The sequence below is a fragment of the Luteibacter aegosomaticola genome, assembly GCF_023078475.1.
Lineage (GTDB): Bacteria > Pseudomonadota > Gammaproteobacteria > Xanthomonadales > Rhodanobacteraceae > Luteibacter > Luteibacter aegosomaticola.
The window spans coordinates 1-112,125 of the sequence record NZ_CP095741.1 but is presented as its reverse complement, the minus strand read 5'-3'; the positions used below and the strand labels follow the sequence as shown (position 1 = coordinate 112,125).

Here is a 112,125-nt window from a genome sequence, read left to right as displayed (position 1 = left end):
GGGGTCGCGTCGGGTCCAGGCTATCAGGGGAAATAGCGGGACCCGGGATAATCAGTCGGCCAGTCTGCCCGCTGATTACCAACAGGTCGCCTCTCGGCGATCGAATACTTAGATAAGGGCGGAGCCGTGAAGTTCCCGTACTACTTCGGGGTCGCGTTTGGCGTCTGTTTAACTTGGGCCGCCATCGCGTGGTCGGCCAGCCACGGCTTCACCTGCGCCACCCAAAGGGCGTAACCCTTCGGCGTCATATGCAGGCCATCTTCCCTGAAGAGATCCGGCTTCGGCTTGCCATCCGCATCGACCATGGCGGGCGCCACGTCGAGGAACGCCACGCCCTTTTCCTTCATGGCCTGGTCGCGCACCAGCTGGTTCGCGCGATCGATATTCGGCAGCAGGTTAATGCGGGCGATGCTCGGCTTGATCGAGATAAAGGCGATCGGCACCTCGGGGTCGTAGGAACGCACCTTGGCCACGAAAGCGATGAAGTCGTCGCGGACCTGCTCCGGGGTATCGCCGTTCGCCAGGTCGTTGTCGCCGGCGTAAATGACAATGGCGGCCGGGTGGTACGGCTTGACGATGCGGTCGGCGAACGCCGTGGAATCATCCAGGTCGGAACCGCCAAAGCCACGGTTGATGACGTGGTAGCCGGGGAAATCGGTGTCGAGGCTTTGCCAGAAGCGAATGGACGAGCTGCCGATGAACAGCACCGCATGCTGCTGGGGCGGCGTAGCCTTGTCCGTGGCTTCGAAAGCCTGGATATCAGGCTCCCACTTGGCGTGGTCGTTATCCTTGGCAGCGGCGCCGAAGGCGAGAAACAGCAGGGTGAGGAGTAGCGTCAGGCGTTTCATTTCCCGACCGTAACCCGTTTAGGTGCCGCTCGACAAACCTTGACGTTCCACCGCCGTGACCTTAAGCACCGCCTCGATGCGCGTGCCATTCCACCGGTAAATGAAGTGTTCGGCCTGTGTGCAGGGGGCGACGACATCCGGGTAGAAGGCGGCAATGCACTCGCCTCCGGTGTGCCTGGCGCTGTCGTAAACAATGCCGTTCGAGCCCGCATCGCGTAGTTCGCGCGCCAGCTTCACACTGGCCACGTACGAATCGGGATCGTGCTCGGCGAGCCATCCACCACGTATATCGTGGAACGAGCCGCTGATGGACGTGCGGTAGCAACGCACCTGCACATCGGTGGGCGGCTCCTTCGTCGCGGCCATGAAGGCTTCGCGGTGAAACACGGTTTCCTCGATCGCGGTGGCGACCGTATGCGCGGCGTAAAACACACCCCAGTGGCCATCGGAGAATCGGCTGCCGTCGGGCGAGATATGGGCGAACGCCGCCATGACCGGACTGGTGCCGGGCCCGCTGATGCGGCGCTCGGGTGGTACAAGGCTCAGCGCGCCGATCTCGTCGCGCAGGCGTGGGTTGGTCATGGATTCGATCTGCATCACTGCGTCGATATCGCGCGGGTCGGCAATGCGATCGAACAGGCCGACAGGCGGGAAACGGCTGGAAACGATGCGGTAGGCGTGGCTCCAGCGAACGCGATGGAGCGGCGGCGCGGCGCTCATCCGTTCCAGCCGCGCTGGGCGTCCAGGTACTGGCGGACGACATAGAGGTCGGCGACGTTGCCGGAGAGCATGCGGTCGAGGGCGGAGCGGCCTCCGAACAGCGGCGCATCGTTCGCCTTGCGCACCCAGGCATCGGCCTGGGCCGTATCGGGGAAGAGGATCTGCAGATCTTTCCAGATGCCGAGCAGGTAGCTGATGCGTTCAATGACATCGCGCGAGGGCGAGCCATCCTGCTGTTTCTTCCATTTGAAGTACGTGGATTCCGGCGGATCGCCCAGGAGGGTCCGCTGCTCGGCACCCTTCAGTTTCCAGTGCTCGGCCAGGCTGAAAAAGGCCCGGAGGGCGGGGCCGCCCAGGTCGCCGCTGGTACTCGGTTCGGTTCGGATGGCAGGATGCATCATAACTTCACCTGTGGAGTTGTGATGCAGTGTACTCCATTTATGGAGACATTACTGTAGGAGCCCACCCTGTGGGCGACATCTTTCGCGACAGAGCCACAGACCCTGCGGCGTTTGTACGAAAGGCGTCGCCCACAGGGTGGGCTCCTACGGGTCGAGGCCGCCGGCCACGGTCAGGCGGCGGGCGGCAGGTCTGCTTAGCCCTTGCGGGTGGCGATCCACTCGTTCACGTGCTGCTCCAGCACCGGCATGGGCACGCTGCCCAGGGCCAGGATCATGTCGTGGAAGGCGCGCAGGTCGAACTTCTCACCCAGCTGCTTCTCGGCCCGCTCGCGGAGCTCGCGGATCTTGAGGTAGCCCAGTTCGTACGACAGCGCCTGGCCCGGCCAGCTGATGTAGCGGTCCACTTCGTTCGCGATCTCGCGCTGGCTCAGGGCCGTGTTGTCGGTGAGGTAGTCGATCGCCTGCTGGCGGGTCCAGCCAAGGTGGTGGATACCGGTATCCACCACCAGGCGGCAGGCGCGCCACATCTGGTAGGTGAGGTAACCGAAGCGCTCGTACGGCGTGTGGTAAATGCCCATCTCCTCGCCGAGGTATTCCGAGTACAGCGCCCAACCCTCGCCGTAGGCCGAGATATAGCCCTCGCGACGGAACGCCGGCAGGCCCTGTTGTTCGGCCGATAGCGCCAGCTGCAGGGCGTGGCCCGGCATGGATTCATGCAGCGTCAGAGCCGGCATGTTGAACAGCGGCCGCGACGGCAGGTCGTAGGTGTTCACGAGGTACACATCCGGGCCACCACGGCCCGAGGTGTAGTACGGCGCGATATCCGCCGGCACCGGCTTGATCGCGAAACGCTGGCGCGGCAGCAGGCCGAAATACTTCGACAGATCCCCATCCACCTGCTTCGCCACCCAGGCGGTGCGCATCAGCAGCTCATCCGGCGTCTTGGCGTAGAACTGCGGATCGGTGCGGAGGAAATGCAGGAACGCCGGGAAATCGCCCTTGAAGTCGGTTTCCTTCATCACTTCGAGCATGCGCTCGTGGATGCTCGCTACCTCGCGCAGGCCGATCGCGTGGATCTGGTCGGGCGTGAGGTCCAGCGTGGTGTATTCGCGGATCTGCTGCAGGTAATACGCCTTGCCGTCAGGCATCGCTTCGGCGGCGAGCGTGGTGCGTGCCTTCGGCAGGTAGTCCTTGCGGAAGAAGGTCAGCAGCTTGCCGTACGCCGGGATCACGCCCTTGGCGATCGCGTCGCGGGCCTGCGCGCGCAGCGCATCGGCATCCTTCGCGGGCAAGGTGTTCGGCATGTGCTTGAACGGCTCGTACAGCGCACTGTCTTCCGGGCTCTTCAGCTCGGCAACGGCGGCGATCGAGGCGTCACGGCCGTCGAGCACCGCGCGCGGCACGGTAAAGCCACGCGCCAGGCCCAGGCGCATGTTCGCGATCTCCTGGTCCATCCAGGTGGGGATCTGCTTCAGCCGCTCGATATAGGCGCTGTAATCCTCGCGGGTGCGCAGGTCATCGCCATGCATCACATAGCCAACATCGGACCAGAACGCCGAGTCGCTGTTGAACGGCATCTGCCACTGGCTGAAGCGCTGCGCGGCGGCCAGGTTGTACACCTGCTCGCGGTACACCTGGTAATCGATGCGGGCCTCATCACCCAGCTGTTTCGGATCGATCCGGTCGAGCTGCGCCAGCACGTCGTTCCAGTACGCAAGGCGCTTGGCCTGGCTGGCGGCGTCCACCGTATCGAGGCGGCCATTACCCGGCTGCGCTTCGCCCGAGGTCAGGATGCCCGCCTGCCCGTTACGCCATGCCCATTCCTTCTCATAGATGCTTTTGAAGGCATCGTCGGCCTGCTGCGTGGCATGGGCGGCGCCGGCAAAGAGGCCGACGAAAGCAATGGCGCGGATCCAGGGAGTCATTCGGGTACCAGGTGGGGACGTGGAAAGGCCCGATGATGGCACGCGAACACCCTGCCCGCCCTGTGACACAGGTTGGGTCGCGCTCCCACAACGGCGGGGCTATTCCAGGCCGGCGTAGTAGCCGCGGATCGTTTCGAGGAAGGTCTTCAGGTCGCGGCCCGGCACATCCTCGAAGGTCTCCCCGGATTCCTTGCAGGATTCGATACGGTCGGGGCGGAAGTTGCGGAAGTCGTTGCGGTGCCGGCACCACGTGGTGAGCGTCCACGCGCCGCCCCAGAACGACAGGCAGAGCGGCTCGACCTCGCGTGTACTCGCGCGCCCCTGCGCATCACGGTATTCCAGGCACAACACGTGCCGCTGGAGTACCGCCTCGTGCAGGCGATCGAGCATGCGCGCGATATGGTTCTGTTCGGGATCGCGCCAGATGGGCGCGAAGATTTTCGATTGCGCCGCCCGCTCTCGAAGCTCCGGTGGCAGCACGGCCTCGATCTTGATCAGGGCCGCCTGCGCCTCGCGGGCCAGGCGCTCGCCGGCGAAGGCACGCACGAATCGCGTACCGGCCACCAGCGCTTCGAGTTCGTCGGCGTTGAACATCAGCGGTGGGATGTCCGAGCCCTTGCGCAGCAGGTAGCCCACGCCGGCTTCGCCTTCGATAGGCACGCCGGAGAGCTGGAGGTCCGCCACGTCACGGTAGACCGTGCGCAGCGAGACCTCGAGCGTAGCCGCCAGCTGGCGTGCGGGCAGCGCAGTACGCCGCCCACGCAGGGCGTTGATGATGAGGAACAGGCGGTCCGCGCGTCGCATTCGTCCATCATCGCTTTCCGCGCGGCGCGCGGGAAGCGGCGATGGTCACGGTCCGCCATGGCCGGGCGCTCAGGCCGCGGCCCGCTGCTGGGCGCGGGCCAGCGCCTCATCCTGCTCGGCGGCGCGGATGATGGCCGGGCGCACCTTGAGCCGGGCGACGTAAGCCTCGAAGACCGGGCGGCGGGCCACCAGGCCAAACGACATCACGTAATCCAGTGCATTGGCCCACAGGATATCGGCGGCGGTGAAGCGTTCGCCGAGGATCCACGGGCCGGCCCCCAGCTGGGTCTCGACCAGGTTCAACACCGATTCGTAATCGCCATAGGGGCAGGTGCCCGCCGGCGCAACGGCGTTCTTCATGTAATGGTCGAGCACGGCTGGCTCGAAGCACGAACCGTAGAAGGCCAGCCAGCGCAGGTACGGCCCACGCAGCGGCTCGCCCAGGCCCGGTGCCAGCCCTGCCTGCGGGAACAGATCGGCCAGGTAAGTGAATACCGCCGGACGTTCCGTCACCAGCTGGCCGTGGTGCGAGATGGCAGGCACCTTCCCCATCGGGTTGATCTTGAGATACGCGGCCTGGCGCTGTTCACCAGCGGCGAGGTTGAGCACATGCATGTCGTACTGGGCACCCAACTCCTCCAGCAGCATCAGGGTGCTGGTGGAACGGCTATTCGGCCCATGGTGAAAAACGATGCGACTGCTGTTCATTCCCTTCCCTCTTGTCTCAGTAAGCGTGCGGCTTGTGTCGTAGGAGCGCGCTTGCGCGCGATGGGGCCTTGCCGCGGGCTGGGCCGCACGAAAGCGCGCTCGCACCAGGCGCGGCCTGATCCGACGTGGCGCGATCAGGCGTGGCTTGATCGGGCGCGAAGCGGTAATGGCCACCCATCAGCAGGCCGATCTGGCCCAGCGGGGCATAGAGCCTGGTGATGCGTTCGAGCAGCGGATTCATGGCAACCCCTCCCGTGGTGTCAGTAAGGGAGAGTGTGCGGGGGCCCTACTGACAACGTGCTGTCAGCAGCCCCCTCTGGCGCCATTCACCCAGCACCCGGACAATGCGTGCTTTCGCTCCAGGGCCCGTGTGATGACGAAACCGATTTCACTGATCCAGTTCCTGATCGAGGAGAAGCGCGCTGGCCATGTCTACAGCGAGCTCAGCCTGCTGATCGAGGTGGTGGCGCGCGCCTGCAAGCGCATCTCCGTGGCCACTGGCAAGGGCGCCCTGGGTGGCGTGCTGGGCAATGCCGGCTCCGATAACGTGCAGGGCGAGGCGCAGAAGAAGCTGGACGTCATGTCCAATGAGATCCTGCTGGAAGCGAACGCCTGGGGCGGCCACCTGGCGGCCTGCGCTTCGGAAGAGATGGAAGACCCCCAGCCGATCCCCGATGCCTACCCCAAGGGCCACCACCTGCTCCTGTTCGATCCGCTGGACGGCTCCTCGAACATCGACGTCAACGTGTCGGTGGGCACGATCTTCTCCGTGCTGCGCTGCCCCGATGGCGTCACCGAGCCGACCACGGAAGATTTCCTGCAGCCGGGCACCGCCCAGGTCGCCGCTGGCTACGTGGTCTACGGCCCCAGCACCCTGCTGGTGCTCACCTTCGGCCATGGCGTCCACGAGTTCACCCTGGATCGCGAGCACGGCAGCTTCGTGCTCACCCGCCGCGGCATCACCATCCCGGCCGAGACGGCGGAGTTCGCCATCAATATGTCCAACCAGCGCCATTGGGAAGCCCCGATGCAGCGCTACATTGGCGAACTGCTGGCGGGCACCACCGGGCCGCGCGGCCGCGATTACAACATGCGCTGGGTGGCCTCCATGGTGGCCGATGTCCATCGCATCATCACCCGCGGCGGCGTGTTCTATTACCCGCTCGACGCGAAGATCACGGCCAAGGGCGGTACCGGCAAGCTGCGCCTGATGTACGAAGCCAACCCGATGGCCTTCATTATCGAGCAGGCGGGCGGCGCGGCCACCACCGGCCGTGAGCGGATCATGGAGATCCAGCCGAGCGGCCTGCACCAGCGTGTTCCCGTGTTCCTCGGCTCGAAGCACGAGATCGAGGTTGCTACCCGTTACCACCTCGAAGCCGACCAGACCCGCGGCTGATCCAACCCCGAGAAACGACCGACATGATGTCCCGCCGCCTTAGCCGCCTGCTCCCCCTCCTGTTGGCCTCCTTGCTGACGGGCTGCTTCGGCGGTGGTAACACCGTGAAGCCCAACGAACGGCCGGATACCGCCGTTCCGGTCCTGGCCGCCAAACCCCGCATCGGCCTCGCGCTGGGCGGCGGCGCGGCCAAGGGCTTCGCGCATATCGGCGTCATCAAGATGCTGGAGGCCAGCGGGATCCATCCCGACGTGGTCTCCGGCACCAGCGCGGGCAGTGTCGTGGGCGCGCTCTATGCCAGCGGCATGGATGCCTTCCAGTTGCAGGAAACGGCGTTCTCGCTCGACGAAGCCACCGTCCGCGACGTGCGGCTCTTCTCGGGTGGCCTCGTCCAGGGCCAGAAGCTGCAGGATTACGTGAACCAGCTGGTGAAGCAGCAGCCGATCGAAAAGCTGCACACGCCGTTCGCTGCCGTGTCCACCGTGCTGGAAACCGGCGACCGCGCGATCTTCGTTCGTGGCAATACCGGCCAGGCCGTGCGTGCATCGAGCAGCATCCCCGGCGTGTTCGAACCGGTGGAGATCAACGGCAAGCACTTCGTCGACGGCGGCGTGGTCAGCCCCGTCCCGGTGGATGCCGCGCGCCAGCTCGGCGCCGATATCGTCATCGCGGTGGATATCTCGGCGCGTCCGGATGGCACGAACCCGGGCAGCATGGCCGGCATCGTGGGCCAGTCCATCACCATCATGGGCCGCAAGCTGGCCGAGCAGGAACTGGGCCGCGCGGATGTCGTGATCCGGCCGAAGGTCGGCCAGATCGGCCCCACGGATTTCGATCAGAAGAACGTCGCGATCCTGGAAGGCGAGCGCGCCGCGCTCGCCGCCATCCCGGCCATCAAGGCGAAGATCGCCGAGAAGACGGCCGCCATGGGCAAGCCGCCGGTCCCGGCGAAGTAATCAACCCGCTTCGATCAGCGCCAGCGCCGACTGGCGCCCGATCGAGAGCATCTCGTCCGAGGTGCCTGTATCGGCCACCGCACGCGATAGCGCGAGCGAACCCACCATCGATGAGAACACCGCCGTCGCCAGCGAGCGACGGCGTTTGCCGCGCACGCTATCCGGCAACGTCGAGGCGATCAGTTCGAGCATGCCGCCGACGCCTTCGGTGAAAGCGATACGCGTTTCTTCCGGCCGGCGTGCCAGCTCACCCGCCAGCGAGGCAGCGACGCAGCCGCTTGCCGGGTTATCGCGGTGCTCCGCGGAAAGATAGCCGTTGACCAGGGCGCGGTAGCGTTCACCGCGCGAACTCGCCACGCGATCGGCCATGCGCTGGGTAGCCGCGGCGACGCCGCTGGCCACGCTCTCGCGCACCAGATCCTCCTTGGAGGGGAAATGGTTATAGAAACCACCCTGGGTCAGCCCGACATCACCCATCAGGCTGACGACACCTACCCCATCGATGCCATCGGCGCGGAAACGCTCCGATGCCGCTTCGACAATCCGCTGTCGTGTCAGCTCCTTGTGACCCTTCTCGTAACGCATGCCCGTCAATTCCTTCGCGAGGTGCTTGCCCCACCCGGCGGGCATTGTAGCCAATCCTTGCGTATTGAAATGTCGGAAGAACTAAGGATTTTTCTCACTTGCACTTTACGAGAAAACCCCTGTAGGAGCGCGCTTGCGCGCGATGTGCTTGCGGTAGCGGGCCGCCTGCGGCGGATCGCGTGCAAGCACGCTCCTACAGGGTTTTGATTAGCGGAGGGGTTTTGCGGTCACGCCTTCCATCGTCATTTTCACCGGCAGGATCTTGCCGTCCTTGTCGAACTCCATCTTGTCGACACAGGTTTCGCGATCGTTGCCGTTGGTATCGCCGAGCGGGTGGCGGTGGTACACGATGTACCAGCTGTCATCCTTCGCGACGTGGAACACCGAGTTATGGCCTGCGCCGGTGCCGATCGCCGGATCGGTCTTGAGGATGGTGCCGATCCGCTTGAACGGGCCCATCGGCGAATCGCCGATGGCGTAGGCCACGGAGTAATCCGGGCCGGTCCAACCGCCTTCCGACCACATGAAGTAGTACTTGCCGTTGCGCTTGAACATCAACGGGCCTTCGACGTACTTCTCGGGCGTGATTTCCTTGTACACCGTGCCATCGGCCATGGGCTCGACGTCGGTGAAGTCCGGCTTCAGCTTCACGATGTTCGCGTGCTTCCAGCCGCCATAGATCATGTACCAGGTGCCGTCTTCATCGTGGAAGGCGAACTGGTCGATCGGCTGCGCGCCGTTGTGGAAGGCGCCGATGAGCGGCTTGCCCAGCAGATCCTTGAACGGACCATCCGGCTTATCCGCCACGGCCACGCCGATGCCACCGAGTTCCTTGTCGCTCTGGATATCGTTCGCCGCGAAGAAGAAGTAGTACTTGCCGTTGTTCTTCACCACCGAGGGCGCCCACAGGGCTTTCTTGGCCCAGGGAATGTCGCCGATGGCCAGCACGTTGGCGTGCTTTGTCCAGTGAACGAGATCCGGCGATGAGAAGGCATCGAAGCCCGTCTGCTTCGCGTAAGCGAGCGAGGTGGTGGGATAGATCCAGTAGGTGTTGTCGAAGATCGCCGCTTCCGGGTCGGCGTACCAGCCCGGGAAGGCCGGGTTACCCGAATGGCCGGGCGGCGGGGCAGCGAACGCCGCGGTGGATGCCATAGCGCCCAGCAGCGCGAACCCCAGAGCCTTGCGAATCCCCATCCCCATCTCCCCACCTATTTGTCGGACAAACTCCGATCCTAACCCGTAGCGCCGGAAGGGTGGAATCCAGCCCCTTCGCTCGTATTTGCGAATGAATCTCATTAATATGGGTGTACCGCACCGCCGTTCGTCAGGGAAAACCGCGCCTGGCGCGCTGGCGGGCGCCCGTCCCGAGAGAGTCCGATGCCCCGTTCCACCCCCACCGGCGCGCCCGGCGCCCGCCTTGCCCACGCCCTGGACGTTGCCTCGCGCACCGTCCTCGCTGCCGTGGGCGGCTACGTAGCCGCGGCTCTCACCGCCGCCGGCTTCGCGCGCTGGCTCCCGATCCCGCGGGTCGAGGCGGTGATGACCGGCATGCTGGTGTCGTTCGCCGTCTATGCCGTGGTGGCGATCTTCGCGTTCGCCGTGGCACGCGCCTCGCGGGTGTGGTTCTGGACCAGCGTCTACTGCGCGCCGCTCGGCCTCGCGCTGTACCTATCGATGCACGGGGGTGGCGCGTGAACGGGGGTCTCCGCCAGTCGATGGCCTGGCTGCATACGTGGGTGGGCCTGCTCCTCGGCTGGCTGTTGTTCCTCGTGTTCGTGACCGGCACCGCGTCGTATTTCCAGGACGAGATCACCCGCTGGATGCAGCCTGAGGTGCATGGCCAGCACAACATCGATGCGGGCGCCGAAGGCGCCGTCGCGTACATGCAGAAGCATGCGGCCGATGCGGAGCAGTGGTCGATCGAACTGCCGAGCGAACGCGCAGTGGCTACTACCGCCTTCTGGAAGGAAAAGGGCGAGACCTTCGCCCAGTGGCGAGACCACGCCTTCCTCGTGGATGGTGACGGCAAGAAAGTGGATGCGCGCGACACGCTGGGTGGCTGGCGGCTCTACCGCATGCACTTCGACCTGTATTACCTGCCCGTGCTTTGGGCACGCTGGGCCGTCGGCCTCGCAGCGATGTTCATGCTGGTGGCGATCATCAGCGGCGTCATCACACACAAGAAGATCTTCACGGATTTCTTCACCCTTCGCTTCGGCAAGGGCCAGCGCTCGTGGCTGGATGGCCACAACCTCACGGCCGTGCTCGCCCTGCCGTTCCATTTCATGATCACGTACACCGGTCTCGTTACCCTGGCCGCGCAGTACATGCCCTGGGGCGTTACCGCGGCATACGAGAACCGCGCTGCGTATTACGCCGATGCGTTTGGCGCGGACGAAGCGCCGAAGCGCTCTGGCACTAACGCGCCCATGGCGCCTATCGCCGACATGCTGAAGCAGGCGCGCGAAACCTGGCATGGCGCGGAGCCCGGTTACATCTTCGTGCCCATCCCCGGTGATGCGCACGGCGTGGTGAAGATCATCCGCGCTACCGGTGCCGGCATGGATACGCGTGGCGAGACGCTCACCTTCGACGCCGCGACCGGCGTCATGCACGCGCGCCCACCGGCACGTGGCGGCGCGCGTGAAACCGAAAGCGTCATGGTCGGCCTGCACGCTGGCCGCTTTGCACCGCTCCTGTTGCGCTGGTTCTACTTCCTCTGCGGACTCGCCGGTACGGCCATGGTCGGCACGGGCCTCGTGCTCTGGACCTCCAAACGCCGCCTGCAGCTGCCCGATCCGGAACGACCGTACTTCGGCTTCCGCCTGGTCGAGCGGATGAACATCGCCACCATCGCCGGCCTACCATTTGGCATCGCCTGCTACTTCATGGCCAACCGCCTGCTGCCGTTCGATGTCGCGCAACGCCCGAACTGGGAAGCCAACTGGCTGTTCATCGGCTGGGGCGTGCTTTGCGTCGTCGCCATCGTGCGGCCGGTGAAACGGGCCTGGGTGGAAACGCTTTCCGTCGCCGCGGCCGGCTTCTTCGCCGTGCCGGTGGTGGACATGATGACGACTGATCGTGGCCTGTTCACCAGCCTGTGGAACGGCGATCTGGTCTACGCAAGTTTCGACCTGATGATGCTCGCCCTCGCCGGGCTGCTCGGGTTCTGCGCGTGGAAGGTGCATAACCGCAAGGAAGTCGTGCGCGTCCGCCGGAAGAAGGAAGCGGTCGCATGATGCTGCTCTGCGTACTCGCTGCCTTAGGCGGCTTTGCCGCGTTGAGCATGGGCATGTCGCGCCACCAGCGCGATGTGCTCGGCAAGGCATTGCCTGCCGGCACCACGCGCGGCATGAAAACCGCCGGCTGGTTGCTGCTCGCCGCGTCCTGGGGTGCTGCCATCGCCAGCGATGGCGCGGCACTGGGTTCCGTCTACTGGCTTGGCGCGCTCACCTTCGGCGCGCTTGTGGTCGCCTTCTCGGTTACCCGCCTGTCACGTTGAACGGCGGCCGCTGGCCCGGCAAGGCCCATTCAATCCCGCGCGTGATGATCATCGGGAACACCGTGAGGTGATCTTCGCCGGGCACCGTCATCAGGTTCACATGCAGGCCGGGGTAATGCTTCGCCTGGAGTTCCGCGACGAAGCGGCGGTTGTCGCCAATCATGTCGGTGCCGGTATTGAAGCGGCGGTCGCTCTTGTCCTTGCTGAGCGTTTCAAAGCCGCCAAGGATCACCAGCACGTTCGCCTGGAGGTCCTTCCGATTTGCCAGCGCCTCATGCATGCGCGTGAATTCAACGCCGTGATCGAACTGCAGCGACGGGCTGCCGAGGACGTAGTGGCTGAACATCCCCGGGTCGTGGAGCAGGATTTCGTAGCCCAGCAGACCGCCGTACGAATGGCCTACGTAGATCGCGCGTGACATGTCTGCGCGGTAGTTCGTGGCGATTACCGGGAAGACATCGTTCTTGATGGACTCGAGGTAGGCTTCGGCTTCGCCATGCAACACGGGTCGACCTGGCATGTCGGAAGTGAGGCCGCTCGGGCCGTGGTTCGTCGGCGTGTAATCGCGGCGACGACTGTAGACCGGCGTGTCGCCCACCGCATAGGAGAGGCCCACGAGGATGAAATCCTCGGTGCCATCACCGTGATCGCCCAGGCGGCGAGCGATGCTGCGGATAAGCGGGAAGCCGTAGTTCGCATCGGTAACGAACATCACCGGGTACTTGCGATCTGGGTGCTGTGCGTAATCCGGCGGCAGGCTCACGAAGAGCTGATAATCGCGATTGAGCTTCGGTGCGTGGATCGTGCGCACTTCCGTGTCGTCGAGCACGTAGCGCTGCACCGCCTGCACGGGAACGCCGGAGACAGGCGCCGCGGACACCGTGACCGGAGCGACCTCGGCGTGTTTCGGCGCTTCGGCGGTCTGCTTCGGTGCCTCAGCTTCGGGTGCCTTCGAGCAGGCGGCGATGAGCACACATGCCGCAAGCGCGGCGCCCCATGTACGACGGACCATCCGGTATCATTCCCTGTGCGTGGCGTACCCGCATTGACGCACAGTTAGCCGGGCGAGTCACGCCATCAGCAGGTCTTCGTAAAACGCACCGATCGGCAACACGGGATGAGCGATCTGGATCTCGAGGATCCAAAGACCCGGCACGGGCTGCGCATCGAAGTCGCCGAGGTTGCCTGCCTTATGCACGGCATGCGGGTAGTCACCCACGCGATGACCCTTCGTCGCGTGGTTCAAACGCCAGCCGAGTGATTCGGCCTCAGCACTGACATAGTCGTACAAGGCCACACCGGTGACGCCTTCGCGCCAACGCGCCTCGCCACGCCGGAACAGCTCACGTGCTGCCGCCGCACAGGCATGCATCACACCGTCATCGCCCACCACGAACGTATCGCCCACGTCACCCTCGTGCCCTTCAAATACCGGGCCAAGATCGACGAAGAAGATATCGTTCTCCGCCAGCACGGTATCCGGCGCCGAACGCTGGCGGAACGTCTTCAACGTGTTCGCGCCAAAACGAATGATGCTGGGATGCCAGATCCGCTGCATACCCGCCGCATGCAGCCGCTCCCCTGCCATGGTGATGGCCTCGGGTTCGGTCATGCCCGGCACGATGTGGGCGGCGATGTCGCGGAGGGCAGCCCAGGAGCGCTCACGCGCCTCGTGCATGCGATCGGCCGAAAAGACGGCCCCGGTGGCTTGGGCGGTGGGATTGGACATGGGAAGGACTCCTGAGCACTCCAGTACTTTACCGCAGCTACCACAGCCCTTGTAGGAGCGCGCTTGCGCGCGAGAGCCGCCCACCATAGATGCCCACGGAGTCCCGGCCACCTACCATTCATCGAGGCACGCTGGCTTCATAACCTGCGCATCAGTCGCGATTACGACAAACCAAAACCATAGTCCCGAGATGAGGAGTGCAACGCATGGGATCTTCAGCTGCCTGGCACGTTCGCTAAAGTCCCTACCTGGAAAACGCCGACAAGCTGGTCGGCCGCGACGTAGGCTCAGGGCATAGCGCACCAGGGTGACCGAGAGCCAAATGAGCGAGAGAAGACCAGCGAGCAGCGGCGTGCCGAACAATAAGTATCCTTCGAGCATGATTCGTCCTTAGCGGTGAGAAAGCCAGGCTAGACACTCGCCATGGCGACCAATGACTTGCTCGGTGACAATTTGGTCTTCCTCTTCGGGCACGCCGATGGCAACACTGGGCGCGTCCTTACCCGCTAACTGCTCGTTCGTTGTTTTACTCAACGATTTCCGGTTCGAGGCAAGTCGCGCCGAACCATTGCGCCTGGAGGTGCCGTCTTGTCGATGGTTCCGGGAGCGATATCAATGGATACCCCTGCTTCGATAAGCGGAGACGGCTCCATTCTTTGCACCCGTTCTGCGGTGTCGTACTCAGCCCTCACACGATATGGACCGTCCCAATGAATGTTCACACCATATGCTGACGCATTCCGTCCAGCATCATACAAAACAAGTGCGATTTCCTTGCTGGAACAGGTCTCACCTACGCGCACGACACAAATGTCGTACCAGAAGGATGTGGTGGCGCCACCTCCGTCTTCAATTACAACGGCATCATGCCGTCCGTCGGGAGAGGTGACCCTTGCAGCTTCGTCACCGCCGCGTCCACATCCACATAGAAGAATCGCTACGAGAATCGGCAATTTTTTCAAAATCATGACCCGTCAGATCAGTCACCCTGAAGCTGCACACCGCTTCAGGGTGACTACACACTATGGATATACCCTATTTACGGTAGCAGTTCTCATACCACCACATTCCATTTGAAATCTGCTCTTGATCCGCAGGGTCATCACCGTACGGAGGGCGCCCCAACGGTCCGTCGTTTTCCGCCTGATAGTTCCCTGATCTGGTCTGGGCCCAGCCGGCCGCGCGAAGCAACAGGTCCGACGGTATGCCAGCGGCTCGGCCGACAACGCCATAGTGGAAGTTTCCGTAGTCGGCATACTTTGACCTGTCTACCTGCTTGTAGTCGTAGGGTCCCTTATTCCGCACGAGCTCATAGAAGACTCGATACTTTAAGGCGACGCCTGCACCACCGGTGACGTTTGAGAGAGCGTTTAGATTGAGCATGCCGGCGATGTTTTTGTTGATGTCCACCCCCGGCGGCGATGGCGGCGTGATTGACTGGCAGTTGCATAGCCCCATCAGGTCGACCCCTACGAAGGGATTCCCTCCTACGTAGCTGTAAGTTGACATTCCTCCAGAGAGTCCAATCGGATCGCTCTGGATGTACCGCCCACTCACCGGATCATAGTCGCGCCACCCATTCTGAAAGAGCCCTGTCACAGCGTCATACCGCTGCCCCGGGAAGCGCATATCAAACACGTACTTCGTCCCATCCTTGTCCGGGTCTTCGTTCGGTGCGGCGGAGCCGAATGCCTCGCTCGTGACCGACCACGTCCAGATGGCTTTGTCCGACGCACGATCGATGACGACGCGAGGCGTGCCCAGGTGATCAGCTTGGATGTCCCGAATCGCGTCGCCGTCGATGGCAGCTAGCGGGATGTCGCCGAGCCATGCCGTCTGGCGAATGGGCTGACCTGCGCCGTCGTAATCACCGATCCAGTGGCCTGCTTCATCGTGAAGCGATACGGTGATCTGCCCTGCGATGTAGCGAGCCACCTGCTGCCCGAACGAGTTGTAGGCGTAGTTCATCTCCACCACGCCGTTGACCTTGGCCTGGCTCATACGGCCGCTCGCGTCATAAACGAATTCGCGGTCGCCGATGCGGGTGGTGTTCCCGTTGGCATCGTAAGTGCGGGCGATTTTGTTTGCCGTCGTCAGGTGATGACTATCGGCGGCATAGACGAAGCTTCGGTTCGTAAAGGGAATCGTGTTCCACGACAGTCGATTTCCGGTCTTGTCGTACTTGTACGTGTGCAAGTCGCCCAAAGGATTGTCGGGCGACGGATCGAACGAGCCCGCGGATGTCACCCGGTTCTGGGAATCGCTCTCAATGAAGCTCGTGACAGATCCGTTCGTGATCATGTCAACGTTGCTATTGGTGTATTCCACGGTCAGCTTAAGGCCACCTGGCCGCGTATCGCGGACGGACGTTACGACGCCCGTTCCGTCGTACGTCCGAGCCAGAGTGCGGGCTCCTGCGGTCCAGTTCACCGGGCGACCGAGTGCGTCGTTCACCACGATGCTGGCTATGGACTGTGCCACCGACGACGGCGTCCGGGTGTCCACGGCAACAACATTCCCGGCGGCATCACGGGTGTACGTCACCTGGCGCCCGTCAGGGTAGGTCATCGATGCGAGCCGCCCCGCCTTCGAATACGTGTAATGAACCGCCAGGCTAACCCCTCGCGTCACCTGGATCTTCTGGATCACCCGGCCAGCGAAGTCGTAGCAGAATGTCGTGCTGCCATCGCGATCCGTGACCGTCGAGAGGCGACCGACGGCGAAGTCAGCACCGGCAGGACAACCCGACGCGGGGACGTCATAGGTGTAGGTCGTCCGGGCACCGTCGCTGTACGATACCGTCGCCACCCGGCCGAGTGCGTCATAGGTGCGATCGATCTTGCGGGTATCCGCCGGTGTCTCGCGGAGGGGCTGACCGTTGGCGTCGTTCTCGAAGGAGCTATCGCCCGTGTCCGGGCTGCGACGCCAAAGCAGATCGCCGAGTCCATTTCTCAGATAAGCCGTTGACAGGCCCTTCGGGTCGACGATCGTGCGCACGCGGTTGGCGCCGTCGTACGCCAGGATGGTTTCACCACGTTCGCTACCGTAGCCTTCGCTGATGCGGTCGACGCGGCCCCGATCATCGTGATGGTACTCCGGGCCCGGGAGGTAGCCGGACGTACCCGTGAAGCGTCCATTGGGGTCGAAGTTGTACTCGATCCTGGAATCTGGGGTCTCGATTTCCGCAGGTAGGCCGCGATTATCGTATGTGTACTTCCGGCTCAGGTCTTCCGTCCCGTCGGGACGACGGAAGCTGTCGGTGCCTACCTGGCCCTGATCGTTCCGCTCAATCTTACGTACATTGCCAATAGCATCGACCTGCTCAATCAATCGGTGAGCGCTGTTGTATCGGTGTGTTAGCGTGGCGCCATCCGCATCGGTGAGCGTGTCGATGTCGCCATTAGCGTTGTACGTCACGCGGGTGATGATGTCTTCCGCCGAAGGCACGCCATCGCGGCGTGACCGGATAGCCACCTCTACGGGTCGGCCCATGGCGTCGAACTGACGATCCGTTCGCACGCTATTGGCATCGGTCAGCGATGTGGGACGGCCGGCCGCGTCATAGGCGAGCACCGTATCGACGTGGCCCAGTGGGTCCGTCACGGTATGAAGATCGCCCTGCCGCCAGCTACACACGGTGGGTGTGCAGCCGGGAGCATCCGAAGCCCGGTATTGGTAGCGTGTGGTGTCCGACGTACCCGAGAGCGGCCCATCGACCGTAAGGATGCGGCCCGCCGTGTCGTAGGTGAACGCAGTGATGCGTTCCGCCGGCCAGGGACCCTGGCCGGCGTTTGCCGCGTCGGCGAGCCCGCCCTCGCGCTGTTTGAGGAGGTTGCCCTTAAGATCGTATTCGAACACGGTCCACTGGGCACCGTTGTCAATGCGGATCGGCTTGTCGAACAGGGGATGCCACGTCGTCTTTACGGTCTGCGCGACGGCGGTTCCATCGGCTTCCGTGCGCTCGGTCTCGAGCCGTCGGCTGGTGTCGTACTTATACGACGTAGGGACGCCGAGGTAATCGGTGTTTCGCGAAACGAGGCCTGCGCTCACGTAGTCATATCCGCGAGCGACGTCTTGATGTCGGTAGAATTCTTCGCGCTGGCCAAGGCGGATGACGCCGTCGGTGTAACTCGGGTACCACGTTTCATTGTCCCGTCCAGGCTTGCGGATGTCGACACGCTTGGCGTCGTGCGCGATGACTTCCGTCAGCTCCAGATTATCGCCGTGCGACGAACTAATGGCGCGATTGGCGCTGTCGTAGCGGAACGTCGCGAAACGCTTACCATCGTTCCCGACGATCCCGGTGAGCTTATGGTTTCGCGAGCCACCCATGGCTGGCTCGTCGTATCCATACTTGACCTTGCGACCATCCGGGTAGCTGACATCAACCAGATCGGCATCGAGACCCTCGAGCAGGTCGCCGCTGTAGTCATATGTGATCCGCCCGTCGGGCGTATCCACGGTCTCGATGCGGCCGTAGCGGTCGTATCTCAACTTGAGTTCACGACCCTGGCGGTCGCTCACGCGAACCAGAACCTTCACCTTCGCGCCAGCTCCGACGTTGATATCGTCATAATGCAAGGTCAAGGTGTTGCCGTTGGCATCGATACGCGAACGCAGGCGTCCCTTGTCGTCGTAGTGCTCGGCCGTGAGGTCGGCCTTGGTATAGACCCAACCACCATCGGCATCTTCGCGCACGATGCCGCGTTCGCCTTCCTCTGCTACATAGGTATCGCCCTTCTTGGTGAAGCGGGTTTCGCCGCCATCTTCCCGCACGAGATGCAGTGCGGAGCCGTAAGCCCAGCCACTAGCGCTGAAATACGGGCGACGGACAAAGGCTCGGTCGTACGTGTGGCGCCAACGTGCGCCGATGCGCGCGCCTGCGGGATAACGCGCCGCGACTTTGCTGAGTTTGTTGTCCAGGGAGAAGGCGCCGCTGTGATACGTGCGCGCAAAGGCCAGGCCCGAGGAGTCGGGCCCCATATAGTCCACCGCAGTTTCGATCTTGCTCATCGTTAACGGGTTAATCGGGTTGCCTACGGTCTGGCTATTGCCGATCGGGCACTGATTGGCCCCGCTTTCTTCGGGCACGCCCATCGAGGCCGTCTTGGGTACCTCGTCCGGAGAGATGCAGGCCACCGGTGACCGACCTGAGGCAGGATCGCGGTTATCGAGGAAGGCACTCGAATCCCCGACAAGAACGGCGTCCACCGGGCATGACCGAACGAGTGCGATGCCGCCCGTGATCGTTACATCGCGCGTTCCCGTCGGCTCGTCGATGGTTATCGCGATATCCAGCACTGAATAGGCGCTGTTTTTCCCGCTAGCGCCACGGACCTCGTGTGCGGTGTATCCCGCGAGGCTGCATCCCGGCGTAAGGCCGCAGTATTCGTTCGCTGCGATGCGGACATCGCTGGCGAGCTGGCCCGCTTCGTGGTGAACGTAGCCCGTGGCGCCGGGCTTTTCGAACGACGCCGGCACCACGTGCCCGTCCAGAAAAGCCGGAAACGGCTTGGCCGGCTCGTCGGCGGCGTGGGAAACCCCTGAGAAAATGGCCAAATGGATGGCAATAGCGAGCGCGCACTGGCGGCTCTTTGATGACACATCGTGCAACATGACGTCCCCTGCGTGTTAACGAGGGGCGCACGGTAGGGACCGCTAAATCGAATTGATATGGAAGGATTCTCAAAAATCGAATCAATTCCCTCGTGTAGGAACTAGCTCACATTCCTTCAGCGGATGCCTACACGATTTCGGCCTTTACTGGACGCAAGTCAACCGCTTGTAAAGGATTGCCAGCGCAACGGGCATTGAGAGCCTACGCCCGACGGCAACCCCGATCTACGAAATGTATCAAGCACCGCCCGGCAACAACGCCGGCAAATCGCGACTGGCCTTGTAACGACGAATGAGATTCAAGGGCTTTCGCCCGAGCTTGCCGAAGTCGCCACGCTTGAATGCCGCTACAGCATCAAGCACGCGCTCACTGGCATGGCCGTCATGCGACGGATGGATGTTGTCAGCGTGCGCTTTGATCGCCGCCATCAGTTCAGGCGGATGCGTCAATGCACGATCAATGGCCGCGTCGACATCATCCGGGGTCGGTACGTCCAGCATGAACGGATGCGGCACGCGATTGGCGATGGTGACGACTGGCTTGTTCATCACCGCGAATTCGTGGATGACCGATGACGTGTCGCAGACAAGCACATCAGCGGCACGCTCCAGCTCGATCAGCTTGTCGGAGGTGTAGAAGCGCGCATTCTCCGCTTCCAGCCCGCGGTACGCGGCGACGAGTTCGTCGCTGCACTTCGGGTGTAGCGTGAGCAGCCACTGGCGATCGCCGCGCGCGATCATCTTGCGCAGCGGCTCGACCATCGCCGGTGCGGCGCTGAGCCGATGGCTGAAGGTGGAGGCGTACATCACGACCGGCCGACCGTCGCGCACCAGGATCGAGGGATCCTGCGGCGGCGGCGGCTGGATAAAGAGCGGATCGAGCTTGGGCCAGCCGGTTTCGCGGACGGCGAAGTAGCCGTGCTCCTTCGCGAGCGCTTCAAAGGGCTGGGTGGTGGCCGGCCCCTGGGTCACGTAAAGGTCGAAGAACCCGCGGATGGCGAAGTGGCCGCGGCCCGGATCGCGCTTTTCGGCGTTGAAACCGTGGAACACCTGGACCTTCACGCCCGGCAGGCGTGGCGAGACCCAGTTGGCGGCGCAGTACACCGCCTCGGGCTGCAGTGCCTTTGCGGCCTTGAGGCTGGTAATGCGTTGCTCGCCCGGCGCCAGGTGCGTGGCCACTGCGTCCGGCACGATCCAGCCCACCTGTTGGCCTCGCGCCCGTGCGGCAGCAGCCAGGGGGCGCAGGATCGGCAACGCATATTCCTCGGTGGCGAACATCAGGCACGCGGCCACGGCAAACCTCGATCAGGGGCAACGTGGCATTATGGCCCGTCAGCCCCTTCGATTCCCGTGCCTTCATGACCCAGCGGCCCATTTCCCTCTGCGTGATCACCCAGAACGAGGCCGACCGCATCCGGGATTGTCTGGCGAGCGCCAGCTTCTGCGACGACCTCGTCGTGGTCGATGGCGGCTCCAGCGATGACACCCAGGCCATCGCCCGCGAGATGGGCGCCCGCGTGTTCGAGCGGAAGTTCGATGGCTTCCGCAGCCAGAAGGCGTTTGCCGTGGCGCAGGCGAAGCACGAGTGGGTCCTGTGCCTGGATGCCGATGAACGCGTGGGCGATGATCTGCGGGCGGCGATCGAGAAGGCCTACGAGGGCGGCTTCACCGGCGCCGCGGGCTACCGCTTCTATCGCCGCAACGATTTCTTCGGCCGCTTCATGCAGCATGGCAACGCCGGTGCCGACAAGGTGCTGCGCCTGTTCGACCGCCGCCAGGGCGGCTGGCGTGGTCCACGCGAGATCCATGAATCGGTGAGCGTGGATGGCGAGGTGAAGATGCTCGCCGGTTACCTCGACCACTACCCGTACCGCTCGCTTTCCGAGTTGATGGCCAAGCAGGAGCGCTACGCGCACATGATGGCCACCGAGGAATTCGCCGCGGGTAAACGCGCGACGCTTACGCAGATCATCGTAAGCCCGATGTGGCGGTTTTTCCGTGGTTATGTATTGCGCGCCGGGTTTCTCGATGGCTGGCGTGGCATCGTCTACGCGTTGCTGCGTGTCGAATACGTGCGCCGCAAGTACGTGAAGCTCTATCTCCTACAGCACGGCCAGAAGCCGTAATGGCCTACAAGGCTGCGTTCTTGCTGAGCCAGGCGTCGACCTGGGCGGTGTAGGCGTTTGATCCACCCAGCGTCTGATTGATCTGCATGTGGTTCAACGCCACGGGCAACGCGTCCGCCTTACCTCCCAACTCACGCGCCTTGCTGACAAAGCGCTCGTTCGCAGGACACGAGTTGGCGCGTTCCGTGGAGCACACCATCAACATGGGCATGGCGGGCGCGCGGGTCATGCGGTCGTAGGGCGACGCTTCAGCCCATCCTGACGGGCTTTCACCAAACACTCGGTCGTAGAACCGGGGGTGCGGGTTCTGCATGATTCCGGGGACATCCACGGCGCCACTATCGAGCGAGACCGTAGCCAGCCATGGCCGAACACCCGCCGCCTGCTGGAGCGCCGGAGACACCGCCACGAGCGAGACGAGATGCGCGCCCGCGGAATGGCCCATCAACACGACCCGCGAAGGATCGCCGTTCCATTCACGCGCATGGTGCTGCACATAGGCCAGCGCTGCGGCGACATCGGCCGCCTGCACCATCGGCCCTGCCTCCGGGAGCATCCGGTAATCGACGCTCACGAAGATCACGCCATCGGCGTTCCAGTGGCTGGCCTTGGGCTCGGACACGCCGGGGTTGTCCTTATCGCCGATCATCCAGGCACCACCGTGGACCATCACGATGATCGGCGCGTCGTGGGCATGCGGCGGGGCATAGACCGAGAGCGTCTGCCGGGGTGAGGGGCCGTAGGACAGGTCGGTCGCCGCGCGTGCCTCTGGGGCGAGAAGCGCCAGCAGGGTGCAAAAGGCGAAACCAAGCGAGCGAACCATGCGATGTCTCCTACGAAATGGGCTGGGGGCCGTTGAGCCCATCCTCTGCCATTGGCGCGCCACGGTGTGCGTGGCTTCGCAACGGAACGTTTCAGGTCCCCGTGGCTGAAACATCCTGTTACATCTTCGCCGCCCGGCGCCGCCGGAACGCGGCAGAATCGCTCCATGGCCGAAACCACCGCCCCCTGCATCCTTATCGTCGACGACGACGTCCGCCTGCGCGACCTGCTGTCGCGGTACCTGGAAAGCCAGGGCTTCAACACGGCCACCGCCGAAGACGGCCGCGCCCTCGACCGGGAGCTGAAGCGCCGCCACGTCGACCTGATCGTGCTGGACATCATGATGCCGGGTGAAGACGGCCTTTCGATATGCCGCCGGCTGCGCGGCCAGGGTGTGGATACCCCGATCATCATGCTTACCGCACGCGGTGACGATGTCGACCGCATCGTAGGCCTCGAAATCGGCGCGGACGACTACCTTGCCAAGCCCGGCAACCCGCGTGAACTGGTAGCCCGGATCAACGCCGTGCTGCGCCGGGGCCGAGCGGTGCCGGGTGCGCCGCGCGCCGATGCGCAGGATGTTGCGTTTGGACCCTTCGTGCTCGAACTCAGCACGCGCCGCTTACTCCGCGACGGCGAGACCGTCCACCTCACCACCGGCGAGTTCGCTGTACTCGCAGCGCTTGCGCAACGGCCGCGCCAGCCCATGACGCGCGACCAGCTCATGAGCGCGGCCCGCGGGCGCGACCACGAGGCGTTTGACCGCAGCATGGATGTGACGATGAGCCGCCTTCGCCGCCTGATCGAAGATGACCCGCGCGAGCCCCGCTGGTTGCAAACCGTGTGGGGCACCGGCTACGTGTTCGTTCCTGATGGAGCCGCGGCATGAAGCGCACTTTGTTCGCCCGTCTCGCATGGCTGCTTGCGGGTACCGTGGGCCTGGTACTCATCACCGGTATCGTGGTGCTTCGCATCACCGGCGACGGCGCCGCACGCGACCTCACCGTGCATACCATCGCGACGCGCATCATCGCGGCCGATGCGTTGCTCAAACATGGCGACGTAGCCGCACTGGCGGCACTCGATATCACTCATGCACAGGACGCACCGGTTGGCCGCACACCGGTCCTACCCGTCGTGCGCGACGTGCTGGATGGGTTGCGAGGCGCGTTCCCGGGGCGCGAGCTGCGTATCGATGGCACGCAGCACGCCACGGTGTGGATCGCCACGCAGGGCCCCGCACCCGGCTGGCTGGGCGTGGCACTCAACGGGCCCCGCGTGCCGATCTTCCGCGCAGGCCTGTTGACGATCATTCTTGCCGCCGTCGTCGTGCTCGCTGCGGCAGCGTTCTACGCGCGTAGCCTCACCGCACCATTGCGCCAGCTAGCCGCATCGGCTCACGGTGTGGTCGGCGGCGAAGCACCTCCACCCATCCCGCGACATGCAGCCTACGAACTGCGCGAACTGCGTAGCGCACTGGCTCTTGCCGCGGCGGACGTCCGTGCCAGCCGGCGCGAACGTGAGCTCATGCTGGCCGCGCTATCGCACGATATACGCACGCCTCTGGCGCGCCTACGACTTGGGCTCGAACTCGCCGCACCCGCGGACGAAGGCCTGCGCACGGGCATGGAAGCCGATATCGCGGCGCTGGACGCGATGTGTGAGCACTTCATTGCCTTTGCACGCGACGGACGTGATGAAGCGAGCGCTGCGGTAGATCTCTCGGCGCTTGCCGGCGATGTCGCCGCCGCCGAGGCAGCGCATGGCGAACCATGGGAAGTGCGCGCTCCACCCACCTGCGTCGTGCGCGGCAAACCGCTCGCGTTACGGCGGGCGGTCGAGAACCTGGTTCGCAACGCCACGCGACATGGTGCGCCGCCGTTCGTCATCACGCTGACGCGCGAAGCAGGGTCCACCCAGCTTGAGGTCAGTGACCGCGGGCATGGTGTCGCGCCTGATCTGCTCGGGCAGTTGGGTGATGCGTTCGTGCAGGGCAATGCGGCGCGAAGCAATGCGATCGGGAGTGGCCTGGGGCTAGCGAGCGTTAAACGGATTGCTGAGCAGCATGGTGGGACGCTTGGGCTGCGCAATCTTCCGGGTGGCGGGTTTGCTGCGACGCTTTCGATCGGCGAGTGACCCCGCGTGTGGGCGGGGTGAGGTATCCGGGATCGCGCGCAAGCGCGCTCCTACTGGAGCGCGGCGGCTTGTTCGGCTATGTGGCGGGTGATGGATTCGGCATTGCCTTCGCGGGCTAGTGCCCCGGCCTGGCCGCTCCACAGGGGCTGGAAGTCGCCGTGGCCTTGCTTCTCGGTCGCGGCGCGCATGGGGGCGAGGGCGCCGCCGGCTAGCGGGAACGGCAAGGCATCCGGGGAGAGCGGGCCTATCTCGCGCATGATCCGGTTGATGACGCCGCGGGCCGGGCGGCCGGTAAGGACGTTGGTAACGGCGGTGTTGTCGTCGCGCGCCTGTTTCACGGCGGCCTTGTGCACCGGCACGCTCACCGACTCATCCGAGAGCAGGTAGGCCGTGCCGATCTGGACGGCGGAGGCACCGAGAGTGAGCGCGGCGGCCAGGCCGCGGCCATCGGCGATGGCGCCAGCAGCGATCACCGGGACCGGTAGTGCATCGGCCATCTGCGGCACCAGCGCGAACAGGCCCGGCTGGGTGGCCATGTCGTCGGTGAGGAAGTTGCCGCGATGGCCGCCGGCTTCGTTGCCCTGGGCGATGACGGCATGAACCCCGCGCTCGGCGAGCCAGCGGCCCTCCGCCACGGTGGTGGCGGTGCCCACGATCTTCGCGCCGGTGGCATGGACGCGCGCCAGCAAATCCTTCGCCGGCAACCCGAAGTGGAAGCTGACCACCTCTGGCTTCAGGGCTTCGACCATGCGGCACATGGCGTCATCGAACGGCGCGCGCCCACCCGCAGCGGCGAGGCCGGCGGGATCCACGGCGAATTCCTTGAAGTACGGCGCCAGCCGCGACAGCCAACGGGCGTGGTCGGCGTCGGTCGGCGCCTTGGGCTGGTGGGCGAAGAAGTTGAGGTTCAACGGGGCCGCCACCGCGCCGCGGAAGATCGCGACCTCCTCGGTCGCCTTCTCCACGCTGATCGAGGCACACGGAATGGACCCGAGGCCACCGGCCTTCGCCACGGCGATGGCCAGGGCGGAACCCCCCGAGCCCGCCATGGGGGCGAGGAGGATCGGCGTTTCGATACGGAACAGATCGAGCAGGCGACGGTCGTGCCAGTGAGACATGGAGCGGCTCCCGGGGGATAGGGGAAGACGCCCATGATGCGCCTGTCGGGACGGTTCCGCTTGTCCCCCACAGCCCGCGGTTCGTCCCCAAAGCCCCGTTTTTCCTCCCCGCGTGGGCGATAGGAACAGCGCAGCGGTGCATGCTCGGCCCATTCCCAAGGAGAACGTCATGGATCGCCGCACCCTGCTGAAGACCGCCCTTGTCCTCCCCCTGCTGCCACTGGCCGCCAAGGTAGATGCCTTCGTTACGGGCGGGGGCCGCTGGCTGAAACCGGGGGCGGCCGGCTGGCCGACGGACGCCGACTGGGAAGCACTGAACCGCCTGGTCGGTGGCCGGCTCTCCATCCCGAAGAACCCGTTGCTCGACCCGGCGACCCGCGAAGATGCGCTCGCTCACATCGGCAATCAGTTTTATGTCGGCGACCAGCCCGGCCTCACCCAGACCGGCGCTTACTACAACGCCTGGACCTCGACGCCGAGCGCCCGGGTACTCGCCGCCGAGAGCGCGCAGGACATCGCCACCGCCATTACCTGGGCCCGCAAGCACCGGGTGCGGGTGGTGATCCGCGGGGGTGGCCATAGCTACCTCGGCGCCTCGAACGCGCCCGACTCCCTGCTGATCTGGACCCGGCGCATGAACAGCGTGACGCTGGCCGACGGCTTCGTGCCCCAGGGGGCAACGGCCGGTACCGCCGGGCTACCCGCCGCCCACGTGGGCGCGGGTGCCATGTGGATCGATGCCTACAACGCCGTGACCACGATCGGCGGTCGCTACATCCAGGGCGGCGGCTGCACCACGGTCGGCTGCGCTGGCTTCACCAACGGCGGCGGCTTCGGCAGCCTGTCGAAGGGATTCGGCACGGGCGCCTCCAACTTGCTGGAGGCCGAAATCGTCACGGCAGACGGCAAGATCCGCGTCGTGAACGCCTACCAGGATCCGGAACTGTTCTGGGCGCTGAAGGGCGGTGGCGGCGGCAGCTTCGGCGTGATTACCCGGCTGACCTTCCGCACGCATTACCTGCCCCAGCTCATCGGCGGCACGCATGGCTCGATCCAGGCCGATAGCGACGAGGCATTCCATGCGCTGGTGGCGCAGGCCATGCGCCACTTTCGCGACAACCTCTGCAACCCGCACTGGGGCGAGCAGATGGAGTTCCACGGCGATCGTCGCCTCGATTTCCACATGCTGTTCCAGGGCATCGGCGAGGACCAGGCGCGCGCCGCCTGGCAGCCCTTCCTCGACTGGGTGGCGGCCCGCAAGGCCTACACATGGAAGACGCCGTTCTGGCTGGGCGCCATGCCGGCAAAGCATTTCTGGGACATCGATTTCTACAAGGAGCACGGCCTGACCTTCGCGTCGGCGGACAACCGCCCGGGCGCGCCGGCCTACCACATGGTCTGGACGGGGGATCAGGAGCAGGTGGGCACCTACCTCTATGCCTACACCTCGGCGTGGCTTCCTTCGCGCCTGCTCAAGGAGGACCAGATCGATACGCTGGCCACCACGATCATCGAGGCGGCGCGAATCCAGGGCTTCTCCCTACATTTCAACAAGGGCCTCTACGGCGCCAGCGAAGAAACCCTCGCCCGCGCCCGCGATACGGCCATGAACCCCGAGGTGCTCGACGCCTTCGCCCTCGCCATCATCGCCACGGGCGGCCCGGCGGTGTACGAAGGCCTGCCCGATGCCCACCGCGATGACGTGAAGGCGAAGCGCGACGCCGCCGCTGTCCAGGCCTCGTACGCCCGGCTTACCAAGGTGGCCCCGGGGGCAGGCGCCTACTTCTCGGAAAGCGATTACTTCCAGAAGGACTACGAGAAGGCCTACTGGGGTACGAACGTCCGCCGGCTCTCGGCCGCCAAACGAAAGTACGACCCGGATGGCACGTTCACGGTGCGCAACGGGATCGCCTGACCCCCGCAAACCCTTGCGGCAGGCGGGTTCGGGGCAGTGGGCTGCGGCAAGCTGTTGCTATGCAACAGCCCCGTAATGCGAGATACTTGAGACCTATTCTCATTTCCATTCGCATTACTGGGCCGCTGCTGCCCACCAGGATCCGCCATGTTCGCCTCCTCCCTGCCCCGCCGCCGCATCGCGGCTTCGGTCCGTTTCGCCCTTGTCGGCGCCCTCCTCGTCTCCGCGTCGGTGCATGCCGCCGATGCCGACGTGGCCGATGCGCAGAAGAAGGCCCAGGAAAACGCCACGACGCTCTCCGGCGTGCAGGTGAGCGCGGACATGGCGGCCCCCACGGCGGCTTACGCCGGTGGCCAGGTGGCCCGCGGCGGCCGTTTCGGCGTGCTGGGCAACCAGGATGCGATGAACGTCCCGTTCGCGCTCACCAGCTACACCGATACGCTGATCCGCACCCAGCAGGCCCGCACGCTCGGCGACGTGGTCGATAACGACCCGGCCGTGCGTTACGGCTTTGGCTACGGCAACTACTCGCAGGTGTTCATCATCCGCGGCTTCCAGCTGGCCAGCGACGACATCAGCTTCGATGGCCTGTACGGCCTGCTGCCGCGCCAGCTCCTCGCGCCGGAACTGATCAGCCGCGTCGAAGTGTTCAAGGGCGCGAATGCGTTCCTCAATGGCATGAGCGTCGGCGGCAGCGGCATCGGTGGCGGTATCAACATCGCGCCGAAGCGCGCGGAAGCCGATCCGATCACGCGCGTCGGTGTCGACTACGGCAGCGACAGCCAGATCGGTGAGAGCGTCGACGTGGGCCGCCGCTGGGGCGCGAACAAGGAGTTCGGCCTGCGCGTGAATGCCGTGCACCGCGAAGGCGGCGCCGGTGTCGATGGCGAGAAGCGCCGCGTCACCGCCGCATCCCTCGCCTTCGATTACCAGGGTGAGAAGCTGCGCATCACCGCGGATGCCGGCTACCAGAAGCAGGACATCAACGGCGGCCGCTCGGTGGTCTACATCGGCAGCGCCACCGAAGTGCCGCGCGTCCCCTCGGCCCGCACCAATTACTCGCAGCCGTGGTCGGGTTCGTCGCTCGAAGACACCTTCGGCGTCATCCGTGCCGAGTACGACTTCACCCCGTGGCTCACGGGCTATGTCGCTGCAGGCGCGCACCACGGCAACGAGTTCGGCGATTACGTGAGCCCGTCGCTGGTCGGCAACGCCGGCAACGCGACCGAAAGCCGCTTCACCGTGCCGTACGTCGCCAACACCGGCACTGGCGAAGCGGGCTTCAACGCGCACTTCGATACCGGTGAGGTGACCCACCGCGTGACGCTCGGTTTCTCGGCGCTGACGACGAACAAGAAGGCCGCTTACGCCGGTTCGAGCACGATCAACACCAACATCTACAGCCCCACCTACGTCGCGCTGCCGGACTACGTCTACAACGTCGGCCCGATCAGCTCGCCGGGTATCACCGGCCGCACGCAGCTGCGCAGCCTGGCCCTGTCGGACACGCTCGGCTTCTTCGATGATCGCCTCGCGGTGACGGTTGGTGTCCGTCGCCAGAAGCTGCTGGTGGCAGGCTACGCGTACGCCGTCGATGGTGTGCCGGGCTCGAAGACCAGCGAATACGTGGCCTATACCAACAGCCCGGTCATCGGTGCGAACTTCCGCATCAGCGACCAGTGGGCGGTGTATGCCAACCACATCGAAGCGCTCACCCAGGGCGGCGAAGCGCCGGTGAACTTCAACGGTGCACCGGTCACGAATGCCGGTCAGGTGTTCAAGCCGTACAAGGCCAAGCAGAACGAAGTGGGCGTGAAGTGGGATGCCGGCACCATCGGCAGCAGCCTCGGCCTGTACCAGATCAAGCAGCCCAGCGCGTACGTCGATGCCACGAACACCTATGTGGTCGATGGCGAACAGCGCAACCGCGGCGTGGAGTGGAACTTCTTCGGTGAGCCGGTGAAGGGCGTGCGCATCCTCGGCGGTGCGAACTACATCCAGCCGGAACTGGTGAAGACCCAGGGCGGCCTGAGCGATGGCAAGGACGCGATCGGCGTGCCGCGCTTCCAGGCGAACGCCGGCGTGGAGTGGACCATCCCGAACACCCCGGATCTCACGCTCAACGCGCGCGTCGTACGCACCGGCAAGCAGTACCTCGACGTGAACAACACGCTGCGCGTGCCGGCCTGGACCACTTACGACATCGGCGCGCGCATCACGCCGAAGCTCGAGAACGTGCCGGTGACCTTCAACGTCAGCGTCGAGAACCTGATGAACAAGGGCTACTGGGCCTCGGCCACGGGTGGTTACCTGACCCAGGGCACGCCGCGCACCGTGATGGTCTCGGCTTCGTTCGACCTGTAACAACGCCCTATGTAGGAGCTCACCCTGTGAGCGACGCCTTTCGCGATGACGCCACAAGACTTGTGGGCCTTTCGCGAAAGATGTCGCCCACAGGGTGGGCTCCTACAACGAGGCGGTGACATCCGTAGGAAACTGCAAGCCGCGCGAACGCGCAGGTTGCTACGTTGCCCGGGTCTTCCACGGAAACCCGGAACCCCATGCGCATCGGCATCGTCGGCGGCTCCCTGGGTGGCCTGTTCGTGGCGGCCTTGCTGCACGCCGATGGCCACGAGGTGCATGTCTTCGAACGCACCGCTGGCGGCCTTGCCGGGCGCGGCGCCGGACTCGTCGCGCAACACGAAATTTTTGAAGTGCTGCGCCGGCTCGGCACGGAATCTGTCGCACGCGTCGGGGTCGTTGCTTACGAACGCGTGGTACTCGCACCCGATGGCAGTATCGCCAGTACCGAGCCCACGCCGCAGATGCAGGTGTCATGGGACGGCCTCTACCGTGCCTTGCTCGCCCACGTGCCGGCCCATGGATACCACGTGGGCGATGCCGTCACCGCCGTGGAGCAGACCGCCACGGAAGCTATCGTCGAACTGGCGTCCGGTAAGCACCATGTCTTCGATGGCGTCATCGGCGCCGATGGCCTCGGCTCGGTGGTCCGCGCCCTGGTGACACCCACGCAGCGTGATAACGGCTATGCCGGTTACGTGGCTTGGCGAGGGCTGCTACCCGAGCGCGATGTCCCGGCGGTGGCTTCATCCATGCTGTTTGAGCGCTTTGCCTTTTACTTCATGCCCGGCGGGCAAGCACTGGGCTATCTCGTGCCGGGGCCCGATGGTGAGATCACGCCTGGGCACCGCCGCTACAACTGGGTGTGGTACCGGCAGGCGCCGGGACTGCCAAACCTGCGGCGCACGCTCACCGATCTCGAAGGCCGCATCCATCCGTATTCGCTCGCGCGCGGCGAGGTGGCCGATGGCGATGTGGAGACCTTGCGCAAAGCCGCACGCACGGCGCTGCCACCGGCGTTTCGCGCCGTCGTCGAGGCTGAGCCCACGCCCTTCGTACAGGCCATCTTCGATCACGAGAGCACGCGGATGGCGTCGGGGCGTATCGCGCTTTTAGGCGACGCGGCCTTCGTCGTCAGGCCGCATACCGCGATGGGCGCCGCCAAGGCGGCCGGCGATGCAATGACCCTCGTGGCAGCCCTGCGCCGTCTTCCCGTGCGCGAAGCCTTCGTAGCCTATGAAGCGGAACGCCTGCCGGTAGGCCGGCGGATCGCGGCCTATGGGCGCCAGCTCGGCGCGGCCCTGCAGCCCGCATGAGCCGCCACCGTGCCGCGCCGTTTATTTGCCCTGGCGTTCGCGGAAGCGGCTGACCTTGGCCCGGTTGCCGCACATGGCCATGCTGCACCAACGGCGGCGGTGCGATTTGGTGCGGTCGTAGAACCACAGCGAGCACTCTTCGTGCTCGCACTCCCGCACCAGGCTGAAATCGCCCTCCGCCAACAGGGTGAGTGCGGCTTCGCCCAAGGGCGCCAGCGCACGCCAGGCGGCATCGCCTTCATAGCGGCGTTCCGCATGCAGGCCGTCGGCGTGCTGCACGAGCGCCATGTGGCTGCTCATGTGCCGGGTGAGGACGTTGAGCTGGGCGATGTCCACGGCGTCGCCGCGCTTGCGCGCCAGCACGGCCTGGCGGATGGCTTCGCGCAATTCGACCGCACGGGCGCCCAGGCCAGCGGAGGCTTCCACGGGACCGCCCGTCATGCGGGAAAGCCATGCCGCCGTCGCCGCGTCGGAGACGAGGTGGTCGACCGACTCACCGTTCTCCATGACCACGGTGTTGATCAGGTCCAACGCCGGCTGGTCCGCGAGGATCGGCGGCATTTCGAGCGAAGTGACAGGGTTCATGGGCAAATAGTAACCCTTAAAATGTCTATTGACAAGTTACATGGTCGATGTTTAGCCTATTCGTAACCCTGATAAATCATTTATACAGGTTACCAACCGGAGAGCCTCACCATGAACCAGACCGCCGCCGAATACCCCGTCCACCACCGTTATGTCGACGCCGACGGCGTCCGCGTGTTCTACCGCGAGGCGGGTAACCCCAACGCCCCGACCCTTTTGCTCGTCCACGGCTTCCCGACCAGCTCCCTGCAGTACCGCGAGCTCTTCAACGAACTGCATGACCAGTTCCATCTCGTGGCACCCGACCTGCCGGGCTTCGGCTTCACCGAAGTGCCGGACGACCGGAAGTACGACTACACCTTCGACAGCCTGGGCAAGACCCTCGAGGCCTTCGTCGACGCGATCGACCTGAAGAAGTACATCCTCTACATCTTCGATTACGGCGCTCCCTCGGCCCTGCGCCTGGCGCTGGCCAAGCCCGAACGTTTCGCCGGCCTGATCAGCCAGAACGGCAATGCGTACCTCGAAGGCCTCGGTGATGCCTGGGCCCCCGTGCGGGCCTACTGGGCGGACGAAAGCGCGGCGAATCGCGAGGGCGTGCGCGAAGCCACGACGCTCGAAGGCATCAAGTGGCAGTACACCCACGGCGTGACGGACCAGACCCTGCTTGATCCGATGATGTGGCAGCTCGACTACCTGCTGATGCAGCGCCCGGGCAACACCGATATCCAGCTCGATCTGTTCCTCAACTACCGCACCAACCTGGAGAAGTACCCGGCATTCCAGCAGCTGTTCCGCGAGAAGCGCGTTCCCACCCTCGTGATCTGGGGCAAGCACGATCCGTTCTTCATCCCGCCAGGCGCCGAGGCGTACCGCCGCGATAACCCGGATGCGATCGTCGAACTGCTCGATACCGGCCACTTCGCCCTGGAGACGCACGGCAAGCACATCGCGCAGCGCATCCGCGAAGTGTTCGCAAAGTAACTCGTGTAGGAGCGTGCTTGCACGCGATCCGCCGGCAGGCGGCAAGGGTGAGGCAAGCCCTATCGCGCGCAAGCGCGCTCCTACACAGGCCCCGAAAAATCAGGCGTTGAACCAGATCTCGGCATCTTCGCCTGCAGGAATACGCGCCGGGCAATTCGGATCCGTCGCCGCCCGCCATACAGCTTCCGCCACCGCGCTGGAGCTGGTGGTGGGCGTCGTCGCGTCGCGCAGGCCTTCGAACACCTTGCCGGCGAAGTCGGCATACGGCGCGGGGAAATCACCAATGCGTGCACGGGCGTTTTCGCCGAAGCGCGTCGTTGGTGCGCGGCCCGGTAGCACCACGCGCACGCGGATGCCGAATGGCGCGAGTTCATGCGCCACGGATTCGCTGAAGGCGTTCACCGCCGCTTTGCTGGCCGTGTACACCGACAGGAGCGGCAGCGGCCGCAACGTCACCGTCGAGGTCACGTTGATGATCGTGCCTGCCTTCTTCTCGCGAAACTGCGGCAGCACCGCCTGGGTCATCGCGAAGGTGCCGAGGGTGTTGGTCTCGAACACATCGCGGGCCACCTCGATGGGCGTGCCTTCCAACGCGTTGAACATGCCGATACCCGCGTTGTTGACGAGTACGTCGATCGGGCCGGCTTCCGCCAGCGCGCGCTGGATGCTCGCCGGGTCGGTGACGTCGAGCGCGACCACTTTCAGGTGCTCCGACGCCGGGAACAGCTCCGCATTCGGCGTGCGCATGGTGGCGACGACGCGCCAGCCCTGAGCGAGGAAGTGACGCGCGGTCTCGAGGCCAAAGCCGGACGAGCAACCGGTGATGAGGACGGTCTGCATGGGAGGGAAACTCCTTGGGTGGGTGGATACACCCAAGATAGGTGCGGCCTGCCGGACGTCCTATAATCGAACGTCCTCTATTCATTCGCAGGAGTCCGGCCGTGACTGACCCGTTCGCCGAGGTGGTGACCCTGCTCCAGCCGGCCATGCGCTTCTCCAAGACGGTGACGGCGGGCGGGCGCTGGCGGGTGAGCCGGCCGGCCACGGGCGAGCCGTTCTATTGCGCCGTGCTGGAGGGCGCCTCCCGCCTGATCGTGGCGGGACGGGAACCGGTGACGCTGCACGCTGGCGATTTCGTGCTGGTGCCTGCCGCGTTTGAGTTCAGCAGCACGAGCATCGATCCTCTGCCCGAGGGCGAGATTTCTCCTGTAGCTGTGGCGGACGGCCGCTCTCGCGTGGGTGATCCGGATGGCCCTACCGATTACCGAGCCCTGATCGGCCACTGTGCGTTCGGCTCCCCGGACGCTGCGTTGCTCGTGTCGCTATTGCCTGAGGTGCTTCACGTGCGTGGCGAACCGCGCCTCACCGCGCTGGTGGGGCTCGTGGGCGACGAATCACGCAGCGGCAGACCGGCGCGCGATGTCGTGCTGGAGCGTTTGCTCGAGGTGCTTTTCATCGATGCACTGCGCTCGGCGGGTGCCACGGCACCGGTGGGCCTGGTGCGCGGCCTGGCCGATCCGCGCATGGCGCCAGTCCTGCGCCGCATCCATGAGAGCCCCGCAGAGGCATGGAGCGTCGCACGCATGGCCAGCGAGGCCGCGCTATCGCGCTCGGCGTTCTTCGAACGCTTCACCCGTGTCGTCGGCATCGCGCCCATGGAGTACCTGCTGACCTGGCGCATGGCCATGGCCCGGCAGCTATTGCGCCAGGACGGCGCGGGAGTCGCGCATGTCGCGGAACGGGTGGGTTATGGCTCAGCGAGTGCGTTCAGCGTGGCTTTCGCGCGGCACGTCGGCCAGCCGCCGGCGCGTTATGCGCGGGCTGAGGCGGCAGCGGGGTAGCCGTAGCCGTGCCACGTGTTACTGGGCTCTTCTTTGCTGGGCTCTTCTTTGCTGCGCCAGTCTTTGCAATGCGGGTCTTTGCGGTGCCTTCGTTCGCGGCGCTGCTCTTTGTAGCACTGTAATAGCCCCACAAGATTTGCGCAGCCACCGCGCGGAATGGCTTCCAGCGCTCGGCACGTACGTAGAGTTCCTTTTCGGTCGGCCGCTGTTCGAGACCATCGATGAGCCGCGCGGCTTCCTGCAACGCGATATCCGCCGCAGGAAAGAAATCGGTACGCCCATACGCGCCGATGAGGAACGCTTCCGCCGTCCACCGGCCAATACCTAGCAAGGCGGTGAGCGTGGCAACGGCCGTGTCGTCATCCGCGAGCGCCAACGCGGCGAAATCAAGCCGACCTTCGTTCTCCGCCTGGGCAAGCGCGACTGCATAGCGCGCTTTAGGCTTCGACATACCGAGCTCGCGCATGCGCTCTTCGCCTGCCGCAAGCACCGTATGAGCAGTCACCTCGCCAAGGCCTTCCTGGATACGCTTCCAGATTGCTGCCGCCGAGGCGAGGGAAACCTGTTGCTCGGCGACCAGATGAAGCAACCCGCTGAAGGCGGCCGGGCGCGAGCGCCAGGCGAAGTCAGGCACGACGGCGTTCGCCGTAGCCAGCGAAGGATCGAGACGAACGAGCTCCGCGCGCAAGGCGCGGAGCTCGTCGGCGGTATAGCTATGGCCGTGGGGGCGGGGTGCATCGGGCATCCCGCTAGGGTACGGCTTCACGCGGTGGCGAGGTAGCGCTCCGCGGGCGTGGCGCTCGACAGGCGCGGCGCCATGACCTGGCGTGCGGCTTCGTAAGCGTCCCACTCCGCTTCGTTCTGCAGCGGCGGGATCGTGACCAGTTCACCGCGATCGAAGCCGACGAGCGCCGCGTCAACGAGATCTTCGGCGGTCATCACGATCTCCTTCGGCAACATATCGACGGACATGCCACCCGCGTCCCAGAACTCGGTCGCCGTCGCGCCCGGCAACACGGCCTGCACCTGCACGCCCTTGTCGGCCAGTTCGTGCTTCAGCGACTGGCTGAAAGCGACGACGAAGGCCTTGCTGCCGCCATACACCCCGTTGAGGATCTCGGGAGCGATCGCGACGATCGAGGCGATATTGATCACCGCGCCCTGCCCACGCGCCACGAAGCCCGGCACGGCGGCATAGGTGAGACGAGTGAGCGCCGTGACATTGAGATCGATCATCTTGTTCATCGCCTCGATCTTGCTGTCGAGCAGCGGCGTATGCGTGCCCACGCCGGCGTTGTTCACCAGCACGCGGATGCTCGCGTCGTCGCGCAACTTCGCTTCCACCCGGCCGAGATCAGCGGCATTGGCCAGGTCGGCGGCCAGCACCTCGACCGCACGGCCGGTGGCCTGGGTGATCTTGCCGGCGAGGGCCTTCAGGCGGTCGGCATTGCGAGCCACGATGATCAGGTCGTAGCCGCGGGCAGCGAGGCGCTCGGCGTAGACGGCGCCAATGCCGGACGAGGCACCAGTGACGACAGCAGTTCCAAGGGAAGCGTTCATGGGGTTCTCCAGGGTGTGAGGCGGCGGGCGCCGCGGCATGGAGAAAGCATGCGCCGGCTCGCTTATGGCGCAAATGACGTATATAGTCATGTTTTAGGCCACGACGCCGGGAGGCCGGCCATGCACCGTATCGGCTACGTACTGTCGGATAGTTTCCAGATGATGGCCCTGGGCACCCAGGCCGTCTTCGAGTTCGCCAACCAGATCGTGGGTAGCGAGTATTACCAGGTGCAGGTGTACTCCCCGGGCGGTGGCGACGTGCGCTCCTCGTTTGGCGTCTCGGTGGCGACGCGGCAGCTCACCGCGCGTACACCGGCCGACACGTGGCTCATCCCGGGCGTGCTCGATCCGCTGGTCGCCGACACCGAACCCGCCGTGCTGAAGTTTCTGGCCGGGCCAGCCCAGCGCGCCCGGCGTATCGCCGGGCTGTGTACCGGCGGCTTCATGCTGGCTGAGGCGGGCCTGCTTGATGGCCGCCGTGCGACCACCCACTGGCTCTTCGCCGACGCCCTGCGCCAGCGTTACCCGAATATCACGGTGGAGCCGGATCGCATCTTCGTCACCGACGGCCCCATGTGGACTTCCGCCGGTATGACCGCCGGGCTCGACCTGGCGCTCGGCCTTGTCGAAAAAGACCTCGGGCCCGAGGTGACACGCTCGCTCGCGCACAAGTTGGTCATGCCGCACCGTCGCTCGGGCGGCCAGACCCAGCACTCGGAAATGCTGATGCTCGCACCGCGTACCGATCGCATCCAGGAAGCGCTTGATTACGCACGGCGCAACCTGGCGCAACCGCTCGGCGTGGAAGAACTCGCCGAGGTCGCGCACCTCAGCCCGCGCCAGTTCAGCCGCGTTTTCACAGCGGAGACGGGCGAATCCCCCGCTAAGGCGGTGGAGAAGCTGCGCCTGGAGGCGGCGCGCACCCTCATTGAACAGAGCCGGCATTCGCTCGATGTGGTCGCGCGCGAAACGGGCTTCCGCGACCGGCGCCACCTGCGCGAGGTATTCCAGCGCGGGTACGGTATCGCACCACAAGCGGTACGCCGGTCGGCGCGCGCCTAGAACAGCTCGGGCTGCTGGTTCGTCAGCGCGGCGAGGCTGTCACCCAGCGGCGCGAGGATCGCATCGGCGATCGGCTCCAGCTGGTTCGTGAGGTAGTGCTCGTGGTCGATGCTAGCCACGCGCGCTTCGATCGGCTCGGGGCCGCTTAGCGTCATCACGTAGCTGATCCAGCCACCGTTCTGGTACTGCAGGGGGCGGCCCTGGCGAGCGTTGTAGTCGTCCGCCATGCGCGCCGCGCGTACCTGCGGAGGCGTGGTGCGGTCGTAGGAATCCAGCTTGCCGCGCAGGCGCTTGCGATACACGAGCAAGTCGTCGAGCTCGCCTGCCTGCAAGCGGCGTACGTAATCTTTCACGTAATCCGCGTACGGCTCGCGGCGGAAGATCCGGCCAAAGAGTTCGCGCTGGAAACCCTGTGCCAGTGGCGTCCAGTCGCTTCTCACCGTTTCCAGGCCGCGGAACACCAGTTCCTCGGTGCCATCTTCTTCCACGAGGCCGGCGTAACGTTTCTTGCTGCCGAGTTCGCTGCCGCGGATCGTCGGCATGAAGAAGCGCTTGTAGTGCGTATCGAATTCGATCTCGAGGAAGCTTTCGATGCCCAGCTCATTGGCCAGCGAATCCTTCCAGTAGCCGTTGATGAGCTTGACCAACCGGTCGCCGACGGCCAGCGCTTCCTTCTCATCGTGCGCTCGGCCCAGCCAGATGAAGATCGAGTCGGTGTCGCCATAGATGGCCTCATAACCCTCCGCCTCGACCAGCTTGCGTGTCGTGCGCATCATCTCGTGGCCGCGCAGCGTGACGGCGGCGGCGAGACGCGGATCGAAGAAGCGGCCACCCGAGGCGCCGAGCACGCCGACGAACGCATTCATCAACAGCTTGAATGCTTGCGATAGCGCCTGGTTGCCATCGCGCTTGGCCTGGTCGCGGCGTTGCCACAGGTGGGTGATGATGCCGGGTAGGCAGTGCTTCGTTCGTGAGAATCGCGTGCCGTTGGGGCCGGGTACGGTCTTGCTTTCATCCGGTTCCAGCGCCCCTTCCGCCAGGCCGATCGGGTCGACCAGGAAGGTGCGGATGATCGACGGATACAGGCTCTTGTAGTCGAGCACGAGTACCGAATCGTAGATGCCGGGCCGCGACTCCATCACGAAGCCACCTGGATACGACTCGCCGTGCGCGATGCCGATGTTCGGCGCCACATAACCTTCGCGATGCATGCGCGGCAGGTAATGGTGGCTGAAGGCGGCGATCGAGCCGCCCGACTGGTCGGCTGGCAGGCCGGTGGCGTTCGCGCGTTCCAGGACGAAGTCGAGCAGGTTCGCTTTCGCAAAGATCTTCGTCACCAGCTCGCAGTCGACGAGGTTGTAACGGGCGAGCGCGGGCTTGTCCTCACGGAAGCGGCGCTCGATCTCGTCCATGCGGTGATAGGGGTCATCCGTATCCTTACCCTCGCCAAGTAGCGTTTGCGCCACGCTCTCCAGGCTGAAGGAGGGGAAGGACCACATCGCGGAGCGCATCGCCTCGATGCCGTCGACGGCGAGCCGTCCCGGGATGGATGCGAACACGTAGCCCTCGCGTCGGCCGTGCGCCCGCCAGTCGATGGGCTTGCCCGAGCGGCCGATGGAAAACACCAGGCCATGTTGGTCCGCGCACGCCTGCAGCAGGCGCAGGTCGAACTGCACAAGGTTCCAGCCGATGATGGCGTCGGGGTCGTACTCACGGAACCAGGCGTTGAGCGCCAGGATCAGCGCAGGCCGGTCCGGCACATAGGTAAGGGTGAAATCCACTTCGGCAGCGGGGCCTTCCGGCGGCGTACCCAGCATGTAGACCTGGCGTTGGCCGCACCCTTCCAGCGCTACGGAGTAGAGCTCGCCCATGGCGCTCGTCTCGATATCGAGCGAGACCACGCGCAGCGGCGGACGGTAGGGGTCCGTCGGCTTGAGCCGCGGGTTCACGAGGACAGCGTCAGCCGCGTCCCCCATGGCTTCCACGGTGACGGAGGCCGTAATGAAGCGCTCCATGAGAAAGCGATCGGTCGGGCGGATATCGGCTTCGTGCAGGTTCACCCCGCGCTCGGCCAGGCGCTTCTCGAGCCGGAGCATGGCGCGGTAGCTCTGGCCGTAGAGCCCCCGCACCGGCTCCTGGCCGAGGGTTTTCAACGGTAGCGGCTTGAGTTCAAAGGCCGCGTCGTTGCGTATCGCCGCCTCGACGTCGCCCACCTGCGACTCACGCACGAACGCCACCGCGCTCTGGCCTTTCACCAACACCGCCCGCGGACCGTCGTCCGTCGCCAGCCAAAGCTCGAGATCCACGCCTTCGCGCGTATCGCGCCACTGGCGGGTGAGGATGAAGGCGCGCTGGCCGGGGGAGTTCATCCAGGCATTTTAGCGTGCCTTCGAATAAGGGCGAGCCGAAACCAGAGGGCTGCTGACACCGTAGTGTCAGTAGTACGTCATCACTCCGCCCTGCCTTCGTCTACGTAGATAGCGCCCTGATCGTTCACGACGATCTTCCTTCCAGGCGTTTCCGCAAACGTCTAAAACATGTGCTTTGAACGGAACCGATCGAACCGCGTGCAGCCGTCATCCTCGAGCTCAGAAAGTGTCTGCTGCCAGCCGGGCATCATGCCCCTCCCATCCATCGCATGTAACGTTGTAGTTCACCTGGAGGCATTCACCGAGGTGCATGCTGTGTCCCATCATGCGTTCCATTAACTCCCGGATATCGGCCTCTCCCCGCTCTCGAATGTTGCGGCCAGCCGCATCCAACGTAGCTCCCGGTCCAAAGGTGTGCTCTCGTAGGCCCATGGTGCTTCCCTCGTCTATTGATAGGTCGAGAGACGTTAGTCTTTGAGAGTTGCCGCCGCATTGGGAAATGGATCAAGAACTACGTAAGCATATGATTTAACTGGGAGCTCGAACTGCTCGAGGGTTCCAGTCAAGCTCGACTGCGAGGTGCTAAGGGTTGATACGCGCTGAGGATCTTCTAGCTCAGGCATCCCGCCCAATGATCTCGGCTATCACATGCGCAAACTTCCGGACTCACGGGTGCCGTATCATCCGCGGAGGTCATGGTCAGTCGGAGCGGCTCGCGTTCGCATGGCAAACGAAAAGACCTTCGATGTTGATGTTGTGATCATCGGCGCCGGTGCTGCCGGCATTGGCGCAGCGCGACGCCTTTCGGGCCGCGGCTTGTCTGTCTGGCTATTGGAAGCCTCGCAACGCATCGGTGGTCGCGGCTGGACCCTCGATCTTTCCGGCCTTCCACTCGACATGGGCTGCGGCTGGCTGCACTCCGCTGAACACAATGGCTGGCGTCAGCTGGCGGAAGATGGCGGGTGGGAAATCGATAGGCGGGAAGCCGCGTGGAACGAAGCCCAGCCCCATCCGCGCTTCAGCGAGGCTGAGCAGGATGAAGCACACGCCGCCTTCCGCGCGTGGCATGAGCGCTTGATGGATGCGCCGCCCGCGTCGGATCGCGCGTCGGATGCGCTTGATCCTGGCAATCGCTGGAACGGCTACCTGCAGGCGATGAGCGGCTTCATCAGCGGCGCACCGCTAGAGCGTATCTCCGCGACGGACTACAACGCCTACGAACGCGCCGCCACCGAACAGAACTGGCGGCTGCCGCGGGGTTACGGTGCACTCATCACAGCGCATCTCCCTACCGACGTTGGTTGTCGTTTTGCTACCCCGGTCGAAGCGATCGATGCGGATGGCGATGGCGTGGTGCTGACCACTCCACAAGGGACCATTCGCAGCCGAGCCGCCATCATCACCGTGTCGACCAACGTCCTCGCCAGCAGCGCGATTCGCCTGCCTTCGGCGCTGGACGACTGGCGCCACGCGGCCACTTGCCTGCCTCTCGGATGTGACGAAAAGCTCTTCTTCGAGATCGTAGGCGAAGTCGATCTACCCACCGAGCAGGTGCTGATTGCGGATCCGTACGACCCCGACAGCCCGGTGTTCTATTTCCGACCGCTCGAGCGCCCACTGGTCGAAACTTTCCTGGGCGGGCGAAGCGCGCACCAGATCACCGCCGACGGCCCGGCAGCTTCGTTCGACCATCTCTCAACCTTGCTGGCCGGACTGCTTGGTAGCGAAGCTGCAAGCCACCTGCGGCCCCTCGCGTCGTCAGCGTGGAGTATCTCCACGTACATCGGCGGCTCCTACAGCCACGCCCTGCCGACGCAAGCGCATCAGCGCCAGCAACTGGGCCAGCCATTCCGTGAGCGCTTGTTCTTCGCGGGCGAAGCGACCCACCCGAATGCGTTTTCCACGGCGCATGGTGCGCTGGAGAGCGGAACACGCGCGGCCGACGAAGTCCTCGCGAGTCTCGCCGTTCGCCGTCCGTAACTGAGCTACGCGACGGCCTGAAACGAATGACCCCGCGGCGAGGCGCCGCGGGGTCGGTCTTACGCCGTCATCCTACCTGCGCTTAGCGGCGGTAGCAGTCATGCCAGCGGCAGTAGCCACCATCGTGGTGGTAGTAGCCGCCCGGGCGACGGTCATCAATGATGCAACCGCTCAGCGAGGCGGCGGTTACCAGCACGGTCAACACAAGCATCAGGCGTTTCATGGAGCAGGTCCTCGACGGCGTGCGCGGATCGCACCCTGGACACCAGCCTGCGATGTTCCGGCTGAACGATTCGGCGTGAAATGCGTCGATGCTGCGTGACGTAGGGTCTTCGGTTCAGCCACCCGTCGGCGTGCAGTCAGGTGACTGAATTCCGTTGAAACACCCGGCACCTCCGCCGTCATCGGTACCGGGCGACGTGCGTTGGTCAGGCGGTTGGGAGCAGGCGGCCCAACGGCATCAACGGCATGACGGGGAGTAGTTCGTACGTCATCAAGCCCGCGGCGACGAGCGGCAACGTGGCAAGTTCAGCGCGCGCTGCATCCACGGATTCCGCGTTCATCAGGAAGATCGGGCCCGCCTTGTCGCGAAACCAGAACTGCTCGATCTTGCCGTCCAGGTAATGCTTGAGCGTCGCGTGCACTTCAGCCGGCATGTGGTCTTTGAGCTGCTCGGGACCAAGCATGCCGCCGGGGATAGAGGCGATGGCGAAGATTTTCATGGGTGTTTCCTCGTTTCCATGGTGGGGTGTGGAACGAGGCCTACTCTAGGCACGGGGCACGAGCGGGGGTATCGTCGTAAACGACACCTTTAAGGTCATTTACGCCATGCGCATCGCCGTGCTCGCCCTCGATGGTCTGTTTGATACCGGGCTCACCGTCCTGTTGGACGCGCTATCGCTCGCCAACAAATTCGCCGTCGCCCATCTGGGCGGTGCCCCACGCTTTGAAGTCACCGTGGTAGGTGTTCGCAAGAAGGTGCGATCCGGTTTGGGCATGGCCATCCCCGTACATGCCATCACGCCCACGTTGAAGCCCGATTGGGTGATCGTGCCCGCGCTGGGGGCTGGCTCACCCGATGTCCTCGTTCCCGCACTCGCGCGACCCGATGTGAAGGCCGCCACGAAGCAGCTCCTGCGCTGGCGTGAAGAGGGGGCGCAGATCGCGGCCTCGTGCATCGGCACGTTCATCCTCGCCGAAGCCGGTCTGCTCGATGGCCGCGAGGCCACGACCACATGGTGGCTCGCGCCCTTGTTCCGCCAACGTTACCCGCAGGTGCGCCTTGATGAATCGCGCATGCTGGTACCAACAGATACCGGCGTGACCGCAGGTGCCGCGATGGGCCATCTGGACCTCGCGCTGTGGTTGATCCGCAAGGGCAGTCCTGAGTTGTCGGGCCTGGTATCGCGCTACCTGCTCGCCGATATCCGTAGCTCGCAGGCCCCGTACATCATTCCCAACCACCTTGCCCAGGCCGATCCACTCATCCTGAAGTTCGAGCGTTGGTCGCGCGATCAGCTGAAGCACGGGTTCTCGTTGGAAGAAGCGGCGGGTGCCCTAGCGACAAGCCCACGCTCGCTACAGCGTCGCTGCCAGGCCGTACTCGGCAAATCGCCGTTGGCGTACTTCCAGGATCTTCGTGTCGAACGCGCGCAATCGCTACTCCACGGCACCGGCATGGATATCGAAGCGATCGCCGCGGAAGTAGGTTACGAAGATGGCGCGACACTACGCACCCTGCTGCGCCAGCGCCTCGGCAAAGGCGTTCGCGATCTTCGGGCAGATCTTCGATAGATATGACGTTCTCTGTATACTCATGGCTGATCGGCCAACCCGAACTCGTCGATAAGAGCCCCTGGGCGCTTCTTCGGATAGACGAAGTTTTCAGGGTTGGCCTTTTTATGCCTGCGAGCTGCCATGAATCGTCTCCGTCGCGTACTTGTCATGCTGGGTCTGCTGCTTACGGGTGCCGGTGCCCATGCAGCTGAATTACCTCGGTTCGAAGTCGTTGCGCTTGGCGTCACGGGCGGGGTCGGTAGCGATAACCTCTCCGGCTATCTTTTGCGGGCGCAAGGCGATACGCGATATCTGGCGCTCGACGCAGGCACACTAGTTTCCGGGATCGACAAGGCGCGGGCACGTGGCTCCCTGAAAGGCACCACCGGCGAGATCCTGCACGATGGCATCGCGGCGTACTTCATCAGCCACGGGCACCTCGACCACGTGGCGGGGCTGTTGATCGCATCGCCCGAAGATCATGGGAACAAGCCGGTGTATGGGCTGGCTTCCACGCTGGACGTGCTGAGCCGGGACTACTTCAACTGGGAAGCGTGGCCGAATCTTTCGGATCGCGGCAAGGCTCCCGCCCTCGGCTGGTATCACCTGGTCGATGAGACACCGGGTACGTGGTTCCCCGTGCAGGGCACCTCGATGTCGGCGCAGCTTTTGCCGCTTAGCCACGATAGCGTGGTCTCGTCGATGATCCTGCTTCGTGCAGGCGACGCGTACTACGCGTACTTCGGGGATACTGGGCCTGATGCGCTCGCCCACGATAAGCGCGACCTCGCCGATGCATGGAAAGCGCTCGCCCCGCTCGTCCGCAGCCATGCCCTGAAGGGCCTGCAGATCGAGGTGTCGTTCCCGAACGATGTGCCGGACGCGAAGTTGTTCGGCCATCTCACGCCCGCGTGGCTGCTACGCGAACTGCAGGCACTAGCCGAAGCCAGCGGCGGGGCCGATTCGCTACGCGGCCTCACCGTGGTCGTGGATCACATCAAGCCGAGCCTTGATCCGGCCCGCGACCCGCGAGCGCTGATTGCGGCGCAACTCGCGGCGGGAAATGTCCTGGGCGTGCATTTCGTTTTCCCGAGTCAGGGGGACCGGCTGGTGTTCCCCTGAGTCAGAAGCGAAGGCTCATGCGGCGCCTTCCTGAGGAAGGCTTCGCCTGATTGCCCACCAAGCGCCACGGCGAGTTGCACCGCATCGAGGTACTGCGCGGTCCTCGCCTGGATCTGGCCAACCAACGCCCGCTGCCGCGCCCGTTGCGCATCAAGCACCGCGAGCACGCTGGCGTCGCCAGCGGCAAAGCCCTGCTGGCTCAGCCGAAGGCTCGTCTCCGCTGCGTCCAGGGCACGGCCCTGCGCAGCGTAGCCATCAGCGTCATGGCTGATCGCCTGCAACACGTCGGCCACCTGACCGAGCGCGATGACGACGGTCTGCTGGTAGCGTGCCATCGAGGCGTCATAAGCGTCGGCCGCACCGCGCTGATTGGCCTTCAAGGTGCCACCGTCGAAGAGCGGGCCCGCCAGGCCGCCGAACAGGTTCCATAACGTGCCGACGCCCGCGCCGGCGCTCGCCTGGGTCAGCGCACCCGACAGCTGCAGATGCGGATAACGGTCGGCCGTTGCAACGCCGACGGCTGCGCTGGCCGCGTGGAGTTGCGCCTCCGCGGCGAGGATATCCGGCCGTTGCCGCGCGAGTTCGGACGGCAGGCTGAGCGGCAACGCGGCTGGCAAAGTGAAGTCCGCCAGGCCGAAATCCGGCGGGACCCAATCGGCTGGGCCTTTCCCAGCCAGTACCGACAGCGCATGGCGCGCGACATCACGCTGTTGTTCCAGCGGCGGGAGCAGCGTTTCGTCCTGCGCCAGCTGGCTCTGCGCCAGCGCGATGTCTGCGCTTGTAGCGCTCCCGTACTGTTTCGCGGAGGACACCAACGCGAGGTTATGGCGGTCCGTGGCAATCAGATCATTGACCGCCGCGATCTGCGCACGAGCGGAGGCGAACTGGATGGCCTGGGTCGCCACCTCACCGGTGACGGTCAGGTAGGCCGCATCGAACCGGTGACGCTCAAGATCAGCCAGCGCGGTGGCTTCTTCGATACGCCTGCGCGTGCCACCGAACAGATCGAGGTCGAAGCTTACGCTCGGGCCCACGGCGTAGACGTTCGACGTGGAGCGCCCCGTGCCAAACCCGGTGCGCTGGCGGCCGGCCTGCGCGCCGAACGCGACCTGCGGCTGCAGCGCGCCGCCCGCAGCGGCAATCGCTTCATTCGCTTGTGCGATGGTAGCGTTGGCCGCATCGAGGTCGCGATTGCCTTCGATAGCCAGCTTCACCACGCCGTCGAGGCGCGGCGAATGAAACAGCGTCCACCAGTCCGTGTCGATATGGGCGTCGTAAGCCACGCTCGGCGCACCATCGTTTGGAACATGCTCTAGCTTCTGTTCTGCCTGCGCGTCGAAATGCGTTGATCTGGTATCGGCAGGGCGCTGGTAGTCAGGGCCCACCATGCACCCGCTGAGTAAGGCGAGCGTTGCGCCACCGAGCACCGCGGCCAGCGCGGTTCGACGTGCGTGATTCGATCGTACGTTGATCATGAGTGCCACCAGGGCGGGTTACGCGGCGCGAGGCCGGCGGAAGAAGAAGATGAGTGGCGTAGCGGCGAGCATCGCCACGAAGAGAAGCTTGAACTGACCGACGACGGCGACCATCGCGGCCTGCCCGGTCACGCCTTCGTTGAGCGCCGCGAGGGCCGCACCATGGGTGCCGTTCGAAACATGCGCAAAGGCGCCGTAGGGCCGAAGGTGTTCCACCAACGCGTTATGCATGCCCTGTGTGTTGATGAAGAAGTAGAGCTGCACGACGGCCACGCCCAACGTGCTCCCGTAGAGCCGGGCAAGGTTGAACAGGACCGTACCGTGCGCGCGCAACGTTGGGGGCAACGTGCTGAAGGTCGCCCGGGTGATCGCCGGCATGAGCACGCCCAGCCCGGCGCCTTGCAGGAAGCCCGCGACGCCCACCGCCCATGGGTCCATCAGCGGGGAGTACCCGACCATGCGGCCTGTGCCGACCACGACGAACGCCGCACCAACGAACAGCACGGCCCGGTTATCCAGCCACGCGGGCACGCGCCACGTAGCGAGCAAGCAGCCCAACAGGCCGACGCCGCGCGGAATCGTCAACAGCCCCGCCGTGTCGCCCGGATAGCCGAGGATTTCCTCCAGCATCGGCGACGTGAGCGCCAGCGTCGGCAAGAGCACGAAGCCGAACACGAAGTAGCTGGCCGCACCGAGCGTAAAGTTGCGATCGCCGAATAGCGCACGATCAAGGAAATGCTGCTTGCGCGTGAAAATGTGGACGAGGTACACCCACATCCCCAACGCCGCCGCGGCCGATTCGATGCAGACCTCCGTCGATGCGAACCACTCCAGGCGTTGCCCGCGATCAAGCAGCATCTGGACGCCGGTGAGGCTGATGGAAAGCGCGGCCCAGCCGAAGAAGTCGAAGGGAGCCTGGACCGCTGGGCGTTGTTCGCGCAGGAACAACGCGACGACCAGTACAAGGAAAGCCGCCAACGGCATGCTGGCGTAGAAGATCGCGTGCCAGCCGAACGCTTCGCTGAGCAGGCCACCGAGCGCGGGACCACTCAGGATACCGAGCGTCCCGGTGACCGCCCAGGTCAGCCCGATGCGCCCATGCCGGAGCGCGGGCAGCTCGGACAGAAGAATCGACATCGAAAGCGGCGCCAGCGTGCCACTAGCCGCGCCCTGCACGATGCGCGCACCCACGAACTGCAGCGGCGTGCGCGCCAGCACATCCAACACCAGGCCAAGGATGAAGATGCCGAGGGAGGCCAGGTAAATCGTCTTACGCCCAAGCCGGGCCGCCAGCCAGTGGGTCAACGGCATGACGACGGCACTGGCAGCGATGTAGGAGGTAAACACCCAACCCACCTGGTCGTCACTCATCGACAGACCACCCTGCAGGCGAAGCAGGGCCGCATTGGGGATCGAAATGTTCACCGCCTGCATGAAGGTGGCGAGCAGGCCGGCAAGCACCAGCATGCGGTGCTCACCGGGGGTATGCGTGGTAGCGACAGCGTGCGTCACGGCACGACACCTTGTGTCGTATCCACATCCACCACCACGCTGATACCTGAGTACAACGGCCACTTCGAATCAGCGCGATCGAGTTCGAGCCTGACGGGCAGGCGCTGTACCACCTTCACCCAGTTGCCCGTCGCGTTCTCCGGCGGAAGCACGGAGAACTCCGAACCGGTACCCGGGCTCATGCTTGCGATGCGTGCCGTGAACACGTGGCCAGGGTAGGCATCGACATGTAGCGTCGCGCGTTGTCCGGCTCGCATCTGCGTGAGCGCCGTTTCGCGGAAGTTCGCTTCGATCCAGGTATCGCGGCTGGAGATCAGGGCGAACACGGGCGCGCCGGCATTCACGAAATCGCCGGCCTGCACATCATCGACTCTCGCGACGATGCCGTCGTCCGGCGCCACGACCGTGGTATAGGCAAGATCGAGCCGCGCCCGATCGCGCTGCGCGAGCGCTTCGCGCACGCTGGGGTGCGTCTCGACCGCGATCTCGGGGTCGCCGGCGAGCGCGACGATCGTGTTGGCGACATCCTGTTGTGCCGCCGCGATGTGTTGCCGGCTTACTTTCAGGTCGGTCTCGGCCCGTTCATACGTTGCCCGCGAGGCGTAGTCGGAGGCGAGCAAGGCCTTCTTGCGCTCGAACTCGCGCTGGTCGAAGTCCGCGGAGTCCCGAGCGGACTGCAGATCGGCCAGTTCACGGTGGTACGTGGCCTTCAGCCCTTCCACCTGCAGGCGCGCGCTCGCCAGCTTTGCCTCGGCGGCCTCCACGGCGATCCGGTAGGGCTCTGGGTCGATCCGGACAAGCACCTGGCCTTTGTGGACACGCTGGTTATCCACCACCGCTACCTCCAGCACCTGACCGGGGACGCGCGCGTTGATCGCGACCTTGGCGGCGCGCACGAACGCGTCGTCGGTTTCGACGTGGCCCTGACGGGTCCACAGGAACGCGGCCCCGGCCAAGGCCACGAAGGCGGGAATGCCGATCATCAGGGCCCAGCGGAGACCGTGGCGGGAGCGGGCATCCGGGGTATCTTCGACGTACTTGTTCATCGTAACTACCTGTTTTAGCGTGCAGAACGCCAGGACGGCGCATGGCACCATCCGCGTGGTTGAATTTTGTACTGACCCGCATAATATGTACCCGTGGAACCGTCTTCAAGGGTTTTTATGCAAGATCGAATAAAAATAGACGAACAGGAAAAGCGCCCCCGCGGCAGGCCACGCGCCTACGAGCCAGAGGCCGCCCTGCGCCAGGCCGCCGACGCCTTCTGGCGCGCGGGCTACGCGGGCACCTCGCTCGACGACCTTTCCGCCGCCACGGGCATGAACCGGCCGAGCCTCAAAGCCGCGTTCGGCGACAAGCACGCGATCTACGTCAAGGCGCTGGTCGACTACTGGGAGCGCAAGTTCGCCCTGATCGGCGAGGCGCTCGCACCGGGCCGCCCGCTCGCCGAAACATTGCTGCAGGCGTACGACGCGGCGCTGGACATCTATTTCTCCGGCGAAGGCCAGCCGCGCGGCTGCTTTGTCGTGGGTACCGCCGTCACCGAGGCCCTGGAGGATCCGGTCGTGCGCGAGATCGTGAGCGAAGGCTTCCTTGGTCTCGATTCGCGCTTTCGCACGCGTCTTGAGCAGGCGCAGACCGCCGGCGAACTGGCCGCAGACGCTGATCCTGAAACCCTCGCTTTGCTGGCGTCGGCCACCATGCACACGATCGCCATCCGCGCACGCGCCGGGCGGCCACGCGAGGAGCTGCACGCATTGGCGCGCAAGGCCGTGAACGCCATCAGCCGATGAATGCGGATCTCTCCGACATCATCGCGCCGGGGCTCACCGTGCTCTTCTGCGGGATCAATCCCGGCCTGCAGGCCGCAGCGACCGGCCACCACTTCGTCGGGCACTCGAACCGCTTCTGGCCCGTACTACACCGTGCAGGCTTCACGCCCACGCTTTTCACGGCAGACGAAGGTCGGCAACTGCTCGACGTGGCTTGTGGCATCACGGCGGTTGTGCGGCGCCCGACGGCAGGCGCAGACGGCCTTACCGCTGAGGATTTCGCAGCAGCGGCGGAGCCGTTTGGTGCGATGCTCGATGCCTACCGGCCACGCTACATCGCGTTCCTCGGCAAGCCGGCCTACGCTGCGCTCACCGGGCAACGTCACGTGGCCTGGGGGCGCCAGCCCGACGACATGCACGGTTGCACTCCGTGGGTACTACCCAATCCGAGTGGCCGGAATCTCGCCTTCTCCATGGACGCGTTGGTGACCGCATATACAGCGCTGCGCGAAGTGGCCTTCCCTGCTACCGCGCCGCGTGCCTTGCCACCGCGCGGTGCGCGTAAAGCTGGTCGTCCGCCCGCGCGATAACCTGATCCACCGTTTCGCCCGGTGCGTAGACCGCCGCGCCCAGGCTGAGCGACCAGGCACTGGTGCGCAACGCGTGCTGCAAGGTATCCAGCACACGCGACACATCACCGGCCTTGTTCACCACCACCAGGAACTCGTCACCACCCATGCGGACCACGACGTCGTCAGGTCCGCTGGCGTCACGTAGCTGCTGTGCGACACCGACGAGTATTTCGTCGCCACGCGCGTGACCATACGTATCGTTGATCGTCTTGAAGTGATCGAGATCCACCACGATGCATCCCCACGGTCCGTCGTGTTCCGAACGTGCCTCAAGCTGCGCGAGGTAACGCCGGTTCATCGCATGCGTAAGCGGATCGCGCGTCGACCATTCGACAAGCGTGTTCTCATACCGCCGCTGTTCGGTGACATCCTGCGCGTGGCCCAGGATGTAAGGTTCGTCGGCGTCTTCATCGAGCACGTTCTGATAACGCCAGTAACGCAGGCTCCCATCGGAGGCCACGAGTTCCATGACACCCATGGCGATCCGCTCGGCCTGGATCCGGTGCAGATAACGTTCAAGCTGGGAGCGCCGCTCAGGCAACATGAACTCTCTCAGGTTCACACCGAGCATGTCGCCCATGTCATAGCCGAGTGACGCGGCGGCGGCCGGGTTCACGGACAGCACCTCGCCTTGCAAATCGTGCGTGCAGATGAGGCCCAGCGAATACTGGAACAGCTTGCGATAGCGCCGCTCGCTTGCCTCCACCGCCGCCGTCGCCATCTTCCGTTCGGTCACATCCTGCACGGCACCCGCCAGGCGTACCGCTTCGCCCTGCTCGCGCTCGACGCCGCCGACCGCACGGACCCACACGTGCCGACCAGTCGCCGTCACCATGGGGATCGTCATGTCCCACGGAATATCCATGCGCTGGGCGCGGTCCATCGCTTCGCCGAGTTGGGCCTGCACATCAGGCGCGAAGAAGGAGAGGGCTTCATCAAGGGTCGGCTCGAATCCCGCCGGAAGATCGTGGATATGGCAGGTGTAGTCCGACCAGCGCAGATTCCGCGTCTTGAGGTCGAATTCCCAGCCGCCCACGCCCGCCACCCGGCCCGTGCGCTGCAGGAATTGCTGTTTCTCGTCGAGTTCGCGCTCCAGCCGGCGTGCCCGTTTGGCCTCGGCACGCGCCACCTCGCGCTGGTGGATCAGATCGCCGCGCTGCTCGAGCGCCATGGAAGCGGCCGCGGCCAGGTGTCCAAGGACACGGAGCTGATCCGGGCGCAAAGCACGAGGTTCGCGGTCGATGACACACAGCGATCCGAGATGCGTCCCATCCGTCAGGGTAAGCGGCACGCCGGTGTAAGCCCGGATATTGGGATCGCCCAGTACCAGGGGGTTTTCCGCAAAACGGGGGTCCAGCTGGGCATCCGGGACTTCCACCGTGGCCCCGCCTCGCACCACGTGGTCGCAGAAGGCCAGCTCACGGGGCGTCTGGGTGACCCCGGTCAGGCCGAAATTGGCCTTGAACCACTGCCGGTCCCGGTCGATCAGACTGATAAGCGAAATCGGCATGCCGGTGACTTCGGCAGCGGCGTGCACCAAAGCATCGAAGAAATCTTCGGCGCCGGTATCCAGAACGGCCAGGTTGTGCAGGCGCTCGAGGCGCTCTACCTCGCTTTGCGGCATGCCAGGCTTCCGTAGGTCCGGGGTCAGGCTAAGCCATGATCACCGGGCCATGTGAAACCCACGTCGCGGATTGGCTACGTTCGTCACGGGCGCATGCTAGCGTGGGCGCCTCGAACGGCGCTTTACCAGGATCGACATGCGGGGACGTGGGGAACATGACGCGGTGGTGCTCGCCGCGGGGGGCAGCACCCGGCTGGGCAAGCCAAAGCAGCTGCTCACCATCAACGGGGAAACCCTGCTCCAGCGCGCGGTACGCCTGGCCAAGGCCACCTGCCCCACCCGCCTTCTCGTGGTTCTGGGCGCCCATGCCGAGCAGCTGGCTCCCCTGGTCACCGGCACCGCGATCCTCTTCAACCCCACGTGGGAAGAAGGCATGGCCTCGTCGTTGCGACGGGCCGCGGCGGCGCTGGCCGGGCGGAACTATCCGGTGCTGGTGACGCTGGTCGACCAGCCGTGCCTCACCCAGGACCACCTCGACAAGCTCTTCGTCGCGTACGACGGTAGCTGCGATGTCGTCTCCGCCTATGAAGACGCCCTGGGCCCGCCGGCATTGCTCCGCCCGCAGACGCTGGCCCAGGCCAATAACCTCCAGGGCGATGCCGGCTTCCGCCGTCTTTGGACCGGCGGCCATCCCGCCGCGGTCCGTCGCGATGCCCTGGCTCGCGACCTGGATACCCCTGAAGACGTGGCCGACGCCATCGGCGCCGGCCTCATCGACGGCTAACGCGGCGTCGCCTCCTCAGGGCTGGCTCCCGGCTCCATGAGGCTGGCCACCCATTCGATGAACACGCGCAGCTTCGCGCTGACATGGCGGTTGGGTGGGTAGGCCACGGACATCGGCATGGTGTCGAATCGCCAGTCCTCGAATAACGGTGTCAGTTCGCCGCGGGCGACGTGCGCCTTTGCCATGTACTCGGGTAGCCATGCCACGCCAAGGCCTGCGAGGATCGCGGCCTGGAACGCGTTGCCGTCGTCGAAGGTGAACGCGTGATGGCCCTGCCATTCGAGCCGCTCGGTGCCGCGATGCATGACATACGGGTAAGTCCTCCGTGTGCGCGCCCACAGGAAGCCGACGACATCGTGGTCGCCCGTGTCGAGGTCACGCGGATCCGCAGGCTTTCCGCGTCGCGCGATATAAGCCGGTGCCGCAAACGCACCGAGCTTCAAATCACCGATGCGCCGCGCGATCAGTGACTGGTCGAGGATGGTTCCACCCCGCACCACGCAATCGACGTTCTCGCCAATGATGTCGACCATACGGTCGCTGACGCCGAAGTCGATCTGGATATCGGGATAACGGGCATGGAACTCGGGTAGCGCGGGGACGACCACGAGGCGTGCAAAGGGCGCGGGCATATCGACACGTAACCGCCCCCTCGGCACGGTGCTCGCGTCGGAGAGGCTGGTCTCTGCATCGTCCAGTTCCGCCAGCAGACGCACCGCGCGCTCGTAATAAGCCAGGCCATCCGCCGTGACATTCACCTTTCGCGTGGTGCGGTTCAGCAGCTTCACGCGTAGCCGCGCCTCAAGCTGCTGCACCAGCTGGGTCACGGTGGTCTTGCTCATGTGCAGCGTGTCGGCGGCACGGGTGAAGCTTCGCGTTTCCACCACGCGGACGAAGGCCTGCATCGCGTCGAACCGGTCCATGCCTCACCCCGACCATTATTTGGCTTGTCCAAACAGTGATGGGTAGAACTGCCCGTTTATCAAGGCCGGCGGGGTACCTAGATTGGTGGAAACCCTACCGGAGACCTCCCCATGGCCAAGCGCGACGTTGTTTTCCCCCCGGGCCGCCACGCCCTTTATGACAGCCACCACTATTCCCCAGCCGTGAAGTCCGACGGCTTCCTGTTCGTCTCAGGCCAGGTCGGTGCCCGTGAGGACGGTTCGCCCGAGCCCGACCTGGATGCCCAGGTGCGCCTTGCCTTTCAGAACCTCAACAGCGTCCTCGGCGCCGCAGGCTGCACGTTCGACGACGTGGTCGACGTCATCGTCTTCATCGTCGACCCGGAACAGCACTTCGAGCGGATGTGGTCGATTGCGGCGGAGCACTGGGGTGGCGCGCCCTACCCCACGGCCACCGCTGTCGGTGTCACCTGGCTCTCGGGCTTCCAGTTCGAGATCAAGGTGGTAGCCAAGCTGCCAGCCGAATAGGACGCCATCGGCGCCGGCCTCATCGACGGCTAACGAGGCATCATGTTCGCATCCATGTGATACATGACCCACACCGAACCGATGATCGTGATCACCACGATGATCGCGGTGAACAGGAACGACAGCAGGGTCCAGCCCCCTTCACTCTTCGCATCCACGTGGAGGAAACATGCCACGTGGACGACGATCTGCACCATCGCCGAGATGAAGATCGCGGTGATGGTCGCGCCGGGGCTCGAAAGCGCCCCGGTCATCACCAGCCAGAACGGGATAGCCGTCAGCAGGATGGAAAGTGCGGAGCCGATGACCAGGCTGCGCTTGCTGCCGTGGCCGTGGGATGCGTGCGATGCGACGACGTGAGCGGTCACCGGATAACTCCCAGCAGGTAAACGAACGTAAAGACGCCGATCCACACGATGTCGAGGAAGTGCCAGAACATCGAGAGGCACATGACACGGCGGCGGTTATCGTCGGTGAGGCCACGCTTGCCGATCTGCATCAGCAGCACGACCAGCCAGACGAGGCCAAACGCGACGTGCGTACCGTGCGTGCCGACGAGCGTAAAGAAGCTCGACAGGAACGCGCTGCGATGCGGACCCGCACCTTCGGCGACCAGGCTGGCGAACTCATGCAGCTCCACGCCGAGGAAGGCGGCACCCAGAAGGCCCGTGATCGCCAGCCAGAACATGGTGCGTCCGGTGCGGCCCGCAGCCATCGCCAGCATCGAGACACCAAAGGTGATCGACGACGCCAGCAGCAGCGATGTATTCACCGCCACCAGCGACAGATCGAACAACTGCTTCGGGCCCGGGCCGCCGGCATAGTTCCGGCTAAGCACGCCATACACTGCGAACAGCGAGGCGAAGATGAGCGCATCGCTCATCAGGTAGATCCAGAAGCCGATCATGGTGGCACCGCCACTGTGATCGTGCTCTTCCTTCGCGTGCCACAGGCGTGGCCCGGCTTGAGTCGTAACCGTGGTGCTCATATCAGACCCCTGCCAGCGCACGCGTCCGTTCACCCTCGGTCGCATCGACCTCGGAGGCGGGAATCACGTAATCGCGGTTGTAGTTGAAGGTGTGGACGATCGAGACGGCGATGATGCCGACGAAGCTGAGCGCAGCCAGCCACCAGATGTACCAGACCATGGCGAAGCCAAGCACCGTGCAAAGCCCTGCGATGATCACGCCGATACCCGTGTTGCGCGGCATGTGCACCGGCTTGAAGCCTTCCGTCGGGCGGGTATATCCGTGGTCCTTCATGTCCTGCCAGGCGTCGAGGTCGTACACCACCGGCGTGAGCGCGTAGTTGTAGGCGGGCGGCGGCGACGAGGTGCTCCACTCCAGCGTACGGCCGTTCCACGGATCGCCGGTGACATCGCGCAGCGCCTTGCGCTTCACGATACCCATCACGATGCTCATCACGAAGCCGAGGATGCCGATGAGGATGATCACGGCGCCGATGGCCGCCACCACGAAGTACGGGCGCAGCGACACATCGTCGAGGTGGTTGATGCGGCGGGGCACGCCCATCAGGCCCACGATGTAGATCGGCGTCCAGGCCACCCAGTAACCGACGACCCAACCCCAGAAGGCGACCTTGCCCCAGAACTCGTCGAGCTTGAAGCCGAAGGCCTTCGGGAACCAGTACACCATGCCGGCGAACAGGCCGAACACGACGCCACCGATGATGGTGTTGTGGAAGTGCGCCACAAGGAACAGGGAGTTGTGTAGCACGAAGTCAGCGGCGGGCACCGCCAGCAGCACGCCGGTCATGCCACCCACCACGAAGGTGAGCATGAACGCCACGACCCACATCATCGGCAGTTCGAAGCGGATTTCGCCGCGGAACATCGTGAACAGCCAGTTGAACACCTTCGCGCCCGTCGGGATCGCGATGATCATGGTGGCGATGCCGAAGAACGAGTTCACCGAGGCACCCGAGCCCATGGTGAAGAAGTGATGCAGCCACACGAGATACGAAAGCAGCGTAATCACCACCGTGGCGTACACCATCGAGCTGTAGCCGAACAGACGCTTGCCGGTGAAGGTGGAGGTGATTTCCGAGTAGATACCGAACGCAGGCAGGACCAGGACGTAGACCTCGGGATGGCCCCAGATCCACACCATGTTCCAGTACATCATCGGGCTGCCGCCCAGGTCGTTGGTGAAGAAGTTCGTGCCGGCGTAGCGGTCGAGGATCAGCAGGAAGAACGCGGCGGTCAGCGCCGGGAAGATCGCGATGGCCAGGATGTTGCTGCACAGCGCCGTCCAGGTGAACACCGGCATCTTCATCATCGTCATGCCGGGCGCACGCATCTTGATGATGGTGGCGACCATGTTGATCGCCGACAGCGTGGTGCCGACACCCGCTATCTCCAGCGACCACAGGTAGTAGTCCACGCCGGAGTCGGGGCTGTACTGCAGTTCCGCCAGCGGCGCGTACGAGAGCCAGCCGGTACGCGCGAACTCACCGACGAACAGCGAGATCATCACCAGCACCGCTCCCGCCACCGTCAGCCAGAAGCTGAGGTTGTTGAGATACGGGAAGGCGACGTCGCGCGCGCCGATCTGCAACGGCATCACGAAGTTGACGATGCCCACCACCAGCGGGATCGCCACGAAGAAGATCATGATCGTGCCGTGCGCGGTGAAGATCTGATCGTAATGGTGCGCGGCCAGGTAGCCCTGGTTGGCGCCGAACGCCATGGCCTGTTGGGCGCGCATCATCAGTGCATCGGAGAAACCGCGCAGCAGCATGATGATGCCGAGCACGATGTACATGATGCCGATCTTCTTGTGGTCCACGCTGGTGAGCCACTCGCGCCACAACCAGCCCCAGCGCTTGAAGTAGGTGAGGGCGCCCACGGCGGCAAGGCCAAGGACGGCGACCACGAGGAAGGTTCCGACCAGGATCGGCTCGTGGAGCGGAAGGGCGTCGAGCGACAGTCGCCCGAGCAGCCCGTTGGGAGAGCTTGCGTCTAGCATGGTCTATCCGTGGTCAGGCCCAAGGGACGCACGAGGCGTCCCAGGGCAGTAAGGAAAGTTGCGAAACATGGAATTAGTGGCCGGCGTCCATCGGGTGGGCGTCGTTCGCCATATCGCCTGCCATGGTCATGTCCCCGTGGGTCGCGCCGTCCTTCGTGGCGTCGATGCGCATGACGTCGTTCTTGCAGGGCGCGCCGGGGGCGACGCACTGGTTCACGGCGCGCAGGAAGATGTCGGGCGGTACGTTGCCGAAGTGCATCACCGGTACCTTCTCGCTCGGTACATCCAATGCGACATAGCGTTCGGTGTTCAGCGTGTCCGGCGAGCTCTTCACCTTTGCCACCCAGCTATCGAAGCCTGCCTGGTCCACGCCATGCAGCTGGAAGCGCATATCCGTGTAACCCGCACCGGTGTAGTTACCCGAGTAGCCCCAGGTATCGCCCGGCTCGTTCAACACGGCGTGCAGCATCGATTGCATGCCTGGCATCGCGTAGACCATGCCGGCCAGCGTCGGCGCGTAGAACGTGTTCATCTGGCTGGTCGAGGTGATCTTGAAGGTCACCGGGACGTCGATCGGGAGCGCCAGCTCATTCACCGAGGCGATGCCCTGCTCGGGGTAGATGAAGAGCCACTTCCAGTCCATGGCCACCACATCGATTTCCAGCGGCTTCGTGCCGGCGGGGATGGGACGTCCATAAGAGATGCGGTCGAGCGGGCGGAACGGGTCCAGCTTGTGGGTGGTTACCCAGGTGATGGCACCGAGGATGCCGATGATGATGAGGGGGATGCTCCACACCACGAGTTCGATGCGGGTGGAGTGCGTGAAGCCGGGGTCGTAGGCCTGTGGATTCTTTCCCTTTCGGTAGCGCAGGGCGAACACCACGATCAGGGTCAGCACCGGCACTATGACAAGCAGCATCAGCCCGGTGGCGACGAGGATGAGATCACGCTGCTGGCGAGCGATGTCCCCGGTCGGGTTCATCACCACCATGTCGCAGCCGCTGAGGAAGAGGGGAACGGCGGCCGCAGCAAGCCGTTTTGCCCATTTTGTGGTGAACGTTTGAGCAGTCATGGGCGCAAAGGCTAGGCCTGTGCCCCGCGGGATTTGCGGAATGCTCGCCCGGTGCGGCCATTTGCCCGCCTTGCTTGCGCCGGGCCCATTTCATGTAATAACGTAAGTTACATGAAACGCAACGACCGCCTCTCCGTCGCCCTGCACGTGCTGCTCCACATGGCCGAGCGAGGCGACAAGCCCATGACCTCGGCCGAGATGGCCGCCTGTGTCGAAACCAACGCCGTCGTGATCCGGCGCACCTTCGCGGGCCTGCGCGAGGCCGGCATCGTCAGCTCCGACAAGGGGCACGGAGGCGGCTGGCGGTTGGCGAAGCCCGCGGCGGAGATCGCCCTCGTCGACGTCCAGCGCGCCCTGGGCGAGCGGATCCTGCCGCTGGCCGTACGCGAGGAATCGCCGGGCTGCCTGGTGGAACGCGCGGTGATCGAAGCCGTCGACGATGCCCTGGCCGAGGCCGAGCGCGTGGTGGAAGCCCGCCTCGCCAGCCTCACGCTGGCCGATCTTGCGCAGCGCGTGCAGCACATTTCGGCCATCACAGGCCACAAACTCAAGGGAGCCTGATATGGCCTTCGACGTGATCGTGGTGGGCGGCAGCTTTGCCGGCCAGGCCGCAGCCATCCAGCTTGCCCGTGCCCGCCGCCGGGTGCTGGTGATCGATGCGGCCGCGCCGCGCAACCGCTTCGCCAAGCATGCGCAGGGTATCGTCGGCCACGACGGGAAGCCGCCGCGGGCCATCGTGCAGGAGGCGACGCGCCAGCTGCTGTCCTACCCCACGGCGTCCTTCATGGACGCGGAAGCGGTGAAGGCCGAGCGTCTCGATGAAGGTTTCCAGATCACCCTTGCCGATGGCAGCCGCGAAACCGCGAAGCGCCTCGTACTGGCCACGGGCGTGAAGGACCACTTGCCGCCGCTCGAGGGCCTCTGGGATCGGTGGGGCACCAGCGTGATCCATTGCCCGTACTGCCACGGCTACGAAGTGCGCGATCGCCAGCTCGGTTCGCTGGCGAGTTCACCGCACTCCTGGCACCAGGCGAAGATGTTGCCCGACTGGGGCCCGACCACGTTCTTCACCCAGGGCGAGTTCGAGCCGGAGCCCGATCAGCTTGAAGTGCTGGAACGCCGTGGCGTCCGCATCGAGCGCACGCCGATCGTCGGCTTGCATGGGGATGCGCCGGGCCTCACGGCCGTGCTGCTCGCGGATGGCCGCCGCCTGGAGATCGGTGCGCTGTTCGTCGCGTCGAGGGTCAGCATCGCCAGCCCACTGGCCGAGCAGCTCGGCTGCGCCGTGGCCGAAGGCCCGCTTGGGCCCTATCTTGAAGTGGATGACTGGAAAGCCACCAGCGTGCCCGGTGTTTACGCCGCGGGTGACGCCGCGCAAGCTATGCAGAACGCCAGCCTCGCCATCGCTTCGGGCACCATGGCAGGCGTAGGCGCCCACCAATCGCTTATGGTGTAGGCCTTCGAACGCTACCGCTGGGGATACGCGTGATTCCGCACTTCACCGACCACGCCGCCAATGAGCGCACCTACCTCGCGTGGGTGCGCACCGCCATCGCGATCATGGCGTTCGGCTTCCTGCTCGAGCGCTTCAACCTGTTCCTGGCATTCGCCCTGCTCTCCGCGCCAAACAGCCACCCCGGCGTGCACCTCAACACGCGCGCCACCGAACTGCTCGGGCTTGGCCTGATCCTGCTCGGCGCATGGCTCACGCTGCTCTGCACGCTGCGCTACCACCGCAACCGCAAGCAGATCGATGATGTGGATAGCCACGGCTACACGGGCACCGGGCCGCAGCGTGCGCTGTCATGGCTGGTGGTGGTGATGGGGATCTTCCTGGCGGCGTACGTGGCCAGGCAGCTGGTAGCGCTAGCTGCCTGACGCGCGCTACGCACGATCGCCTTACTGCAGCAGGCGGTTGATCTCTTCCATATCCTTCAGATCCGCGGCGCCGACGGTGCGCTTTAGCAGCAGCTTGTTCACGATGAACTGATGGCGCAACGACGTGTATTGGCTGCGCACGTTCGCAAGGATCTGGATGGCCACCACGACCGACGTCAGGTTCTGGGTGCCGATTTCGTAGCCCGCGCGCAGCGACGCCAGCGATTTCTTGGCAGCGTCCACAGCGACACGCGCATCGCCCAGCTGACCAATACCGGCGATGACGAGGTTGTAGTAGTTGTAAGCATCACGCGCAGCCTGGCGGCGCGAGCTTTCAAGGTCACTCTGGTCTTCATCGCGCTGGTGGATCGCCTGGCGAACCTGCGATTGCGTGAGGCCGCCACTGAACAGCGGTACGGCCAGCACCAGGCCGATGGTGGTGCTACCGGGGCCATAGCTTGCGCCGCCCCGGTTCACGTTCGACCACGAACCAAGCTTGTCGTACCCGACCGCCAGGTTCAGCGTGGGCAAGTGCCCGCTACGCGCTGCGTTGATCGAATGTTCGTCGGCGCTCACCAGGTGCGTGCCCGCCACGACCGACGGATTCTGGTCCAGGGCTTCCTTGACCCAGGCGCTCGCGTCATCCGGTGCGGGCCGATCCATCGGCAGGTCGTCGCGAAGCGTTTTCAGCGTTCCAGGCTCCTTGCCCGTCAGCTGCTGCAACGCGCGGCGCGCATCCTTCAACGAGTTCTCAAGATCGACGCGCTGCGATTTGATGTACAGGTAATACGCCTGCGCCTGAGTGAGATCGGCTTCGGGCGCGAGGCCCTTGTCGAAGAGCACCTTCGCCTGGTTGTACTGCTGCTGGTAGGCGTCTTCGAACGACTGGAAGATCTCGACCTGGTCCTGCGCGACCAGGACGTTGAAGTACGCCTGCGTGGAGCGGACATACAGATCCTGCAACTCGCCGCGATACGTCGCCTCCTGCGCTTCAGATGTCTGTTTGGCCTGACGCTCGCGGGCGAACTTGGAGAGATCCACCACCGTCTGGTCGAGGTTCAAGGTGAGGTCACGCTGGCGGCTGTGGCCATCGCCGCCATCCACCGGCGTACCGTCGCTATTGGTGTTGTTGGAATACGCCGGGTGGAACTGCTGCAGGCTGAGGCCAGCAGAGAGCTGCGGCAGCAACGCGGCCCTCGCCTGGGGCACGCCCTCGGCGACAACGAGTCGGCGGGCGTCGGCGCTGGCCAGCACCGGGTCATTGGCTACCGCCTCGCGGTAAATATCCATGAGGTCTTCGGCGCCTGCCGCGGCGGGCAGGAAACCGGTGGCGGCCAACAGGCCGGCCAGGCAGGCCGAGAGGGTGTTCTTACGCATGGATAGTGTCCCTGAGCGCGCGGAGTCTTCCCGGCGTTGAGCAACTCCCATGCCACGCGTAGCCTTGCCTTCTATCCCTATGTTTATGAAACGCTTTCCGCCACGGCGCTCAGGCGGCCCACGTGTCCGCGGACAGCACCGCGCGGACAGTCGCGGTCACGCGTTCGCGTCGGCCGGTGGCGCCGAACGGACACTCAGTTCGTACCAGTGCTCCTTCCCCTTCGCATCGTGGTATTTGCGCAGGACGGGGGCCAGGTCGTTGTCGGCGCACCAGGTGGCGAACACTTTCCATGCCGCGTTGTACGGGTGGGTGGGATTGCGGATGTCGTAGTCGGGGGTCCAGCGGAAGGTCTGCAGGATCAGCGCTACGGTGTTGTTCTTGCCGGCCCCCAACTGCACCGGGCGAACTTCAGCGCCCGCGAGGATACGGCTGGTGAACTCGGTTTTTGCCGTGTCGAAGAACTCCTGCACCTGGCGGAGATCGCGCTCGCCGCACGGGCCGTTGCTACTGGCGCTGCGCTCGAGGTCCTTCAGGCAATCGGCCTTGGCGCAGTTTTCGGTGATGCGGAGCATCTCGCCCAATGTGGAAGCCGGCATGGTCAGGCCCTCGATCAGCGTGGTGGCAGGTTTGCGTTATCCATGGCCAGGGGCGTCGTGGTGTCCGGCACGGCGCCATGCGCCCAGCCACCGCCGAGGGCCCGGATCAGATCCACCGTGGCGCCCGCTTGTTCGCCACGCAGCCTTACCTCGTTGAGACGGGCCGCCAGCACCACGCGCTCCGCATCCAGGATATTCAGGTAGGCCACCGATCCGTCCTCATATTGCGCTTTCGACAGGCCGAAGGCACGCGTCGACGCACTGACCGCCTCGCCTTGCACGGCCGTCTGGTCGCGCAAGATGCGCAAGGCGGAAAGGCTGTCCTCCACCTCGCGGAAGCCGACCAGGACTTGCCCGCGGTATTGCGCCACGCTCTCTTCGTAGCGTGCGCGCGCTTGTTCAAGATTGCCCTTCCGGATGCCACCGTCGAACAGCGGCAACGTCGCAACGGTGCCCACGAGCGGCCCCAGGAGGAACGTGCGGCTGGACCACTTGAAGACATCGCCAAGGCTCTTCGCTTCGTAGCCGCCGGTGCCGGTCAGCACCAGCGAGGGAAAGTACGCTGCCTTGGCCACGCCTACCCGGGCATTGGTCGCGGCCATCGCCCGTTCGGCGGCCGCGATATCCGGCCGGCGCTCCAGCAGCGTGGAAGGCAAGCCCGCCGGAATGTTGAGCTGGACCGTGGCCAGCGGCGCCGGTGCGAAGGCGAAGTCCGCCGGTGCCTTTCCAAGCAGCACGGCAAGCGCGTGCTCGGTCGCGGCACGCGAACGCCGTGCAGACATCGCATCGGAGCGCGCGCTGGCCAGCTCCGCTTCCGCCTGCGCCTTGTCGAGATCGGTGACCTCGCCGGCTTCAAAGCGGGTCGCCACGAAGTTCAGGGTCTCCTGGCGCAACACGATCGCCCGGTCGTAGACGACCAGTTCCGCATCGAGTTCGCGCAGGCGGAAATAGGTTTGTGCCACGTCGGCCTGGAGCATGAGCTGCACCGAGCGGAACAGGGCCTGGGCTTCCTGGCTATCGGCTCGCGCCGCGGCGACGCTCGACGCCACCCGCCCGAACAGGTCGACCTCATACGAGATATTCGCCTGCGCCCGCCAGACGGTCTGCGCATCCGGGCGCACCCCGGTGTCGGGCACGCCCAGCGATTGCGGCGCGTTCTGCTGTCGGGTCGGTCCGAAACCGGCGGAGAGGTCGGGGAAGCGCGCCGCGCCCGTCACGCGTTCCGCACCCCGCGCTTCCTGCACACGGGCCGCAGCCGCCGCCAGGCTGGGATTGGCAGCCATCGCCTGCTCTTCCAGGTCATCCAGCTGCGGCTCGCCGAATACCTTCCACCACGCGCCGCGCTCGGCGTCTTCGGCGGGTAGCGCCGGCTGCCACGTGCCCTGCGCCTCCGTCCCAAGGGATTCCTTGTAGGACGGTGGCGGCTTCACATCGGGCACCTGGTACTTCGGTGCGAGGGAGCAGGCCGCGAGCCCGAAGGCCCCGGCCGTCGTCAGGATCCATGCCGTGCTTCGCATCATCCGGCCCTCTCAGGTATGGCGTCCTCGATACCGATGACCCGCCCGTTGCGGCCGTGTTTATCTTCGAGCCGATGGGCACCGGCAAGCAGGCGCATGAGCACGTAAAAGACCGGTGTCAGCAACAAGCCGAACAAGGTGACACCGAGCATGCCGAAGAACACCGCGATGCCCATGGCATGCCGCGTTTCGGAACCGGCACCGTGAGACAGCACCAGTGGCACCACGCCCATGATGAAGGCGATCGAGGTCATCAGGATCGGACGCAGACGCAAGCGGCTGGCTTCGATGGCCGCGTCGACGATGTTGCGTCCCTGGATCTCCAGCTCGCGCGCGAACTCGACGATCAGGATGGCGTTCTTCGACGCCAGGCCCACCAGCACCATCAGGCCTACCTGGGTGAAGATGTTGTTGTCGCCGTTATCCAGCCAGACACCGGTCAGCGCACAGAGCAGGCTCATCGGCACAATGAGGATGACCGCCAACGGCAGGGTCAGGCTTTCGTACAACGCCGCCAGCGTGAGGAACACCAGCAGGATGCTGACGGGAAAGACGATAACGGCCGTGTTGCCGGCGATGATCTGCTGGTAGGTCAGGTCGGTCCATTCCAGCTTGAACCCGCGCGGCAGGGTTTCCGCCGCGACACGCTCCACGGCGGCCTGCGCTTCGCCCGAGGAATAGCCGGGCGCAGGGCCGCCGTTGATGTCCGATGCAAGGTACCCGTTGTAGCGCACGACGGATTCCGGGCCAAAGGTTGTGGATACTTTCACGAGCGACGACAGCGGAATCATTTCGCCTGCCGCGTTGCGCGTCTTGAGCTGGCCAATATCCTCAGGATGGGCGCGGAATGGCGCGTCGGCCTGCACGCGAACCTGGAACACGCGGCCAAAGCGGTTGAAGTCGTTGACGTACTGCGAACCGAGGAACACCTGCATCGTGTTGAATACGTCGGTCACCGCGACGCCGAGCTGCTTGGCGTTGTCGCGGTCCAGATCCACTTTCAGCTGCGGCACGTCGATCTGGTAGTTACTGAAGGCAGGGCCGAGTTCCGGCGTCTTCGCGGCCTTCGCAAGGAACGCCTTGGTGACCTCATTCAAGGCGGTATAGCCCTGGGCGCCGCGGTCCTCGATCTGGAACTTGAAACCGCCCAGCGTACCGAGGCCAAGCACGGGTGGCGGCGGGAACACGGCAATGAAGGCGCCCTTGATCGCGGCGTACTTTTGGTTAAGCGCCATGGCGATGGCACCCGCGGATTCCGCAGCGCCGTGCCGGTCCGCGGCGGGCGTGAGCTTCAGGAAGGTGATGGCCGCGCTCGACGAGTTCACGAAACCATTGATCGACAGGCCGGGATGTTGCACGGCATGTTCGACGCCGGGCTGCGCCAGGCCGATGCGACCCATTTCCCGCGTGATCGCATCCGCGCGATCCAGCGACGCCCCATTAGGCAGCTGCGCGATCGCGATGATGTATTCCTTGTCCTGCGCTGGCACGAAGCCACCTGGCACGATGTGCCCCATGTACACCGCGCCCACAAGCAGCACCAGGTAAACGATGACCATGATGCCCTTGTGGTTGATCACCCCAGCGACGCCACGGCCGTAGTGATCCGAACCCCGCTGGAACACACGGTTGAACGCGCCGAAGAAGCGACCCAATACCCGGTCCATGCCGCGCGTCAGCCAGTCCTTCGGTTCATCCCTGCCCTTCAACAGCAGCGCCGCCATGGCCGGTGAGAAGGTCAGCGAGTTGAACGCCGAGATCACCGTGGAGATCGCAATCGTCATGGCGAACTGTTTGTAGAACTGACCCGTCAGCCCTGACATGAAGGCCAACGGGACAAATACCGCCACCAGGGTCAGCGCGATGGCGACGATCGGGCCGCTGACTTCCTGCATCGCCTGGTAGGTCGCATCGCGCGCGGAGAGGCCCGATTCGATGTTTCGCTCCACGTTCTCGACGACCACGATGGCATCGTCAACCACGATGCCAATCGCGAGCACCATGCCGAATAACGAAAGGACGTTGATCGAGTAGCCCAGGATAAGCAGGAGCGAGAAGGTGCCGACGATGGACACCGGCACGGCGAGCAGTGGGATCAGGGAGGCGCGCCATGTCTGCAGGAACAGGATGACGACAAGGACCACGAGGATGACGGCTTCAATCAACGTGTGGATAACCGCCTCGATGCTCGCGCGCACGAAGGTGGTCGGATCGTAGACGATGCTGTATTCCACGCCCGGCGGCATATCCGGCTTCAGCTCTTTCATCGCCTCGCGCACATCGTGCGAGACCTGTAGCGAGTTCGCTCCCGGCAGCTGGAAGATCCACAGCGCGGCCGCTTCCTTGTTATCGAGCAATGCCCGTGAGCCGAACTCGGCCGCGCCCAGTTCGACCCGCGCCACATCGCGTAGATGGATCAAGGCTCGTCCATCGGCTTTCAGCACGATGTCACGGAACTCGTCTTCCGTCTGCAGTCGACCCTTAGCGTTGATGCTCAGCTGCAGGGGTACCTGGGTCGTCATCGGCGATCCGCCGATCAAGCCCGCCGCGACCTGTACGTTCTGTTCCCGGATCGCTGCGACGACATCGCCCGCCGTGAGATTGCGTTCCGCGAGCTTTTGCGGGTCGAGCCAGACACGCATCGCGTAGTCGCCGGAGCCCTTGATGACCACCTGGCCGATACCGTTGATCCGCTCCAGCCGCTCCTTGACGTTGATCAACGCGTAGTTACGCAGATAGGTCTGGTCATACCGGTTGTCCGGCGAAATGAGGTGCACGACCAGGGTCAGCGTCGGCGACGACTTGATCGTGGTGACACCCAGCAGCTGCACATCGGGCGGCAGCCGCGGCAGCGCCTGCGATACGCGGTTCTGCACCAGCTGCTGGGCCTTGTCCGGATCGGTGCCAAGGCGGAATGTGACCGTAAGCGCCATGTTGCCATCGGCGCTTGCCTGCGACTGCATATAGAGCATGCCTTCCACGCCGTTGATCTGCTCTTCGAGCGGCGCGGCAACGGTATCGGCGAGCACCTTGGGGTTCGCACCCGGGTAGGAGGCGTTGACGACCACGGACGGCGGCACGACCTCGGGGTACTCCGAGATCGGCAAGGCAAACAAAGCGATGACGCCCGCCAGCAGGACGAGTGTGGAGAGCACCCAGGCGAAAATCGGCCTATCGATGAAGAAGCGGGAGATATTCATGTCAGCGCGCTGCCACCGGGTCGTTCTCACCCGCCATGGGCACGCTCTTCGCCTTGATGGTGTCGCCGGGGTGTACGCGCTGGAAGCCGCTGACAATGATCCGCTCACCCGGCTTCAGGCCCGCATCGACGATGCGTAGCCCATCGACAAGATTGCCCAGGGTCACCGCGCGGTACTGCGCCGCGCTCTTGTCATCCACGACCAGCACGAACTTCTTGGCCTGGTCGGTGGAGATCGCCCGGTCGTCGATCAGGATGGCCTGGTGCGGCGTACCCGCCCCCACCGATACCCGCGCGAAGAGCCCTGGCACCATCGCCCCGTCGGCGTTATCGAAGCTAGCCCGGACGCGAATCGTTCCGGTGGTGTTGTTGAGCTGGTTATCCACCGAGGCGACCTTGCCCGCGCGCGGCGTGCCGGTATCTGTGGCCAGCCCGAGATGCACTGGCACCTCACGCTGGCTCGCCTGGCTCAGGTACTGCAGGTAGGTCTGTTCGTCGACATCGAAATCCGCGTAGATCGGCGAGATGGAGACCAGTGTCGTCAGCGAGGGCGAGCTATAGCCCGCGGCCACGATGTTGCCAAGCGTGCGCTCGGCGCGCGAGACCTTGCCATCGACCGGCGCATTGATCGCGGTATAGCCGAGGTTGACCCGTGCCTCTTCGAGAGCGGCTTCGGCGGCCTTGACGTCAGCGGTCGCGGTCAGTGATGCATTGAAGCGGTCATCGAAGTCGCGTTTCGATATCGCGTTTCCCGCAAGAAGCTTCTGCGCCCGGGCGTAATCGGCCGTCGTGAAGACCGCGCGCGCTTTGGCTGCCGCTGCCTGTGCGACGGCACGATCCACGGCAGCCGTGTACGGGCGCGGGTCGATCAGAAAGAGGCGATCACCCTTCTTCACCTGTTGTCCGTCCCTGAAGTACACCTTCACGATGGTGCCCGGCACCTGCGCACGCACGTCGACGCGCTCGATCGCCTCCAGGCGCCCTGAGTAGGTTTGCCACTCGGTGACCGGCTTGTTCACCACCTGGGCGACGTCGACCTCCACCGGTTGGGCAGAGGCATCCTGACCGTGCTTGCCGCAGGCAGTGATCGCAAGGGCAAGCGGCAACATGACCGCGGCGACCGCGGACGAGGGGCGGCGAACGACATGCATGGCAGTGTCCCCAACGGTGTCGAGCGAGCGGTTGACTCGCGCCGAGTGTCGGCGGCGGCGCCCCACGTCGAATAGCACCGGCCTGCTGCTATTTGGATGCTAAGGCGTGACTCAGCGCGGGCCATCCGGCACCTACCGGCGGTTCACGGCAAGGCATTCCAAGTCATGGCGTTTTATTCCTACACTAGCGGGATCGCAGCTAGCGCACGACCGAGGGTGGGCCATGGCGGATTCCAAGCCGGTACTTATCGAAACCACGGGAGCCAGCCCTTACCAGGTCGCCATCTCGGCGCAGGGACCTACGTTCTTCGCCGATGAACCCGTCGAGCTGGGCGGGGAAGCGACCGGGCCGACGCCCTACGAATTGTTGAGCAGCGCGCTCGGCGCGTGCACGGCGATGACGATCCAGATGTACGCCCGACGCAAGGCCCTGGCCCTCACCAAGGTGCAGATCGCCGTATCACACAGCCGCGACCCGGCGACGAGCCGGGACCAGTTTCATCGGCAGATCTATCTGGAAGGCGACTTCACCACGGAACAGGCCGAGCGGCTCCTGGAGATCGCCGAGCGCTGCCCCGTTGGCAAATCGCTCATGGCCGGCGCCGACATTACGAGCGCGCGCGCCCTGTCGCCTCCTGGCCACCCGCACGAGAGGCCGCGCGATTGCATGCACGAGCCCGCCATGGCGCGCGCCTGCGACGAGTTTGAACGGACCGGTTGAGCTAGCCAGCGATCAGCGGCACGTCGCCCACCAGCGCATAGTTGTGCATGGGTCGCAGCGTGCCATCGCTCGCGGTGTACAGATCGATATCGCCTGCGGTATCACGCACGTTGCTTCGCGGGCCACCGGTACGCCCAGCGATCGACGCCGGCTCGGCGGGATCACCCCAGCCGAGGCTTAGTTTCGTGGCGGTCGCCGGGATGCCTGCTTTCAGCGTAATCCGTAGCGTATCCGCTGCGATGACGGCGACATCGATGATCAGGTTGTTGTCCGTAAGGCTCGCCGGAACGATCGCGTTGTTCGCATCGCGAATATCGAAGCCGTAGTTGCGCGTCGCCGCGACCCACGAGGTATCCAGCGTGACGATGCCCACCGGCACGTTGAACCTCACATAGATCGTGCGTGGCCCGGTGATGGTCGCGGAGAGCATATCGAGCGCCGGATTGCGCATGGGCAGGCCAGCCTGACGGTCCTGGATCAACTGGAAGATCGCACGTGCGAAGTAGCGTCCCTGCCAGCGGTGACTCTCGTTCGTAAGGTGCAGCATGGGTTGCTTCAGCGCGGATTCGTCGAAGTAGTCGAACAGGTACTGCGGGTTGGCGATGCGCATGTACGTGCTGGCGAGGCAGGCATCGCGTTGCGCCAGCGCGATGAACGGATTGCAGAACGCGATGTTCGTCGCGCCATAGCTGTTGTGACTACACACCTGGGCTACGAGCCACAAGGGCCGCCACGCCTGTTCGGGCACCAGAACGTTACACAGCTTCAACCAATGCGAGCGCTCCAGCGCCGTGAGCTTCGAGGCGTAGGTCTTGCGGGTTTCCGTGAGCCCCGTGGAGTCCGCCTCGCCTTGCTGCCACGTTGTGGCCAGCCACGCGATATTGCCTGCCGTGGTCGTGGCTTCCGCACGCATCAACGCGATCATCGACTGCACGCGGAGCTGGCTGTTCTTCCAGCCCTGGTAACCGCTGAGGTTGGTGTCCTGAAGGAAGCTGGCGAAGTAGCCGATCGGCCGGCCACCTTCCGCGCTGGTGAACGCGCTGTACTGGCTGAACTGCGCCACGAACGGCACACCCGTGAGGGCCTGCGTGTACTCCACGAGGCCATCGGCGCAGGCATTGGTACCCACCTCACCACCGGTGCCACTTCCGCCGTCGTATTCGACCAAAGGCACGAAGCTCGTCATTGCAGCCGGATTCACTCCCGGTCGCACGCCGCCGTTGAAGGTGACGTTCGCATAGATCTCTTGCAGGGTCAGCGCGGGTCGTCCGCCGGTGCCAACGGCATTCGATTGCCCATGGAACATGATTAGTTCACGGCGGGCACGCACGATCACATCGCTGGGCAGCGGTGGCGCAGCGGCACGTACGGGTTCACTCAGGAACAACGAGAGGCCGGTGGTACTGGCCAGGCTGATGCCGCCGAGGGCGGCCAGGCTCTGTCGCAGGAAATCACGACGTGGCGGTGAGGGGTCGTCCTCTTTCATCGTGGCGCCTCGCTGGGGGGAGGGGGATGGCGCTGCCGTTCGATGTTAGAGAAGTTGAAGCGCGAAACACGATGCGCGAGCGGTGATTGCCGTCTTCGCGCATCGGTTCAATTTCATGTGCGGAAGATGTTCTCCCGATGTGACGATGAGGCCAGGACCAAGATGCGCTATGCGCTCGCCAGGAGCCGCTCGACGTTCCGGTCAGCATCTACGAGAAGCGCATCACGCACTTGATTGGCATCGCGTTCGAATTCGATGCAGAACGTCAACGCATCCTGCATCACTTGAAGTTCGAAATCACGGAAGGGATAGGCCACCCGATACGGCAACGATGTGCCTAATCGAATGCCGTTCTCCGCGAGAACCGATCCCCGCGGATCCACGCCGTCATGGTGGAACGCGAGCAATGCGATCGTCTCCACCATGGCTCGTTCACACCCGAGTGCGTCGCCGCTTAGGAGAAGCGCCATGGTGTATTCAAGGTAGGTACGTGGTTGTCCGTAGACCTTACCTGGAGACGACTTTGAGGCATCTAGGGTCTCGCACTGCGAAGCCTGGCGCTGAATCAGCCTTGCAAGGGAATTCTTCCGAGCAACGTCCGCCTCTCGCGAACTAATCGCTTCCGAGATGATTCGTTCGACGTCGTCACGATCCGCGTCGCGTTCAACCTCCGCGATCCTATCCGCACAAGCCAGGATGGACAGATCCGGCCGGTAGGCTAGTAACGTCAAGTTCTCATATAGGCGAAAGAACGACGGTGTCGTGTCAATCAGGTAGCTCCGCACCACCACGCCGTCGTGCTGAAGGAAAGTCATTCCGCTGCGGGTGAAGCCTGGGAGCTGAGATTCCATTCGCCGGACGAAGGTCTTCGATAGCTTGGTCACATGCCCTCCCCTGGCAAAGCTTGTACGGCTGCTTCGGCCTGTGCGGGAGGTTGCTTCCTTCCCGCACAGGCCATCTTGACGATACAGCTTACGCCCGACGTGTTACCAGGGCAGGGTCTTACCGAGGTAAGTAAACGTACCGCTCGGGCCATCCGCGCCCAGCAATGCCATCTCCACGCTCGACTTCGCGCCCGTGGGCACGTCGATCTCGCCGTGGCCGCCGTTCATTTCCGTCTTCACGTAGCCCGGGTGGATGGCGTTGACCTTCACCGGGGTGTCCTTGAGCTCGTACGCGAGGTGGATGGTCCACGCGTTCACGGCGCTCTTGGAGACGTTGTATGCCGGGATCTTGAAGTCATAGATCGGCGACGACGGGTCGAGGTGCATGCCGAACGAACCCAGCTGGCTGGAGACGTTGACGATGCGGCCGGCCGGCGAAGCCTTGATCAGGGGCAGGAAAGCGTTGGTGACTTCGACGACGGCGAACAGGTTCGTGTCGAACGTATCGCGCCAGGCCTGCAGCGACTGCTGCGACGGCTTCTTGTCCAGCGCATCGAGCAGGATGCCGGCGTTGTTCACCAGGATATCGAGGCGGCCGTACTTGTCGGTGACATGCTTGACGGCGGCAACGATCGAGCCAGGGTCGGCCACGTCGAGGATGATGGGATCGACCGGCAGACCTGCGTCGCTGAGCTGCTTGGCGGCGGCCTTCGTGCGGGCTTCATCGCGGCCGGCGAGCAGGGTACGCACGCCGGTTTCGGCGATCTGCTTGACGGTTTCGAAGCCGATGCCGCGGGTCGCGCCCGTGACAAGTGCAACCTTCTGGGAATCATTCATTGCCGTGAATCTCCGTGGTTAGGGCCATGAGGGAGCGAACATCCTGTTCGACCTATGGGCGCCCACCACGGTATGCAACCGTCGATGTGCGCTACCAGCGCAACCAGCGCGGACCGGCCAGCGCACCCAGGCCGCCGGCCACCAGCATGCCCAGCAGGTACCAGGCAGCCCAGAACGGGGGAGCCATCTCGGGGCAGTGCAGGCAGTAGCTTGTCGCCGCCATGGCGCCCGCCAGCAGGCCGGCCGCCGCGCCAGCCAGGCGGAGGCGGACCGGCGCCATCCCTCGTACCGCCCAGAACACGGCGACGATCGACGGAATCGACAGTACGGCGATAAGTGTCGAACAGACCTTCCACGTGTGGCCGAGCATGAGGGCCACGCGCGCACCTGCTGGCACTTCGAAAAGCATCACGGCGGCCAGTCCCCAGGCCAGGAGGATCGGCAGGCCGAGGGCGAACCAGCGGCCACCGCCCACGCGATCGCCCGGCCGCGAGAGCCGCACGGTCACGGCAAGCGCGGCCGCGCCAATCGCCACGGGGAACGCCAGGCGGATCCAGAACATCGGGTCATGAATCACCTGCGCCAAATCGGGGCGCAGGCCCAGCAGTCCGGCCATCAGCAGGGAAGACGCGGCCATGCCGGCCAGGATGCCCAGCGAGAAGCGGCGGCGCACGATGTCGCGCCCCGGGGGTGGCGCAGGCTCGCGGGCCAGGAAGTCGATCAGGTCATCGGTCTTCATGCGCTACCCCGGATGCGCGCGGCGAGCGCCTTCAGGCCGCGATGGATCCCGACCTTCACCGCGGATTCCGACAGGCCGCTGCTCTCGGCGGCCTCGGCAATGGAGAGGCCCTGCAATTTGACCAGCTGGATGGGCAAGCGATGGCGGTCCGGTAGCGTCTCGAGCAATTGTCCCACGTCACGGCGGGCATCCGCAGGCTCGGCGTCGGAGACGACGAACAGCTGGTCGTCGTCGATCGGGTCATGCAGCGCATCGCGCCGGGCATGGGCCCTGAAGAAATCCATGAGCTTGTAGCGGGTAATCGCGTGCACCCAGGCCGTCAGCGGCTCGCCGGAACGGTAGGTATGCCGGGCGTTGTGCACGGCCAGCAAGGTCTCCTGGAGGATGTCCTCGACATCATCGAGAGCGCGCGGAAGACGGCGGCGCAGGTAGCCGCGCAGGTGCGAGGCCAGTTCGTCGAGGAACTGGCGATACGCCACGGCATCGCCCTCGAGGCCAAGGACGAACCGGCGCCTGAGCTCGCGCTCGATCGCCGCCAGGCCCTCGGCCGCCTGATCGCGCGCCGGGTCTCGGGTATTCGCCACTCGATCCAGGGGTGTCCACTCCGCGCGGGCCATTGCGCCCCGGAGTGTAGACCAGCCGCCATCACTGGCGGAATGGCCTGGGGTAAAGGCAAGGAAGGTGACGGCGTGCATGTGGATAACTTCGCCGGAACAGCGCATTCGGTTACAGGACGGCGGCCAAGGAAAAAAATCGCCATGCGCTGTAACCGCCGGCTACGAGGCGGCGAACTGGTCCATGAAGCCGGCCATCGGGCCCGGCATAACCGGAGCGGTTCCATGACCCCACGTTACGTTGCCTCGTTCGCCTTCTCCGTCGCCGCCCTCGTGGCCGGTGTCGCCCACGCCGATGAACAGAAGCAGGCCGCGAAGCCCGCCGTCGAGAAATGCTGGGGTGTCGCCAAGGCCGGCCAGAACGATTGCGCCGCAGGCCCGGGCACCACCTGTGCCGGCACCGCCAAGGCCGATTACCAGAAGAACGCGTGGAAGAACGTCCCCACCGGCACCTGCACCGCGATCAAGACGCCGAAGGGTAACGGCTCGCTGACCAAGGTCGGCTGAGGCACGCCGATGCCACTCGCTTCGCCCCTCGCCGCGCTTCAACGGGAGTTCCTGGCCGGGCTCCAGCGTGACAGGCCGCACACGCGGCTTGCGCGCTACCCCGGCTTCGCCATCCATCGAAGCACGATGGAGCGCGCAGCCATCGACGCGCTCGAGGCGAACTATCCCGCCGTCGCGTGCCTCGTGGGGCAAGCGTGGTTTCGGTCCGCAGCGGCAGCGTATGCCGCGGAGCACCCAGCGCGTGATGCGCGGCTGGTGGTTTACGGTGAGTGGTTTCCCGACTTCCTCGCTGCGGCCCCGGTGGCTGATGAACTGCCCTACCTGGTGGACGTCGCACGACTCGACAGGCTGTGGACCGAGAGCTACATCGCTACGGATGCACCCGCGCTTACCGTCGATGCGGTACGCACGTTGCCGCCGGAAGCGCTTGGCGAGCTAGCGATCGTGCTGCATCCGGCCACGCGCTTCGTGTCATCCGCGTTCCCTGCCTTTTCCATATGGCAGGCCAGCCGCGATGGCCATGCCGTGGGCGATGACCTGATCTGGGAACCGCAGGCGACACGGGTGACGCGGCCCGGACTCAGTGTCGACAGCGTGCTGATCGACAGCGCTTCGCTCGCGTTCCTCGAAGCCTGCCGCGGCGGCACCACCCTCGCCAGTGTCGTAGATCACGTCATGCGTACCCACCCTTCGGCTCGCGCCGATCTTCTCTTCGCCCAACTGCTAACGGCCGGCGCGCTCGCCGCCGCCTGAAGGACACCCCCCATGTCATCACTGAAGGAAACCTGGAACGGCGTCGCGACACGCGTGGAAGGCCTTATCGGGCACGACCTCCTGGCGCTGGTCAGCCGTGTTTCGATCGCTGCGATCTTCTTCCAGTCAGGCCGGACCAAGGTCGAGGGTTTCCTCACCATTACCGAGGGCACTTACGAGCTGTTCCGCACGGAATACAAGCTGCCGCTCATTCCGCCTGAAATAGCAGCCCATCTTTCCGCTTCCGTCGAAACGTTCGTGCCGGTCTTCCTTGTGCTCGGCCTGCTCACCCGCCTTTCGGCGACCGTGCTGCTTGGCATGACCACGATCATCGAGATCTTTGTTTATCCGGATGCGTGGCCTACCCATCTTTCGTGGGCCGCCATCCTGCTGTACCTCATCGGCCGCGGTGCGGGCCGGTGGTCGCTCGATCACGTGCTTCGGATCCGCTGACGCGCGTGTGTTCCGCTACTGTAACCAAGCCGCTGTTCCCGCCGAACTGACCTATGCCACTTCGGCAACCCAACTGATTACGGAGTAACGCCATGAACACTGCAACGCACAGCATCGCCGCCGCTGCCGCCATCTTCGCCGTCTCGGCCGCCGCGATCTCCGCGCCGGTCCATGCGGCTGAAAAGGCCGCTGGCAAGACCGTCGATTGTTACGGCATCAACAGCTGCAAGGGCACCTCGGATTGCAAGTCGGGCAACCACGCTTGCAAGGGCCAGAACGAGTGCAAGGGCCAGGGCTTCAAGTCCGTGTCCGTGTCGGAATGCAAGGCGCAGGGCGGCAGCACCACTCCGCCGGCTGCCTGATGCACCTGCCCGGCCGCTCCCACGGCCGGGCCCTCTGGAGAACGCCATGAGCTCACCTGCACTCGCCACCTTCGCCGGCTTTGGTCTCGGCCTGCGTGTCCCGCATTACGAGGATGTCCTCGCAACGCGCCAGCCGCTGGATTTCGTCGAGGTCATCTCGGAGAACTTCATGGTCGATGGCGGCAGGCCGCTGCATGTGCTCGAAGAAGTACGCTCCCGTTATCCGCTCGCCCTTCACGGCGTATCGATGAACATCGGTGCCGTCGATGGTCTGGATATTGATTACCTCAAACAACTGCGGAAGCTCGCGGACCGGTTCGATCCGCTGTGGGTCTCCGACCATGTGTGCTGGACGGGAATCGACGGTATCCAGTCGCACGACCTGCTGCCGCTTCCTTACAACGAAGAGGCGCTCGACGTGGTGAGCCGCAATGTGCTCGTCGCGCAGGACGTGCTGGGCCGGCCGTTGGTGCTGGAGAACCCCTCCACGTATATCGAATTTCCCGCGGCCATGACCGAGGCGGCCTTTCTCTCCGCGCTCTGCGAGCGCACTGGCTGCTACCTGCTCCTGGACGTCAACAACATCGTGGTCAGTGCCACGAACCACGCGCGCAGGCTGGATGAGTGGCTGGACCAGCTCCCGCTGGATCGCGTGCGCCAGATTCACCTCGCCGGGCATAGCCAGGGCCGTGATCTGCTGGTCGATACACACGATGCGCCGGTGCCGGCATCGGTGTGGGATCTCTACGAACGCTTCGTCGCGCGGCTCGGTCCGGTCGCCACCATGATCGAGCGCGACGACCATATTCCGCCGTTCAACGAATTGCTCGATGAACTGAACCATGCTCGCCGCATCAACGCATCGGTGATCGCCGCAGCCGCATGAGCCTTGCACGCCTCCAGCAACAGTTCCTTAGCGCCGTCCTGGGCGAAGGGGATGCCGCGCCCGCTGATCCGCGCGGGATGCGGGTGTATGCGAACAATTACCGCGGGCAGCTGGCGGGCTCGTTGCGCGATACGTTTGAACGTGTCGAACGCTGGCTCGGTGAGGAAGCGTTCGAAGGCCACGTCGCCGCGTACGTGGAGGCGCACCCGTCTTCCTCGTGGAACCTCAATGGCTATGGCGAGGATTTCCCCGCGTTCCTTGTGCATGCTGTCCCCCTGCCCGATCCTGCTGCGGAGATTGCCTGGCTGGATCACGCGCTGCGTAACGCCTTCTACTGCCGAGACGTCACGCCTGCGGTTCTCCAGGAGCTCACGGTGAGCGACTGGGAACGGGCGACCTTCTCGTTCGTTCCGTCGCTTGGGTTTCGCTGGGTGCACACGAACGCGCCATCGATCTGGGCGGCACTGTCGTCGTCATCAGCGATGCCCGCCACGACTCTGCTTCCCGACCCCGTTGCCGTACGCGTGTGGCGCCAGCAACTGACGCCGCGTTTCACGAGCATGCCGCCGTGGGAAACCGACTGCCTCGATCTTGCCATGGCGGGTGGAACGTTTGGCGAGCTTTGCGCGCTACTGGAGCGCCTGCGCCCGGATGCGGATATAGCGACCGTAGCCGGGCAGCTGCTACGGGAGTGGTTTGAGGACGGACTCGTCGCGGACGTGGGATAGTTTTAAGGTAAGCGGATGAAAGAACTCCGCCAGCTCGACCTCAACCTCCTCAAGGCACTCGATGCCCTGCTCGACGAGCGGCATGTCACGCGTGCGGCGGGTCGCCTCGGAGTGACCCAACCGGCGATGAGCGCGATGCTCGGCCGACTACGTGAGACCTTCAGCGACCCCCTGTTTGCGCGTACCGGGCGCGGCATCGTGCCGACCAGCCGGGCCCTTGAGCTTGCGGTTCCGCTGAAGCAGGTACTCGCCGGCGCTGCCGCCCTGTTGCAGCCCGCCGTTTTCGAACCGGCGACAGCGACGGCGAGCATGACCATCGCCGCGACGGATTACGCGCTACGTGCGGTTGCCGTGCCGTTTATTGCTGCGCTGAAGGCAAAAGCACCTCATGTCCGCTTGGCGCTGATACCCGTTGATGATCGGCAGGTGCATGGCCAGCTCGAACGTGGCGAGGTCGATCTCGCATTGGTAACACCCGATGGGCTCGCGCCTGACTTGCACGCACGACACCTCTTCGACGAGCACTATGTGTGCGCGTTGCGAGCCGGCCACCCGGCCATCCGTGGAAATCGCCGACTGACGCTCAAGCGCTTCTGTGAACTCGACCATGCGCTCGTGTCCTACAGCGGCGGCAGCTTCCGCGGTATCACCGATGAGACTTTGGACCGCCTTGGCATGCACCGCGAGGTAACCGTCTCGGTGAAGAGCTTCATCGTGGTGCCCGATGTCCTGCGTGCTACCGATATGGTCGCGGTCCTTCCCAGCCGATTAGTGACGGACGTGGATGGACTGGTGGTATGCGCTCCGCCCCTTGAGATACCAGGGTTCACCAAGATGGCGGTGTGGCACGAACGTAGTCACCACGATCCGGCACAGCGGTGGCTGCGCAGCCTGCTTTTCGAGACAAGCCAAGGCAATACCAAACGTCGCCCGCTTAAACCTGCTTAGAAGCAAACGCGGCAGCCACCAGGCCATCGAGCCAATCCTGATGGCCATTGATCATCGGATTGGGCTTGGCTTCGTGCAGTGCCTTTGCCGGTGCGCCCTTCTGCACTTCCTGGGTAAGGATGCGAACGCGGCCACCATCGAGATCTTCAACCAGCCAAGCGTGGATCACATCCAGGCGGTCATCAGCGCCGTCCTCGCCAGCCCAGCCGTGCCACGCCACGCGCCCCGCTTCCGCAGCCGACGGCGGCACGAACTCGGTGACCTGCGATTCCACCGGGAAGCCGAACGTCTCGAAGTAGAAGCGATCGCCGAGGGCTAGCTCGGGACCGCGCCCTTCGTAGAAACGGACGTTGGCGGAATTCGCATAGTACGTCGGCCATTGCGCGGGCACGCTCAGCAACGGCCAGACATCCGCGGCAGAGAGGCCCGCGACAATGACTTCATTGGACACGAAATTTTCCGTGGTTCCCGGCGTATAGCCTTCGGGCCAGAGGATGGCGTTCATTTTCATGCTGCAGCACTCACAGGGACTGGCGTTGTTGCCTGCCCACCATGCTGGCGGCGGCTCATCAATAAATCCAATATCGCAAATGAATCTGATGCATCACTCTCTCTTATATCGAGTCGAGGAGGACCACCACCTTTCCGCCCGCGCGCCCACTCTCCACCAGATCAAGGGCTGCATTCCCCTCGGCTAAGCCGAAACGCCGCGCCGACAGAACGGGCCGTAGCTTCCCAGCGTCCACTAGCCGGGTCGCCTCGGCCATGATCTCACCGTGGTGCTCACGTCCCTTGCCGATCAGCAGCGGCATGAGAGTGAACACACCGGAATACGTCGCCGCGCGGAACGACAATGGGGCGAGGGCATGCGTGCCCCAACCCAGGCTACTGACCACGTGGCCGCCGTAGCGGCGGGCAGCAACGAAGGCGGCGTCGAGCGTGGCGCCACCCAACGTGTCGTAGACGATGTCGAAGCCTTCGCCGCCGGTGTGCGTTTCGACGACATCATTGATGGGCGCGTCGCGATCGATCCATGTGGCACCGAGGCCTTCGATGATCGTCTTCTGCGCCACGCTACCGGTAGCGGAGACACGGGCGCCACGAGCCACGGCGAGCTGCACCGCCATGCTGCCGACGCCACCGGCGCCAGCGATCACGAGAACCGACTGGCCCGCCTGCACGTTGGCGCGATCGACGAGGCCTTCCCATGCGGTGATGAAGACCAGCGGTAGCGCGGCGGCTTCGGTCAGCGGCATAGCTGACGGGGCATGGGCGAGGAGCCGGGCATCGACGGCCGCGAATTGAGCGAGGGAACCCTGGACGCCGCCGACGCCGCCGGTCATGCCGTAGACCGCATCGCCAGGGGCAAAGCCTTCGACACCCGGACCCACGGCTTCCACCCGGCCGGCCATATCGATACCGAGGACCGAGGGCGCCGGCTGGCGGGCATGGCCGCCCTGACCGGCACGGATCTTGGCGTCGAGGGGGTTGAGGCCGGCGGCGGCAATGCGGACGAGGACCTCGCCGGGACCGGCGACCGGCCGGGCAACGGTGACTAGGGACATCGACTGGCCAGCGGTATCCAGGCGCAGGGCGGTCATGGTGGCATTCGCGTTCATGGGCTTTCTCCGGGCGACGGCGTCGCCAATGAAGCTAAGGTAGGCCATGCCATGGCGCATGAGAACGCCGACATTTGCACGCCACCCATGCATAAATGCATGATCCCCTTATGGAATGGAGCGACCTCAAGATCTTCCTCGCTGTCGCCCGTGGGGGCACCCTCGGCGCGGCTGCGCGTGACCTGGGCCAGACCCAGCCCACCATGGGCCGGCGGATTCGCGCCCTCGAGGAAGCGCTGGGTACCGCGCTTTTCCAACGCACCAGCGAAGGCTTCGTCCTCACGGACGAAGGGGCGGCCGTGCTGGCCCACGCAGAACGCATGGAAGGCGAGGCCCTGGGTATCGAGCGAGCGGCCAGTGGGCAGGTCAGCGAGCTCGACGGCGTGTTGCGGGTGTCCTCGTCGGATTGGTTCGGCGCGCACGTGCTCACGCGCGCCATCGCCGCGTTAGGCGTGCGGCACCCGGCTGTCGTCATCGAACTGATTACGGATGCGCGCCTATTGAGCCTTGCCCGTCGCGAGGCCGATCTCGTGTTCCGCATCACGCCATTCGAAGAACCCGACATCGCCCAGCGACGCCTGATGACGATGCCGTATGCCGCCTACCGCGCTACAGGCACCGTGCCTGTGGATCGTTTGGTCACCATGGATACGGCCTTCGGCGGCATGCCCGATGTGGCATGGCTACGCGAGCGCCTTCCCGATGCGCGCGTAGTCTTTCGAAGCAACAGCCGCGAAGCCCAGGCGCGCGCCTGTGCGGCCGGCATGGGAATCGCCGTGCTGCCCTGCCCGCTTGGCGATGCCACGCCAGGCATCGAACGGATCGACCTCGGTGAATCACCGCCGGGGCGCGATGTGTGGCTGGGTTACCACCGCGATCTTCGCCACCTTCCGCGCTTGCGCGCCTTCGTGGATGAAGTGCTGGCGATTGTGGATAAGTCTGTTGATCAGGGCGAAACCGTGCCGAACCACTCGCCCTGAATCACGGCGTCGCGCGGTATGCGCCTCAGCACCGCACCTATGATCCAGAGGTCGCCCGAAGAAGCCATGCCGTTGAGGATCGACACGCCGGTCATGACGGCTCGCCACGTGGGCGGCAGGTACGGTGCGGCGAGGTAAGGCACCACCGTCAGCAAGCTAAGCGGCAGCAGCGCGACGAAGATAAAGCGCCCGCGGCTCATTACCCCGAGGTACGTGGCGTAGAACATCCCGTGCCGGGGCAGGAAACCAAGAATGGTGTGCCGTGTGAAGCCCATGCGCGGGTGTCCGAGCATGTGGATAACTTCGTGGATAACCATCATCCCGGCGAGCGTCAGGAAGAACTGCCAGAACTCGAGATCCCCCACGGCACGCAACGCGCCCCAGCCAAAGCGGCCAACCCAGGCCCACGTGAGGAGCGGCGTGACGACCGCGATACCGAACAGCAACGCCCTCAGGTGAAGCTTCGCGTAGTCCTCGTTGAGGCGCACGGCGCCGAGCAGCGTGATCTCGGGTTCCGGCGGCATCCCTAGCTTGAGCTTCATGCGTTCTATCCCGCCTTGCGAAACGTGAAGTTGATGCGCTGGCTTCCCAGCAGGGGATGAGGTTCGTCCTTCAGCGGCATCACTCCGTGGTAGCGAAGTCGATCTTCGCCGCCCCAAACGACGACATCGCCATGCTGCAGCGGTACTTTGGTCGTCGGATCGGATCGCTCCTCTCCACCGAACAGGAACGTGGCCCTCATACCCAGCGACACCGACACGATGGGCGCAGCGTAGTCACGCTCGTTCTTGTCCTGATGCAGCGAAAGGCGCGTGCCGGGCAGATAGCGATTGATGAGGCAAGCGTCCGGTCTGAAGTTCTCGAAACCTGCTGCCTTCGCTGCTTCATAAGCCAGCCGTGAAAAGGATTCGGGCATCGAAGGCCAGGGCTCGTTAGTCGAAGGGTCGATCCGGGTATAGCGGTAGCCTCGCCGATCACTCGCCCAGCCCAGTTCACCACAGTTGGTCAGCGCCACCGACATGGTGAAGCCGCCCGGCGTGACCATGTGTCGAAACGGCGACCTGGCAGCAATGACGTCGATAGCGGGCACAACCTCTTCGACGTAGGGAAGCGCGAAGCCACGCAGGACCACGGCCGCCGGGCCTAGATCCTGGCGAGGGTCCTGTGCGGGTAACCCGAAGAGGTCGAGCGTTTCCATCATCTTGCCGCGTTATGAGTCGTTCGGACCTATTGTGACGCGTCTCGGTGCTGTCCGGTTTTCTGCGCCCTGCGAAACGCCTTCATCTCGGCGAGCCGCATATCCTCCGGCAAATGCCGAACGTGCTTGGCATGGCCAAGCCGTTGCGCGTTGTAGATGCCGGCATGCCCGGAGAACATGTACGCCGCGACACAGGCGATAGCCGCGAAGGGCGCAATACCCGGCCCGAACAGCTCGATCGCCATGACCGTGCAAGCCAGGGGCACGTTCGCCGCGCCAGCGAAGACAGCGACGAAACCGAGGCCGGCCAGCATGGCGACCGGCAGATGCAGAAGCGGGGCAAGCGCGTTGCCTAGCGTTGCGCCGATGAAGAACAGCGGTGTTACCTCGCCACCCTTGAAGCCGGAGGCCAACGAGGCAACGGTATAGGTGAACTTGCCTGCAAAGTCCCACGGCGCGAGGGGATGCTGAAACGCCTCGACGATCGTAGGAATACCCAGACCAATGTAGCGTTGGGTATGCAAAACGCCCACAGACAGCGCGATGACGGCACCACCGAGCAGGGGTCGAAACGGGCCGTAGGAGATGTGGCGCTTCATCCAGCCACCGACGGTGTGCGTCGCGGTCGCGAAAAGAAGACCTATGAGACCGAAGGCGAAACCAGCCACGATGACCGCCAGCACAGTGGTTACCGTGACCGCACTGACGAACGGCACGACGTAGGCCGTGTGATGAACACCCCAGGCCAGGCAAACACGGTCGGCCACGATGGCTCCGATGACGCAGGGAAACAGCGCGTCATAGCGCATCCGGCCAATGGCCAGCACTTCCAGGCCGAACAATGCACCAGCGAGCGGTGTGCCAAAAACAGCCGCAAAGCCGCCGCTCATGCCCACCATCAGGAGGATCCTCCGGTCTTCAGGGCGAAGGCGGAAGAGGCCCGTGAGCTGGTCAGCCAACGCGCCACCCATCTGGACAGCCGTCCCTTCACGACCGACCGAAGCGCCGAACAGGTGGGAAACCACCGTGCCGATGAAAACGAGCGGCACCATGCGCCGAGGGATCACTTTCCGGGGATCGTGAATCTCATCGATCAGCAGGTTATTGCCCGCTTCCACGGGCTTACCGACCCGGTCGTACGCCCAACCGACCACGAAGCCCGCCAATGGCAATAACGCGATCATCCATGGCTGCGTTTCTCGAGTCGCCGTGGCCCATTCAAGAGCGATCAGGAAGAACGCAGAAGCCGTACCGGCCAGGCAAGCCGCGGCAGAGCTGATGACAAGCCACTTGCCCATGTAGGGCAACAGTTCCCATTGCTCGAGTGAACGAAGGTGTCGCATGGTGATTCCGATGGGTGTCGTATAAACACCTGGAATCCGGGAGGCCATAAACGCGAATGCCTACGCCCCCGGAGATCCAGGATACGTAGGCATCATCAGCCCGAAGGCGGTTCGCGGAGGCATGCCATCTCCGTGATCGCAGTCTAGTGGGCACTGCGAATGGCGTCAAAGCACGGAGAGGGTGTGATTAGGGCTCACCGTCGTCCGGCGTTGGCTCCCCAGGTTGATATTCCAGAAGATCGCCCGGCTGACAATCCAGGTACTCGCAGATCCGTTCCAGCGTCGAGAAACGAATACCCCTGACCTTGCTCGATTTGAGCAACGAAAGATTCTGCTCGGTGATACCGACATGCGCAGCTAACTCACGCGACTTCACCTTGCGCCGGGCGAGCATGACATCGAGGTTAATAACGATCGGCATAGGGTCAGACGATCAGCTCGTTGTCTTCGGCGAGCTTGCGCGCCTCGCCCATGACGGTGGTGATCGTCAGGAAGAGGGCGCTCACCAGGGCCACCCAGATGTCCGTGCCATCGATACCGAAGTCGAGCGAACGAACGCCCTGCATGCCGACGAGGTGCGCGGTAAGCAGGATGAGGGGCGGCAGGAAGCAATCGGCGATGGCGGCCACCAGCAACAGGAGGGCGAAGGCCTTCAGGTGGCCCATGGCGCGAACGCTGAAGAAGTCGCCTTGCTCAAACTGACGCATGAGGCGCACCAACTGGTACAAGCCGGCCACGACGATCAGGGAGACCGTCACCACGTCGATCGCCAGCAGGCCAGGAAACTTGTCCAGACTGGGCGACATCGATGCGATGACCCAGACGTGGTCGCCATTCGCCCGCGTGCCCATGCCCCCTGTGGCCCACACGACATTGCCGACCACGACGAGCGCGATGAGGGCCAGGACGGCGTAGCGCAGCCACTTCGCCCGTGACTTGGCCTTAGCACAGTCAATAATCATTGTTAAGTATATAAAGTTTACTGTAAAACAGTAAACTTTCTCCCTACTCTGTCGGTGAGCGCTGACAATGTCGGAGACACGTCCGAATTTCAAGGCAGCGGCTCGACTGATCGCGCCTTGTGGCGCACCGACCCTCGAGGACGCGTCCACCCCATGGCTGATTCGGTTGATACGCGTGCGTCGCGACGCCGGGCGAGAGTCCGTGGGTCGTCGCCCGACGTCTACGCTGTTATCGCCTCTCTCCTGGTGCATGTCGTCCTGTTCGCGGGGCTCCGGCTGGCATCCATTCCGATGGGACCCGCAGCCGACGACGTAGTGGTACCGCAGGACCGGCCCATGGAGCTCCGCTTCATCGCGGTCTCGGTTCAGAAGACCTCGCCGGATAAGCCTGCAGCTGCATCGGTACCGCCGTCTCACGCTGGCGAGGCGGCGGCCGAGCATCGCGCGTCTCTGCGGCAGAGTCACGATACCCAGCGCTCTGCGTCCCCTGCACTCTCCAATCTCACGCCCGCCGCTGCAGCAAACCCCGCCACCCTGCCGAACGACGAGCCAAGCGGTTCAGCGCCAAACCCACCAGCGCCTCCGGGCGGTGCTACCAGCTTCACGCCACCCGGTCTCGCGGGATCGCCAGGTGTCATGGACCACCCGTCGACCGTGACCTACAAGCGAACGCGTTTCGAGGATGCATGGGCACCGCGCGACGAAAGTGCGGTAGCGGGCGGCCTTCGCCATCTGCGGGATGCCACGACGGCCAAAGGCACGGTCGATCTTGGGCACGGCGTTCGCATCCATTGCGCCATCGGCTTGCTCGCGGGTGGGTGTGGCTTCGGCGATCCACCGTCCAAGGCGGCTGCGAAGGACGGCGACGCCAGGCTTAGCTTGCCGCCTTCATCGCCCCTGGCCCGAAGCGCGAATGAACCGCCAGGCCCGAATGAAACGGATTGCATCCGCGCCTATCGCAAGGACGAACGCGTGCTCCCTGGATGCGCTACCGACACTCCCCTGAAGGCGATGGACGAAGAGAACGCCGCCTCCCACCACCCGGGTACCTGAAATGAACATTTCGACTTCTGGCGATCCGTCGCTGCTGAGGCGCCGCCGCTTCGCTTACATCATCGGCGCAATTATCACGGGCGTGATCGCCCTTAGCATTCACGTCTTCGTGCTTTCCGCACTGAACATACCAACGCCTCAAACTGGACCATCGACAGGTTTTCTTGTGTGGCTCGACAGTATCGGAAGGGTGTTTGGGATACTGCTGGTCTGCCGATACACGATGGAAGGTCTCTGGCAGAGAGGCTGGAGCGTCGCCAAAGCCTCGCTTGCTCCATTCGTGCTCTTTGCGATGTTCAGCGAATCGCTGATCCGCATGCCCGTGATGAACGGCGTGGTGTCCGAGTCACTCGCCTACCCGTTGATCGCGGGATGGACCAGCTTGCTCCCCTTGCTGGTCATCTTCGCTATCTGCGCTGTGGTCGCAGCGCGCATCAAGGATCCACGGTGGCTGCTTGTCGCGGCTGTCGCCATCTGGGCGTGGGTTAAGTACGTTCTCGCCGTGCCACTGAAGGTACTCATGGCGACGATTCTTTCGCACGCCGCAACGCTGGCAAGGCCTGAGATCTACTCACCGCCGTACGACTGGCACGTCTATATACCGGCGTATATCACTTACGCCGAACCTGTCATCGGCGTGTTCCTTTTGCTCGCACTTATGTGGGATCGCCTGCCCGGCCGTACGGCTCTCCGTTGCGCCATGATGGTACTCATACTCTTGCTGGCGAAGAGCCTTGCTATCGGGCCGTTCGCCTATGCGCTTTCAGCACCGGAAGGCTCCCGTCTCGTGGCGCTGCTTTCGATGGGGCAGTTCAGCCTGGAAATGATGGCGCTTATTCTTCTTGCCATCGCGACGAGGATGGTTGTGCGATCGGTGGGCCAGCCGGCACGCGAATAAGGCGCTGACCAAGCTATTGGCCTACGACAGCGTGCATCACTTGCCCTAGAGTGGACGGTTCGTACCGTCATAAGACACACGGCAAGGCATGACCCACTCGGTTTTCCCGGACGTTCCGGCACCTCAACCCGCTCGCCAGCATTTCCCGGCCCTGGATGGGCTGCGTGGCGTCGCGGCACTCGCCGTGGTGGTGTTCCATTTCATGGAAATGGTCGTCGGCAATTACAGCCAGCTGTTCATCGGCCATGGCTGGCTGGCGGTGGATTTCTTCTTTTGCCTTTCCGGCTTCGTCATCGGGTACGCCTACGACGATCGCATCGGGTCGATGGGGCTATCGAAGTTCGCGAGGGTGCGGCTTATCCGCCTGCATCCGATGGTGGTGTTTGGCTCGGTGCTCGGGCTTATTGCGCTGTACGCGGATCCCTTCCGTGCCACACCGCTCAACCTGAGCCCTGGCCAGGTCAGCCTGATCTTCCTGGCATCGGTTTTTCTGATTCCCTACCCGGCCATGCAGGAGCGCAGCTTCTGCCTCTTCAGCCTGAACTCACCGGCGTGGTCGCTGTTCTGGGAATACATCGCGAATATCGTCTACGCCCTGTTCCTTTGCCGGCTGGGACGGCGCGCCTTGGTCGTGGCCACGGTCATTGCTGCCGCCATCCTCTGTGCCGTCGGCTACACGAAGGGCAACCTGTGGGCGGGCTTCAACGGTGAGACGTTCTGGGTCGGTGCGGCGCGGGTGAACTTCTCGTTCCTCGCCGGCTTGCTTGTTTACCGGTCCGGGTTCCTGATCAAGACACGGCTGGGATTCACCGCACCAGCCGTGCTGCTTGTCCTCGCACTGATGTCGCCTTATGCCACCGGTGGGTGGATTCGCGAAGCCGTTGTGATCATGGTCGTCTTTCCCGTCCTGGTGATGCTCGGGGCGGGTGTGACGCTCAACGAGCGTTCGAAGCGCTTCTGCAAGCTCGCCGGCGATATCTCGTATCCGCTTTATACGACGCACTACGCGGTCATTTATGCGTTCGGCAATTATGTTGATACGAGGCATCCGGGCACTGCCGAGCTTTCACTCGTGATCGTCGGTGGCGTGATTCTTACCGTCGCGTTCGCCTACGTGGTGATGCGTTGCTATGACATTCCGCTACGCAGCTATCTGAGTCGCTTAACGCAAAAGCGGGAAAGCTAGTCAGTTGCTCCATGGGGCAGGCTCTGGCATCGCCCTGACCTTACAGGGAGTCATTTCCGAACGTTGCCAAGAATGCACAACAGAACGCCCAGCGAAGCTGCCGAAATGGCCCAGATCCCGCTGACTCCCGCCTCTCTGTGAAGCTGCCACAGGAAGATGCCGCCAATGAACAAGAGATTGCCCGTTCCTTCGGCCCAGCCAATGGGGCGGTTTCCGACCTGGAATAACTTCCCGTCGTCGCGATTTATCCGACGCCGCAAGTCGTCCAGATAGCTCATCACTTCCTCTATTCGTTATGGCCGCTCAGGATCGGAAGCGAATGAAAGAGCTTAAAGCAAATCAACCGTGTCGCGGTGTATCGCTAAGTGGGCTGGCCGAACTTAGAATAACTCCCCCTGCGGCGAATGAATCCGCGGCGCCACGAACTTCGACGTATCCAACACCGTATCCCAGGCCCGGTGAAGCCCCGCCTTCCTTGAGGCCACCTGCACTCGCTTGCGAATAATATCCGCGAAGATGCCCTGCCCGCGCATACGCGTGGCGAAGTTACTGTCGTAATCCTTTCCGCCATTCATCTGCTGAATGAGGCTAATGATATGCGCGGCCTTGTCCGGGTAGTGCACATCCAGCCACTCACGGAACAACTGCTTCAACTCATGCGGCAAACGAATACACGTGTAGCCAATGGAGTTCGCACCATTGGCAGCAGCACGTTCGATGATCCCCTCGACATCCTTCTCGTTCAACGCCGGAATGATCGGCGCCACCAAGACGCCCACGGGAATACCGGCATCACGCAATGCCTTCACCGCCTGCAACCTGCGATGCGGCGCCGACGCTCGCGGTTCCAGCTTCGAAGCAAGCTTGTTATCCAGCGAGTTGATCGAGATAAAGACCTGCACCAGGTTGCGCTCGGCCATGGGCGCGAGGATGTCGATATCCCGTTCGATCAACGCGTTCTTGGTGACGATGGTGCACGGGTGGTTGCACTCGTTAAGCAGCGCCAGCGCCGCCCGGGTAAGGCGCCACTGCTTTTCGATCGGCTGATACGGATCGGTGTTGCTGCCAATGTTGATCGGCTTGCAGGTGTAGTTCTTCTTGGCCAGCTCGTCGCGCAGGATCTCGGCCAGGTTCACCTTGGCGAAGAGCTTCGTTTCGAAGTCGAGGCCGGGAGAGAGGTTGAGGTAGCCGTGCGAGGGGCGGGCGTAGCAATAGATGCAGCCGTGCTCGCAGCCCCGGTAGGGATTGATCGCCTGGTCGAAGCCTACATCCGGCGAGTCGTTTCGTGACACGACGCCGCGAGCGAGTTCCTGTGCCACGGTGGTGGCCGGGCGGCGATCATCTTCCTCGCGGTACCAGCCATCGTCCTCGGCCTGGTACCGGGTGGTCTCGAACCGTCCCTCCGGGTTGGAGGCGGCACCTCGCCCCTTATGGGCGCGGATCATGGGAATGGGCTGCGTCATTGTACAAATGTACAACAACGCGATCTCAATGCACGCGATTCGTGGTGCGGTCGGCAGTGTTCGCCCAAAGGGCCCAATAGGCCAAGGCAGCTGCCCCTCGGTGTGAGATTTCGGCTTTTTTGTTGCTTATTGCCAGAACACCGGCACGGGCGACTATGTCCTGGATTTGCTGATGAACAAGATCTCTTGCGTTACCTGGAAGATACGCGCGGCGCTTGGCGCCTCCCTGGCCATGGGCATCGCCCCCTCGGCGGCCGCGCAGCACCTGCCATTCGGAGGTCCCGGTGACGCCACTGGTGACACTACCGCCCTCGACCCCTCGATTCCCTATATCGCTGACGGCATCTCCGGGCCGCTCGACCTGGACATCGGCGCTCATGACCTGCACCTCACCGCGGCAAACGGTTCCTACAGCGGGACGCTCAGCGGCGCAGGTGGTCTATACGTGCTCGGTGGTGAGCAGACTCTCACCGGCCGCAACACGTATGCCGGTGGCACCACGGTGCGCGACGGCGCGACCGTGGCGATCGACCACGCGGCCGCCCTCGGCACCGGTGCTATCACCCTCGACGGCGGCAACCTCACCGTGCTGCAGAGCATGACGAGCGATCGCCAGGTCACGTTCGGTGCGAAGGGCGCCAGCATCACGACACTGGATGGCGTGACGCTCCACGAGCAAGGCGACCTGACCGGCGAGGGCGGTCTGGTCAAACTCGGCGGCGGCACGCTCGTCGTCAGTGGCCGCAATACCTTCACCGGCGGCACGCTGATCGAAGGCGGAGTGATCCACATCGACGAAGGCTCGTCGCTCGGTAGCGGTGCCGTCGTGCTGAAGGGCGGCATGCTCGAGACCGCTGCTGCGCTCGTCACGGACCAGCCCATCTTCAGCAGCGGGGATTCGGGGGTAGGCGTAGGTGACGGTGGATCAGCTGAGTTAGGCGGCGATCTGGTCGCTGGCGGTGGCGATGCGTGCTTCGCCAAATCAGGTGAAGGCTCGCTACGCCTCAGCGGCCGAGCTCGCCTGGGTAGTGGCACGTGTGTCACACAGGGTGATCTCAGCGTGGATGGCCACCTTGAGAGCACGCTTGTGCAGGTGAATCGGGGCGCCGCACTGCATGGCGTTGGCGTAATCACTGCACCGGTCCACGTCGACGGCCGGCTCGGCGGCGGAGATGCGCCGGGCACACTCACCATCGTCGGCGACGTCACGTTGCGCTCCACGGCCACGTTGCAGGTCGACATCGACGGTGTCGGCAAAACGAACGGTGCGAACAATTACTCACGTGTGTTCGTGGAAGGTTCGGGGCACCAGTTCATCGCGGGCGGGACGCTGGCCCCGACGCTTCGCGGCCTGGCGGGTGATGCCACCAACACGTACACGCCGACGCTGGGTACAACCTACCGTATCGTCGAGGCGGAAGGCGGCATGGTAGGACGCTTCACGTCGATCACCCAGCCGACGGAAGGCCTCGCGGCAAACACGCGTTTCCTGGCGTTCTATGGGCTCGACGGCGGGCGCGCGATCGATCTCCGCGTGGCCCCGGTGTCTTATGCAACGCTGCTCGGAAAGGCGGCTCGGCGCAACTTCCGCGCCGTGGCGAGTGCAATCGATACCCTGATCTCGAAACAGGATGCCGGCACCGCTACGGATACGCAGAGCGACGTGCTGTATATCGCGTCCTCCCTCCGCGCAAGCCAGATCGGAACGATGGTGAACCAGCTTACGGGCGAAGTGCATGCAGCCGAAGCCGCCGCGGCGCGTGACGCAGGCCTCGGCATGCGACGTGATGTTGCAGACCATCTGGCCACCGACGGTGATTCTCGCGAGGCCGCGCATCGTGTATGGATGAACCTCGGACGCGACGGCAGCCACACCGGGTCTGATCAGCAGGCGAGCGGTCACGACACGCATACGAACCGCAGCATCGTCGGTTTCGATCTGTACGCCGGGCACAGCACGGTACTCGGTGTAGCCGCGTCTCATAACATCACGAGCACAAACGCGCACATCGGTTCGGGTCGCATCCGTGGAAGCTCGGGCATCGTGTACGCGCAGCAGGTGCTCGGTGGCTTCGTCCTCGATGCGATGGCGGCCCGTGGTACCACCCGTTGGAGCACGCGACGCGCTGACCCGTTCGGACGGGCGCAGCTCACCTCGCGGAGCTCCGGCCTGGATACCCTTGCCAGCGCGACGCTGCGCATGCCCACGCAGACGAACGGCGGACACCGCATTGAGCCCTACGTGAGCGCAACGTGGCAGAAAGTCGAGCGCGACGCGGCCACTGAGCGCGGCGGATCGGTGGCGGCACTCTCGCTGGGCAGGCTCGCTGCCAGTGGCACGCGTGTCGCTGCGGGTGTCACGCTAGGCTCGCGCGCGGATGATCCGCTCGCCAGCACGTTCACCTGGCGCGCCAGCATGGCGCTTGGTGCCGACACAGCCGGGTTGCTCAATCCGACGGTACGCAACAAGGTGGCGGGTCTACCGTTCGATACTGCTGCGCCGGGTGTCGGCCGCGGATTCGCGCAGCTTGATGCGAACGGTACGGTACGCCTTAGCAAGCAAGCCTACGTTTACGGCGGCATCAACACCGATGCGCGATCACATCGTTCGGTCCTCGGCGCGACAGCGGGCGTTCGCCTGGCATTCTGACCGAGCTACCGTATCCGCGATCATCTGGCACACAAAAAGGAAGGCCCGCCATAAGGCGGGCCTTCCTTGTAGGAGCGCGCTTGCGCGCGATCCGCCGCGACCTCAATGCTCCAACGGAGCGTCCTTCGTCTCCCGCACAAAGAACAACCCGACGACCACGGTCATCAACGCCACGATCACCGGATACCAGAGCCCGTAATAGATATCGCCTTTCCAGGCCACCAGCATGAAGCCGATCGTGGGCACGAAACCACCAAACCAGCCGTTACCAATGTGGTACGGCAAGCTCATCGACGTATAGCGGATACGGGTCGGGAACATCTCGACCAACCACGCGGCGATCGGGCCGTAGACCATCGTGACGTAGATGACCAGGATCGCCAGAAGGATCACCAGCATCACGTAATTCGATTGCGCAGGGTCTGCTTTGGCCGGGTAGCCCGCGGTCTTCAGCTGGCCATCCACCTTCGCCGTGAACTCCTTGCTCTGCGCGGTAAACGCAGCCTTGTCCATGCCCGCGCCTTCGAAGGACTCGATCACCTGGTCGCCGATCTTCACGGTGGCCAGCGTGCCGGCCTCGGCGGCGGCGTTGCTGTACGGGATGCCCTTCTTCGCCAGCACGCTCTTCGCCACGTCGCACGAGCTGGTGAAGGTGTGCTTGCCCACCGGATCGAACTGGAAGCTGCAGGCGTTCGGATCGGCCGTGACCACGACCGGTGCATTCGCTGCAGCGGCTTCGATCGCCGGGTTACCGAAGTGGGTGAGCCCCTTGAAGATCGGGAACATGGTGAGCGCGGCGAGCAGGCAACCGGTAAGCACGACGGTCTTGCGGCCGATGCGGTCCGAGAGCCAGCCGAAGAACACGAAGAACGGGGTGCCAATGAACAGCGCGCCAGCGATCAGTAGATTCGCGGTGGTGGCATCGATCTTCAGGCTCTGGGTCAGGAAGTAGAGCGAATAGAACTGGCCCGTGTACCAGACGACGGCCTGGCCGGCGGTAGCGCCAAGCAGGGCCAGGATCACCAGCTTCAGGTTCTTCCACTGGCCGAAGGCTTCGGTCAGCGGTGCCTTGGACTGCTTGCCCTCGGCCTTCATCTGCTGGAACACCGGCGACTCATGCAGCTGCATGCGGATGTACACCGACACACCGACCAGGATCGCGGAGATCAGGAACGGTACGCGCCAACCCCAGGCATCGAAGGTATCTGCGCCCAGGCCCAGACGGGTGCCCAGGATGACCAGCAGCGAGAGGAACAAACCGAACGTCGCGGTAATCTGGATGAAGCTGGTGTACAGGCCACGCTTGCCGTCGGGTGCGTGCTCAGCCACATAGGTCGCCGCGCCGCCGTATTCACCGCCCAGTGCCAGGCCCTGTAACAGGCGTAGCAGGATCAACAAGACCGGTGCCGCGACGCCTATCGTCGTGTAACCGGGTAGCACACCCACAAGGAACGTGGACGTACCCATGATGATGATCGTGACCAGGAACGTGTACTTGCGCCCGATCAGATCACCGATGCGGCCGAACACAATGGCACCGAATGGACGGACGGCAAAGCCCGCGGCGAACGCCAGCAGCGCGAAGATGAACTGGCTGGTGTCGTTGAGGCCGGTGAAGAACTGCTTGCCGATGGTCGCCGCGAGCGAGCCATACAGATAGAAGTCATACCATTCGAATACCGTGCCCAGGCTGGACGCGAAGATCACGCGTTTGTGGCTGGTGGCGATGGTGCCGTCGGCACGCATGCCGGATGCGGTGGTGGCCATGCATGCTCTCCGTTAGAACCGGTACATCGCGTTGAGGGTGTACTCGTTGCCGGTATCCGTCTGGCGGCCGAGTCCGTTGGTGGTCGTCGAATTGAGCTTCGCGTGGATCAGTTCACCGCTGAAGTCGAACGGGCCGGTGGTGTACTGCAGGCTGATCGCTTGCTGCTGGTTCTTCAGCAGGCCGGCCGTGTTCGCAGCGCGCCAGCGCAGCACGTCGCCTTCGTCGGGCTTGCTCACGGAAGCGAACGCGTAAAGGGTCCAGTGCTTGTCGAACTTGTAGCCCGCCTGCAGCCAGCCGCCCTTGTCCTTGATATCCCCAAACTGTGACAAATCGCCGAACATCTGGCCGATGGCATTACCGGTGTAGACGGCGCCCTTCAGGATGAAGTTGCCGGGCATCCACATACCACCCAGTTCGACGGCGGTGCTCTTGATGTTGCCCTTGATCGGGGTGACCGTATTGCCATCCACGCCGTGCAGGTCCAGACGGCTGTAATGGCCACCCAGGAAGACCTGCCAGTCCTTGCCCTTGGCGGTAATGCGCGCCTGGATCTGCGGCTTGAAGCCCGTGTTGCCGGCGGTGAGGAAGTTGTTCGTGGAGCCCGGGCCGTTCCAGCCGCCTTCGTAGGCACCCAGGTCGAACCGCCACTTCACGCCTTCCGAGCCGTGGTTCAGATCCTGCATCCACACCACGCCGGGATAACGCCAGCCGATCACGCCACTGCCGTAGCCCAACGGGAAGGCGATATGCGAGAGGGATTGCGGGATGTAATCGAGCGGGAACAGCAGCTGCCACATCTGGCCGATGCGGAACGTGGTGCCCGAATCGACGTTGCTGATATCCATGTAGGCCTGGCGCAGGCGCTGTTCCGGCTGTGACGCCGCGTAAGCACCGGTGCCGTTAAAGCCACCAAAGAAGTCCATTTCGATACGACCGGAGCCGGTCCAGTTCTCATTGAACTTCGCACCGGTGAAGTCGAGCCAGAAGCGTGTGTTGCGCACGTCCACGCCGGTGATCGAGTTGGCCTTGCCGGCGGCGCCTGGCAGCGGGTATTCCGCGTTCTGGCCGTTGCCGTACTGGTAGTTGCCATCCTGCTTGAAGCCACTGACATTGATAAAGCCATGCAGGGCCAGCGAGACGCCGGGCGCGGTGCCCGTGCTGAAGGCGGGCTTGGCCGGTACCGCAGCGACGGTCTTCTCGACCTTGGTCACCTTTTCTTCGGTGGCCTGCGATTGCGTCTGCGCGGCCTGGGCCGTGGTCGTGGCCTCCGTGGTCGCGGTCTTCTGTTCCTGGATCATCGCCTTCAGCTCGGCCAGCTGCTGTTCGAGCTGGTTGACGCGCTGTTCCAGCGCGGCTTCGCGGCTACTGGTCTTCTTTGCTTTCGTCGACTGAGCGTGGGCCATGTCCGGCATGGCCGCCATCGGCACCATAAGCGCGCAAGCAACGCTGAAGGCGATGGCCTTGCGGCCACCGGAATGCGTGGTCTTCATCAGTGGTCTCCCCAACCCTTGGCAGGCCGAGAATGTGACAGCCCGGCCCGGGCATCCATTCGCCAAAGGTCGAACCTCGACCAAAGTCGTAAGACCGGCGCATCCGGATGTTGCGCCGCGACGTTACACTCGGGGCCTACGCCCCACGAACCTTTGTTACGCAGGAGCCAGCATGTCCGAGATCCACCCGGTTGACCCCGCCTTCGCCGAAAAGGCGCGTGTCCGCAAGGACGATTACCAGCGCATGTACGCGGAATCGGTCCAGGATCCGGAAGGCTTCTGGAAGCGCATGAGCGAGCGCCTCGACTGGACCAAAAAGCCTACGAAGATCAAGGATGTCTCCTATGATCCGGCCAACCTGCACATCAAGTGGTACGAGGATGGCGAGCTCAACGTGGCCGCCAACTGCCTCGACCGCCACCTGGAGAAGCGGGGCGACAAGACCGCCATCATTTTCGAAGGCGACGACCCGAATGAGACCCGAAAGCTCACCTACCGCGAGCTCCACGGTGAGGTCTGCCAGTTCGCCAACACGCTGAAGAACCTGGGCGTGGCCAAGGGCGATCGCGTGGTGATCTACCTGCCGATGATCCCCGAAGCGGCGGTGGCCATGCTGGCCTGTGCCCGCATTGGTGCCATCCATTCCGTGGTGTTCGGCGGCTTCTCTCCCGATTCGCTGGCCAGCCGCATCGCTGATTCGAAGGCGAAGCTCATCGTCACGGCGGATGAAGGCTGCCGCGGCGGCAAGAAGATCCCGCTCAAGGCCAACGTGGATGAGTCGCTCACCCGGCCGAACACCAACAGCGTCGAGACGGTCATCGTCGTGAAGCGCACGGGTGGGGCGATCAACGTCCAGTCGCCGCGCGATCGCTGGTACCACACGCTGATGGAAGGGCAGTCCACGGATTGCCCGCCCGAACCGATGAACGCGGAAGACCCGTTGTTTACCCTGTACACCTCGGGCTCCACCGGCCTGCCCAAGGGCGTGCTGCATACCAGCGGCGGCTACCTCACCTACACCAGCCTTACCCATGAGCTCGCCTTCGACCTGCGCGAAGACGATATCTATTGGTGCACGGCGGATGTGGGCTGGATCACCGGCCACAGCTACGTGGTTTATGGCCCGCTGGCCAACGGTGCCACCGTGGTCATGTTCGACGGTGTGCCGAACTACCCGGATTTCAGCCGGTTCTGGCAGGTAGTCGATAAGCACCAGGTCACGCTGTTCTACACCGCGCCTACCGCCATCCGCGCGCTGATGCGCGAGGGCGATGGCCCGGTGAAGAAGACCTCCCGCAAGTCCTTGCGCATCCTGGGCACGGTCGGCGAACCGATCAACCCGGAGGCGTGGAACTGGTACTACCGCGTGGTGGGCGAAGAGCGCTGCCCGGTCGTCGATACCTGGTGGCAGACCGAGACCGGCGGCTTCCTCATTACGCCGTTGCCGGGTGCGATTGACCTGAAGCCGGGTTCGGCGACCCTGCCGTTCTTCGGTATCAAGCCCGCCATCGTCGATGCCGAGGGCAAGGTGCAGGAAGGCGCTTGTAGCGGCAATCTGGTCATCACCGATTCGTGGCCGGGCCAGATGCGCACGGTTTATGGTGACCACCAGCGCTTCATCGATACGTATTTCAAGGCTTACCCGGGTAGCTACTTCACCGGCGACGGCGCTCGCCGCGACGAGGATGGCTACTACTGGATCACCGGCCGCGTCGACGATGTCATCAATGTGTCGGGACACCGCATCGGTACGGCCGAAGTGGAGAGCGCGCTCGTCGCACACGCCAAGGTCGCCGAAGCGGCGGTCGTGGGCTGCCATCACGACATCAAGGGCCAGGGCATCTATGCCTTCGTCACCCTCAATGCCGGCGAGGCCGGTAGCGAGGAGTTGAAGAAGGAACTGATCGCCGGCGTGCGCAAGGAGATCGGACCCATCGCGGCGCCGGATTACCTGCAATGGGCGCCGGGCCTGCCGAAGACACGTTCGGGCAAGATCATGCGCCGCATCCTGCGCAAGATTGCAGAGAACGCTCCGGATCAGCTGGGCGATGTGTCGACGCTCGCCGATCCCGGCGTCGTGAAGAACCTGGTGGAAGAAAGACTGATCAAGTGAGTGACGTACTGATCGCCGATGACCATCCGCTGTTCCGCGACGCCTTGCAGCGCGCGGTCCTGGCGGCCCTGCCGGATGCCACCGTGCATACGGCAGATAGCGTGCCTGCACTGTTCGCGCTCATCGAAACGTTGCCCGAAGCCGACCTTCTTTTGATGGACCTGCATATGCCGGGCGCGCGCGGTTATTCCGCGCTCGCCCATATTCGTGGGCAGTATCCGGGTTTGCCGACGATCGTCGTGTCGGGCCACGAAGAAGCGCAGGTCGCCAGGCGTGCGCTGGCCCACGGTGCATCGGCCTACATTCCGAAGTCGGCGGCGGTTGATGACATCGTGGAAGCGGTGCGTACCGTGCTCGATGGTGATGTGTGGCTACCGCACCAGCTCATGGGTGGCACCGTTGAGCTCAAGGCGGACGAGGCCGATGTGGCAGCCCGTGTGGCGTCGCTCACGCCGCAGCAGTTTCGTGTGTTGAACATGATCGCCGAAGGGCTGCTCAACAAGCAGATTGCCTACGACCTCGGCGTATCGGAAGCCACGGTGAAAGCGCACATGACGGCGATCATGCGCAAGCTTGGTGTATCCAACCGCACGCAGGTGGCGCTGGCTGCATCGCATCTGGACGTAGAGAAAGAATCGATCCCCGGTCCCTTGTAGAAGCGCGCGAGCGCGCTCCTACAAGAGCGATTCAGGCGGCGTGCGTGCCGCTGCGCTTCGCGAGCGCGACCAGCATCGCGCGCAACGCCGCTGGCTTCACCGGTTTGTGCAGCAGGGGATAGCCCAACTCGCGCGCACGTTGCTTGAGCTCCGTACTGCCATCCGCCGTGACCATCGCGGCGGGCGGCATGGGGGTGATCTGGTCGGCGATGATCTGAAGCGCACCGAGGCCATCCATCGTTTCACTGAGGTGGTAGTCGGCGAGGATCAGGTCGACGTGCGTTTCGCGAAGTATCGTTAGCGCGGCGTCCACATCGATCGCGACACGGCAATCCACGCCCCAGCGGCCAAGCAACGCCTTCATGCCATCGAGGATCGTCTCGTCGTTATCCAGGCAGAGGACGGTGAGCGGGAGTTGTTCGCCACCAGGGCGGGCCACCGCGGCAACGCGTTTACGGGCGGTGGCTTCGGCGCGCGGCACGGTGATACTGAAGCAACTGCCATGGCTGACTCGCGAACGCAGGCCGAGGCGATGGCCGAGAATGCCGGAGAGACGATCGCAGATGGAGAGGCCGAGCCCCAGGCCTTTTTCGCCCCACGGCGATGGCCGGTCGATACGCTGGAACTCACCGAAGATGCGCGCCTGTTGTTCGGTCGCGATGCCCGGTCCGCTGTCCCAGACTTCGATCCGTACATCCTTTCCATCACGACGCACGCCGAGCACGGCGCCGCCTTCTCGCGTGTAGCGCAATGCGTTGGAGAGGAAGTTCGCTACGATGCGGCGGAGTAGTTGCGCGTCGGAACGAACAGCGACCGTGGTCGGTATGACATGGAGGGTGAGGCCACGCTGCTCGGCCACGACCGCGAATTGTTGCTTCAGCGAATCGAACAGATCGGCGAGTGCGAACGGCGCGACTTCCGGCCGATAGCTACCCGCATCGAGTCGCGACACATCGAGCAGCGCATCGAGAAGATCTTCCGCGGCGCGGAACGAGGCATCGATACGCTCGGCGAGTTGCGTCGCTTCGCCATCCAGGCCGGGGTGTTGGCGCAGTGCCGACGTAAACAGCCGCGCCGCGTTCAACGGCTGCAGCAAGTCATGGCTTGCTGCGGCAAGAAAGCGTGTCTTCGATGCGTTGGCGGCTTCCGCTTCGCGGCGGGCAATGGCCGTGGCATCAAGTGCCTGAGAGAGTTCCACCGTGCGATCCGAGACGCGCTGCTCGAGGGTCTCGTTGGCTTCGATCAGCGCAAGCTCGGCATGTTTGTATGCGGTCACATCGGTGAACGTCGTGACGAAACCACCACCGGGTAGCGCACGGCCACGCATTTCGATCACCGTGCCATCGGGACGCACGCGCTGGAAGAGGTGCGGCGAGCCCGCGCGCATGTACCGGATGCGCTTGCCTACGTGTTCGTCGACTTCACCTGGACCGCATTCGCCATGTTCCGCATTCCAGCGAATCAGGTCGGCGACGGGCAGGCCGACGTACACCATGCCCTCGGGGTAATCGAAGAGTTCGAGGTAGCGACGATTCCAGGCGACGAGACGCATGTCGCCGTCCACCACGCTGATACCCTGCGACACGTTCTCCAGCGTGGTCGAGAGCAGCTCGCGGTTGAAGCGAAGCTCCTGGGAGGCTTCATCCATCAGCGCCATGGCTTCGGCGATATCCAGACCGGTGCCGCTGAGCGCGCCCATCAGGATGCGACGCGCGCTGGCCGCGCCGACAGCGCTCGCCAGGAGGCGCTCGGTGAACTGGATCAGGGGGCGGTCGGCGGAGTCGGTGGGGGAGAGCGTCACACCGTGCCGCTGGCCGTACTCGTGAAACGCGCGCTGGGTGACGCGGTCGCCGACAATGCGGCCCGCGATTGTTCCGAGATCACGCACGGTAACGCGGCCACGCCAGTCGCCTGCACCCGTGACGCTGCGAACGAAGGGGTCAACAAACAATGCTGCGTGCAGTCGCTCGGCGACGCTCGGCCGGAAACGCAAGGAGATGAAGATGAGGCACGAGACGTTGATGAGCAACGACCAGAACGTCCCGTGCGTCACCGGATCCCAGCCGCTGAGATGGAACAGCTCGTTGGGTTTCAGCCAGGCGATGCCGAGCGGGCCGTTCTCGAGCCATGCGCCAGGCAGCCAGCCGGCGCGCGTCATGGCTGGCAGTAGCAGGGTGTAAGCCCAGGTCGTGAAGCCAGCGATGAGGCCGACGTACACGCCGACACGACTCGCACCGCGCCAGTACAGGGCGGACACGATGGCCGGTGCGAATTGAGCGACCGCGGCGAACGAGAGCAGGCCGGTGGCTGCCAGGTTTTCCGCATCTGCAATGATGCGGTAGTAGAAGTACGCCATGGCCGCGAGGCCAACGATGGCGATGCGGCGAATCGCGAGAACGAGATGCGAGACGTCGCCACGCTGTTCGAGGCCGAGGCTGCGTATCCGCAGCAATGCGGGCATGACCAGGTCGTTACTGATCATCGTGGCGAGTGCGACGGCAGCAACGATCACCATGCCCGTCGCCGCTGAGAAGCCGCCGATGAAAGCAATCAGAGCCATGCTCTGGTTGCCGAGGGCAATTGGAAGGTTAAGCACCCAGGCGTCTACATGGCGCGTGGTCACCGACGGCAGACCGAGGCCTGCACTGACGATCGGTAAGACGCCGACCGAGATAATCACCATGTAGATCGGGAAGAGCCAGCGCGCCTTGCGCAGATCACGTGGGTCTTCGCATTCGACCACGCCGATCTGGAACTGACGGGGGAGGCAAAACATCGCACAGAAAGCGAGAAGGGTCTGCGCGACGAAGCCGGGCGGCATGCTGCCTTGTTCGATCTGGCTGACCGGTGCGCGAATGGTTTCGACGATGCCTGGTCCGTGCAGCCACGCATACACGGCGATACCGACAAAGGCGAGGAGCTTCACCAGCGATTCGGCGGCCACGGCGAGCATCATGCCGTGATGGTGTTCCGTGGCGTCGATGTTGCGTGTGCCGAAGAGGATCGCAAAGACGGCGAGGAGGGCGGCGCACCAGAGCGCGGTGTCGCCGAACCACCAGCTCGAACCATCGCCGAGCACGCTGAACGACATCGCGACGGCTTTGAACTGCAGTGCGATGTACGGAATGATCGCGAAGACAGCGATGATGGCGACGAGCGCGGCGAGGCCGTGCGACTTGCCGAAGCGTGCGGCGATAAAGTCAGCGATGGAGGTGATGTTCCGCTCGCGAGCGACGAGCACCAGGCGCTCGATGAGGCCAAAACCGAGTACGAAGAGAAGCAGAGGGCCGAGATAGATCGGCAGATAGGCAAGGCCGGAACGGGCGGCCGTGCCGACCGCACCATAGAACGTCCAGGACGAGCAGTAGACGGCGAGCGCGAGGCTATACACCAGGGGCCGCAGGCGCGGCTGGCGAGGGTAGAGGGGGCGGCGGTCGCCCAGGTACGCGATGCCGAAAAGCAGGCCGACGTACAGCAAGGCCACCAGCAGCAAGAGCCAGCCTGCGATCACTTGTGGGGGTCCCTTTCAGACACGGGCTCAGGCTAGCATGGGCTATGTCTTTGCACGTCCCCAACCTGCCTGAAGCCGAGATCCACGTGTGGCAATTGCCATGGGATAGCGATGCGGCCTCGTCATCATCCATCCGCGACCTGCTAGCCGCCTACGCGGGGCCCGATGCCCCCGAGGTCGATCGAGGCGAACACGGTAAGCCGCTGTTCCGCGGCCAGGCGAGCATGCTCGGCTTTAGCTGGTCGCATAGCCGCGATACCGCGTTGTTCGCGGTAGGGCGGGGGCCTCTCGGCTTCGAGGTGGGCGTGGATGTCGAGCGGGTCCGGCCTCGGGTTCGCGCCATCGAGTTAGCACAGCGATTCTTTGCCCCGGCTGAGACCGAGTGGCTCAAGCGGTTCACGGGCGATGATCTGCTGGACGGGTTCCTCGCCCTGTGGACGGCCAAGGAGGCCGTGCTGAAGGCACATGGCGGCGGGTTGGTGTACGGCCTTCATCGTGTCGGCTTTGCGCCCGATGGTTATTACCTTGCCCCTGCGGATTTCGACGGCGACATCGGGCCGGCCAGCGCGTGGCAGGTCGGTAAGCTCGAGCTGGGCGAAGGGCTCGTAGGTTCCGTCGCATGGCGCGGAGAGAGCCGCTCCGTGCGCGTCTTCACATTTCCGGTTTGAACCTTTTCGGGCCGGGCCGTGTCTTACATGGCGTGTGTGTGTGAGCCGTGGAGTGCGCCACAGGGAGGTGGCGCGTTATGCTGGGACGACAGTCATTGCGCACGTCGCGCTTAGTGACGTGCGCACTTTTTTGGACCGTCGATGACCCTACTCAGCGTTAACCTGAACAAGATCGCCGTACTCCGCAATTCGCGTGGCGGCAACGAACCCGATATCGCCACCGCGGCCCATACCTGCATCGAAGCAGGTTGCGGCGGCCTCACGGTGCACCCCCGTCCCGATATGCGCCATGTCACGCCGGCCGATGTGCGTACTCTGGCGGGCCTGTTGCGTGGGCGCGTGGAATACAACATCGAAGGGAACCCGTTCGCCGGCGCACGCGGTGCGTATCCGGGGTTGATCGAGCTCTGCCGCGAAGTGAAGCCGACGCAGGTCACGCTCGTTCCCGATGGCGATGGCCAGATCACGTCCGATCACGGCTTTGACCTGACGAAGGACATCGAAACGCTAAAGCCCGTGGTGGCTGCGTTTCGCGAGATCGGTTGCCGTGTCAGCGTGTTCGTCGATGCCGGCGGGGAGGGGTTCGCCGACGCCGTCGCGATCGGTATCCAACGTATTGAGCTTTACACCGGTCCTTATGCCGCGGCATTTGAGGAAGGCGACGCGCGTGCGGAACTGGCTTCGTTCGCCGACACGGCTCGTCGTGCGCAGCAGGCGGGGCTCGCGGTGAATGCGGGGCACGATCTGAGCCAGGCGAATCTTGGAACGTTCAAGGCTGCAATTCCTGGCCTTGCCGAAGTGTCGATCGGGCATGCCTTGATTGGTGAGGCCTTGTACCAGGGGCTTTCGAATACGGTTCGCGCTTATCTCGATATCCTGAAGTAACACCGATCGCGCGCAAGCGCGCTCCAACCGACGCGCATAAAAAAACCCCGCCGTGAGGCGGGGTTTTTAGTCTTACCGGACAGACCGTGATCGATTACTGCGCGTTAACGAAGCCGATCTTGGTCAGGCCCTGGCCCTTAGCGTCAGCAAGCACGCGAGCCACGACCTCGTACTGAACCGCATCATCCGCGTCGATCTGCAGTTCCGGCTGGTTCGCCTGCGTCGCGATCACCGCGATCTGGGCGCGAAGGCCCAGCTCGTCAACCGGCGTATCGTTCCAATACAGCGAACCATCCTGGCGGATCTGCAGCCGGACGGGATCCGGCGGATTTTCTGGATTGACGATGTTCGGATTCGGCTGCGGAAGATCAATCTTGATCTTATTCGACAGCATCGGAGCCGTGATCATGAAGATGATCAGGAGCACCAGCATCACGTCGACGAGCGGCGTGACGTTGATGTCCGACATCGGGCCACCGGAATTACCTGAGCTGAATGCCATGTTCGTTACTCCCCCGCCTTGCCAGTCGCCATGAAGCCGACGTGGACCATACCGGCATCCTTGGCATCGCCAAGAATCTTCTTCACCACTTTGTATTCGGTGGTGCGGTCGGCACGGATCTGGAGCTCCGGCTGCGGCGACTTAGCCGCCGCAACCGCGAACTGGGCCTTCAGTTCAGCCTCGCTGACTTCACCGTCATTGAGGAAGTACGTACCGTCCGGCTTGACCGCGAGGTCCATCGGCTCGACCGGGGTGTCATCCTTAACGTTCGGATTAGCCTTCGGCAGATCGATCGCGACCTTATGGGACATCAGGGGTGCCGTGATCATGAAGATGATCAGCAGAACCAGCATCACGTCGACGAGCGGCGTGACGTTGATTTCTGACATCGGCCCACCGGAGTTGCCCCCGCTGCTCATAGCCATGGGTCAATTCCTCTAACGATTACTTCGTGCCTTCGACACGGGCGCCAGTGGCGAAGAAGTCGTGCAGGTCGTGCGCGAATTCGTCGAACTGGGCGTAGGTCAGGCGGTTCGAGCGCATGAAGAAGTTGTACGCAAGCACGGCCGGGATAGCGGTGAACAGACCGAAAGCGGTCATGATCAGAGCTTCACCGACGGGGCCAGCGACCTTATCCATCGAAGCCGAACCCGACGCGGCGATACCGATCAGCGCGTGGTAGATACCCCACACCGTACCGAGAAGACCGATGAACGGGGCCGACGAACCGACCGTGGCGAGCAGGGTCAGGCCGCCTTCGAGACGCAGGCTCTCGCGAGCCACGGCCTGGCGAAGGGCGCGATCGATGAATTCCGAACGCGACAGCGACTCGGCGAGGCGACCGCCAGCAGCCTGCTGGTGGTGAGCAACGGCCGAAGCGGCGTCGAGCGCGATCTTCGAGAACGGTTCGCCCTTCGGCTGCTCTTCGAGCATACGAATGGCTTCCTGGGTCGACGCGGTGTTCCAGAAGCCCTGGATCACCTTGTCGGCGCGCGAACGCACCAGGCTGTTACGGATGAAGTTGGCGACGATGAAGTACCACGAGAGCACGGACATCGCGACCAGCACCACGAACACGATCCAACCAAGGAAGTCGAAGTGGTGGATGAGGTGGTCGAAGCCCATCTGCTTGAGGGCGTCGGCATTGGAGTTACCTGGCGTAGCAGGCTGAGCGGAGGTGTCTTGCAACATAACGCTACCCTTGGGAAGTCAAGCGTGAACTTAAAAGTTGTAAGCGGTGGGGGCTTACAGCTGGTTTAGGTTGAACGTAACGGGGACACGTGCATAGCCTTCGACGGCCTGACCGCCTCGCTTGCCCGGGTTGAATCGCCAGTTCCTGGCCGCATCCTGCGCTGCCTTGTCCAGTTCGCGGAAACCGCTCGACTGGTCGACCTGGATGTCTTTCGGCGTACCGTCGACAGCCACGAGAACCAGAAGTACCACCGTACCTTCATGCCGCTGGCGAACCGCCTGCGGCGGATACTTTGGCGGGTTACGCTGACGGTACGACAGATTTTCGCTCGGCGCGATGTCCGCCGGCGGTGCAGGCGGCGCGGGAGGCGCCGGCGGCGGTGCCGGTTGGGCATTCGTGCTCGCCTCTTCAACAGCCGGCGGCGGCGGAGCCGGCGGCGGCGGTGTCGGCGGCGGCTTCACCTGCTGAATGATTTTCGGCGGCGGCTGCTTCGGGGGTTCCGGAGGCGGCGGCGGCGGCGGCGGGGGGGGCGGCGGCGGTTCGATGAAGTCGACCTGGACCACCTTGTCCGTCTTCTTCTCCTGCGACTGCGGCGGCGCCATAGGCGCGACCAGCAGCAGGAAAGCGAACGAGTGCAGCGCGATGGCTACTGCCAACGCACTTGTGCGCCCCCAACTGAACGGCGCTTGGCCGGTTGATTCGTTACTTGAGGCCATCAGTCACTATCAAGAGCTAATCAAGCGGAAGTGAGCCCGCTGCTTCCCGACGTCCAGCATGTTCACATGGCTTGAACGCGGTTTTTGCAAGCGGAAAAGAAGCAAGTTACACCAGCATATGGCGTTTGTATAGCGCCTGAAGGGAAGATTTATGGCAGGCCATAAGACCCCCTTCCGGCACTTTACAAGGCCTTACTGGTTACCTGCGGTTTTCAACCAGGCGTTGGCCTTGGCAGACGTTTCAGGATCCTGCGCCGCGAGCTTCATGTCCGCGATAGCACCCTGCTTGTTCTTCTGACCACGCTTGGCTTCCGCGCGCACCATGTAGGCCTGGCCCTTATGCTGCACGCCCTTGCTGATGGCGTCCGTCGCTGCCTTCTCGGCCGCGGCGTATTTGTTTTCCTGGAGGTTGACGCGGGCGAGCTTGAGCGCCGGCTCGCCGTTGGTCGCGACCTTGACCGCCTCGTTGAGCGCGGAGGTGGCGTTGGTCATGTCGTCAGCCGTGATGTACGAGTCGGCGATCAGGTTGTAGTTGTCGCCAGACTTCTGCACCACACCCTTGTCCATGCCTTCCTTGAGGATGGCAGCGGCCTTCTGGGCGTTGCCCTTCTGACGGGCTTCGTTGTTCTGGCCGTCGATCAGGTAGATCTTGGCGAAGTTCACGTACTGCTTCTCGTCCTTGATGGCGCCGGCGGTGTGCGCCTTCTCCATCAGGGCGATCGCTTCGGGATACTTCTGCGCCTGGATCAGCGACGAGGTGGCGTTGTTCAGCGCGGTGGCGTCGTTCGGATTCTTGGCGAGCTCATCCGAAGCCATCTGCGCGGCCTTGTCGCCCTGGCCGGTCTCCGAGTAGCTGGCCATCAGGATCTGGTCCCACGAAGCCTGCGGCTTCGCGTCCGGCATCGACTTCGCCTTGGTGATGGCGTTGATCGCGTCCTGGTACTTCTCGAGGCGGTAATCGATGTTGCCTTCGAGGCCGTACGAATCGGCCGTTTCCTTCTTACCCTGGTCGCGCCATTCGTGCAGCGACTGGAGCGCCGGAGCGTACTGCTCATCGGCCACGAGGAACTGGGTGTACATATACTTCAGCTGGAAGTAGGTGTCGTTCGGCATGACGCCGATATCGAGCGCCTGCTTCAGCGTGGTGATAGCGCCCTTCACGTCGCCATCGTTGTACTTCATGTTGGCGAGGCCCTGCAGGGCGAGCGCCTGGGCGTACTTGCTGCTCGTGCCCGAACCATCGGCGAGCGGCGTCAGGATCTTGATCGCGTTGTCCTTGTCACCGTTGTTCGCGGCGTCGAGGCCTTCGTTGATCGCCTTCTGATCCTTCTCGCTCTTCAGATCGAGCTTGGGTTCCGTGCGAGTGGCGTTCGGGTACAGCACTTCCTTCTTGGCATCGGCCGGCTTGTCTTTGGCACCGACTGCACCGCTGGTGAGAGAAAGTGCGATCGCCGTAGCGAGCGCCATCTTGTTGAAGAAACCCTGATTCATTGACGGACCTCGGTTGAAGGAGTCGACGCACCTTGCGGTGCTCCGGGGGACTTGAGAGGTTAACCCGATTTGATTCCTAAGAACAAGTCGCAGCGCGACAAAAATAAATAGTCAAAACAATGACTTGTTAGAAGAACGTTGGCGCTGACCAAAAAAGTGTGATTTTTGGCCCTTGAAAACGGGTTTTCGATCCACCCTACGCGGACGAACGTCGTGGATATGAAAACGCCCGACCGTCTCGCGACGGCCGGGCGTTTCGATCTAATTCGCCAGGTAACTGGACGGAATCAGATATCCAGGTTGGCAACCTTCAGCGCGTTCGACTCGATGAAGTCGCGACGCGGCTCGACCGCTTCGCCCATCAGCATCGAGAACATCTGGTCGGCGGCGACGGCATCTTCGATGCCGACCTGGAGCATGCGGCGCGTCTCCGGATTCACCGTGGTCTCCCACAGCTGCTCCGGATTCATTTCGCCCAGACCCTTAAAGCGCTGGATCGTACGGCCCTTCTTGGCTTCGTCCAGCAGCCAGGTGCGAACCTCGGAGAAGCTGTTCACGCCACGCGAGCCGTTGCCACGGCGGATGACGGCGCCCGGCTTCAGGCTGAGCTCGGCGAGCTGGCTCGCGATCGTCGCGATAGCGCGGAAATCGCTGCTGTTGAAGAACGCCTGGGTCATGATCCAGGTGTGGCTGAGGCCGTGCTGCATGCGCTCGACTTCGACGGCCGCGCCCTGCTCGTTCAACGCCGGGCGGAAGCGCAGCGCGTAGGTGGGCTTGCCGAGGCCACTCGCGCTCAGGCGCTTGGCGATGCCGTCGAGCCAGGCCTGCATGGCGTCGGCGTTGCTCCAGAAGCCCTCTTCCAGCGGCTTGTGTTCGATCATCGCTGTGAGCACGGACGTGTCGAAGCGGTGCGACATGCGTTCGATCTGGTCGAGCGCCGCCTGGTAGTCACGTAGGAGCTTCTCGAGGGTCTCGCCGCCGATGGCGGGGGCACCCTCTTCCGGCTCCAGCCCGGCGTTGTCGACCGCGCTCGAAATCAGGAAGTCGTTCAGGACGCTGTCGTCCTTGATGTACAGCTCCTGCTTGCCCTGCTTCACCTTGTAGAGCGGCGGCAGGCCGATGTACACGTGACCACGCTCGATCAGCTCGGGCATCTGGCGGTAGAAGAAGGTGAGCAGCAGCGTGCGGATGTGCGAACCGTCCACGTCAGCATCGGTCATGATGATGATGCGGTGGTAGCGCAGCTTGTCCGGGTTGTACTCCTCCTTGCCGATGCCGGTGCCGAGCGCCGTGATCAGCGTGCCGACTTCGGCCGAGGAGATCATCTTGTCGAAGCGAGCCTTCTCGACGTTGAGGATCTTGCCCTTGAGCGGCAGCACGGCCTGGGTACGGCGGTTGCGGCCCTGCTTGGCAGAGCCACCTGCGGAGTCACCCTCGACCAGGAACAGTTCGGAGAGCGCGGGATCCTTTTCCTGGCAATCAGCCAGCTTGCCCGGCAGGCCGGCGATATCCAGGGCGCCCTTGCGGCGAGTCATCTCGCGGGCCTTGCGGGCGGCCTCGCGGGCGCGAGCCGCGTCGACGGCCTTCGACGCGATGTTCTTGGCTTCGTTCGGGTTCTCGAGGAGGAATTCGGCGAGCTTGTCGTTGACGACCTGCTCCACCGCCGTCTTCACCTCGCTGGAAACCAGCTTGTCCTTGGTCTGCGACGAGAACTTCGGGTCCGGCACCTTCACCGAGAGCACGGCGATCATGCCTTCGCGCATGTCATCGCCCGAAAGCGCGACCTTGGCGTTCTTGGCGATCCCTTCCTTCTCGATGTAGTTCTGCAGCGTACGGGTCAGCGCCGCACGGAAGCCCGTGAGGTGCGTGCCGCCATCCCGCTGGGGGATATTGTTGGTGAAGCAGAACATCGTTTCCTGGTACGCGTCCGTCCACTGCATGGCCAGCTCGACGGTGATGCCGTCGGTGGCCGAGCTGAAGCTGATGACCGTCGGGTGCAGGGCCGTCTTGAGCTGGGCCAGATGCTGCACGAAGGACTTGATGCCGCCCTCGTACGCAAAGATGTCCTTGCGATCGTTGCGCTCGTCGACGAGCTCGATCGTGACGCCCGAGTTCAGGAACGCCAGCTCGCGGAGACGCTTCGCGAGGATGTCGTAGTGGAACTCGTTGTTGTTCGTGAAAGTGAGCTTGCTGGGCAGGAAACGGACCATCGTGCCGCGGCGGGTGGTGTCCGCGGTCGGGGCGATCGGGGCTACCGGGTCGCCGTGGGCGTATTCCTGGCTCCAGGTCTTGCCGTCACGCCAGATCGTGAGCCACAGCTTCTCGCTGAGCGCGTTCACGACCGAGACGCCGACGCCGTGCAGGCCGCCTGACACCTTGTACGAGTTCGCGTCGAACTTGCCGCCGGCGTGGAGGACGGTCATGACCACTTCGGCCGTGGACCTGCCCTCTTCCGGGTGGGTGTCCACGGGGATGCCACGGCCGTTATCGGCCACGCTGGCGGTGCCATCGTCGTGGATGGTCACAGTGACGTAGTCGCAGAAACCCGCCAGGGCTTCGTCGATGGCGTTATCCACCACCTCGAACACCATGTGGTGCAGGCCGGTGCCGTCATCCGTATCGCCGATGTACATGCCGGGGCGCTTACGGACGGCCTCGAGGCCCTTCAGGACCTTGATGCTGCCGGAGTCGTAGGCGTTCGAATTGGTCGGATCGAGAGGTTCGTTCATGCGAGGCCTGGTGATGACGCAGGAGGCTCCGGCGCGCGCACAGCGCAGCGCCAGGGCAGTCGGTCGATTATAGCAAAGCCGTCACGGCACCCTGTTCCACGTGGAACACAGTGACGGGCTGGTCGGAAAGAGCATGCGGAACCTCGGTGCCGGTCACCAACACCTGGACATCGCGGCCCATCAACTGGGCGACTACCCACTCTTGATGGGTACGATCGAGCTCCGAAGCAAGGTCGTCGAGGCAGACCACGGGCCATTCGCCGCGGATTTCCGCGTGGAGGGCGGCCTGGCCCAGCAGGCAGGCCAGCGCGCAGAGCTTTTCCTGGCCGCGCGATAGGTGTTCCCGGAGAGGGGCGTGCTCGAAAGCCACCGAAAAGTCGGCCCGATGGGGACCTGCAGTGGTGTGGCCCCGAGTGAGATCGCGATGGCGGCGCTCGGCCAGGGTGGAGGCGAGGTCGCTCGTCTCATCCCAGCCCGCCTTGTAGCGAACCGTGAACTCACCGAGCTCGGGCAGTACGTTGCTCATAAACGAGCGGATATGGGGAAGCAGGCGGTCGAGGTAGGTTTGCCTGTAGCTCGAAAGGGCTTCTCCTGAGGCTGCCAGCTCTGATTCCCAGGGTTCGATGAGACCGGGGTCCAACGGGCCCCCATTGCGAAGGAGTGCGTTCCGCTGCTTCAGCGCGCGCTGATAGCGGCGCCACTGATTCACGAACCCATGTTCCACGTGGAACAAACCCCAATCCAGGAACTGGCGGCGCTCTTCCGACCCACCGGCGATCAGGTCGTGCGAGCCCGGCTCAAAGCAGACCACGGCACATTCCTGGACAAGCGCACCGAGCGAGACGGCGTCACCATCGACCCGTGCCTGCCAACGGCCACTTTCACGGCCCAGACCGAGACGCCTCGTACGACCCTCGCCAGAGCTGACCTCGGCAAACACCGAAAGCGCCGCACTGCCCCGCTTCAGGAGTACATCCCGCGAACCGGCTCGAAACGACCGTCCATGCGAGAGCAAATAGGCGGCCTCGAGCACACTCGTCTTTCCGGCGCCGTTGGCGCCCACGAAAACACTGATCCCGGGTGCCGGCGTGATGGAAACCCCTTCCAGGCAGCGCAGGCCAGCGATTCGCAGCGACTCGAACTTCATTCCCTGCCTTTATCCCATGCCAAAACGAAAGACGCCGGGGTGTCGAAGACATCCCCGGCGTCATGGCCGAACTTTACCGCCTCAGGTGGTCAGAGGCGAAGCGGCATCACCACATGGCGAGCTTCATCGTTGCCCTCTTCCTGCAGCAAGCAGCTCGACTGGGCGTCACGCAGGTTCAGACGAACCTTCTCGCCACGCAGTGCGCCGAGCGCATCGAGCAGGTAGCCCACGTTGAAGCCCACGGCCAGGTCGCTGACGCTGGTCTCGGCTTCGACTTCTTCCTGGGCTTCTTCCTGCTCTGGGTTGTGCGCCACGATCTTGATGTGGCCCGGCTGCAGTTCCAGCTTCACACCGCGGTACTTCTCGTTCGAGAGAATCGCGGCGCGCTGCAGGGCGCTACGCAGCACGTCGCGCTCGATCGTCGCCGTCTTGTCGGCACCAAGCGGGATGACCGCTTCGTAATCCGGGAAACGGCCGTCGATGAGCTTCGAAGTGAACCGCACGCCACCGCGGCTAACACGCAGGTGGTTCCGACCGAACTCGAGCTCCACCTGGCCCTCGCCCGATTCGAACAAGCCAATCAGCTCGTTTACGCCCTTGCGGGGAATGATGATCTGGCGACGCGCCGTAACCGAACTTTCTAGACGGGTTTCCTTAAGCGCCAGGCGATGGCCATCGGTCGCCACGCAACGCAGGGTGTGTTCCTGCAGATCGAGCAGCATGCCGTTGAGGTAATAGCGCACATCCTGGTTCGCCATGGCGAACGCGGTGCGCTCCATCAGATCGCGCAGCACTTCTTCCGGCAGCGACACTCTCTCAACCAGTTCGATTTCATCGACGGTCGGGAATTCCGTGGCGGGCAGCGTGGCCAGCGTAAAGCGGCTGCGGCCAGCGTTGAGCGCGATACGGTCGCCGTTGAGCTTCAGATCGATCTTCGCGCCATCGGGCAATGCGCGAACGATATCGAACAGCTTGCGGGCGGGAATGGTGATCTCGCCTTCCTGCACAGCGTCGGCGGCAGTGGTTGCCACCATCTCGACTTCGAGATCCGTGCCGGTAAAGGAAACATTGCTACCGGAGGCGCGCACCAGGAGGTTGGCCAACACGGGCAGCGTCTGTCGGCGTTCAACGACGCCCACGACCTGCTGCAGGGGTTTGAGCAGTACTTCCCTCTGGATGCTGAATTGCATGCGTCCCCTACTCCTGCTTTTAAGGTTTTAAAGATTTTATAGTGGTTGTTGTTAGGCCGGTGGATATCTTGAAAACTAAGATTTCGTCTTACTTTTCAATGTGTTGCTACTTGATATCAACTGGCTTGAGCTGGCGGTTTCATGTGGGCGCATTGTGGATAACTTTGAGGTCTGGAACTGTCCTCAGGTCACCCACGTATTATCCACAGGTTCTCAGCCCGTCAAGATACGGATGAGCTGTTCCCAATCCTGTCGCATACGCACATCTTTCTCACAGAAACCGCGGATGGTCCGGCAGGCGTGGAGCACCGTCGTGTGGTCACGACCGCCAAAAGCCTCTCCAATCTCCGGGAGGCTGTGTTCGGTCAGTTCCTTGGACAGGGCCATGGCTACCTGCCGCGGACGCGCCAGGGAGCGCACACGGCGCTTGGAGAGCAGGTCGGACAGGCGGACCTGGTAGTAGTCCGCGACCGTCTTCTGGATGTTGGGCACCGTCACGGCCTGCGCATGGGTATTGAGCAGGTCGCGCAGGGTCTCTTCCGCGAAGTCCGTGGTGATATCGCGACGGTAGAAGTTGGCACGCGCCGCCAGCGTGTTGAGCGCACCCTCAAGATCACGCACGTTGGAGCGGATGCGGCGCGCGAGCAGCATCGCGACGTCCTCCGAGAGCGCCATGTCCTTGTCAGCGGCCTTGGAGAGCAGGATCGCCGCGCGCGTTTCGAAATCGGGCGGCTCGATAGCCACCGACAGACCCCAACCCAGGCGCGACTTCAAGCGCGGCTCGAGCTTGTCCAGCTCCTTCGGGTAGCGGTCACACGTCAGGATGATCTGCTGCTTCGCTTCGAACAGCGCATTGAACGTGTGGAAGAACTCTTCCTGCGTGGTGTCCTTGCCGGCGAAGAACTGGATGTCATCGATCAACAGCGCGTCCACCGAACGGAAGCGGCGCTTGAAGTCATCCATGTTCTTCTGCTGCAGCGCTTTCACCATGCCGCTGACGAACTGTTCCGAACGCAGGTAGAGCACCTTCGCTTCCGGATTGTTTTGCAGCAGGAGGTTGCCGGCCGCATGCATAAGATGCGTCTTACCGAGACCGGTGCCGCCATAGAGCAGGAGCGGGTTGTACGCACGGCCGGGATTCATCGCGACCTGCATCGCCGCTGCCTTGCCCAGCTGGTTCGACTTGCCTTCCACGAACGTCTCGAACGTGTAGTGCGGGTCCAGGTTGTGCTGGTGGGGCGGTTCGGGCGCGGCGGGTGCGTGCACCGCAGGCGCGGCAGCGGACGACGGCGCAGGTGCGCTCACCGCGACAGACGACGCGGGGCGTGCGGGTGCCGGCCGTGCGCCATGCGAACCGACTTCCAGGCGAACGGGCAGGGGATGGCCAGCCAGGTGCTGGATGATCGCCTCGATCCGTGCCAGGAACTGGCTGCGCACCGTATCCAGCGAATACGGGTTGGGCGCGTACAGGTACAGGCCCGTGCCGTCCTCCCTGGCCTGCAAGGGCATGAGCCAGGTATGGACGTCTTCGGGGCTCAATTCGCCATCAAGACGCTCAAGACAGCGCCTCCAGAGATCACTCAT

Annotated in this window: 104 protein-coding genes and 1 riboswitch; of the genes, 41 read left to right on the top strand and 63 right to left on the bottom strand. The window is 64.0% G+C overall.

Annotated elements, in window-relative coordinates:
* Positions 1-140 precede the first annotated feature (140 nt).
* From L2Y96_RS00520 to L2Y96_RS00490, 7 genes are all read right to left on the bottom strand, one after another.
* The gene (locus L2Y96_RS00520) at positions 141-848 is read right to left on the bottom strand and encodes an SGNH/GDSL hydrolase family protein (protein WP_247331025.1); all 708 of its coding nucleotides are present in this window, start codon (positions 846-848) and stop codon (positions 141-143) included.
* An 18-nt stretch (positions 849-866) separates the two neighbouring features.
* Complete coding sequence (locus L2Y96_RS00515; protein WP_247331024.1) at positions 867-1,568, bottom strand: RES family NAD+ phosphorylase; 702 nt, start codon at positions 1,566-1,568, stop codon at positions 867-869.
* The gene (locus L2Y96_RS00510; protein WP_247337211.1) at positions 1,565-1,966 is read right to left on the bottom strand and encodes an MbcA/ParS/Xre antitoxin family protein; all 402 of its coding nucleotides are present in this window, start codon (positions 1,964-1,966) and stop codon (positions 1,565-1,567) included. The genes L2Y96_RS00515 and L2Y96_RS00510 overlap by 4 nt, the downstream gene beginning before the upstream one ends.
* 197 nt (positions 1,967-2,163) lie before the next feature.
* Entirely contained in the window at positions 2,164-3,894 is a 1,731-nt protein-coding gene (locus tag L2Y96_RS00505; RefSeq protein WP_247331023.1) for a DUF885 domain-containing protein, read from the bottom strand.
* 99 nt (positions 3,895-3,993) lie between these two features.
* Positions 3,994-4,698, bottom strand: coding sequence for a helix-turn-helix transcriptional regulator (locus L2Y96_RS00500; RefSeq protein ID WP_247331022.1), 705 nt, complete (start codon positions 4,696-4,698; stop codon positions 3,994-3,996).
* A gap of 69 nt (positions 4,699-4,767) precedes the next feature.
* Complete coding sequence (locus tag L2Y96_RS00495; protein ID WP_247331021.1) at positions 4,768-5,406, bottom strand: glutathione S-transferase family protein; 639 nt, start codon at positions 5,404-5,406, stop codon at positions 4,768-4,770.
* Positions 5,407-5,422: 16 nt separating this feature from the next.
* Entirely contained in the window at positions 5,423-5,647 is a 225-nt protein-coding gene (locus L2Y96_RS00490) for a hypothetical protein (protein ID WP_247331020.1), read from the bottom strand.
* Positions 5,648-5,779: 132 nt separating this feature from the next.
* Here L2Y96_RS00490 and L2Y96_RS00485 point away from each other — a divergent pair, with 132 nt between their 5' ends.
* Complete coding sequence (locus L2Y96_RS00485) at positions 5,780-6,805, top strand: class 1 fructose-bisphosphatase (RefSeq protein WP_247331019.1); 1,026 nt, start codon at positions 5,780-5,782, stop codon at positions 6,803-6,805.
* Positions 6,806-6,828: 23 nt separating this feature from the next.
* On the top strand, positions 6,829-7,761 hold the full coding sequence (locus tag L2Y96_RS00480) for a patatin-like phospholipase family protein (protein WP_247331018.1): 933 nt from the start codon (positions 6,829-6,831) through the stop codon (positions 7,759-7,761).
* Here L2Y96_RS00480 and L2Y96_RS00475 read toward each other — a convergent pair whose 3' ends face one another.
* Positions 7,762-8,391: a TetR/AcrR family transcriptional regulator gene (locus L2Y96_RS00475; protein WP_247331017.1), complete on the bottom strand. Its 630-nt coding sequence runs from the start codon at positions 8,389-8,391 to the stop codon at positions 7,762-7,764.
* A 162-nt stretch (positions 8,392-8,553) separates the two neighbouring features.
* Positions 8,554-9,540: a glycoside hydrolase family 43 protein gene (locus tag L2Y96_RS00470; RefSeq protein ID WP_247331016.1), complete on the bottom strand. Its 987-nt coding sequence runs from the start codon at positions 9,538-9,540 to the stop codon at positions 8,554-8,556.
* 183 nt (positions 9,541-9,723) lie between these two features.
* Here L2Y96_RS00470 and L2Y96_RS00465 point away from each other — a divergent pair, with 183 nt between their 5' ends.
* From L2Y96_RS00465 to L2Y96_RS00455, 3 genes are read left to right on the top strand one after another with little or no spacing between them, the layout of a single operon-like run.
* On the top strand, positions 9,724-10,041 hold the full coding sequence (locus L2Y96_RS00465; protein WP_247331015.1) for a DUF3649 domain-containing protein: 318 nt from the start codon (positions 9,724-9,726) through the stop codon (positions 10,039-10,041).
* Positions 10,038-11,585, top strand: a complete 1,548-nt coding sequence (locus L2Y96_RS00460) for a PepSY-associated TM helix domain-containing protein (RefSeq protein ID WP_247331013.1) — start codon at positions 10,038-10,040, stop codon at positions 11,583-11,585. The genes L2Y96_RS00465 and L2Y96_RS00460 overlap by 4 nt, the downstream gene beginning before the upstream one ends.
* Positions 11,582-11,848, top strand: coding sequence for a DUF3325 domain-containing protein (locus tag L2Y96_RS00455; RefSeq protein WP_247331011.1), 267 nt, complete (start codon positions 11,582-11,584; stop codon positions 11,846-11,848). Before L2Y96_RS00460 ends, L2Y96_RS00455 begins: the two co-directional genes overlap by 4 nt.
* Here L2Y96_RS00455 and L2Y96_RS00450 read toward each other — a convergent pair.
* From L2Y96_RS00450 to L2Y96_RS00430, 5 genes are all read right to left on the bottom strand, one after another.
* Positions 11,829-12,860, bottom strand: a complete 1,032-nt coding sequence (locus L2Y96_RS00450) for an alpha/beta hydrolase (protein ID WP_247331009.1) — start codon at positions 12,858-12,860, stop codon at positions 11,829-11,831. The two genes, L2Y96_RS00455 and L2Y96_RS00450, sit on opposite strands and share 20 nt — an antisense overlap.
* A gap of 57 nt (positions 12,861-12,917) precedes the next feature.
* Positions 12,918-13,577: a M24 family metallopeptidase gene (locus L2Y96_RS00445; RefSeq protein WP_247331007.1), complete on the bottom strand. Its 660-nt coding sequence runs from the start codon at positions 13,575-13,577 to the stop codon at positions 12,918-12,920.
* Positions 13,578-14,107: 530 nt separating this feature from the next.
* Complete coding sequence (locus L2Y96_RS00440; protein ID WP_247331005.1) at positions 14,108-14,545, bottom strand: hypothetical protein; 438 nt, start codon at positions 14,543-14,545, stop codon at positions 14,108-14,110.
* A 67-nt stretch (positions 14,546-14,612) separates the two neighbouring features.
* Positions 14,613-19,193: an RHS repeat-associated core domain-containing protein gene (locus L2Y96_RS00435; RefSeq protein WP_247331003.1), complete on the bottom strand. Its 4,581-nt coding sequence runs from the start codon at positions 19,191-19,193 to the stop codon at positions 14,613-14,615.
* A 237-nt stretch (positions 19,194-19,430) separates the two neighbouring features.
* Entirely contained in the window at positions 19,431-20,486 is a 1,056-nt protein-coding gene (locus L2Y96_RS00430; RefSeq protein ID WP_247331002.1) for a CDP-glycerol glycerophosphotransferase family protein, read from the bottom strand.
* A 65-nt stretch (positions 20,487-20,551) separates the two neighbouring features.
* Between L2Y96_RS00430 and L2Y96_RS00425 the strand changes: the two genes are divergently transcribed.
* A complete protein-coding gene (locus L2Y96_RS00425) occupies positions 20,552-21,319 on the top strand; it encodes a glycosyltransferase family 2 protein (protein ID WP_247337209.1) in 768 nt (255 codons plus the stop codon).
* 4 nt (positions 21,320-21,323) lie between these two features.
* Here L2Y96_RS00425 and L2Y96_RS00420 read toward each other — a convergent pair whose 3' ends face one another.
* A complete protein-coding gene (locus L2Y96_RS00420; protein ID WP_247331000.1) occupies positions 21,324-22,142 on the bottom strand; it encodes an alpha/beta fold hydrolase in 819 nt (272 codons plus the stop codon).
* A 165-nt stretch (positions 22,143-22,307) separates the two neighbouring features.
* On the opposite strand from L2Y96_RS00420, the gene ompR reads away from it, so the two are divergent.
* Together ompR and L2Y96_RS00410 are read left to right on the top strand one after the other, a co-directional pair.
* Positions 22,308-23,030, top strand: a complete 723-nt coding sequence (ompR, locus tag L2Y96_RS00415) for an osmolarity response regulator transcription factor OmpR (RefSeq protein ID WP_247330998.1) — start codon at positions 22,308-22,310, stop codon at positions 23,028-23,030.
* Complete coding sequence (locus L2Y96_RS00410; RefSeq protein WP_247330996.1) at positions 23,027-24,277, top strand: ATP-binding protein; 1,251 nt, start codon at positions 23,027-23,029, stop codon at positions 24,275-24,277. The genes ompR and L2Y96_RS00410 overlap by 4 nt, the downstream gene beginning before the upstream one ends.
* Positions 24,278-24,327: 50 nt before the next feature.
* Here L2Y96_RS00410 and L2Y96_RS00405 read toward each other — a convergent pair whose 3' ends face one another.
* Entirely contained in the window at positions 24,328-25,395 is a 1,068-nt protein-coding gene (locus L2Y96_RS00405) for an NAD(P)H-dependent flavin oxidoreductase (RefSeq protein WP_247330994.1), read from the bottom strand.
* 169 nt (positions 25,396-25,564) lie between these two features.
* Between L2Y96_RS00405 and L2Y96_RS00400 the strand changes: the two genes are divergently transcribed.
* The 3 genes from L2Y96_RS00400 to L2Y96_RS00390 all read left to right on the top strand — a co-directional run bounded on the left by L2Y96_RS00400 (position 25,565) and on the right by L2Y96_RS00390 (position 30,987).
* A complete protein-coding gene (locus tag L2Y96_RS00400; protein WP_247330993.1) occupies positions 25,565-27,310 on the top strand; it encodes an FAD-dependent oxidoreductase in 1,746 nt (581 codons plus the stop codon).
* Positions 27,311-27,457: 147 nt separating this feature from the next.
* The gene (locus L2Y96_RS00395) at positions 27,458-29,674 is read left to right on the top strand and encodes a TonB-dependent receptor (protein WP_247330992.1); all 2,217 of its coding nucleotides are present in this window, start codon (positions 27,458-27,460) and stop codon (positions 29,672-29,674) included.
* A 197-nt stretch (positions 29,675-29,871) separates the two neighbouring features.
* The gene (locus L2Y96_RS00390) at positions 29,872-30,987 is read left to right on the top strand and encodes an FAD binding domain-containing protein (RefSeq protein ID WP_247330990.1); all 1,116 of its coding nucleotides are present in this window, start codon (positions 29,872-29,874) and stop codon (positions 30,985-30,987) included.
* Positions 30,988-31,008: 21 nt separating this feature from the next.
* On the opposite strand, the gene L2Y96_RS00385 is transcribed toward L2Y96_RS00390, so the two are convergent.
* Entirely contained in the window at positions 31,009-31,572 is a 564-nt protein-coding gene (locus L2Y96_RS00385) for a CGNR zinc finger domain-containing protein (protein ID WP_247330988.1), read from the bottom strand.
* A 111-nt stretch (positions 31,573-31,683) separates the two neighbouring features.
* Here L2Y96_RS00385 and L2Y96_RS00380 point away from each other — a divergent pair, with 111 nt between their 5' ends.
* Positions 31,684-32,556 (top strand): alpha/beta fold hydrolase, encoded by an 873-nt coding sequence (locus L2Y96_RS00380; protein ID WP_247330986.1) that lies wholly within the window; start codon positions 31,684-31,686, stop codon positions 32,554-32,556.
* Positions 32,557-32,655: 99 nt separating this feature from the next.
* Here L2Y96_RS00380 and L2Y96_RS00375 read toward each other — a convergent pair whose 3' ends face one another.
* Complete coding sequence (locus L2Y96_RS00375; RefSeq protein WP_247330984.1) at positions 32,656-33,396, bottom strand: SDR family oxidoreductase; 741 nt, start codon at positions 33,394-33,396, stop codon at positions 32,656-32,658.
* A gap of 101 nt (positions 33,397-33,497) precedes the next feature.
* On the opposite strand from L2Y96_RS00375, the gene L2Y96_RS00370 reads away from it, so the two are divergent.
* Positions 33,498-34,397: an AraC family transcriptional regulator gene (locus tag L2Y96_RS00370; protein ID WP_247330982.1), complete on the top strand. Its 900-nt coding sequence runs from the start codon at positions 33,498-33,500 to the stop codon at positions 34,395-34,397.
* Here the strand turns inward: L2Y96_RS00370 and L2Y96_RS00365 are convergent.
* Positions 34,324-35,142: a DNA-3-methyladenine glycosylase family protein gene (locus L2Y96_RS00365; protein ID WP_247330980.1), complete on the bottom strand. Its 819-nt coding sequence runs from the start codon at positions 35,140-35,142 to the stop codon at positions 34,324-34,326. The genes L2Y96_RS00370 and L2Y96_RS00365 overlap by 74 nt on opposite strands.
* Positions 35,143-35,159: 17 nt before the next feature.
* Positions 35,160-35,957 carry an SDR family NAD(P)-dependent oxidoreductase gene (locus L2Y96_RS00360; protein WP_247330978.1) on the bottom strand — a complete coding sequence of 266 codons (798 nt, stop codon included), beginning with the start codon at positions 35,955-35,957 and terminating at the stop codon, positions 35,160-35,162.
* A 120-nt stretch (positions 35,958-36,077) separates the two neighbouring features.
* Here L2Y96_RS00360 and L2Y96_RS00355 point away from each other — a divergent pair, with 120 nt between their 5' ends.
* Positions 36,078-37,019: a GlxA family transcriptional regulator gene (locus L2Y96_RS00355; protein WP_247330976.1), complete on the top strand. Its 942-nt coding sequence runs from the start codon at positions 36,078-36,080 to the stop codon at positions 37,017-37,019.
* Here the strand turns inward: L2Y96_RS00355 and L2Y96_RS00350 are convergent.
* Positions 37,016-39,388 (bottom strand): DNA polymerase II, encoded by a 2,373-nt coding sequence (locus L2Y96_RS00350; RefSeq protein WP_247330974.1) that lies wholly within the window; start codon positions 39,386-39,388, stop codon positions 37,016-37,018. The genes L2Y96_RS00355 and L2Y96_RS00350 overlap by 4 nt on opposite strands.
* 723 nt (positions 39,389-40,111) lie before the next feature.
* Here L2Y96_RS00350 and L2Y96_RS00345 point away from each other — a divergent pair.
* Positions 40,112-41,368, top strand: coding sequence for a flavin monoamine oxidase family protein (locus L2Y96_RS00345; RefSeq protein ID WP_247330972.1), 1,257 nt, complete (start codon positions 40,112-40,114; stop codon positions 41,366-41,368).
* An 82-nt stretch (positions 41,369-41,450) separates the two neighbouring features.
* On the opposite strand, the gene L2Y96_RS00340 is transcribed toward L2Y96_RS00345, so the two are convergent.
* A complete protein-coding gene (locus L2Y96_RS00340) occupies positions 41,451-41,591 on the bottom strand; it encodes a hypothetical protein (protein ID WP_247330970.1) in 141 nt (46 codons plus the stop codon).
* 205 nt (positions 41,592-41,796) lie between these two features.
* Positions 41,797-42,090 (bottom strand): hypothetical protein, encoded by a 294-nt coding sequence (locus L2Y96_RS00335; RefSeq protein WP_247330969.1) that lies wholly within the window; start codon positions 42,088-42,090, stop codon positions 41,797-41,799.
* A 106-nt stretch (positions 42,091-42,196) separates the two neighbouring features.
* On the opposite strand from L2Y96_RS00335, the gene L2Y96_RS00330 reads away from it, so the two are divergent.
* Positions 42,197-43,162, top strand: coding sequence for a GlxA family transcriptional regulator (locus L2Y96_RS00330; protein WP_247330967.1), 966 nt, complete (start codon positions 42,197-42,199; stop codon positions 43,160-43,162).
* A gap of 123 nt (positions 43,163-43,285) precedes the next feature.
* Complete coding sequence (locus L2Y96_RS00325) at positions 43,286-44,266, top strand: 3',5'-cyclic-nucleotide phosphodiesterase (protein WP_247330966.1); 981 nt, start codon at positions 43,286-43,288, stop codon at positions 44,264-44,266.
* Here L2Y96_RS00325 and L2Y96_RS00320 read toward each other — a convergent pair.
* The 3 genes from L2Y96_RS00320 to L2Y96_RS00310 are packed head-to-tail and all read right to left on the bottom strand — an operon-like array spanning position 44,239 to position 48,299.
* Entirely contained in the window at positions 44,239-45,741 is a 1,503-nt protein-coding gene (locus L2Y96_RS00320; protein ID WP_247330964.1) for an efflux transporter outer membrane subunit, read from the bottom strand. The genes L2Y96_RS00325 and L2Y96_RS00320 overlap by 28 nt on opposite strands.
* An 18-nt stretch (positions 45,742-45,759) precedes the next feature.
* A complete protein-coding gene (locus L2Y96_RS00315) occupies positions 45,760-47,253 on the bottom strand; it encodes a DHA2 family efflux MFS transporter permease subunit (protein WP_247330962.1) in 1,494 nt (497 codons plus the stop codon).
* Entirely contained in the window at positions 47,250-48,299 is a 1,050-nt protein-coding gene (locus tag L2Y96_RS00310; protein WP_247330960.1) for an HlyD family secretion protein, read from the bottom strand. Before L2Y96_RS00310 ends, L2Y96_RS00315 begins: the two co-directional genes overlap by 4 nt.
* A gap of 117 nt (positions 48,300-48,416) precedes the next feature.
* On the opposite strand from L2Y96_RS00310, the gene L2Y96_RS00305 reads away from it, so the two are divergent.
* Positions 48,417-49,046: a TetR/AcrR family transcriptional regulator gene (locus tag L2Y96_RS00305; protein WP_247330958.1), complete on the top strand. Its 630-nt coding sequence runs from the start codon at positions 48,417-48,419 to the stop codon at positions 49,044-49,046.
* A complete protein-coding gene (gene mug / locus L2Y96_RS00300) occupies positions 49,043-49,615 on the top strand; it encodes a G/U mismatch-specific DNA glycosylase (protein WP_247330957.1) in 573 nt (190 codons plus the stop codon). The genes L2Y96_RS00305 and mug overlap by 4 nt, the downstream gene beginning before the upstream one ends.
* On the opposite strand, the gene L2Y96_RS00295 is transcribed toward mug, so the two are convergent.
* Entirely contained in the window at positions 49,551-51,281 is a 1,731-nt protein-coding gene (locus tag L2Y96_RS00295) for a sensor domain-containing diguanylate cyclase (RefSeq protein ID WP_247330955.1), read from the bottom strand. The two genes, mug and L2Y96_RS00295, sit on opposite strands and share 65 nt — an antisense overlap.
* Before the next feature lie 136 nt (positions 51,282-51,417).
* On the opposite strand from L2Y96_RS00295, the gene L2Y96_RS00290 reads away from it, so the two are divergent.
* Positions 51,418-52,005, top strand: coding sequence for a nucleotidyltransferase family protein (locus L2Y96_RS00290; protein WP_247330953.1), 588 nt, complete (start codon positions 51,418-51,420; stop codon positions 52,003-52,005).
* Here the strand turns inward: L2Y96_RS00290 and L2Y96_RS00285 are convergent.
* Complete coding sequence (locus tag L2Y96_RS00285) at positions 52,002-52,928, bottom strand: LysR family transcriptional regulator (RefSeq protein WP_247330951.1); 927 nt, start codon at positions 52,926-52,928, stop codon at positions 52,002-52,004. The genes L2Y96_RS00290 and L2Y96_RS00285 overlap by 4 nt on opposite strands.
* Before the next feature lie 111 nt (positions 52,929-53,039).
* Between L2Y96_RS00285 and L2Y96_RS00280 the strand changes: the two genes are divergently transcribed.
* Positions 53,040-53,435 (top strand): Rid family hydrolase, encoded by a 396-nt coding sequence (locus L2Y96_RS00280; RefSeq protein WP_247330950.1) that lies wholly within the window; start codon positions 53,040-53,042, stop codon positions 53,433-53,435.
* A gap of 29 nt (positions 53,436-53,464) precedes the next feature.
* Here L2Y96_RS00280 and cyoD read toward each other — a convergent pair whose 3' ends face one another.
* The 4 genes from cyoD to cyoA all read right to left on the bottom strand — a co-directional run bounded on the left by cyoD (position 53,465) and on the right by cyoA (position 57,494).
* Positions 53,465-53,803, bottom strand: a complete 339-nt coding sequence (cyoD, locus tag L2Y96_RS00275) for a cytochrome o ubiquinol oxidase subunit IV (RefSeq protein ID WP_247330948.1) — start codon at positions 53,801-53,803, stop codon at positions 53,465-53,467.
* Positions 53,800-54,423, bottom strand: coding sequence for a cytochrome o ubiquinol oxidase subunit III (cyoC, locus tag L2Y96_RS00270; RefSeq protein WP_247330946.1), 624 nt, complete (start codon positions 54,421-54,423; stop codon positions 53,800-53,802). Before cyoC ends, cyoD begins: the two co-directional genes overlap by 4 nt.
* Position 54,424: 1 nt before the next feature.
* Positions 54,425-56,395: a cytochrome o ubiquinol oxidase subunit I gene (cyoB, locus tag L2Y96_RS00265; protein ID WP_425492637.1), complete on the bottom strand. Its 1,971-nt coding sequence runs from the start codon at positions 56,393-56,395 to the stop codon at positions 54,425-54,427.
* A gap of 100 nt (positions 56,396-56,495) precedes the next feature.
* The gene (gene cyoA, locus L2Y96_RS00260) at positions 56,496-57,494 is read right to left on the bottom strand and encodes a ubiquinol oxidase subunit II (protein WP_247330943.1); all 999 of its coding nucleotides are present in this window, start codon (positions 57,492-57,494) and stop codon (positions 56,496-56,498) included.
* A 111-nt stretch (positions 57,495-57,605) separates the two neighbouring features.
* On the opposite strand from cyoA, the gene L2Y96_RS00255 reads away from it, so the two are divergent.
* The 3 genes from L2Y96_RS00255 to L2Y96_RS00245 are packed head-to-tail and all read left to right on the top strand — an operon-like array spanning position 57,606 to position 59,372.
* Positions 57,606-58,055 (top strand): RrF2 family transcriptional regulator, encoded by a 450-nt coding sequence (locus L2Y96_RS00255; RefSeq protein WP_247330941.1) that lies wholly within the window; start codon positions 57,606-57,608, stop codon positions 58,053-58,055.
* Between the two features lies 1 nt (position 58,056).
* Entirely contained in the window at positions 58,057-58,950 is an 894-nt protein-coding gene (locus tag L2Y96_RS00250) for an NAD(P)/FAD-dependent oxidoreductase (protein WP_247330939.1), read from the top strand.
* Between the two features lie 29 nt (positions 58,951-58,979).
* Positions 58,980-59,372, top strand: coding sequence for a YidH family protein (locus tag L2Y96_RS00245; RefSeq protein WP_247330937.1), 393 nt, complete (start codon positions 58,980-58,982; stop codon positions 59,370-59,372).
* Positions 59,373-59,393: 21 nt separating this feature from the next.
* On the opposite strand, the gene L2Y96_RS00240 is transcribed toward L2Y96_RS00245, so the two are convergent.
* The 5 genes from L2Y96_RS00240 to L2Y96_RS00220 form a co-directional block, all read right to left on the bottom strand.
* On the bottom strand, positions 59,394-60,749 hold the full coding sequence (locus L2Y96_RS00240) for a TolC family outer membrane protein (RefSeq protein ID WP_247330935.1): 1,356 nt from the start codon (positions 60,747-60,749) through the stop codon (positions 59,394-59,396).
* 156 nt (positions 60,750-60,905) lie between these two features.
* Entirely contained in the window at positions 60,906-61,346 is a 441-nt protein-coding gene (locus tag L2Y96_RS00235; RefSeq protein WP_247330933.1) for a hypothetical protein, read from the bottom strand.
* Positions 61,347-61,360: 14 nt separating this feature from the next.
* Complete coding sequence (locus L2Y96_RS00230) at positions 61,361-62,866, bottom strand: efflux transporter outer membrane subunit (RefSeq protein ID WP_247330931.1); 1,506 nt, start codon at positions 62,864-62,866, stop codon at positions 61,361-61,363.
* The gene (locus L2Y96_RS00225; RefSeq protein WP_247330929.1) at positions 62,863-66,063 is read right to left on the bottom strand and encodes an efflux RND transporter permease subunit; all 3,201 of its coding nucleotides are present in this window, start codon (positions 66,061-66,063) and stop codon (positions 62,863-62,865) included. Before L2Y96_RS00225 ends, L2Y96_RS00230 begins: the two co-directional genes overlap by 4 nt.
* 1 nt (position 66,064) lies before the next feature.
* A complete protein-coding gene (locus L2Y96_RS00220; RefSeq protein WP_283248857.1) occupies positions 66,065-67,213 on the bottom strand; it encodes an efflux RND transporter periplasmic adaptor subunit in 1,149 nt (382 codons plus the stop codon).
* A 223-nt stretch (positions 67,214-67,436) separates the two neighbouring features.
* Here L2Y96_RS00220 and L2Y96_RS00215 point away from each other — a divergent pair, with 223 nt between their 5' ends.
* Positions 67,437-67,934: an OsmC family protein gene (locus L2Y96_RS00215; RefSeq protein ID WP_247330928.1), complete on the top strand. Its 498-nt coding sequence runs from the start codon at positions 67,437-67,439 to the stop codon at positions 67,932-67,934.
* A 1-nt stretch (position 67,935) separates the two neighbouring features.
* Here the strand turns inward: L2Y96_RS00215 and L2Y96_RS00210 are convergent, their stop codons facing one another.
* The 5 genes from L2Y96_RS00210 to L2Y96_RS00190 form a co-directional block, all read right to left on the bottom strand.
* Positions 67,936-69,420, bottom strand: coding sequence for a hypothetical protein (locus L2Y96_RS00210; protein ID WP_247330926.1), 1,485 nt, complete (start codon positions 69,418-69,420; stop codon positions 67,936-67,938).
* 167 nt (positions 69,421-69,587) lie between these two features.
* Complete coding sequence (locus L2Y96_RS00205) at positions 69,588-70,304, bottom strand: hypothetical protein (protein WP_247330924.1); 717 nt, start codon at positions 70,302-70,304, stop codon at positions 69,588-69,590.
* Between the two features lie 102 nt (positions 70,305-70,406).
* Positions 70,407-71,141, bottom strand: coding sequence for an SDR family oxidoreductase (locus L2Y96_RS00200; RefSeq protein ID WP_247330922.1), 735 nt, complete (start codon positions 71,139-71,141; stop codon positions 70,407-70,409).
* A 91-nt stretch (positions 71,142-71,232) separates the two neighbouring features.
* The gene (locus L2Y96_RS00195; RefSeq protein WP_247330920.1) at positions 71,233-71,880 is read right to left on the bottom strand and encodes a DUF1109 domain-containing protein; all 648 of its coding nucleotides are present in this window, start codon (positions 71,878-71,880) and stop codon (positions 71,233-71,235) included.
* The gene (locus tag L2Y96_RS00190; RefSeq protein WP_247330918.1) at positions 71,877-72,575 is read right to left on the bottom strand and encodes a sigma-70 family RNA polymerase sigma factor; all 699 of its coding nucleotides are present in this window, start codon (positions 72,573-72,575) and stop codon (positions 71,877-71,879) included. Before L2Y96_RS00190 ends, L2Y96_RS00195 begins: the two co-directional genes overlap by 4 nt.
* Positions 72,576-72,719: 144 nt before the next feature.
* Between L2Y96_RS00190 and L2Y96_RS00185 the strand changes: the two genes are divergently transcribed.
* The 7 genes from L2Y96_RS00185 (at position 72,720) to L2Y96_RS00155 (ending at position 77,131) form a co-directional block, all read left to right on the top strand.
* Positions 72,720-73,001, top strand: coding sequence for a BufA1 family periplasmic bufferin-type metallophore (locus L2Y96_RS00185; protein ID WP_247330916.1), 282 nt, complete (start codon positions 72,720-72,722; stop codon positions 72,999-73,001).
* A gap of 9 nt (positions 73,002-73,010) precedes the next feature.
* Positions 73,011-73,754, top strand: a complete 744-nt coding sequence (locus L2Y96_RS00180; protein ID WP_247330915.1) for an HvfC/BufC family peptide modification chaperone — start codon at positions 73,011-73,013, stop codon at positions 73,752-73,754.
* Positions 73,755-73,766: 12 nt separating this feature from the next.
* Entirely contained in the window at positions 73,767-74,207 is a 441-nt protein-coding gene (locus L2Y96_RS00175) for a DoxX family protein (RefSeq protein ID WP_247330913.1), read from the top strand.
* A gap of 92 nt (positions 74,208-74,299) precedes the next feature.
* Positions 74,300-74,569, top strand: a complete 270-nt coding sequence (gene bufA2 / locus L2Y96_RS00170; protein WP_247330911.1) for a BufA2 family periplasmic bufferin-type metallophore — start codon at positions 74,300-74,302, stop codon at positions 74,567-74,569.
* A gap of 46 nt (positions 74,570-74,615) precedes the next feature.
* The gene (gene bufB / locus L2Y96_RS00165; protein ID WP_247330909.1) at positions 74,616-75,455 is read left to right on the top strand and encodes an MNIO family bufferin maturase; all 840 of its coding nucleotides are present in this window, start codon (positions 74,616-74,618) and stop codon (positions 75,453-75,455) included.
* The gene (locus tag L2Y96_RS00160; RefSeq protein WP_247330907.1) at positions 75,452-76,183 is read left to right on the top strand and encodes an HvfC/BufC N-terminal domain-containing protein; all 732 of its coding nucleotides are present in this window, start codon (positions 75,452-75,454) and stop codon (positions 76,181-76,183) included. The genes bufB and L2Y96_RS00160 overlap by 4 nt, the downstream gene beginning before the upstream one ends.
* A gap of 15 nt (positions 76,184-76,198) precedes the next feature.
* Positions 76,199-77,131, top strand: coding sequence for a LysR family transcriptional regulator (locus L2Y96_RS00155; protein ID WP_247330905.1), 933 nt, complete (start codon positions 76,199-76,201; stop codon positions 77,129-77,131).
* Here L2Y96_RS00155 and L2Y96_RS00150 read toward each other — a convergent pair.
* On the bottom strand, positions 77,118-77,636 hold the full coding sequence (locus tag L2Y96_RS00150) for an SRPBCC domain-containing protein (protein WP_247330903.1): 519 nt from the start codon (positions 77,634-77,636) through the stop codon (positions 77,118-77,120). The genes L2Y96_RS00155 and L2Y96_RS00150 overlap by 14 nt on opposite strands.
* 109 nt (positions 77,637-77,745) lie before the next feature.
* The gene (locus L2Y96_RS00145; RefSeq protein ID WP_247330902.1) at positions 77,746-78,750 is read right to left on the bottom strand and encodes a zinc-dependent alcohol dehydrogenase family protein; all 1,005 of its coding nucleotides are present in this window, start codon (positions 78,748-78,750) and stop codon (positions 77,746-77,748) included.
* A gap of 95 nt (positions 78,751-78,845) precedes the next feature.
* On the opposite strand from L2Y96_RS00145, the gene L2Y96_RS00140 reads away from it, so the two are divergent.
* Positions 78,846-79,730 carry a LysR family transcriptional regulator gene (locus L2Y96_RS00140; RefSeq protein WP_247330900.1) on the top strand — a complete coding sequence of 295 codons (885 nt, stop codon included), beginning with the start codon at positions 78,846-78,848 and terminating at the stop codon, positions 79,728-79,730.
* On the opposite strand, the gene L2Y96_RS00135 is transcribed toward L2Y96_RS00140, so the two are convergent.
* From L2Y96_RS00135 to L2Y96_RS00115, 5 genes are all read right to left on the bottom strand, one after another.
* Positions 79,697-80,272: a DUF3267 domain-containing protein gene (locus tag L2Y96_RS00135; RefSeq protein ID WP_247330899.1), complete on the bottom strand. Its 576-nt coding sequence runs from the start codon at positions 80,270-80,272 to the stop codon at positions 79,697-79,699. The two genes, L2Y96_RS00140 and L2Y96_RS00135, sit on opposite strands and share 34 nt — an antisense overlap.
* 5 nt (positions 80,273-80,277) lie before the next feature.
* Positions 80,278-80,931 carry a DNA oxidative demethylase AlkB gene (alkB, locus tag L2Y96_RS00130; RefSeq protein ID WP_247330897.1) on the bottom strand — a complete coding sequence of 218 codons (654 nt, stop codon included), beginning with the start codon at positions 80,929-80,931 and terminating at the stop codon, positions 80,278-80,280.
* Positions 80,932-80,957: 26 nt separating this feature from the next.
* Positions 80,958-82,271 carry a voltage-gated chloride channel family protein gene (locus L2Y96_RS00125; RefSeq protein ID WP_247337206.1) on the bottom strand — a complete coding sequence of 438 codons (1,314 nt, stop codon included), beginning with the start codon at positions 82,269-82,271 and terminating at the stop codon, positions 80,958-80,960.
* A 79-nt stretch (positions 82,272-82,350) separates the two neighbouring features.
* Positions 82,351-82,412: riboswitch (Fluoride riboswitch) on the bottom strand.
* Between the two features lie 46 nt (positions 82,413-82,458).
* Positions 82,459-82,692 (bottom strand): helix-turn-helix domain-containing protein, encoded by a 234-nt coding sequence (locus L2Y96_RS00120; protein WP_247330895.1) that lies wholly within the window; start codon positions 82,690-82,692, stop codon positions 82,459-82,461.
* A gap of 4 nt (positions 82,693-82,696) precedes the next feature.
* Complete coding sequence (locus L2Y96_RS00115) at positions 82,697-83,233, bottom strand: DUF2975 domain-containing protein (RefSeq protein WP_247330893.1); 537 nt, start codon at positions 83,231-83,233, stop codon at positions 82,697-82,699.
* Between the two features lie 636 nt (positions 83,234-83,869).
* On the opposite strand from L2Y96_RS00115, the gene L2Y96_RS00110 reads away from it, so the two are divergent.
* The 3 genes from L2Y96_RS00110 to L2Y96_RS00100 all read left to right on the top strand — a co-directional run bounded on the left by L2Y96_RS00110 (position 83,870) and on the right by L2Y96_RS00100 (position 86,370).
* On the top strand, positions 83,870-84,286 hold the full coding sequence (locus L2Y96_RS00110; protein ID WP_247330891.1) for a hypothetical protein: 417 nt from the start codon (positions 83,870-83,872) through the stop codon (positions 84,284-84,286).
* Between the two features lies 1 nt (position 84,287).
* Positions 84,288-85,184, top strand: coding sequence for a hypothetical protein (locus tag L2Y96_RS00105; protein WP_247330890.1), 897 nt, complete (start codon positions 84,288-84,290; stop codon positions 85,182-85,184).
* Positions 85,185-85,272: 88 nt separating this feature from the next.
* On the top strand, positions 85,273-86,370 hold the full coding sequence (locus tag L2Y96_RS00100; protein ID WP_247330888.1) for an acyltransferase family protein: 1,098 nt from the start codon (positions 85,273-85,275) through the stop codon (positions 86,368-86,370).
* Between the two features lie 50 nt (positions 86,371-86,420).
* Here L2Y96_RS00100 and L2Y96_RS00095 read toward each other — a convergent pair whose 3' ends face one another.
* The gene (locus L2Y96_RS00095) at positions 86,421-86,648 is read right to left on the bottom strand and encodes a hypothetical protein (RefSeq protein ID WP_247330886.1); all 228 of its coding nucleotides are present in this window, start codon (positions 86,646-86,648) and stop codon (positions 86,421-86,423) included.
* 102 nt (positions 86,649-86,750) lie between these two features.
* Entirely contained in the window at positions 86,751-87,815 is a 1,065-nt protein-coding gene (locus L2Y96_RS00090) for a PA0069 family radical SAM protein (protein ID WP_343218429.1), read from the bottom strand.
* A 190-nt stretch (positions 87,816-88,005) separates the two neighbouring features.
* Here L2Y96_RS00090 and L2Y96_RS00085 point away from each other — a divergent pair, with 190 nt between their 5' ends.
* Entirely contained in the window at positions 88,006-90,483 is a 2,478-nt protein-coding gene (locus L2Y96_RS00085; RefSeq protein ID WP_247330882.1) for an autotransporter outer membrane beta-barrel domain-containing protein, read from the top strand.
* Between the two features lie 102 nt (positions 90,484-90,585).
* Here the strand turns inward: L2Y96_RS00085 and L2Y96_RS00080 are convergent, their stop codons facing one another.
* Both L2Y96_RS00080 and L2Y96_RS00075 read right to left on the bottom strand, forming a co-directional pair.
* The gene (locus L2Y96_RS00080; protein ID WP_247330881.1) at positions 90,586-92,250 is read right to left on the bottom strand and encodes an MFS transporter; all 1,665 of its coding nucleotides are present in this window, start codon (positions 92,248-92,250) and stop codon (positions 90,586-90,588) included.
* A 12-nt stretch (positions 92,251-92,262) separates the two neighbouring features.
* Positions 92,263-93,741, bottom strand: coding sequence for a hypothetical protein (locus tag L2Y96_RS00075; protein ID WP_247330879.1), 1,479 nt, complete (start codon positions 93,739-93,741; stop codon positions 92,263-92,265).
* 172 nt (positions 93,742-93,913) lie between these two features.
* Here L2Y96_RS00075 and acs point away from each other — a divergent pair, with 172 nt between their 5' ends.
* Complete coding sequence (gene acs / locus L2Y96_RS00070; protein WP_247330877.1) at positions 93,914-95,854, top strand: acetate--CoA ligase; 1,941 nt, start codon at positions 93,914-93,916, stop codon at positions 95,852-95,854.
* The gene (locus tag L2Y96_RS00065; RefSeq protein WP_247330875.1) at positions 95,851-96,510 is read left to right on the top strand and encodes a response regulator transcription factor; all 660 of its coding nucleotides are present in this window, start codon (positions 95,851-95,853) and stop codon (positions 96,508-96,510) included. The genes acs and L2Y96_RS00065 overlap by 4 nt, the downstream gene beginning before the upstream one ends.
* A 31-nt stretch (positions 96,511-96,541) precedes the next feature.
* Here L2Y96_RS00065 and L2Y96_RS00060 read toward each other — a convergent pair whose 3' ends face one another.
* A complete protein-coding gene (locus L2Y96_RS00060) occupies positions 96,542-100,021 on the bottom strand; it encodes a hybrid sensor histidine kinase/response regulator (protein WP_247330873.1) in 3,480 nt (1,159 codons plus the stop codon).
* 44 nt (positions 100,022-100,065) lie between these two features.
* On the opposite strand from L2Y96_RS00060, the gene L2Y96_RS00055 reads away from it, so the two are divergent.
* Positions 100,066-100,689 carry a 4'-phosphopantetheinyl transferase family protein gene (locus L2Y96_RS00055; RefSeq protein WP_247330871.1) on the top strand — a complete coding sequence of 208 codons (624 nt, stop codon included), beginning with the start codon at positions 100,066-100,068 and terminating at the stop codon, positions 100,687-100,689.
* A gap of 141 nt (positions 100,690-100,830) precedes the next feature.
* Positions 100,831-101,574, top strand: a complete 744-nt coding sequence (locus tag L2Y96_RS00050) for a pyridoxine 5'-phosphate synthase (protein ID WP_247330869.1) — start codon at positions 100,831-100,833, stop codon at positions 101,572-101,574.
* 94 nt (positions 101,575-101,668) lie between these two features.
* Here L2Y96_RS00050 and L2Y96_RS00045 read toward each other — a convergent pair whose 3' ends face one another.
* The 9 genes from L2Y96_RS00045 to dnaA all read right to left on the bottom strand — a co-directional run bounded on the left by L2Y96_RS00045 (position 101,669) and on the right by dnaA (position 112,125).
* The gene (locus L2Y96_RS00045) at positions 101,669-102,076 is read right to left on the bottom strand and encodes an ExbD/TolR family protein (protein WP_247330867.1); all 408 of its coding nucleotides are present in this window, start codon (positions 102,074-102,076) and stop codon (positions 101,669-101,671) included.
* A 5-nt stretch (positions 102,077-102,081) separates the two neighbouring features.
* Positions 102,082-102,501, bottom strand: coding sequence for an ExbD/TolR family protein (locus tag L2Y96_RS00040; RefSeq protein ID WP_247330866.1), 420 nt, complete (start codon positions 102,499-102,501; stop codon positions 102,082-102,084).
* Between the two features lie 19 nt (positions 102,502-102,520).
* The gene (locus tag L2Y96_RS00035; RefSeq protein WP_247330864.1) at positions 102,521-103,267 is read right to left on the bottom strand and encodes a MotA/TolQ/ExbB proton channel family protein; all 747 of its coding nucleotides are present in this window, start codon (positions 103,265-103,267) and stop codon (positions 102,521-102,523) included.
* Positions 103,268-103,321: 54 nt separating this feature from the next.
* Complete coding sequence (locus L2Y96_RS00030) at positions 103,322-103,924, bottom strand: energy transducer TonB (RefSeq protein WP_425492491.1); 603 nt, start codon at positions 103,922-103,924, stop codon at positions 103,322-103,324.
* A 252-nt stretch (positions 103,925-104,176) separates the two neighbouring features.
* Positions 104,177-105,475 (bottom strand): tetratricopeptide repeat protein, encoded by a 1,299-nt coding sequence (locus L2Y96_RS00025; RefSeq protein WP_247330860.1) that lies wholly within the window; start codon positions 105,473-105,475, stop codon positions 104,177-104,179.
* A gap of 287 nt (positions 105,476-105,762) precedes the next feature.
* The gene (gyrB, locus tag L2Y96_RS00020) at positions 105,763-108,204 is read right to left on the bottom strand and encodes a DNA topoisomerase (ATP-hydrolyzing) subunit B (protein WP_247330858.1); all 2,442 of its coding nucleotides are present in this window, start codon (positions 108,202-108,204) and stop codon (positions 105,763-105,765) included.
* Positions 108,205-108,271: 67 nt separating this feature from the next.
* Positions 108,272-109,351: a DNA replication/repair protein RecF gene (gene recF, locus L2Y96_RS00015; RefSeq protein WP_247330856.1), complete on the bottom strand. Its 1,080-nt coding sequence runs from the start codon at positions 109,349-109,351 to the stop codon at positions 108,272-108,274.
* 89 nt (positions 109,352-109,440) lie between these two features.
* Positions 109,441-110,541 carry a DNA polymerase III subunit beta gene (gene dnaN / locus L2Y96_RS00010; RefSeq protein WP_247330854.1) on the bottom strand — a complete coding sequence of 367 codons (1,101 nt, stop codon included), beginning with the start codon at positions 110,539-110,541 and terminating at the stop codon, positions 109,441-109,443.
* A 213-nt stretch (positions 110,542-110,754) separates the two neighbouring features.
* Positions 110,755-112,125, bottom strand: a complete 1,371-nt coding sequence (dnaA, locus tag L2Y96_RS00005) for a chromosomal replication initiator protein DnaA (RefSeq protein WP_247330853.1) — start codon at positions 112,123-112,125, stop codon at positions 110,755-110,757.

Excerpts from the sequence above, each read along its gene's own strand:
- L2Y96_RS00520 (WP_247331025.1), bottom strand. The coding sequence starts at position 848 with ATGAAACGCCTGACGCTACTCCTCACCCTGCTGTTTCTCGCCTTCGGC.
- L2Y96_RS00515 (WP_247331024.1), bottom strand. The coding sequence starts at position 1,568 with ATGAGCGCCGCGCCGCCGCTCCATCGCGTTCGCTGGAGCCACGCCTAC.
- L2Y96_RS00510 (WP_247337211.1), bottom strand. The coding sequence starts at position 1,966 with ATGCATCCTGCCATCCGAACCGAACCGAGTACCAGCGGCGACCTGGGC.
- L2Y96_RS00505 (WP_247331023.1), bottom strand. The coding sequence starts at position 3,894 with ATGACTCCCTGGATCCGCGCCATTGCTTTCGTCGGCCTCTTTGCCGGC.
- L2Y96_RS00500 (WP_247331022.1), bottom strand. The coding sequence starts at position 4,698 with ATGCGACGCGCGGACCGCCTGTTCCTCATCATCAACGCCCTGCGTGGG.
- L2Y96_RS00495 (WP_247331021.1), bottom strand. The coding sequence starts at position 5,406 with ATGAACAGCAGTCGCATCGTTTTTCACCATGGGCCGAATAGCCGTTCC.
- L2Y96_RS00490 (WP_247331020.1), bottom strand. The coding sequence starts at position 5,647 with ATGAATCCGCTGCTCGAACGCATCACCAGGCTCTATGCCCCGCTGGGC.
- L2Y96_RS00485 (WP_247331019.1), top strand. The coding sequence starts at position 5,780 with ATGACGAAACCGATTTCACTGATCCAGTTCCTGATCGAGGAGAAGCGC.
- L2Y96_RS00480 (WP_247331018.1), top strand. The coding sequence starts at position 6,829 with ATGATGTCCCGCCGCCTTAGCCGCCTGCTCCCCCTCCTGTTGGCCTCC.
- L2Y96_RS00475 (WP_247331017.1), bottom strand. The coding sequence starts at position 8,391 with ATGCCCGCCGGGTGGGGCAAGCACCTCGCGAAGGAATTGACGGGCATG.
- L2Y96_RS00470 (WP_247331016.1), bottom strand. The coding sequence starts at position 9,540 with ATGGGGATTCGCAAGGCTCTGGGGTTCGCGCTGCTGGGCGCTATGGCA.
- L2Y96_RS00465 (WP_247331015.1), top strand. The coding sequence starts at position 9,724 with ATGCCCCGTTCCACCCCCACCGGCGCGCCCGGCGCCCGCCTTGCCCAC.
- L2Y96_RS00455 (WP_247331011.1), top strand. The coding sequence starts at position 11,582 with ATGATGCTGCTCTGCGTACTCGCTGCCTTAGGCGGCTTTGCCGCGTTG.
- L2Y96_RS00450 (WP_247331009.1), bottom strand. The coding sequence starts at position 12,860 with ATGGTCCGTCGTACATGGGGCGCCGCGCTTGCGGCATGTGTGCTCATC.
- L2Y96_RS00445 (WP_247331007.1), bottom strand. The coding sequence starts at position 13,577 with ATGTCCAATCCCACCGCCCAAGCCACCGGGGCCGTCTTTTCGGCCGAT.
- L2Y96_RS00440 (WP_247331005.1), bottom strand. The coding sequence starts at position 14,545 with ATGATTTTGAAAAAATTGCCGATTCTCGTAGCGATTCTTCTATGTGGA.
- L2Y96_RS00435 (WP_247331003.1), bottom strand. The coding sequence starts at position 19,193 with ATGTTGCACGATGTGTCATCAAAGAGCCGCCAGTGCGCGCTCGCTATT.
- L2Y96_RS00425 (WP_247337209.1), top strand. The coding sequence starts at position 20,552 with ATGACCCAGCGGCCCATTTCCCTCTGCGTGATCACCCAGAACGAGGCC.
- L2Y96_RS00420 (WP_247331000.1), bottom strand. The coding sequence starts at position 22,142 with ATGGTTCGCTCGCTTGGTTTCGCCTTTTGCACCCTGCTGGCGCTTCTC.
- ompR (WP_247330998.1), top strand. The coding sequence starts at position 22,308 with ATGGCCGAAACCACCGCCCCCTGCATCCTTATCGTCGACGACGACGTC.
- L2Y96_RS00410 (WP_247330996.1), top strand. The coding sequence starts at position 23,027 with ATGAAGCGCACTTTGTTCGCCCGTCTCGCATGGCTGCTTGCGGGTACC.
- L2Y96_RS00405 (WP_247330994.1), bottom strand. The coding sequence starts at position 25,395 with ATGTCTCACTGGCACGACCGTCGCCTGCTCGATCTGTTCCGTATCGAA.
- L2Y96_RS00400 (WP_247330993.1), top strand. The coding sequence starts at position 25,565 with ATGGATCGCCGCACCCTGCTGAAGACCGCCCTTGTCCTCCCCCTGCTG.
- L2Y96_RS00395 (WP_247330992.1), top strand. The coding sequence starts at position 27,458 with ATGTTCGCCTCCTCCCTGCCCCGCCGCCGCATCGCGGCTTCGGTCCGT.
- L2Y96_RS00390 (WP_247330990.1), top strand. The coding sequence starts at position 29,872 with ATGCGCATCGGCATCGTCGGCGGCTCCCTGGGTGGCCTGTTCGTGGCG.
- L2Y96_RS00385 (WP_247330988.1), bottom strand. The coding sequence starts at position 31,572 with ATGAACCCTGTCACTTCGCTCGAAATGCCGCCGATCCTCGCGGACCAG.
- L2Y96_RS00380 (WP_247330986.1), top strand. The coding sequence starts at position 31,684 with ATGAACCAGACCGCCGCCGAATACCCCGTCCACCACCGTTATGTCGAC.
- L2Y96_RS00375 (WP_247330984.1), bottom strand. The coding sequence starts at position 33,396 with ATGCAGACCGTCCTCATCACCGGTTGCTCGTCCGGCTTTGGCCTCGAG.
- L2Y96_RS00365 (WP_247330980.1), bottom strand. The coding sequence starts at position 35,142 with ATGCCCGATGCACCCCGCCCCCACGGCCATAGCTATACCGCCGACGAG.
- L2Y96_RS00360 (WP_247330978.1), bottom strand. The coding sequence starts at position 35,957 with ATGAACGCTTCCCTTGGAACTGCTGTCGTCACTGGTGCCTCGTCCGGC.
- L2Y96_RS00355 (WP_247330976.1), top strand. The coding sequence starts at position 36,078 with ATGCACCGTATCGGCTACGTACTGTCGGATAGTTTCCAGATGATGGCC.
- L2Y96_RS00350 (WP_247330974.1), bottom strand. The coding sequence starts at position 39,388 with ATGAACTCCCCCGGCCAGCGCGCCTTCATCCTCACCCGCCAGTGGCGC.
- L2Y96_RS00345 (WP_247330972.1), top strand. The coding sequence starts at position 40,112 with ATGGCAAACGAAAAGACCTTCGATGTTGATGTTGTGATCATCGGCGCC.
- L2Y96_RS00340 (WP_247330970.1), bottom strand. The coding sequence starts at position 41,591 with ATGAAACGCCTGATGCTTGTGTTGACCGTGCTGGTAACCGCCGCCTCG.
- L2Y96_RS00335 (WP_247330969.1), bottom strand. The coding sequence starts at position 42,090 with ATGAAAATCTTCGCCATCGCCTCTATCCCCGGCGGCATGCTTGGTCCC.
- L2Y96_RS00330 (WP_247330967.1), top strand. The coding sequence starts at position 42,197 with ATGCGCATCGCCGTGCTCGCCCTCGATGGTCTGTTTGATACCGGGCTC.
- L2Y96_RS00325 (WP_247330966.1), top strand. The coding sequence starts at position 43,286 with ATGAATCGTCTCCGTCGCGTACTTGTCATGCTGGGTCTGCTGCTTACG.
- L2Y96_RS00320 (WP_247330964.1), bottom strand. The coding sequence starts at position 45,741 with ATGATCAACGTACGATCGAATCACGCACGTCGAACCGCGCTGGCCGCG.
- L2Y96_RS00310 (WP_247330960.1), bottom strand. The coding sequence starts at position 48,299 with ATGAACAAGTACGTCGAAGATACCCCGGATGCCCGCTCCCGCCACGGT.
- L2Y96_RS00305 (WP_247330958.1), top strand. The coding sequence starts at position 48,417 with ATGCAAGATCGAATAAAAATAGACGAACAGGAAAAGCGCCCCCGCGGC.
- mug (WP_247330957.1), top strand. The coding sequence starts at position 49,043 with ATGAATGCGGATCTCTCCGACATCATCGCGCCGGGGCTCACCGTGCTC.
- L2Y96_RS00295 (WP_247330955.1), bottom strand. The coding sequence starts at position 51,281 with ATGCCGCAAAGCGAGGTAGAGCGCCTCGAGCGCCTGCACAACCTGGCC.
- L2Y96_RS00290 (WP_247330953.1), top strand. The coding sequence starts at position 51,418 with ATGCGGGGACGTGGGGAACATGACGCGGTGGTGCTCGCCGCGGGGGGC.
- L2Y96_RS00285 (WP_247330951.1), bottom strand. The coding sequence starts at position 52,928 with ATGGACCGGTTCGACGCGATGCAGGCCTTCGTCCGCGTGGTGGAAACG.
- L2Y96_RS00280 (WP_247330950.1), top strand. The coding sequence starts at position 53,040 with ATGGCCAAGCGCGACGTTGTTTTCCCCCCGGGCCGCCACGCCCTTTAT.
- cyoC (WP_247330946.1), bottom strand. The coding sequence starts at position 54,423 with ATGAGCACCACGGTTACGACTCAAGCCGGGCCACGCCTGTGGCACGCG.
- cyoA (WP_247330943.1), bottom strand. The coding sequence starts at position 57,494 with ATGACTGCTCAAACGTTCACCACAAAATGGGCAAAACGGCTTGCTGCG.
- L2Y96_RS00255 (WP_247330941.1), top strand. The coding sequence starts at position 57,606 with ATGAAACGCAACGACCGCCTCTCCGTCGCCCTGCACGTGCTGCTCCAC.
- L2Y96_RS00250 (WP_247330939.1), top strand. The coding sequence starts at position 58,057 with ATGGCCTTCGACGTGATCGTGGTGGGCGGCAGCTTTGCCGGCCAGGCC.
- L2Y96_RS00240 (WP_247330935.1), bottom strand. The coding sequence starts at position 60,749 with ATGCGTAAGAACACCCTCTCGGCCTGCCTGGCCGGCCTGTTGGCCGCC.
- L2Y96_RS00235 (WP_247330933.1), bottom strand. The coding sequence starts at position 61,346 with ATGCCGGCTTCCACATTGGGCGAGATGCTCCGCATCACCGAAAACTGC.
- L2Y96_RS00230 (WP_247330931.1), bottom strand. The coding sequence starts at position 62,866 with ATGATGCGAAGCACGGCATGGATCCTGACGACGGCCGGGGCCTTCGGG.
- L2Y96_RS00225 (WP_247330929.1), bottom strand. The coding sequence starts at position 66,063 with ATGAATATCTCCCGCTTCTTCATCGATAGGCCGATTTTCGCCTGGGTG.
- L2Y96_RS00220 (WP_283248857.1), bottom strand. The coding sequence starts at position 67,213 with ATGCATGTCGTTCGCCGCCCCTCGTCCGCGGTCGCCGCGGTCATGTTG.
- L2Y96_RS00215 (WP_247330928.1), top strand. The coding sequence starts at position 67,437 with ATGGCGGATTCCAAGCCGGTACTTATCGAAACCACGGGAGCCAGCCCT.
- L2Y96_RS00210 (WP_247330926.1), bottom strand. The coding sequence starts at position 69,420 with ATGAAAGAGGACGACCCCTCACCGCCACGTCGTGATTTCCTGCGACAG.
- L2Y96_RS00200 (WP_247330922.1), bottom strand. The coding sequence starts at position 71,141 with ATGAATGATTCCCAGAAGGTTGCACTTGTCACGGGCGCGACCCGCGGC.
- L2Y96_RS00195 (WP_247330920.1), bottom strand. The coding sequence starts at position 71,880 with ATGAAGACCGATGACCTGATCGACTTCCTGGCCCGCGAGCCTGCGCCA.
- L2Y96_RS00190 (WP_247330918.1), bottom strand. The coding sequence starts at position 72,575 with ATGCACGCCGTCACCTTCCTTGCCTTTACCCCAGGCCATTCCGCCAGT.
- L2Y96_RS00185 (WP_247330916.1), top strand. The coding sequence starts at position 72,720 with ATGACCCCACGTTACGTTGCCTCGTTCGCCTTCTCCGTCGCCGCCCTC.
- L2Y96_RS00180 (WP_247330915.1), top strand. The coding sequence starts at position 73,011 with ATGCCACTCGCTTCGCCCCTCGCCGCGCTTCAACGGGAGTTCCTGGCC.
- L2Y96_RS00175 (WP_247330913.1), top strand. The coding sequence starts at position 73,767 with ATGTCATCACTGAAGGAAACCTGGAACGGCGTCGCGACACGCGTGGAA.
- bufA2 (WP_247330911.1), top strand. The coding sequence starts at position 74,300 with ATGAACACTGCAACGCACAGCATCGCCGCCGCTGCCGCCATCTTCGCC.
- bufB (WP_247330909.1), top strand. The coding sequence starts at position 74,616 with ATGAGCTCACCTGCACTCGCCACCTTCGCCGGCTTTGGTCTCGGCCTG.
- L2Y96_RS00160 (WP_247330907.1), top strand. The coding sequence starts at position 75,452 with ATGAGCCTTGCACGCCTCCAGCAACAGTTCCTTAGCGCCGTCCTGGGC.
- L2Y96_RS00155 (WP_247330905.1), top strand. The coding sequence starts at position 76,199 with ATGAAAGAACTCCGCCAGCTCGACCTCAACCTCCTCAAGGCACTCGAT.
- L2Y96_RS00150 (WP_247330903.1), bottom strand. The coding sequence starts at position 77,636 with ATGAACGCCATCCTCTGGCCCGAAGGCTATACGCCGGGAACCACGGAA.
- L2Y96_RS00145 (WP_247330902.1), bottom strand. The coding sequence starts at position 78,750 with ATGAACGCGAATGCCACCATGACCGCCCTGCGCCTGGATACCGCTGGC.
- L2Y96_RS00140 (WP_247330900.1), top strand. The coding sequence starts at position 78,846 with ATGCATGATCCCCTTATGGAATGGAGCGACCTCAAGATCTTCCTCGCT.
- L2Y96_RS00135 (WP_247330899.1), bottom strand. The coding sequence starts at position 80,272 with ATGAAGCTCAAGCTAGGGATGCCGCCGGAACCCGAGATCACGCTGCTC.
- alkB (WP_247330897.1), bottom strand. The coding sequence starts at position 80,931 with ATGATGGAAACGCTCGACCTCTTCGGGTTACCCGCACAGGACCCTCGC.
- L2Y96_RS00125 (WP_247337206.1), bottom strand. The coding sequence starts at position 82,271 with ATGCGACACCTTCGTTCACTCGAGCAATGGGAACTGTTGCCCTACATG.
- L2Y96_RS00120 (WP_247330895.1), bottom strand. The coding sequence starts at position 82,692 with ATGCCGATCGTTATTAACCTCGATGTCATGCTCGCCCGGCGCAAGGTG.
- L2Y96_RS00115 (WP_247330893.1), bottom strand. The coding sequence starts at position 83,233 with ATGATTATTGACTGTGCTAAGGCCAAGTCACGGGCGAAGTGGCTGCGC.
- L2Y96_RS00110 (WP_247330891.1), top strand. The coding sequence starts at position 83,870 with ATGGACCACCCGTCGACCGTGACCTACAAGCGAACGCGTTTCGAGGAT.
- L2Y96_RS00105 (WP_247330890.1), top strand. The coding sequence starts at position 84,288 with ATGAACATTTCGACTTCTGGCGATCCGTCGCTGCTGAGGCGCCGCCGC.
- L2Y96_RS00100 (WP_247330888.1), top strand. The coding sequence starts at position 85,273 with ATGACCCACTCGGTTTTCCCGGACGTTCCGGCACCTCAACCCGCTCGC.
- L2Y96_RS00095 (WP_247330886.1), bottom strand. The coding sequence starts at position 86,648 with ATGAGCTATCTGGACGACTTGCGGCGTCGGATAAATCGCGACGACGGG.
- L2Y96_RS00090 (WP_343218429.1), bottom strand. The coding sequence starts at position 87,815 with ATGATCCGCGCCCATAAGGGGCGAGGTGCCGCCTCCAACCCGGAGGGA.
- L2Y96_RS00085 (WP_247330882.1), top strand. The coding sequence starts at position 88,006 with ATGAACAAGATCTCTTGCGTTACCTGGAAGATACGCGCGGCGCTTGGC.
- L2Y96_RS00080 (WP_247330881.1), bottom strand. The coding sequence starts at position 92,250 with ATGGCCACCACCGCATCCGGCATGCGTGCCGACGGCACCATCGCCACC.
- L2Y96_RS00075 (WP_247330879.1), bottom strand. The coding sequence starts at position 93,741 with ATGAAGACCACGCATTCCGGTGGCCGCAAGGCCATCGCCTTCAGCGTT.
- acs (WP_247330877.1), top strand. The coding sequence starts at position 93,914 with ATGTCCGAGATCCACCCGGTTGACCCCGCCTTCGCCGAAAAGGCGCGT.
- L2Y96_RS00055 (WP_247330871.1), top strand. The coding sequence starts at position 100,066 with ATGTCTTTGCACGTCCCCAACCTGCCTGAAGCCGAGATCCACGTGTGG.
- L2Y96_RS00050 (WP_247330869.1), top strand. The coding sequence starts at position 100,831 with ATGACCCTACTCAGCGTTAACCTGAACAAGATCGCCGTACTCCGCAAT.
- L2Y96_RS00045 (WP_247330867.1), bottom strand. The coding sequence starts at position 102,076 with ATGGCATTCAGCTCAGGTAATTCCGGTGGCCCGATGTCGGACATCAAC.
- L2Y96_RS00040 (WP_247330866.1), bottom strand. The coding sequence starts at position 102,501 with ATGGCTATGAGCAGCGGGGGCAACTCCGGTGGGCCGATGTCAGAAATC.
- L2Y96_RS00035 (WP_247330864.1), bottom strand. The coding sequence starts at position 103,267 with ATGTTGCAAGACACCTCCGCTCAGCCTGCTACGCCAGGTAACTCCAAT.
- L2Y96_RS00025 (WP_247330860.1), bottom strand. The coding sequence starts at position 105,475 with ATGAATCAGGGTTTCTTCAACAAGATGGCGCTCGCTACGGCGATCGCA.
- gyrB (WP_247330858.1), bottom strand. The coding sequence starts at position 108,204 with ATGAACGAACCTCTCGATCCGACCAATTCGAACGCCTACGACTCCGGC.
- recF (WP_247330856.1), bottom strand. The coding sequence starts at position 109,351 with ATGAAGTTCGAGTCGCTGCGAATCGCTGGCCTGCGCTGCCTGGAAGGG.
- dnaN (WP_247330854.1), bottom strand. The coding sequence starts at position 110,541 with ATGCAATTCAGCATCCAGAGGGAAGTACTGCTCAAACCCCTGCAGCAG.
- dnaA (WP_247330853.1), bottom strand. The coding sequence starts at position 112,125 with ATGAGTGATCTCTGGAGGCGCTGTCTTGAGCGTCTTGATGGCGAATTG.